The sequence below is a fragment of the Streptomyces sp. NPDC054872 genome, from assembly GCF_053610705.1.
On record NZ_JBSGYY010000020.1, the window covers coordinates 1 to 114,196 of the forward strand.

General features: G+C 70.9%; 95 protein-coding genes and 1 tRNA gene (1 of these 96 cut by a window edge). 48 read left to right on the forward strand and 48 right to left on the reverse strand.

Features of this window, described 5'->3' with window-relative positions; all coding sequences use genetic code 11:
* Positions 1–43 precede the first annotated feature (43 nt).
* Positions 44–1,600, reverse strand: coding sequence for an MFS transporter (locus ACWGIH_RS24015; RefSeq protein WP_453446317.1), 1,557 nt, complete (start codon positions 1,598–1,600; stop codon positions 44–46).
* A gap of 62 nt (positions 1,601–1,662) precedes the next feature.
* Between ACWGIH_RS24015 and ACWGIH_RS24020 the strand changes: the two genes are divergently transcribed.
* Entirely contained in the window at positions 1,663–2,718 is a 1,056-nt protein-coding gene (locus tag ACWGIH_RS24020; protein WP_453446315.1) for a helix-turn-helix transcriptional regulator, read from the forward strand.
* A gap of 87 nt (positions 2,719–2,805) precedes the next feature.
* Here the strand turns inward: ACWGIH_RS24020 and ACWGIH_RS24025 are convergent, their stop codons facing one another.
* Positions 2,806–3,813, reverse strand: a complete 1,008-nt coding sequence (locus tag ACWGIH_RS24025) for a sigma-70 family RNA polymerase sigma factor (RefSeq protein ID WP_453446313.1) — start codon at positions 3,811–3,813, stop codon at positions 2,806–2,808.
* Positions 3,814–3,997: 184 nt separating this feature from the next.
* Between ACWGIH_RS24025 and ACWGIH_RS24030 the strand changes: the two genes are divergently transcribed.
* Entirely contained in the window at positions 3,998–4,540 is a 543-nt protein-coding gene (locus ACWGIH_RS24030; RefSeq protein WP_453446311.1) for an N-acetyltransferase family protein, read from the forward strand.
* 81 nt (positions 4,541–4,621) lie between these two features.
* Positions 4,622–5,662 carry a questin oxidase family protein gene (locus ACWGIH_RS24035; RefSeq protein WP_453446310.1) on the forward strand — a complete coding sequence of 347 codons (1,041 nt, stop codon included), beginning with the start codon at positions 4,622–4,624 and terminating at the stop codon, positions 5,660–5,662.
* A 15-nt stretch (positions 5,663–5,677) separates the two neighbouring features.
* On the opposite strand, the gene ACWGIH_RS24040 is transcribed toward ACWGIH_RS24035, so the two are convergent.
* Positions 5,678–6,460: a dioxygenase family protein gene (locus tag ACWGIH_RS24040; protein WP_453446308.1), complete on the reverse strand. Its 783-nt coding sequence runs from the start codon at positions 6,458–6,460 to the stop codon at positions 5,678–5,680.
* A 119-nt stretch (positions 6,461–6,579) separates the two neighbouring features.
* Here ACWGIH_RS24040 and ACWGIH_RS24045 point away from each other — a divergent pair, with 119 nt between their 5' ends.
* The gene (locus tag ACWGIH_RS24045) at positions 6,580–7,095 is read left to right on the forward strand and encodes a MarR family winged helix-turn-helix transcriptional regulator (protein WP_453446306.1); all 516 of its coding nucleotides are present in this window, start codon (positions 6,580–6,582) and stop codon (positions 7,093–7,095) included.
* Positions 7,096–7,123: 28 nt separating this feature from the next.
* On the opposite strand, the gene ACWGIH_RS24050 is transcribed toward ACWGIH_RS24045, so the two are convergent.
* On the reverse strand, positions 7,124–8,638 hold the full coding sequence (locus ACWGIH_RS24050) for an MFS transporter (RefSeq protein WP_453446304.1): 1,515 nt from the start codon (positions 8,636–8,638) through the stop codon (positions 7,124–7,126).
* Between the two features lie 141 nt (positions 8,639–8,779).
* Entirely contained in the window at positions 8,780–9,436 is a 657-nt protein-coding gene (locus ACWGIH_RS24055; RefSeq protein ID WP_453446303.1) for a TetR/AcrR family transcriptional regulator, read from the reverse strand.
* Positions 9,437–9,721: 285 nt separating this feature from the next.
* On the opposite strand from ACWGIH_RS24055, the gene ACWGIH_RS24060 reads away from it, so the two are divergent.
* Positions 9,722–11,005 carry a M6 family metalloprotease domain-containing protein gene (locus tag ACWGIH_RS24060; RefSeq protein ID WP_453446301.1) on the forward strand — a complete coding sequence of 428 codons (1,284 nt, stop codon included), beginning with the start codon at positions 9,722–9,724 and terminating at the stop codon, positions 11,003–11,005.
* A gap of 9 nt (positions 11,006–11,014) precedes the next feature.
* Here the strand turns inward: ACWGIH_RS24060 and rho are convergent, their stop codons facing one another.
* Positions 11,015–12,226: a transcription termination factor Rho gene (gene rho, locus ACWGIH_RS24065; protein WP_453446299.1), complete on the reverse strand. Its 1,212-nt coding sequence runs from the start codon at positions 12,224–12,226 to the stop codon at positions 11,015–11,017.
* 365 nt (positions 12,227–12,591) lie between these two features.
* Between rho and ACWGIH_RS24070 the strand changes: the two genes are divergently transcribed.
* The 5 genes from ACWGIH_RS24070 to ACWGIH_RS24090 all read left to right on the forward strand — a co-directional run bounded on the left by ACWGIH_RS24070 (position 12,592) and on the right by ACWGIH_RS24090 (position 19,329).
* Positions 12,592–13,395 carry a 3-hydroxybutyrate dehydrogenase gene (locus ACWGIH_RS24070; RefSeq protein WP_453446298.1) on the forward strand — a complete coding sequence of 268 codons (804 nt, stop codon included), beginning with the start codon at positions 12,592–12,594 and terminating at the stop codon, positions 13,393–13,395.
* 80 nt (positions 13,396–13,475) lie between these two features.
* Positions 13,476–14,912, forward strand: a complete 1,437-nt coding sequence (locus ACWGIH_RS24075) for an MFS transporter (RefSeq protein ID WP_453446297.1) — start codon at positions 13,476–13,478, stop codon at positions 14,910–14,912.
* Between the two features lie 77 nt (positions 14,913–14,989).
* Complete coding sequence (locus tag ACWGIH_RS24080; protein ID WP_453446296.1) at positions 14,990–16,984, forward strand: helix-turn-helix domain-containing protein; 1,995 nt, start codon at positions 14,990–14,992, stop codon at positions 16,982–16,984.
* Positions 16,985–17,067: 83 nt separating this feature from the next.
* Complete coding sequence (locus ACWGIH_RS24085; protein ID WP_453446295.1) at positions 17,068–19,173, forward strand: pectinesterase family protein; 2,106 nt, start codon at positions 17,068–17,070, stop codon at positions 19,171–19,173.
* 83 nt (positions 19,174–19,256) lie between these two features.
* Positions 19,257–19,329: transfer RNA gene (locus ACWGIH_RS24090), tRNA-Arg, on the forward strand.
* 46 nt (positions 19,330–19,375) lie between these two features.
* Here ACWGIH_RS24090 and ACWGIH_RS24095 read toward each other — a convergent pair.
* Complete coding sequence (locus ACWGIH_RS24095) at positions 19,376–20,563, reverse strand: hypothetical protein (RefSeq protein WP_453446294.1); 1,188 nt, start codon at positions 20,561–20,563, stop codon at positions 19,376–19,378.
* Between the two features lie 560 nt (positions 20,564–21,123).
* On the opposite strand from ACWGIH_RS24095, the gene ACWGIH_RS24100 reads away from it, so the two are divergent.
* The 3 genes from ACWGIH_RS24100 to ACWGIH_RS24110 all read left to right on the forward strand — a co-directional run bounded on the left by ACWGIH_RS24100 (position 21,124) and on the right by ACWGIH_RS24110 (position 24,679).
* Entirely contained in the window at positions 21,124–23,010 is a 1,887-nt protein-coding gene (locus tag ACWGIH_RS24100) for a transglycosylase domain-containing protein (RefSeq protein ID WP_453446293.1), read from the forward strand.
* Positions 23,011–23,068: 58 nt separating this feature from the next.
* Positions 23,069–23,680 (forward strand): serine/arginine repetitive matrix protein 2, encoded by a 612-nt coding sequence (locus ACWGIH_RS24105; protein ID WP_453446291.1) that lies wholly within the window; start codon positions 23,069–23,071, stop codon positions 23,678–23,680.
* A gap of 69 nt (positions 23,681–23,749) precedes the next feature.
* The gene (locus ACWGIH_RS24110; RefSeq protein WP_453446290.1) at positions 23,750–24,679 is read left to right on the forward strand and encodes a MerR family transcriptional regulator; all 930 of its coding nucleotides are present in this window, start codon (positions 23,750–23,752) and stop codon (positions 24,677–24,679) included.
* 37 nt (positions 24,680–24,716) lie between these two features.
* On the opposite strand, the gene ACWGIH_RS24115 is transcribed toward ACWGIH_RS24110, so the two are convergent.
* Both ACWGIH_RS24115 and ACWGIH_RS24120 read right to left on the reverse strand, forming a co-directional pair.
* The gene (locus ACWGIH_RS24115; RefSeq protein WP_453446289.1) at positions 24,717–26,579 is read right to left on the reverse strand and encodes an MFS transporter; all 1,863 of its coding nucleotides are present in this window, start codon (positions 26,577–26,579) and stop codon (positions 24,717–24,719) included.
* A 299-nt stretch (positions 26,580–26,878) separates the two neighbouring features.
* On the reverse strand, positions 26,879–29,773 hold the full coding sequence (locus ACWGIH_RS24120; protein WP_453446288.1) for a D-alanyl-D-alanine carboxypeptidase: 2,895 nt from the start codon (positions 29,771–29,773) through the stop codon (positions 26,879–26,881).
* A gap of 199 nt (positions 29,774–29,972) precedes the next feature.
* On the opposite strand from ACWGIH_RS24120, the gene ACWGIH_RS24125 reads away from it, so the two are divergent.
* The 3 genes from ACWGIH_RS24125 to ACWGIH_RS24135 all read left to right on the forward strand — a co-directional run bounded on the left by ACWGIH_RS24125 (position 29,973) and on the right by ACWGIH_RS24135 (position 32,379).
* Positions 29,973–30,746, forward strand: a complete 774-nt coding sequence (locus ACWGIH_RS24125) for a GOLPH3/VPS74 family protein (protein WP_365821351.1) — start codon at positions 29,973–29,975, stop codon at positions 30,744–30,746.
* Positions 30,747–31,084: 338 nt separating this feature from the next.
* Positions 31,085–31,942 carry a helix-turn-helix domain-containing protein gene (locus ACWGIH_RS24130; RefSeq protein ID WP_363211805.1) on the forward strand — a complete coding sequence of 286 codons (858 nt, stop codon included), beginning with the start codon at positions 31,085–31,087 and terminating at the stop codon, positions 31,940–31,942.
* Positions 31,943–32,169: 227 nt separating this feature from the next.
* The gene (locus ACWGIH_RS24135) at positions 32,170–32,379 is read left to right on the forward strand and encodes a DUF397 domain-containing protein (RefSeq protein WP_453446287.1); all 210 of its coding nucleotides are present in this window, start codon (positions 32,170–32,172) and stop codon (positions 32,377–32,379) included.
* Between the two features lie 136 nt (positions 32,380–32,515).
* Here the strand turns inward: ACWGIH_RS24135 and ACWGIH_RS24140 are convergent, their stop codons facing one another.
* The gene (locus ACWGIH_RS24140; protein ID WP_453446285.1) at positions 32,516–33,355 is read right to left on the reverse strand and encodes a hypothetical protein; all 840 of its coding nucleotides are present in this window, start codon (positions 33,353–33,355) and stop codon (positions 32,516–32,518) included.
* Positions 33,356–33,430: 75 nt separating this feature from the next.
* Between ACWGIH_RS24140 and ACWGIH_RS24145 the strand changes: the two genes are divergently transcribed.
* Together ACWGIH_RS24145 and ACWGIH_RS24150 are read left to right on the forward strand one after the other, a co-directional pair.
* On the forward strand, positions 33,431–34,219 hold the full coding sequence (locus ACWGIH_RS24145) for an SDR family oxidoreductase (protein ID WP_453446284.1): 789 nt from the start codon (positions 33,431–33,433) through the stop codon (positions 34,217–34,219).
* Positions 34,220–34,510: 291 nt separating this feature from the next.
* Positions 34,511–36,091, forward strand: a complete 1,581-nt coding sequence (locus tag ACWGIH_RS24150; RefSeq protein WP_453446282.1) for a sodium:solute symporter family protein — start codon at positions 34,511–34,513, stop codon at positions 36,089–36,091.
* 114 nt (positions 36,092–36,205) lie between these two features.
* On the opposite strand, the gene ACWGIH_RS24155 is transcribed toward ACWGIH_RS24150, so the two are convergent.
* From ACWGIH_RS24155 to ACWGIH_RS24165, 3 genes are all read right to left on the reverse strand, one after another.
* Complete coding sequence (locus tag ACWGIH_RS24155) at positions 36,206–37,324, reverse strand: ADP-ribosylglycohydrolase family protein (protein WP_453446281.1); 1,119 nt, start codon at positions 37,322–37,324, stop codon at positions 36,206–36,208.
* Between the two features lie 624 nt (positions 37,325–37,948).
* The gene (locus tag ACWGIH_RS24160; protein WP_453446280.1) at positions 37,949–38,374 is read right to left on the reverse strand and encodes a DUF4267 domain-containing protein; all 426 of its coding nucleotides are present in this window, start codon (positions 38,372–38,374) and stop codon (positions 37,949–37,951) included.
* Positions 38,375–38,445: 71 nt separating this feature from the next.
* On the reverse strand, positions 38,446–38,892 hold the full coding sequence (locus ACWGIH_RS24165; RefSeq protein ID WP_453446278.1) for an anthrone oxygenase family protein: 447 nt from the start codon (positions 38,890–38,892) through the stop codon (positions 38,446–38,448).
* A 90-nt stretch (positions 38,893–38,982) separates the two neighbouring features.
* Here ACWGIH_RS24165 and ACWGIH_RS24170 point away from each other — a divergent pair, with 90 nt between their 5' ends.
* Both ACWGIH_RS24170 and ACWGIH_RS24175 read left to right on the forward strand, forming a co-directional pair.
* Complete coding sequence (locus ACWGIH_RS24170; protein ID WP_453446277.1) at positions 38,983–39,561, forward strand: TetR/AcrR family transcriptional regulator; 579 nt, start codon at positions 38,983–38,985, stop codon at positions 39,559–39,561.
* Positions 39,562–39,715: 154 nt separating this feature from the next.
* Entirely contained in the window at positions 39,716–41,116 is a 1,401-nt protein-coding gene (locus ACWGIH_RS24175) for an FG-GAP-like repeat-containing protein (protein ID WP_453446276.1), read from the forward strand.
* A gap of 71 nt (positions 41,117–41,187) precedes the next feature.
* On the opposite strand, the gene ACWGIH_RS24180 is transcribed toward ACWGIH_RS24175, so the two are convergent.
* From ACWGIH_RS24180 to ACWGIH_RS24190, 3 genes are all read right to left on the reverse strand, one after another.
* A complete protein-coding gene (locus ACWGIH_RS24180) occupies positions 41,188–43,821 on the reverse strand; it encodes a bifunctional FO biosynthesis protein CofGH (RefSeq protein ID WP_453446275.1) in 2,634 nt (877 codons plus the stop codon).
* Positions 43,822–43,864: 43 nt separating this feature from the next.
* Positions 43,865–44,755 (reverse strand): LLM class F420-dependent oxidoreductase, encoded by an 891-nt coding sequence (locus ACWGIH_RS24185; RefSeq protein ID WP_453446273.1) that lies wholly within the window; start codon positions 44,753–44,755, stop codon positions 43,865–43,867.
* A 73-nt stretch (positions 44,756–44,828) separates the two neighbouring features.
* On the reverse strand, positions 44,829–45,368 hold the full coding sequence (locus ACWGIH_RS24190) for a hypothetical protein (protein ID WP_453446272.1): 540 nt from the start codon (positions 45,366–45,368) through the stop codon (positions 44,829–44,831).
* Between the two features lie 133 nt (positions 45,369–45,501).
* On the opposite strand from ACWGIH_RS24190, the gene ACWGIH_RS24195 reads away from it, so the two are divergent.
* The 4 genes from ACWGIH_RS24195 to ACWGIH_RS24210 all read left to right on the forward strand — a co-directional run bounded on the left by ACWGIH_RS24195 (position 45,502) and on the right by ACWGIH_RS24210 (position 48,889).
* The gene (locus tag ACWGIH_RS24195) at positions 45,502–45,918 is read left to right on the forward strand and encodes an ankyrin repeat domain-containing protein (protein WP_453446270.1); all 417 of its coding nucleotides are present in this window, start codon (positions 45,502–45,504) and stop codon (positions 45,916–45,918) included.
* Between the two features lie 60 nt (positions 45,919–45,978).
* The gene (locus ACWGIH_RS24200; protein ID WP_453446268.1) at positions 45,979–46,302 is read left to right on the forward strand and encodes a hypothetical protein; all 324 of its coding nucleotides are present in this window, start codon (positions 45,979–45,981) and stop codon (positions 46,300–46,302) included.
* A 90-nt stretch (positions 46,303–46,392) separates the two neighbouring features.
* On the forward strand, positions 46,393–47,934 hold the full coding sequence (locus ACWGIH_RS24205; RefSeq protein WP_453446267.1) for a CehA/McbA family metallohydrolase: 1,542 nt from the start codon (positions 46,393–46,395) through the stop codon (positions 47,932–47,934).
* A gap of 121 nt (positions 47,935–48,055) precedes the next feature.
* A complete protein-coding gene (locus ACWGIH_RS24210; protein ID WP_453446265.1) occupies positions 48,056–48,889 on the forward strand; it encodes a hypothetical protein in 834 nt (277 codons plus the stop codon).
* 3 nt (positions 48,890–48,892) lie between these two features.
* Here the strand turns inward: ACWGIH_RS24210 and ACWGIH_RS24215 are convergent, their stop codons facing one another.
* The 7 genes from ACWGIH_RS24215 to ACWGIH_RS24245 form a co-directional block, all read right to left on the reverse strand.
* Positions 48,893–50,452, reverse strand: coding sequence for an APC family permease (locus ACWGIH_RS24215; protein WP_453446264.1), 1,560 nt, complete (start codon positions 50,450–50,452; stop codon positions 48,893–48,895).
* A 247-nt stretch (positions 50,453–50,699) separates the two neighbouring features.
* Positions 50,700–52,178 (reverse strand): aldehyde dehydrogenase family protein, encoded by a 1,479-nt coding sequence (locus tag ACWGIH_RS24220; RefSeq protein ID WP_453446262.1) that lies wholly within the window; start codon positions 52,176–52,178, stop codon positions 50,700–50,702.
* On the reverse strand, positions 52,175–53,914 hold the full coding sequence (locus ACWGIH_RS24225; protein WP_453446260.1) for an N-acyl-D-amino-acid deacylase family protein: 1,740 nt from the start codon (positions 53,912–53,914) through the stop codon (positions 52,175–52,177). Before ACWGIH_RS24225 ends, ACWGIH_RS24220 begins: the two co-directional genes overlap by 4 nt.
* Positions 53,915–54,035: 121 nt before the next feature.
* On the reverse strand, positions 54,036–55,163 hold the full coding sequence (locus ACWGIH_RS24230; protein ID WP_453446259.1) for an LLM class flavin-dependent oxidoreductase: 1,128 nt from the start codon (positions 55,161–55,163) through the stop codon (positions 54,036–54,038).
* Positions 55,164–55,304: 141 nt separating this feature from the next.
* Positions 55,305–56,090 (reverse strand): SDR family NAD(P)-dependent oxidoreductase, encoded by a 786-nt coding sequence (locus tag ACWGIH_RS24235; protein ID WP_453446257.1) that lies wholly within the window; start codon positions 56,088–56,090, stop codon positions 55,305–55,307.
* Positions 56,091–56,132: 42 nt separating this feature from the next.
* Positions 56,133–57,092, reverse strand: a complete 960-nt coding sequence (locus ACWGIH_RS24240; RefSeq protein WP_453446255.1) for an LLM class F420-dependent oxidoreductase — start codon at positions 57,090–57,092, stop codon at positions 56,133–56,135.
* A gap of 109 nt (positions 57,093–57,201) precedes the next feature.
* Complete coding sequence (locus ACWGIH_RS24245) at positions 57,202–58,428, reverse strand: amidohydrolase family protein (RefSeq protein WP_453446324.1); 1,227 nt, start codon at positions 58,426–58,428, stop codon at positions 57,202–57,204.
* 364 nt (positions 58,429–58,792) lie between these two features.
* Here ACWGIH_RS24245 and ACWGIH_RS24250 point away from each other — a divergent pair, with 364 nt between their 5' ends.
* Both ACWGIH_RS24250 and ACWGIH_RS24255 read left to right on the forward strand, forming a co-directional pair.
* On the forward strand, positions 58,793–61,744 hold the full coding sequence (locus ACWGIH_RS24250) for an AfsR/SARP family transcriptional regulator (RefSeq protein ID WP_453446254.1): 2,952 nt from the start codon (positions 58,793–58,795) through the stop codon (positions 61,742–61,744).
* 206 nt (positions 61,745–61,950) lie between these two features.
* A complete protein-coding gene (locus ACWGIH_RS24255; RefSeq protein WP_453446252.1) occupies positions 61,951–62,127 on the forward strand; it encodes a sigma-like protein in 177 nt (58 codons plus the stop codon).
* A 670-nt stretch (positions 62,128–62,797) separates the two neighbouring features.
* On the opposite strand, the gene ACWGIH_RS24260 is transcribed toward ACWGIH_RS24255, so the two are convergent.
* Positions 62,798–63,751: a hypothetical protein gene (locus tag ACWGIH_RS24260; protein ID WP_453446250.1), complete on the reverse strand. Its 954-nt coding sequence runs from the start codon at positions 63,749–63,751 to the stop codon at positions 62,798–62,800.
* Positions 63,752–63,967: 216 nt separating this feature from the next.
* Between ACWGIH_RS24260 and ACWGIH_RS24265 the strand changes: the two genes are divergently transcribed.
* Together ACWGIH_RS24265 and ACWGIH_RS24270 are read left to right on the forward strand one after the other, a co-directional pair.
* Entirely contained in the window at positions 63,968–64,588 is a 621-nt protein-coding gene (locus tag ACWGIH_RS24265) for a DJ-1/PfpI family protein (protein WP_453446249.1), read from the forward strand.
* Positions 64,589–64,680: 92 nt separating this feature from the next.
* Entirely contained in the window at positions 64,681–65,364 is a 684-nt protein-coding gene (locus ACWGIH_RS24270) for a hypothetical protein (RefSeq protein ID WP_453446247.1), read from the forward strand.
* Between the two features lie 61 nt (positions 65,365–65,425).
* Here the strand turns inward: ACWGIH_RS24270 and ACWGIH_RS24275 are convergent, their stop codons facing one another.
* Positions 65,426–66,421: an alpha/beta fold hydrolase gene (locus tag ACWGIH_RS24275; RefSeq protein WP_453446245.1), complete on the reverse strand. Its 996-nt coding sequence runs from the start codon at positions 66,419–66,421 to the stop codon at positions 65,426–65,428.
* Between the two features lie 229 nt (positions 66,422–66,650).
* Here ACWGIH_RS24275 and ACWGIH_RS24280 point away from each other — a divergent pair, with 229 nt between their 5' ends.
* Entirely contained in the window at positions 66,651–67,025 is a 375-nt protein-coding gene (locus ACWGIH_RS24280) for a VOC family protein (RefSeq protein ID WP_453446243.1), read from the forward strand.
* Positions 67,026–67,032: 7 nt separating this feature from the next.
* Here ACWGIH_RS24280 and ACWGIH_RS24285 read toward each other — a convergent pair whose 3' ends face one another.
* Entirely contained in the window at positions 67,033–68,637 is a 1,605-nt protein-coding gene (locus tag ACWGIH_RS24285) for a FadD3 family acyl-CoA ligase (protein ID WP_453446241.1), read from the reverse strand.
* Positions 68,638–68,763: 126 nt separating this feature from the next.
* Here ACWGIH_RS24285 and ACWGIH_RS24290 point away from each other — a divergent pair, with 126 nt between their 5' ends.
* From ACWGIH_RS24290 to ACWGIH_RS24300, 3 genes are all read left to right on the forward strand, one after another.
* A complete protein-coding gene (locus ACWGIH_RS24290; RefSeq protein WP_453446240.1) occupies positions 68,764–69,915 on the forward strand; it encodes a lipid-transfer protein in 1,152 nt (383 codons plus the stop codon).
* Between the two features lie 83 nt (positions 69,916–69,998).
* Entirely contained in the window at positions 69,999–70,454 is a 456-nt protein-coding gene (locus ACWGIH_RS24295; protein ID WP_453446238.1) for a Zn-ribbon domain-containing OB-fold protein, read from the forward strand.
* Positions 70,451–71,245: an enoyl-CoA hydratase/isomerase family protein gene (locus ACWGIH_RS24300; RefSeq protein WP_453446236.1), complete on the forward strand. Its 795-nt coding sequence runs from the start codon at positions 70,451–70,453 to the stop codon at positions 71,243–71,245. Before ACWGIH_RS24295 ends, ACWGIH_RS24300 begins: the two co-directional genes overlap by 4 nt.
* 141 nt (positions 71,246–71,386) lie before the next feature.
* On the opposite strand, the gene ACWGIH_RS24305 is transcribed toward ACWGIH_RS24300, so the two are convergent.
* Positions 71,387–73,744 carry an outer membrane protein assembly factor BamB family protein gene (locus tag ACWGIH_RS24305; RefSeq protein WP_453446234.1) on the reverse strand — a complete coding sequence of 786 codons (2,358 nt, stop codon included), beginning with the start codon at positions 73,742–73,744 and terminating at the stop codon, positions 71,387–71,389.
* Between the two features lie 430 nt (positions 73,745–74,174).
* Between ACWGIH_RS24305 and ACWGIH_RS24310 the strand changes: the two genes are divergently transcribed.
* Positions 74,175–74,822, forward strand: a complete 648-nt coding sequence (locus ACWGIH_RS24310; protein WP_453446232.1) for a TetR family transcriptional regulator — start codon at positions 74,175–74,177, stop codon at positions 74,820–74,822.
* A gap of 83 nt (positions 74,823–74,905) precedes the next feature.
* On the opposite strand, the gene ACWGIH_RS24315 is transcribed toward ACWGIH_RS24310, so the two are convergent.
* A complete protein-coding gene (locus tag ACWGIH_RS24315; RefSeq protein WP_453446230.1) occupies positions 74,906–75,373 on the reverse strand; it encodes a nitroreductase family deazaflavin-dependent oxidoreductase in 468 nt (155 codons plus the stop codon).
* 50 nt (positions 75,374–75,423) lie between these two features.
* Positions 75,424–76,686 carry an acyl-CoA dehydrogenase family protein gene (locus ACWGIH_RS24320; RefSeq protein ID WP_453446228.1) on the reverse strand — a complete coding sequence of 421 codons (1,263 nt, stop codon included), beginning with the start codon at positions 76,684–76,686 and terminating at the stop codon, positions 75,424–75,426.
* A 171-nt stretch (positions 76,687–76,857) separates the two neighbouring features.
* On the opposite strand from ACWGIH_RS24320, the gene ACWGIH_RS24325 reads away from it, so the two are divergent.
* Positions 76,858–78,084 (forward strand): thiolase C-terminal domain-containing protein, encoded by a 1,227-nt coding sequence (locus ACWGIH_RS24325; RefSeq protein ID WP_453446226.1) that lies wholly within the window; start codon positions 76,858–76,860, stop codon positions 78,082–78,084.
* 49 nt (positions 78,085–78,133) lie between these two features.
* On the opposite strand, the gene ACWGIH_RS24330 is transcribed toward ACWGIH_RS24325, so the two are convergent.
* Positions 78,134–78,364: a hypothetical protein gene (locus ACWGIH_RS24330; protein WP_451214757.1), complete on the reverse strand. Its 231-nt coding sequence runs from the start codon at positions 78,362–78,364 to the stop codon at positions 78,134–78,136.
* Positions 78,365–78,586: 222 nt separating this feature from the next.
* Here ACWGIH_RS24330 and ACWGIH_RS24335 point away from each other — a divergent pair, with 222 nt between their 5' ends.
* Positions 78,587–79,309, forward strand: coding sequence for a pyridoxine/pyridoxamine 5'-phosphate oxidase (locus tag ACWGIH_RS24335; RefSeq protein ID WP_453446224.1), 723 nt, complete (start codon positions 78,587–78,589; stop codon positions 79,307–79,309).
* Positions 79,310–79,398: 89 nt separating this feature from the next.
* Here ACWGIH_RS24335 and ACWGIH_RS24340 read toward each other — a convergent pair whose 3' ends face one another.
* From ACWGIH_RS24340 to ACWGIH_RS24350, 3 genes are all read right to left on the reverse strand, one after another.
* Positions 79,399–80,304, reverse strand: a complete 906-nt coding sequence (locus tag ACWGIH_RS24340; protein WP_453446222.1) for a GNAT family N-acetyltransferase — start codon at positions 80,302–80,304, stop codon at positions 79,399–79,401.
* A 541-nt stretch (positions 80,305–80,845) separates the two neighbouring features.
* Positions 80,846–81,295 carry a Zn-ribbon domain-containing OB-fold protein gene (locus ACWGIH_RS24345; protein ID WP_453446221.1) on the reverse strand — a complete coding sequence of 150 codons (450 nt, stop codon included), beginning with the start codon at positions 81,293–81,295 and terminating at the stop codon, positions 80,846–80,848.
* The gene (locus ACWGIH_RS24350) at positions 81,292–81,744 is read right to left on the reverse strand and encodes a DoxX family protein (protein WP_453446219.1); all 453 of its coding nucleotides are present in this window, start codon (positions 81,742–81,744) and stop codon (positions 81,292–81,294) included. Before ACWGIH_RS24350 ends, ACWGIH_RS24345 begins: the two co-directional genes overlap by 4 nt.
* Before the next feature lie 301 nt (positions 81,745–82,045).
* Between ACWGIH_RS24350 and ACWGIH_RS24355 the strand changes: the two genes are divergently transcribed.
* The 3 genes from ACWGIH_RS24355 to ACWGIH_RS24365 all read left to right on the forward strand — a co-directional run bounded on the left by ACWGIH_RS24355 (position 82,046) and on the right by ACWGIH_RS24365 (position 86,731).
* On the forward strand, positions 82,046–83,206 hold the full coding sequence (locus tag ACWGIH_RS24355; RefSeq protein ID WP_453446218.1) for a flavin-containing monooxygenase: 1,161 nt from the start codon (positions 82,046–82,048) through the stop codon (positions 83,204–83,206).
* A gap of 344 nt (positions 83,207–83,550) precedes the next feature.
* Positions 83,551–85,776 (forward strand): acetate--CoA ligase family protein, encoded by a 2,226-nt coding sequence (locus ACWGIH_RS24360; RefSeq protein WP_453446216.1) that lies wholly within the window; start codon positions 83,551–83,553, stop codon positions 85,774–85,776.
* A 121-nt stretch (positions 85,777–85,897) separates the two neighbouring features.
* Positions 85,898–86,731: an enoyl-CoA hydratase/isomerase family protein gene (locus ACWGIH_RS24365; RefSeq protein WP_453446215.1), complete on the forward strand. Its 834-nt coding sequence runs from the start codon at positions 85,898–85,900 to the stop codon at positions 86,729–86,731.
* A 33-nt stretch (positions 86,732–86,764) separates the two neighbouring features.
* On the opposite strand, the gene ACWGIH_RS24370 is transcribed toward ACWGIH_RS24365, so the two are convergent.
* A complete protein-coding gene (locus tag ACWGIH_RS24370) occupies positions 86,765–87,706 on the reverse strand; it encodes a hypothetical protein (RefSeq protein ID WP_453446213.1) in 942 nt (313 codons plus the stop codon).
* 104 nt (positions 87,707–87,810) lie between these two features.
* Between ACWGIH_RS24370 and ACWGIH_RS24375 the strand changes: the two genes are divergently transcribed.
* On the forward strand, positions 87,811–88,410 hold the full coding sequence (locus ACWGIH_RS24375) for a flavin reductase family protein (protein ID WP_453446211.1): 600 nt from the start codon (positions 87,811–87,813) through the stop codon (positions 88,408–88,410).
* Here ACWGIH_RS24375 and ACWGIH_RS24380 read toward each other — a convergent pair.
* Positions 88,403–89,716 (reverse strand): MFS transporter, encoded by a 1,314-nt coding sequence (locus ACWGIH_RS24380; protein ID WP_453446210.1) that lies wholly within the window; start codon positions 89,714–89,716, stop codon positions 88,403–88,405. The genes ACWGIH_RS24375 and ACWGIH_RS24380 overlap by 8 nt on opposite strands.
* Positions 89,717–89,775: 59 nt before the next feature.
* Between ACWGIH_RS24380 and ACWGIH_RS24385 the strand changes: the two genes are divergently transcribed.
* A complete protein-coding gene (locus tag ACWGIH_RS24385; protein ID WP_453446209.1) occupies positions 89,776–90,801 on the forward strand; it encodes a GlxA family transcriptional regulator in 1,026 nt (341 codons plus the stop codon).
* A gap of 63 nt (positions 90,802–90,864) precedes the next feature.
* Here ACWGIH_RS24385 and ACWGIH_RS24390 read toward each other — a convergent pair whose 3' ends face one another.
* Genes ACWGIH_RS24390 through ACWGIH_RS24400 form a run of 3 tightly spaced genes read right to left on the reverse strand, consistent with a single transcriptional unit; the run spans position 90,865 to position 94,102 of the window.
* Positions 90,865–91,935 carry a Zn-dependent alcohol dehydrogenase gene (locus tag ACWGIH_RS24390; protein WP_453446207.1) on the reverse strand — a complete coding sequence of 357 codons (1,071 nt, stop codon included), beginning with the start codon at positions 91,933–91,935 and terminating at the stop codon, positions 90,865–90,867.
* Positions 91,932–93,182 carry an acyl-CoA dehydrogenase family protein gene (locus ACWGIH_RS24395; protein WP_453446206.1) on the reverse strand — a complete coding sequence of 417 codons (1,251 nt, stop codon included), beginning with the start codon at positions 93,180–93,182 and terminating at the stop codon, positions 91,932–91,934. The genes ACWGIH_RS24390 and ACWGIH_RS24395 overlap by 4 nt, the downstream gene beginning before the upstream one ends.
* 8 nt (positions 93,183–93,190) lie before the next feature.
* Positions 93,191–94,102: an SDR family oxidoreductase gene (locus ACWGIH_RS24400; RefSeq protein ID WP_453446204.1), complete on the reverse strand. Its 912-nt coding sequence runs from the start codon at positions 94,100–94,102 to the stop codon at positions 93,191–93,193.
* Positions 94,103–94,186: 84 nt separating this feature from the next.
* On the opposite strand from ACWGIH_RS24400, the gene ACWGIH_RS24405 reads away from it, so the two are divergent.
* A complete protein-coding gene (locus tag ACWGIH_RS24405; protein ID WP_453446203.1) occupies positions 94,187–95,170 on the forward strand; it encodes a cyclase family protein in 984 nt (327 codons plus the stop codon).
* Positions 95,171–95,541: 371 nt separating this feature from the next.
* On the opposite strand, the gene ACWGIH_RS24410 is transcribed toward ACWGIH_RS24405, so the two are convergent.
* The 4 genes from ACWGIH_RS24410 to ACWGIH_RS24425 form a co-directional block, all read right to left on the reverse strand.
* Complete coding sequence (locus ACWGIH_RS24410) at positions 95,542–96,033, reverse strand: ATP-binding protein (RefSeq protein WP_453446202.1); 492 nt, start codon at positions 96,031–96,033, stop codon at positions 95,542–95,544.
* 428 nt (positions 96,034–96,461) lie between these two features.
* Entirely contained in the window at positions 96,462–97,346 is an 885-nt protein-coding gene (locus ACWGIH_RS24415; RefSeq protein WP_453446200.1) for an acyl-CoA dehydrogenase family protein, read from the reverse strand.
* An 8-nt stretch (positions 97,347–97,354) separates the two neighbouring features.
* Complete coding sequence (locus tag ACWGIH_RS24420) at positions 97,355–98,521, reverse strand: acyl-CoA dehydrogenase (protein WP_453446199.1); 1,167 nt, start codon at positions 98,519–98,521, stop codon at positions 97,355–97,357.
* A 1-nt stretch (position 98,522) separates the two neighbouring features.
* The gene (locus ACWGIH_RS24425) at positions 98,523–99,728 is read right to left on the reverse strand and encodes an amidohydrolase family protein (protein WP_453446197.1); all 1,206 of its coding nucleotides are present in this window, start codon (positions 99,726–99,728) and stop codon (positions 98,523–98,525) included.
* 174 nt (positions 99,729–99,902) lie between these two features.
* Between ACWGIH_RS24425 and ACWGIH_RS24430 the strand changes: the two genes are divergently transcribed.
* A complete protein-coding gene (locus ACWGIH_RS24430; protein ID WP_453446195.1) occupies positions 99,903–101,480 on the forward strand; it encodes a class I adenylate-forming enzyme family protein in 1,578 nt (525 codons plus the stop codon).
* Between the two features lie 12 nt (positions 101,481–101,492).
* Here the strand turns inward: ACWGIH_RS24430 and ACWGIH_RS24435 are convergent, their stop codons facing one another.
* Together ACWGIH_RS24435 and ACWGIH_RS24440 are read right to left on the reverse strand one after the other, a co-directional pair.
* The gene (locus ACWGIH_RS24435) at positions 101,493–102,005 is read right to left on the reverse strand and encodes an EF-hand domain-containing protein (protein ID WP_453446193.1); all 513 of its coding nucleotides are present in this window, start codon (positions 102,003–102,005) and stop codon (positions 101,493–101,495) included.
* A 187-nt stretch (positions 102,006–102,192) separates the two neighbouring features.
* A complete protein-coding gene (locus ACWGIH_RS24440) occupies positions 102,193–102,567 on the reverse strand; it encodes an STAS domain-containing protein (protein ID WP_361832242.1) in 375 nt (124 codons plus the stop codon).
* 245 nt (positions 102,568–102,812) lie between these two features.
* Between ACWGIH_RS24440 and ACWGIH_RS24445 the strand changes: the two genes are divergently transcribed.
* Positions 102,813–103,412, forward strand: a complete 600-nt coding sequence (locus ACWGIH_RS24445; RefSeq protein ID WP_453446192.1) for a sigma-70 family RNA polymerase sigma factor — start codon at positions 102,813–102,815, stop codon at positions 103,410–103,412.
* Positions 103,409–104,818, forward strand: coding sequence for an MDMPI N domain containing protein (locus tag ACWGIH_RS24450; protein WP_453446191.1), 1,410 nt, complete (start codon positions 103,409–103,411; stop codon positions 104,816–104,818). The genes ACWGIH_RS24445 and ACWGIH_RS24450 overlap by 4 nt, the downstream gene beginning before the upstream one ends.
* A 44-nt stretch (positions 104,819–104,862) precedes the next feature.
* On the opposite strand, the gene purU is transcribed toward ACWGIH_RS24450, so the two are convergent.
* Both purU and ACWGIH_RS24460 read right to left on the reverse strand, forming a co-directional pair.
* Positions 104,863–105,735, reverse strand: a complete 873-nt coding sequence (purU, locus tag ACWGIH_RS24455) for a formyltetrahydrofolate deformylase (RefSeq protein ID WP_453446189.1) — start codon at positions 105,733–105,735, stop codon at positions 104,863–104,865.
* A 115-nt stretch (positions 105,736–105,850) separates the two neighbouring features.
* The gene (locus ACWGIH_RS24460; RefSeq protein ID WP_453446188.1) at positions 105,851–106,354 is read right to left on the reverse strand and encodes an SCO4402 family protein; all 504 of its coding nucleotides are present in this window, start codon (positions 106,352–106,354) and stop codon (positions 105,851–105,853) included.
* A gap of 111 nt (positions 106,355–106,465) precedes the next feature.
* Here ACWGIH_RS24460 and ACWGIH_RS24465 point away from each other — a divergent pair, with 111 nt between their 5' ends.
* Positions 106,466–107,746, forward strand: a complete 1,281-nt coding sequence (locus ACWGIH_RS24465) for an ABC transporter substrate-binding protein (protein WP_453446186.1) — start codon at positions 106,466–106,468, stop codon at positions 107,744–107,746.
* A gap of 89 nt (positions 107,747–107,835) precedes the next feature.
* On the opposite strand, the gene ACWGIH_RS24470 is transcribed toward ACWGIH_RS24465, so the two are convergent.
* A complete protein-coding gene (locus ACWGIH_RS24470) occupies positions 107,836–110,073 on the reverse strand; it encodes a hypothetical protein (RefSeq protein WP_453510320.1) in 2,238 nt (745 codons plus the stop codon).
* A 277-nt stretch (positions 110,074–110,350) separates the two neighbouring features.
* The gene (locus tag ACWGIH_RS24475) at positions 110,351–111,739 is read right to left on the reverse strand and encodes a transcriptional regulator (protein WP_453446185.1); all 1,389 of its coding nucleotides are present in this window, start codon (positions 111,737–111,739) and stop codon (positions 110,351–110,353) included.
* 297 nt (positions 111,740–112,036) lie between these two features.
* Here ACWGIH_RS24475 and ACWGIH_RS24480 point away from each other — a divergent pair, with 297 nt between their 5' ends.
* The 3 genes from ACWGIH_RS24480 to ACWGIH_RS24490 all read left to right on the forward strand — a co-directional run.
* Entirely contained in the window at positions 112,037–112,684 is a 648-nt protein-coding gene (locus ACWGIH_RS24480; RefSeq protein ID WP_453446183.1) for a bifunctional DNA primase/polymerase, read from the forward strand.
* A gap of 147 nt (positions 112,685–112,831) precedes the next feature.
* Positions 112,832–113,635 carry an ABC transporter ATP-binding protein gene (locus ACWGIH_RS24485; RefSeq protein ID WP_453446321.1) on the forward strand — a complete coding sequence of 268 codons (804 nt, stop codon included), beginning with the start codon at positions 112,832–112,834 and terminating at the stop codon, positions 113,633–113,635.
* Positions 113,632–114,196, forward strand: partial view of a transporter gene (locus ACWGIH_RS24490; RefSeq protein ID WP_453446181.1) — the start only. 1,049 nt of this gene lie beyond the right edge of the window; 565 of the gene's 1,614 nt are visible here — the first part of the coding sequence; it begins with the start codon at positions 113,632–113,634; its stop codon lies off the right edge, out of view. Before ACWGIH_RS24485 ends, ACWGIH_RS24490 begins: the two co-directional genes overlap by 4 nt.

Below are 114,196 nucleotides of genomic sequence, written 5' to 3' on the forward strand. Positions count from 1 at the left end.
GAGCTCTGAGCTCCGCCTGGGCCGCGCCCCGTCACTCCCGCGCTCAGGAGGTCAACACGGTCTCCCGCTCGCCGAGTTCATCACCGGAGGCGACGACGGCCGCGTCCTCACTGTCACCGCCGCCGTCACCACCCTCCACGTGCTGCCGCGGCTTCGACGGCAGGGCGAACATCAGCAGGAAGATGGCGACGAGCACGCCGACGACCCACCACAGCGAGTTCTGGAACGCGCCGACGATCTCCATCGGCACCTCGCTCCGCGCCGCCCTCTCGTCGATCACGCCGAAGAACACCACCGAGACCAGGCCGAGCCCGAGCGCCGTACCCATCTGCTGCACAGTGTTGAGCAGCCCGGACGCGGACCCGGAGTGCTCGCGCGGCACGTCCGACAGGATGGCGTCGGTCAGCGGCGCGACGATGAATCCCATGCCGGCGCCCATCACGGCCAGCGGCAGCGCCATCTGCCAGGACGCGATGCCCGCTCCGTACCGGTCCGCCTCCCAGATGTAGAGCAGCACCCCGGCGGCCATGATGAGCGCGCCGCCCTGCAGCACCTTGCGCCCGAACCGCGGCACGAGCTTCTGCACGGACATGCCGGCGGCCACCGAGACGGCGATCGAGAACGGGATTCCGGTCGTGCCCGCCCGCAGCGCGGTCCAGCCGAGCCCCGTCTGCATGTAGAGCGTCCAGACCAGGAAGAAGATGCCCAGCGCGACACCGAACACGGTCTGCACCGCGATGCCCGCCGCGAAGCTCTTCACCTTGAACAGGGAAAGCTCCACCAGCGGCGAACCGTCCTTGGCCGCCTTCGCCTTCTCGTACGCGATGAGCGCGCCGAAGACGACGAGTCCGCCCGCCATCATGGCGTAACCCCACAGCGGCCAGTCCAACTCCCGCCCACGGGTGAGCGGGTAGAGCACCATCAGCAGGCCGAGCGTGACGAGGACGACGCCGACAAGGTCGAGCTTGAGGGCCTTCGGCGCCTTGGACTCGCTGATGAACTTGCTGCCGAGGATCAGTCCCGCGATGCCGACCGGCAGGTTGATGAGGAAGATCGGGCGCCATTCGAGACCGAACAGGTTCCACTGGGTCAGGAGCGCGCCGAGGAGCGGGCCCGAGACGGCCCCGAGGCCGACGATCATCCCGAAGAGGCCGAAGACCTTGCCGCGCTCGTGCGCCGGGAAGGTGGCGTGCACGATCGACAGGACCTGCGGCACCATCATCGCGGCCATGCCGCCCTGCAGGATGCGCGACGCGACCAGCATCTCCGGGTTCGCGGCGAACCCGCAGAGCGCGGAGGCGACGGTGAAGCCGCCGATCCCTATCAGGAACATCCGCTTGCGCCCGTGGATGTCACCGAGCCGCCCGCCGGTGATGAGTCCGGCGGCGAACGCGAGCGCGTAGCCCGCGGTGATCCACTGGATCTGGCTGTACGAGGCGCCTGCTTCCTCCTGGATGGAGGGGATCGCGATGTTGACGATGGTGACGTCGACGAGGTCCATGAAGGCCGCCGTCATCACGATGGCGAGGGCGAACCAGCGGCGCCGGTCGGCCGCGGCGGCCGCTCCGGTCGGTGCTGTGGCGGGGCTGCTGAAAGTCATGAGAGGAGACTAGAAGTCATATAGGCCAGAGTGTGTCCTAGATGGGCGGCATCCTGGAGAACATGACATCAACTTCGGGCACGTCTTCGGAAAGGTCCGGCGGCTCGGGCTCCGGATCTGGTGATGCGGACACCCCGGCTCGGGTCGCGGACACCCCGGCTCGGCTGCTGCAGCTGCTCTCCCTCCTCCAGACACCGCGCGAGTGGCCGGGCGGGGAGCTGTCGGACCGGCTCGGCGTCAGCCGTCGTACGGTGCGGCGCGACATCGACCGGCTGCGGGACCTCGGCTATCCGGTGCAGGCCAGCCAGGGGGCGACCGGCGGCTACCGCCTGGTCGCCGGGAAGGCCATGCCGCCGCTCGTCCTGGACGACGAGGAGGCGGTGGCGATCGCGGTGGGGCTGCGGGCCGGGGCGGGGCACGCGGTGGAGGGTGTGGAGGAGGCGTCGGTCCGGGCACTGGCGAAGCTCGAACAGGTCCTGCCCTCCCGCCTGCGCCACCGGGTCCAGACCCTCCAGATCGCGACGACCCCCCTGACCAGCGGCGACGGCGCGAGCATCGCGCCCGAGACGCTCACGGTCATGGCGTCCGCGGCGGCGGGCCAGGAGCGCCTCCGTTTCGCCTACCGCTCCGGTGACGGCACGGAGTCCCGCCGTCTGACGGAGCCGCACCGTCTCGTGTCGACGGGACGGCGCTGGTATCTGGTGGCGTACGACATCGACCGCGACGACTGGCGCACGTTCCGGGTGGACCGGGTGTCGTCACCCTTCGCGACCGGCGCCCGCTTCGTGCCGCGGGAGCTGCCCACGGGGGACGCGGCGGAATTCATCCGCCGGTCGATGTGGCGGGGTCAGCCTTCGTACGAGATCGACGTGACGTTCGAGGCGTCCGCGGAGTCCATCGCCGGGGCGTTCCCCTCGGCACTGGGCACGCCGGAGCCGCTGAGCGCCACCAGGTGCCGGCTCCGCTCCTCGGTGACTGACTCCATCGAGTGGCTGGCGGTCCGCTTGACCACGGCAGGCTGCGACTTCGTGGCCCATGGCCCACCGGAGCTGCTCGCTTCCCTCCGGGAGCTGGGCTCCCGCATGACGCGGGCGTCTGGGGCCTATACCCCGGAGTAACGGGTGGGTGGGTGGGAGAGAGCCCCAGTGCCGGGGGGGGATGGCACCGGGGCTCAGCTGATGGACGGCTTCGCGGGCCGCCAAGGCCTAGGCCGCCGCGTCGAAGCCCGTGTCCCGAGCCAACTTCTTCAGCTCAAGAAGCGCGTGCTTCTCGATCTGGCGGATCCGCTCCCGGGTCAGACCGTGCTGCTTGCCGACCTCCGTCAGGGTCCGCTCGCGGCCGTCGTCGATGCCGTACCGCATCTTGATGATGGAGGCGGTGCGCTGGTCGAGGCGGCCGATCAGGTCGTCCAGCTCCTCGCTGCGCAGCAGGGTCAGGACGGACTGCTCGGGCGAGACCGCGGAGGTGTCCTCCAGGAGGTCACCGAACTGCGTGTCCCCGTTGTCGTCCACGCCCATGTTGAGCGAGACCGGGTCACGCGCCCAGTCCAGGACGTCCGTGACACGCGAAGGCGTGGAGTCGAGCTCCGCCGCGACCTCTTCCGGCTCGGGGTCGCGTCCGTTCTTGCGGTTGAACTCGCGCATGACCCGGCGGATCCGGCCCAGCTCCTCCACCAGGTGGACGGGCAGCCGGATGGTGCGGGACTGGTCGGCTATGGAGCGCGTGATGGCCTGACGGATCCACCACGTGGCGTACGTGGAGAACTTGAAGCCCTTGGCGTAGTCGAACTTCTCGACCGCGCGGACCAGGCCCGCGTTCCCCTCCTGGATCAGGTCGAGCAGCGGCAGGCCACTGCGCGGATAGCGGCGGGCCACGGCGACGACCAGACGCAGGTTCGACCGGATGAAGACGTCCTTGGCCCGCTCGCCGTCGGCGACGAGCGCCTCCAGCTCCTCGCGGGACGCGGAGGCGCCGGGGACGGAGTCCTCGACATCGCCGTCCAGTATCTTCCGGGCATACACACCGGCCTCGATGATCTGGGACAGCTCGACTTCCTTGGCGGCGTCGAGCAGCGGCGTACGCGCGATCTCGTCGAGGTACATGCCGACCAGGTCGCGGTCGGCGATCTCCCCGCCTACGGCGCGAACACTGCGTGCCGCGTCGGTCTCGCCGGAGGAGGCGGACTTACGACGGGCGACGGCACGGGTTGCCATGCGTGCTCCCTTGCGTGTGGAGGTCCTGGTCGGCCCTTTTCACGGGCCTCTGTGGTGGAAACCACACCCTTGCGGGTGCCCTGCTTCCGATGGAAACAACGACTGGAATCCGGACAGAATTCCCAAGCCGCGTAACTATTTTCCTGACGTTGCAGTACCCTGTGCCGCCACAAAGGGAGGCCGGATGCCGTCGGAGCGTAACGAGGTGCAGGTCAGGCCGGGCGCGGAGGCCGATCTGGGGGCCCTGACCGCCATCTACAACCACTACGTACGCGAGACGCCGATCACATTCGACACGGCCGTCTTTCTGCCGGAAGAGCGCCGCCCTTGGCTGCTCTCCCACCCTGAAGACGGCCCCCACCGCCTCTTGGTTGCCCAGGAGCGGGATTCCGGCCTGATCCTCGGGTACGTCACGAGTTCTCCTTTCCGGGTCAAGCCCGCGTACGCCACCTCTGTGGAAGTCAGCGTCTACTGCGCGCCGGAAGCCGCGGGCCGCGGCATCGGCACCTTGCTCTACACGGCGCTCTTCGAGGCCCTCGAAGGGGAGGACCTGCACCGCGCCTACGCCGGCATCGCCCAGCCGAACGACGCTTCCGGCCGCCTCCACGAACGCTTCGGCTTCCGGCACGTCGGCACGTATCGCGAGGTGGGCCGCAAGTTCGGCCGCTACTGGGACGTCGCCTGGTACGAGCGTCCCCTCGGCCCCGGCAACCGAAGCGGGTCCTAGGTCCCGACCCGGGCCGCCCTAAGCCCTGACCTAGGGCGCAAGGCCGTTACGCCTTCACCCGGGCCCGCCTACCGTGCCGCCATGGACGCCACAGCAGACGCCGGAACCGACACCACCGGCACCCTCGACGAAGCCCTGCAGCGCCTGCACGCCTCGGGCCCCGAGCGGCTCGGACGGCTCACCAACCACGCGCCGATGGCCGTCGAGGCGCTCGCCGCGCACGGCCTCTCCGGTGCGGTCCACCGCTGGCTCGAGCTGTACGCGCCGAGGTTGGAGGAGTACCCGGGCGCGGTCGGAACAATCACCGACGACGACTGGCGCGAGGCCCTCGGCGATCCGCGCCGGGTGGCGGACTGGATCGCGTACTTCGGCAGGCAGGTCGACGAACGCCCGTGGCGCGACGTCCTCGCCACCTGGTGGCCCCGCCTGCTGCCGGGCATGTACGGCGGCTCCACGCACCCGGTGATCCGTGTCGGCCACGCGGTGCGCACGCTCCTGTCCGGCGAGGCGACCGGACCCCGCGTCACCGAACTCGCCCACGGCCTCGGCTACTGGGCCGCCCGGCACCACCCCGTCCCCGGTGTTCGGCTCCTGCCCCTGAGCGCGGGTACGGCAGCCGCCGCCCTGGACGCCGTCGAGCCGATCCCTGACAGGGAGAGCGGCGGTTTCCCCGCCAGGCTCGGCAGGGTCGTGGGCCTGCCCGCGTGGGCGGTGACCGTGACGGACCCGGACGAGGCGCGCCGCGGGCTCACCGATCTTGTGCGGGCGGCCACCCACCGGTACGCCACGCACGGCCACGGCGAGGCGACCATGCTGGTGCACGCGTCGACGGCACCCAACGCCGTGCTGCGCGCCCTGCCCGCGCTGCCCCAAACCCTGTGGGCGCCGAGCCTGCACGCGGCCTGGACGGCTTCGGCCGCCGTGACCTCGATGTACGCCCCCGACGCCCCGGTCACGTACACCGCGCCCGGCATCCACGCCCCCGAGGAGGTCTTCGAGCGGGCCCTCGCGCACGGCGACGAGCACGTCATCAAGTTCGCCGACACGGCACTGGACGTGGGCGACGAGCACGCCCTGACGGCGGCCCTGCGCGCGATCGAGATCAGTGAACCGCTCACATAACTCGATGGCGCCCCCTCAGCCGAACTGCACCGACCTCTTCGCGAGCCCCATCCAGAACCCGTCGATGACACTCCGCTGCCCGCCGAGGTCCCCCGATGCCTCCGCGGCCCCCAGCGTCACGAACAAGGGCGCGAAGTGCTCCGTACGCGGGTGCGCGAGCTCGCCCGCCGGAGACTTGTGCCGGAAGTCGAGGAGACCGTCGATGTCGCCCGCGTCGAGCGCCTCGTGCCCCCACGCGTCGAACTCGACCGACCAGGACGGCGTACCGCCCTGGCGCAGCGCGGCCAGGTTGTGCGTGAAGAAGCCGCTGCCGACGATCAGGACGCCCTCGTCCCGCAGCGGCGCGAGCTTGCGGCCGATGTCCATCAGGCTCGCGGGATCGAGGGTCGGCAGGGAGATCTGGAGCACGGGGACGTCCGCGTCGGGATACATCTCGACGAGCGGGACATACGCTCCGTGGTCGAGCCCGCGATCCGGGATGTCCTGCACCGGCGTACCGGCCCCGCGCAGCAGTTTGCGTACGGAGTCGGCCAGTTGAGGGGCGCCGGGGGCTGCGTAGGTGACCTGGTAGTAGTGCTCGGGGAAGCCCCAGAAGTCGTACACGAGCGGCACGGACTCCGTCGCGCCGAGCGCGAGCGGGGCCTCTTCCCAGTGGGCGGAGACCATGAGGATGGCCTTGGGGCGCGGCAGCCCCGCCGACCAGGCGCGGAGCTGGTCCGGCCAGAGCGCGTCGTCGGCCAGCGGCGGTGCGCCGTGGCTCAGGTACAGGGCGGGCATGCGCTCCTGGGTTGCGGTCATGGCGGCGCCTCCGAGAACGTACAAAGGACGATTTACTTTAACTCTCAAGCTTCCACTCGAAGGTGACCCTACTCCCGCATTGTTTAAGTTTCAAGGAAGGGCTGCGTACAGTGGAGTACATGGACACGGCACCCACTTCTCCCCCCGACGGGGAACCGCGCTGGCTCGACGACGAGGAACAGCGCACCTGGCTCGCGTATCTGCAGGCCACCACGCTCCTGGAGGATCACCTCGACCGCCAGTTGCAGCGTGACGCCGGCATGCCGCACATCTACTACGGGCTCCTGGTCCAGCTCTCCGTCGCCCCGCGGCGGCGCCAACGCATGACGGAGCTGGCCAAGAACACCAAGATCACCCGGTCCCGTCTCTCGCACGCCATCGCGCGCCTGGAGAAGAACGGCTGGGTGCGCCGCGAGGACTGCCCCTCCGACAAGCGCGGCCAGTTCGCGATCCTCACCGACGACGGGTACGAGGTGCTGCGCAGGACCGCGCCCGGCCATGTCACCGCCGTGCGCCAGGCACTCTTCGACCGGCTCACCCCGGAACAGCAGAAGTCCCTCGGCGAGATCATGGTGATCGTCGCCGAGGGACTTCAGCCGAAGGAGGCGGGGGCGGACCTGCCCTGGCTCCGCTAGGCCCCCTTCATGGTGCGGGCGCCCGGGGTCAGTGCGCGACCACCGGGATCCGCACCTCGTCCTCGACGCCCTCGCTGTCGCCGGAACCCGACGCGGCCGGCGAGCCGCTCTGGGCACCGGTGTTGATGAGGGCGAAGGCGATCGCGGCGGCGGCGGCCAGGATGCCGACGGCCCACCAGATCGCGCTGGTGTAGCCCTCGACCATGGCCTGCGCCTGGACCAGCTTCTGGGCCGCGGGAGTCGTCGCACCCGCCGCGTGGTCCGCGATGTACGCGGTCGTGGCGGAGGCGGCGATGGTGTTCAGGAGGGCGGTGCCGATGGCGCCGCCGACCTGCTGCGAGGTGTTGACCATCGCGGAGGCGACACCCGAGTCACGCGGCTCCACACCGTGCGTGGCGAGCGACATGGCGGGCATGAACGCCGTACCCATGCCGAGGCCGAGCAGCAGCTGCGCGGGCAGGATCAGACCGGCGTACGAGGTGCCGATCTCCAACTGTGTCAGGAGCAGCATGCCGATGGCCGCGACCACGAAACCCGGGCCCATCAGAAGCCGCGGCGCGACGCGGGTCATCAGACGGGCGCCGATCTGCGTGGAGCCCGTGATCATGCCGACGATCATCGGCAGGAACGCGAAGCCGGTCTTCACCGGCGAGAAGCCCTTGACGATCTGCAGGTAGTACGTGAGGAAGAGGAACAGGCCGAACATCGCGATGATCGCGAGGCCGAGCGAGAGGTAGACGCCGCCACGGTTGCGCTCGGTCAGGACGCGCAGCGGGAGCAGCGGCGACTTGACCTTCGCCTCGGTGAGGACGAACGCGGCGAGCAGGACGGCGGAGCCGACGAACATGCCGATGGTCAGGGAGTCCGACCAGCCGGCCGACTCGGCGCGCGTGAAGCCGTAGACGAGGGCGACCAGACCGAGGGTGGACAGGATCACGCCCGGGATGTCGAGCGGCGAGCGGTTGCGGGCGCCGGCCGGCTCACGGATGACGAAGTAGGCGCCGAGCGCGGCGACGGCGGCGAACGGGATGTTCACGAAGAACGTCCAGCGCCAGTTCAGGTACTCGGTGAGGAAGCCGCCGAGGATCAGGCCGACGGCGCCACCGCCACCGGCGATCGCACCGTAGATGCCGAACGCCTTGGCGCGCTCCTTGGCATCGGTGAACATCACGGCGAGCAGCGACAGGGCGGCGGGCGCGAGCAGCGCGCCGAACACACCCTGCAGGGCGCGGGCGCCCAGCATCATGCCCTCACCGGTGGCCGCGCCGCCGAGCGCGGAGGCCGCGGCGAAGCCGATCAGGCCGGTCACGAAGGTGCGCTTGCGGCCCCAGAGGTCGGCTATGCGGCCGCCGAAGAGCAGCAGACCACCGAAGGCAAGGGCGTAGGCCGTGATGACCCACTGGCGGTTGCCGTCCGAGATGCCGAGGTCCTGTTGGGCGGAGGGCAGCGCGATGTTCACGATGGTCGCGTCGAGGACGACCATCAGCTGCGCGAGCGCGATGAAGATCAGCGCTTTCCAGCGCCTGGGATCTGTTTCTGACATGGGAGTAGCCACCTAGCGGTACGTGTGGTGAAAAAGTGACGGAAAAGCGACGCGTGCCGCGCACGACGAAGGCGCGTGCCTCGTGCCGCCTGGAACGTGATCGAAAGTGATCGAGCGGGGTCGAGCCGGGTCAGGCGTGACTCAGGACTGGCGGAGGTCCTCCAAGGTCGCCGCCTCACCGGGCAGCTCGGAGCGGGCCGGTGCCATCAGGCCGTCGAGGAACAGCTGAAGATGACGGTGGACGAAGCGGTCCATGTTCGGGCACGCCGTACCGGGCAGCGGCCTCGTGAGCTGGGAGAGGGCGACCATCAGGTCCCCGACGGCGATGTCGGTGCGCAGCTGCCCGGCCGCGCGCGCCCGTTGCATGAGCCCGTCGATCACGGCTTCCAGCCGCTCACGGGCATCGACCAGATCCGGGTGATCGGGGTCGAAGGCCGCCTGGAGGATCGGGCACAGGGCGCCGATCCGCTCGTCGGCGGAGGCATGGACGAACCGGCGCAGGGCGTCGAACGCGACACTCGGGTCGGCGTCCGCGGCCTCGATCGCCGCCTCGGCGTGGGCCGAGACGCGGTCGGTGACAAGCAGGACGACCTGGTGGACCAGTTCGGAACGGTCGGAGAAGTGCCGGTAGACCGTGGCGTTGCCGACGCCGGCCCGGCGCGCGACCTCGTCGAACGGCACATCGGGGCCGAACTCGACGAACATCTCGCGTGCGGCGGCGACGATCCGCTCCCGGTTGCGCAGGGCGTCGGCCCGCGGGCGGGGCGTGCGGCGCTGCGCGACGGTGGCGGTTTCCACGGCGGCTCTCCTCAAGTCTGCGGTGGAGCCTCCGGACGGTGCCGGAGCCTCTGATGCGCGATACGGGGAATCACTCCCCGTTTCGCTCGGACACAGGTCTAAACGGGGAGACAGTCCCCGGATATTTCCCGTCCCCCGACTTTCTTCCTGTGACCCGCGTCACACCTACATGAACAAGAAACCCACGATCGGTCGCACCCAGCGAGCGCCCGCGCACCCACCGGCACAGGGTGATCGAAAGGGTGCAGCCAGGACCGGCGGCTGCCGCTACGGGAAGGCCCACGCATGCAGCAGCCGACCTGGAGGCAGATATGCGGCGCGCGACGTGGCACTGCACTCGCCACCTGCGCCGTCCTTGCTTTCACGGTCACCACATCGGCGAGCACCGGCCGCCTGATGGAGGAGTCCCCCACGGCGGCGGGCCCCTCGTCCCTGGCCCGCGCGACCACGCTCAACCCGTGCATGATCAACGGCACGATGGGCGTCCAGATGTCGGAGGGCATGCCCACCCCCACCGGCTACTCCCGCTCCACCGGCACCGTCCGTGCCCTGAACCTCATGGTCGACTTCTCCGACGCCCCCGGTGAGGGCACCGCGCTCGACCGCCTCGCGGAGTTCTTCCCGCAGACGTCGGACTGGTTCCGGACCAGCTCCTACGGACGGCTCGACTACCGCCCGGAGTCCCCGGTCTCCGACTGGCTGCGGATGCCCAAGAGCTTCAAGGAGTACGGGATAGAGCGCGGCGCCCCCTTCGACCCCGGCTACCGCGAGCTGGTCACGGACATCGTGGCGGCGGCCGACCCGGACGTGGACTTCCGGGAGTACGACCTGGTGAACATCCTCATCACGCCGAACGCGGGCCCTTCCGCGCTCGACACGGTCCTCTCGGTGACCTTCGCGGGCAACACCGAGGCCCCCGTCGCGGACGGCGTCCCGGTCTCGAACGCGTCCTTCGTCTACAGCAGGCAGGACGACGGCTCGGGCAGCTACCGCGAGACCGGCTACCGCGTGCTCCCCCACGAGAACGGCCACGTCTTCGGCCTGCCCGACCTCTACACGCAGGAGGGCGGCGGCGCGGTCGGCCACTGGGACATCATGAGCGAGGACTGGGGCGCCAACAACGACCTGGTGGCCTGGCACAAGTGGAAGCTCGGCTGGCTCGGCGACGACCAGGTCAGCTGCGCGTCGAACGCCGGCACCACCGAGCACACGCTGAGCCCGCTGCCGACGGAGGGCGGCACCAAGCTCGCCTTCGTGCCGCTGAGCGAGCGGACGGGGTACGCCGTCGAGGTGCGCACCCGCGGCGGCAACGACGAGGCGATCTGCAAGCCGGGCGTCCTCATCTACCGGGTGGACGCGGAGGTCGACACCGGCCATGGCCCGATCACGGTCGCCGACTCCACGAAGGACAGCGGCGGCTGCACGCGCCGGCCGAACGTCCACGCGGAGCTGTCCGACGCGACCTACGAGCCCGGACAGACCTTCACGGACAAGAAGACGGGCGTACGCATCACGGTGACGGACGTCGACGAGGCGGGCCGCTACCGGGTGCACGTCACCCGGCCGTGAGGCCACGCCTCAGCCGCCGTTGACCTTGGCGGACCCGGCGCCGGGCACGGTCTGCTGCACCTGGCGCAGGAAGGCGACGTTGTCCGGGGTCTTGCGCAGGCGCTCGATCAGCGCCTCCAGGTTGCTCTGCGCGTCCCTGCCGTGCAGGGCGCGCCGCAGGCCGCGTACGGCCGTCAACTCGTCGGCGGGCACCAGGAGTTCGTCACGTCGTGTGCCGGAAGGGGTGACGTCGACGGCGGGGAAGACCCGGCGTTCGGCCATGCCCCGGTCGAGGCGGAGCTCCATGTTGCCGGTGCCCTTGAGCTCCTCGAAGTAGTAGTCGTCGGCGCGCGATCCGGTCTCCACGAGCACGGTGGCGAGCATGGTCAGGGACCCGCCCTCCTCCGCACACCGCGCGGCACCGAAGAGGCGCTTCGGCCCCTGGATCGCGGCGGCGTCGACACCTCCGGAGAGGGTACGGCCGCCGCTGGAGGCCGCGTTGTTGTACGCGCGGCACAGCCGGGTGAGGGAGTCGAAGAGCATGACGACGTCCTTGCCCTCCTCGGTGAGCCGCTTGGCGCGCTCGACGGCGAGTTCGGCCAGGGCGATGTGCTGCTTGGCAGGCCGGTCGAAGGTCGAGGCGAGCACTTCACCCCGTACGGAACGCTTCATGTCCGTGACCTCTTCGGGCCGTTCGTCGAGCAGCACCACCATGAGGTGCGCCTCGGGGTGGTTCGCGCTGACGGCTGCGGCGATCTGCTGGAGCAGAACGGTCTTGCCGGTGCGGGGCGGCGCGACGATGAGGCCGCGCTGGCCCTTGCCGACGGGGGCGACGAGGTCGATGAGCCGGGTGGCGACACTGCCGCCGCCGCTGCCGGGCGCCTCCAGGCGGAGCCGCTCGCGAGGGTGCAGCGGGGTCAGGTCGCCGAACCGCGTGCGCCTGCGCAGGGCTTCGGCGGAGTGTCCGTTGACCCGCTCGACGCCGGTCAGGGTGCGGGCCTTGCCGCAGACGCCCTCGACCAGGTCACCTGCGCGCAGGCCGAGCCGGCGGATGAGCGCGGAGGGGACCTGTACGTCGTTCGGGGTGGGGAGGCAATCGCCCGTACGGAGATGGCCGTTGGCGTTGTGACTCACGTCGAGGATGCCGGAGGCGGCGACGACGGGGGTCGCGGAGGCCGTGGAGGTGGCCGTGGTGGCGGCTGTGGTGATGGTCTTGTCGCGGGAAATGGTTGCGGTACTCATGATGGGGTCCTTTCGCGTGCATGCGAATGAAGGGGCCCGGCGGAACGGTGTGTTCACGTCCCGTACGACGGGCAGAGGGAAGAACTGCGGCAGAAGGCTTCGCGAAGAGAAGAGACGCGAACCGGGGGAGCCGCTGGACTACGAGAGCCTCGACGAGGCGGAAGAAAAGAAGATTGGCACCGGCGCCGCAGAAGGCGGCGTACACACGTGCTGTTTGCAAGGTAGCACAGCTCGCGGCGCTTCGAACGTGACGTGGGTCACCAGGGATGTACCCGGACCGTCGCGCCCCTCCACATGAAGCGCTCCCCGGTTATGTGGGCCCCACACATGGGATCCCCGCCCGGCGCACCCTTACGTTTCCGGCCATGACGAGCCCCACTCCCGGCCCCACACCCCGCGGTGTCACCCCCGCAGCCCCCGCCGGAACCGATCTCTCCGGACGCACCGCCCTGGTCACAGGCGGCGCCAGCGGCATCGGCCGGGCCTGCGCCGTGGCCCTGGCCGACGCGGGCGCCTTCGTCCACGTCGTGGACCGGCACGCCGACGCGGCCAAGGACGTCGCCGACGAGATCGACGGCGAGGCGCACGCCGTGGACCTCGCCGACCCCGCCGCCGTGCACACCCTGCCCACGCGCGTCGACGTCCTCGTCAACAGCGCCGGGCTCCAGCACGTCGCCGCCATCGAGGAGTTCCCCCCGGAACGGTTCGACCTGATCCAACGGGTCATGGTCACCGCGCCGTTCCTCCTGCTGCGCAGGACGCTGCCCCACATGTACGCCCGCGGCTGGGGCCGTGTCGTGAACATCTCCAGCGTGCACGGGCTGCGCGCGAGCGCCTTCAAGTCCGCCTACGTCACCGCCAAGCACGCCCTGGAAGGCCTGAGCAAGGTCACCGCCCTGGAAGGCGCGACGCACGGCGTCACCAGCAACTGCCTCTGCCCCGGCTACACCCGCACGCCCCTCGTCGAGGACCAGATCAGCGCCCAGGCCACCGCCCACGGCATCGCGCCCGAGCAGGTCCTGACCGACGTACTGCTGCGGCGCTCCGCGACCAAGCGGCTCATCGAACCCGAGGAGATCGCCGCCGCCGCGCTCTGGCTCTGCGGCCCGCACAGCGGCTTCGTCACCGGCGCCTCGCTGCCCCTGGACGGCGGCTGGACCGCCGGCTGAACCCCGCTCCCCCCCCCAGTCAACTCCCGCTCCCACAAAGCCTTTTCACCACACGTCCCCATCGAGAAACGGATCACGCCATGGCAGCCGCAACGCCGCGTGCCCAGGGCAAGACCCCGGGCACGCCAGGTATCGCCCGCATCATCAGCGCAAGCCTCATCGGCACCACCATCGAGTGGTACGACTTCTTCCTCTACGGTTCGGCCGCCGCGCTCGTCTTCAACACCCTCTTCTTCCCCGACAGCGACCCCCTGGTCGGCACCCTCCTCGCCTTCCTCACCTACGCCGTCGGCTTCGCCGCCCGGCCCCTCGGCGGCGTCGTGTTCGGCCACTACGGCGACAAGATCGGCCGCAAGAAGCTGCTCGTGCTCAGCCTGATGATGATGGGCGGCGCCACCTTCGCGATGGGCCTGCTGCCCACCCACGCCACCCTCGGCGTCGGCGCCCCGATCCTGCTCACCGTGTTGCGCCTCATCCAGGGCTTCGCGCTCGGCGGCGAGTGGGGCGGCGCCGTCCTGATCGTCTCCGAGCACGGCGACGACAAGAACCGCGGCTTCTGGGCATCCTGGCCGCAGGCGGGCGCCCCCGGCGGCAACCTCCTTGCCACCGGCGTCCTCGCGCTCCTCGCCGCCGTCCAGTCCGACGAGGCGTTCCTCGCCTGGGGCTGGCGCATCCCCTTCCTGCTCTCCGGGGTGCTCGTGATCATCGGCCTGTGGATACGGGTGTCGGTCTCGGAGTCGCCGCTGTTCCTGGAGGCGCAGGCGAAGGCGAAGGCCGCCGAGGCAGCGGGGGAGGCCGCCCCGCAGGACGCCCCCGTCGTCGAGGTCTTCCGGCACAACTGGCGCGGCGTCCTCACCGCGATCGGCACCCGGCTCGGCGAGAACGTCTCGTACTACATCCTCACGGCCTTCGTCCTCGTCTACGTCACCGTGCACCTGGAACTGCCCAAGAGCACCGCCCTGAACGCCGTCCTCATCGGCTCCGCCGTGCACTTCGTGACGATCCCGCTGTGGGGCGCGCTCTCGGACCGCATCGGCCGCAGGCCCGTCACCCTGATCGGCTCCATCGGCATGGCCCTGTGGGCGTTCGCGTTCTTCGCGCTCGTCGACAGCGAGTCCTTCGCCGTGATCACCCTCGCCGTCACGGTCGGGCTGCTCCTGCACGGCGCGATGTACGGGCCGCAGGCCGCCTTCATCTCGGAGATGTTCGACACGAAGGTGCGGTACTCCGGGGCCTCGATGGGCTCGCAGCTCGCGTCCATCATCGGCGGCGCGCTCGCGCCGATCGTCGCGGTGGAGCTCCTCAAGGACTTCGGTTCGGCGACGCCGGTGTCGCTCTACGTCTGCGTGACGGTGGTGATCACGACGCTGACGGTCCTCGTGGCGAAGGAGACCCGGGGACGTTCCCTCGCCTCCCCCACTTCCCCCACTTCCCCCGCCTCTCCCGCCTCCCCGACCGGAAAGGGATCAACTTCCGAGGGTGCGAGCGGCACGACCTCGGCGACAATCGGAAGCTGAACCGCACCACCAGCACACGCACCACCGGCACGCGCGCCACCAGCACGCGCACCCCGCTCCCGGAGGCGACCCGTCGTATGACCAGCTCCCCAGACGCCGCCCACCGGGAGCAGGTGTGCACCGCAGCCCTGCGTGAGCTGCTCGACCTGCTCGCCCAGGACGCGCCGGCCGAGCAGTTCGCCCGGCCGGCGGCCGCGGCCCGCGCCGCGGGAGCGAGCGGCGACCGGCTCGCGGCGATCGACGAGGCCACGCAGACCGCCCTGCGCGTACGGCGCACCCTGAACCAGCACCAGCGCAGGGAGGCCGAGCTGACCGCCCTGTTCGACACGGCGGGCGACCTCGCCGCGCTGCGCGACCTGGACGCGGTGCTCCGCGCCATCGTGCACCGGGCCAAGCTCCTTCTCCGTACGGACGTCGCGTATCTGTCCCTCAACGACCCCGCGGCGGGCGACACCTACATGCGCGTGACGGACGGCTCGGTCTCCGCCGCGTTCCAGAATCTGCGCCTGGGCATGGGCGAGGGGCTCGGCGGCCTAGTCGCCCAGACCGCCCGCCCGTACGCCACCGGGGACTACGAGGTCGACCCCCGCTTCCAGCACACCGCGCCCATCGACAGCGCCGTACTGGAAGAGGGCCTGCACGCCATCCTCGGCGTACCGCTGCGGCAGGGCACCCACATCATCGGGGTCCTCTACGCCGCCGACCGCACCGCCCGCGCCTTCACGCCGGACGAGGGCGCGCTGCTCTCCTCGCTCGCCGACCACGCGGCCATCGCCATCGACAGCGCGCGCCGCATGGAGGAGACCCGCGCCGCGCTCGTCGACCTGAACGCGGCATCGCAGACCATCCGCGCGCACAGCGAGGCACTGCGCCGGGCCGAGGACGCGCACGACCGCCTGACCGATCTCGTGCTGCGCGGCGGCGACTTCACCGAGGTCGCCACCGCCATCGGCGCCCTCCTGGACGGCGGCACCCTCATCCACGACGCGGACGGCACGGAGCTCGCCCGGGTGGGGGGCGGGGGTGCCGGGGGCGGGGGCGCCGGAGACGATGGCGGCGCCGGGGGTGACGGGAGCGCCGAACCCCGCAGGCCCGCGGCCAAGGCCGTCGCCGCGTCGCGTGCCAGCGGCCGGGCGGTGCCCCTCGACGGGACCTGGGTGTGCGCGGTCCTCGCGGGCCCGGAACTCCTCGGCAGCATCGCCCTCACCGGCCGGCCCGACCTCGGTGAGGCCGACCGACGCCTCTTCGAGCGCGCCGGGGTCGTCACCGCGCTGCTCCTGCTGCTTCGCCGCTCGGCCGCCGAGGCCGAGGACCGCGTACGCGGTGAACTCCTCGGCGACCTGCTCTCCCTCTCCGGCACCCCGAGCCGCCTGACCGCGCGCGCCCGCCGCCTGGAGGTCGATCTGGCCCTGCCCCACGCGGTGTTCGTCGCTCACAGCGAGGCGGCGTCCCGCCGGCTCCTGCTCTCGTCGGCCGCGCGCGCGGCCCGCGCCCACCGCGGCCTGTCCGGTCTGCACCACGACCACGTGGCCCTGGTGATCCCTGCCGACGACACGGGCTCCCGGGCCCGCGCGCTCGCCGCCGAGCTCACCCAGGCCGTCGGAGCGCCGGTCACGGTCGGCGCCGCGGGCCCCGCGATCGGCCCCGAGGCCCTCTCGCTGGCCCACGCGGAGGCGTTGCGGTGCCTCTCCGCGCTGCGCGCGCTCGGCCACACCGGGCGGGGCGCGGACCTCCCCGACCTCGGCTTTCTCGGCGTACTCCTCGGCGAGGACACGAACCTCGACTCGTACGTACGCCGCACGCTGGGCCCCGTCCTCGACTACGACACCAGGCGCGGCACGGAGCTCGTGCACACCCTGCGGGCCTACTTCGCCTGCGGCATGAGCCAGTCCAAGGCGAAGGACTCCCTCCACGTGCACGTGAACACCGTGGTCCAACGCCTGGACCGGATAGGCCACTTGCTCGGCGCCGACTGGCAGTCCCCGGAACGAGCACTGGAGATCCAGCTGGCGTTGCGCCTGCACGCGTACACGTCGGCATCGGCGTCGGCCTCGGCATCGGCGTCGATTTAGAAGGCCCTCGGCAACCAATCCGCCCGGTGGTGGCAACTGCCCTGCGCAACGCACACCAACGATCTTCAGGGCGGCTACCCCACATGAAGCACACGAGGCACACGAGGCGCACGAGGCACACGAGAGCGACGCAGCAGCGGCACCGCAGGCGGCGGCTGATCGGCCTGCGTCTCGGCATCCCGGTGGCCGTGGCGGCCGCGGCGGGTCTCACGTACGGCACGGCGTTCGGCGTATTCGGCGAGGACGCACAGCCGAGGGCATCGGCGGCATCGGGCTCCGCCACCACCTGGGCAGCGGACGTCGCCGACGGTTTCGCCTCGGTCGACGCTCTCGGCCAGAACGGGACGTACGGCGGACGCGACGGGAAGACGGTCACCGTCAAGACGCTCTCGGACCTGGAGAAGTACGCGACGGCCTCCGATCCGTACGTCATCGTGGTCGCCGCGACGATCACGATGAACCCCAAGGGCAAGGAGATCAAGGTCGCGTCCGACAAGACGATCGTGGGTTCCGGGACCTCGGGCCAGATCGTCGGGGGCGGCTTCTTCCTGGGCCAGGGCGTGCACAACGTGATCATCCGGAACCTCACGATCCGGGACTCGTACGCGGGCACGTGGAACGACAAGGAGCACGACTTCGACGCCGTACAGATGGACGGCGCGCACCACGTCTGGATCGACCACAACGACCTGCGGCACATGGCCGACGGCCTGATAGACAGCCGCAAGGACACCACGTACCTGACGGTGTCCTGGAACAAGCTGAGCGACAACAACAAGACCTTCGGCATCGGCTGGACCGAGAACACCACGGCCGACATCACGATCCACCACAACTGGATCCGCGAGACCGAGCAGCGCAATCCGTCCACCGACAACGTGGCCCACGCGCACCTCTACAACAACTATCTCCAGGACGTGGCGGGCACGGACATCACCTCGTCCTACGGGAACTACTCGCGCGGCAACACGAAGATGGTCCTGGAGAACAGCTACTTCGAGGGCCTCAACAACCCGGTCACGAAAGACAGTTCGGCGTCGGTCGTGCAACGCGGCAACGTCTTCGTCCGCACCAGCGGGCGCAACGAGAGCGGCGGCACAGCCTTCGACCCGAAGAGTTTCTACGCCTACACGCTCGACAAGGCGGCGGACGTCCCGGCGAAACTGAAGGCGGGGGCGGGCCCGCGCGCGACGCTCGGCGTCACGTCGGCGAAGGAATCATCGTCCTCGGCAGCGAGCACCCTCACCGTGGCGAAGGACGGCAGCGGGCAGTACAGGACGGTCCAGGCCGCGGTCGACGCCGTGCCCGCGAACAACCCGTCGCGGGTCACGATCTCCGTCAAGCCGGGCACGTACCGCGAGACGGTCAAGATCCCGGCCAACAAGCCGTACGTCACCCTGCAGGGCACGGGCGGCAGCCGCAAGGACACGGTCATCGTGTACGACAACGCCGCGGGCACGCCCAAGCCGGACGGTTCCGGCACCTACGGCACCTCGGGCAGCGCGACCGTCGCCGCGGAGGCGGACGACTTCCAGGCCCGGAACCTGACGATCTCCAACGACTTCGACGAGAAGACCCACCAGAACCTTGCCGGCCACCAGGCGGTGGCCCTGCGCACGGCCGCCGACAAGGCGTTCATCGACGGCGTGATCGTCGAGGGTGACCAGGACACCTTGCTCCTCGACACCGCGTCCAAGGCCAAGCTGGGCCGTGCGTACATCAGGAACTCCTACATCGTGGGCAACACCGACTTCATCTTCGGCCGGGCGACGGCCGTGGTGGACCGCTCGGTGATCACCCTCAAGAAGCGCTGGGACGGCTCCTCGCAGGGCTACGTGACCGCGCCCTCGACCGCGCCCGACCGCAAGGGCTTCCTGATCACCGGCACCACGGTCAACGGCGACGTGTCCGCGCGCAGCTTCTACCTGGGCCGCAACTGGCACGCGGGCGGGGACGCGAGCCTCGACCCGCAGACGACGGTCCGCGACTCCTCCCTCAGCGCCGCCATCAGGGCCACTCCGTGGACGGACATGGGCGGCTTCTCCTGGAAGGACGACCGTTTCGCGGAGTACAAGAACACGGGCGCGGGCGCGGGCCCGGCAAGCGGCGACCGCCCCCACCTGACGGACACGCAGGCCACGGGCCAGGAGATCGACGACTGGCTGGCAGGCTGGACCCCGAAGCCCTGAACCCCCCACCCCCGGCCACGCACCGCCGCCCCACCCCCATCCGCTACCCTGTCTGGAACCGCCATCCGTGGCGGCACCGCGTTGCCTTCGTAGCTCAGGGGATAGAGCACCGCTCTCCTAAAGCGGGTGTCGCAGGTTCGAATCCTGCCGGGGGCACAAAGGGAAAGGCCCCGGACCGATCTTGGTCCGGGGCCTTTGCTGTTTACGAGGCCGCGGGTTCGTCCGGTTCGGGTTCGGGCTCGTCCGCCGTGTACGGGTGGACGTAGCGGTCCTTGTTGAAGGGGGTGAACCAGGTGGTGATGCCCATGGGGGTGATGCCCAGGGCCTCGCCCGCCTCGCTTTCGTCTATGCCGTCCGTCGCGTCGTCGTAGAGCCACTCGTGGTCCATGTCCTCGTAGACCAGCTCGGCGAAGTACTCCAAGGCGGACGAGACGCCCTCGTCCAGGAGGCCGAAGGTGTCCAGCGTGACCTCGGCCTCGCGCAGCAGCAGTCTGAGCGCCAGCTCCTCGGCCACGCAGCTCAGCTGCCGGAAGCTTCCCTCGGTCAGGCGTGTCGTCAGGGAGATCGCCGTGACCAGGAAGCGGCGGGCGAAGCGGGCGTCGTACTGCAGGGCGTAGCGCGGGGGCAGCTCGTCCAGGAGCCACATGGGGCCGTCGCACTCGGCGACGTTCGTCGCCTCCCGGTCCAGGGCGTGCGCGTCCTGGAACAGCTCGTCCAGGAGAACATCCGTACCCCAGATCAACGCTCCCGCGGCCAGCTCGGCGTCCTCGATCGTCATTCCCGCGTCGGAGTCCGGTGCGTCTTCCGCAGAGGCGGCGCTCTCGTTCGCCGCCTTCTCCTCCCCCTCCCCCTCGGGTACGCCGAACACTCCCACCCCGAACGCCGCGAGCTTCGGGGCCATGGCCCGGATCTTGGAGCGGAGCGCGTCGGTCTCGACCGTCGTCCCGACCGCGTGCGGGGACGCCGCTTCACCTGCCAGTCCCATCAGGCGCGCGCGGCGGGACTCGACGTCGCTCGGCGGGGCGTCCGGGCCGTCGGCCGCGTCCAGGCTCTCCCTCGCCTGGTCCGGGTGCAGCTCCACCTGGCATCGCTCGACGGTCCAGTCCCCGAGCAGCTCCGTACGCTCCAGGAGTTCTTCCACGAGTTCGCGGACGGTCTCCTCGGCCAGCTCCAGCGTCGAGGCGTCCACGAAGACCTTCAGGAGCGCTCCACCGGGATACACGCCCACAAAGGTGTCGCGGAGCCGGATCTCCGCTCCGTCGGGTCCCGCGATCTCCTCCACGGACTCGAAGCCGTCCTCGAGGAGAGCACCGGCGCCGATCCGCTGCAGCTCATCCATCTCCGGGGTACCGGCGGCTATCCGGGCGTCCACACTCACTGCATACGTCACACAACACAGCCTCGCAGGCGAGAGCACCGCTTGCGCCCGCAACGCCTGCTTCCCACCCGTCCCGGGGGCCGCCCCACAGCCTTCGCGCATTCAACCTGTGTCGTCCGTCCCCGTCAGGGAACACGGGAGGAGAAGCGGTGGCTATCGGTGGCTTCGGGTTGTGACGGTGTTCTTCGCGCCGCGCCGCAGCCGCAGCAGCCGTCGCTCTCGAGCTCCCACGGAGGTCGGCGCACTCCCGCGTCGCCGACCCCGTGGTGGAGGCGGGCCGGCCGTGGCCAAGGGGAGCCGCCGCGGCCGGGCCCCGCCAGTGGTGGGAGCCATCAGGCACTCTCTCCCTGTCAGGCACTCTGTTACGACCCCCTGATACGTCCCGGGCCAACCCTCCCCCACGCCGCCCCCTCTCCCCCACCATGGGGACACACACTCAGGGGAAACGTAGCCGTAGCCGTCGCCGTAGTCATGGGCGTCGTCCTCTCGTCGACTATCCCCGTCACGGCAGACGCGGTCTCCTGCGGTGGGTTCCCTCCTGGCGGCAGGGGCTCGGCGGGTTCGCGTTCCTGGTGGTCGTCCTCGGGTGCCTCTTCGGTCTCGTGTACGCCTCCGTCGACATTCCCGACGAGAACGCCGCCGCCCGGCGCGAGGCCAACGTCTACTACTGGGCCGACGGCACCCAGATGGTGAGCACCGGCGAGGTGAACCGGCAGAACGTGCGGCTCTCGGAGATTCCCGACGCCGTCGAGAACGCCGTCATCGCCGCCGAGAACGACACCTTCTACAGCGACTCCGGCGTCTCGCCGAAGGGGCTGGCCCGTGCCGCCGTCAACATGGTCCGCGGTCAGGAGACCCAGGGCGGCTCCACCATCACCCAGCAGTACGTGAAGAACACCTACCTCTCGCAGGACCAGACGGTGACGCGGAAGGTGAAGGAGTTCGTCATCGCGCTGAAGGTGGACCGGAAGAAGAGCAAGCGGGAGATTCTCCAGGGGTACCTCAACACCAGTTGGTTCGGGCGTGGCGCCTATGGCATCGAAGCCGCCGCCCACGCCTACTACGGCATCCCCGCCCGGCAGTTGGACCCCAGCCAAGGGGCCGCACTCGCCGCCCTGTTGAAGGGCGCGGAGCAGTACGACCCCTCCGTGAGCGCGGTCAATCACCATCGCTCCGAGGCCCGTTGGAAGTGGATCCTCGACCGGCAGGTCAAGGCCGGGCTCATGAAGGCCGAGACCCGTGGGAAGTTCACCACCTACCCCGAACCCCACAAGGAGTCCCGGACCACCAGCCTCGGCGGGCAGACCGGCTACCTCGTGGACGTGGCGAACAAATACATCAAGCAGCACACCTCCCTCACCGACAAGGACCTCGCGCGCGGCGGCTACCAGATCCACACCACCTTCGACCGGACCAAGGTGCGGCGCCTGAAGGGCGCGGTCGAGAACGTCCTCGACCGCGAGATCGACCCGAAGAAACGCGCCGCCGACAAGGGCGTACAGGTCGGTGCCGCCTCCGTGCGCCCTTCCGACGGCGCCATCGTCGCCCTCTACGGAGGGTCCGACGCCACCGAGCACTTCACCAACAACGCCGACACCTCCGGCGTCCCCGTCGGCTCCGCCTTCAAGCCCTTCGTGCTCGCCTCCGCCCTTGAGCACGGCATCGGCACGTCGGGACGCGGTACGCCGTGGCAGTCCGTCTCCGCCGGTAGCTCCTACGACGACGGCGGCCGCCTTCGAGAATCCGCCGCGCCCACCCTCGCGAGCGGCATCGACCCCGGCCGGCCGAACGGCATGGACGGCGCGAGCGGCACGGACGGCACCCACCCCACCCTCCGCCAGGCCCTGGCGAAGGGCGGCAACGCCACCTACGTGCGCCTGGGCAAGGACGTCGGGTGGGAGCGGGTGCGGCGCACCGCCGTCGCGGCCGGGCTGCTCGAAGGCAGCATGGCGCGCCTGGAGCGGACCTTCCCCATCGGCACGTCGACCCCCAGCGCGATCCGCATGGCCAACGCCTACGGCACCTTCGTCAGCCGCGGCCTGCGGCACGACCCGTACTCGGTGACCGAGGTCGTCAAGAACGACGAGACCGTCGACGGCCTCGCGAGGCCCGGTGCGCGGCGCGCGCTGGACCCCGATGTGGCCGACGAGACCGCCGCCGCGATGCGGGGCGTCGGCACGTCAGCCGTGGGGCGGCCGGTCGTCGCCGGCCGCACCGGCGACCAGGACCGCTTCCGGTCCGCCTGGTTCACCGCGACCACCGATGAGCTCTCGACCGCCGTGACGATGTTCAGGACCAGCCCGGACAAGCCACAGTTGCTGCCCATGTCGGGTGTGGGCGGGGCGGGTTCGCAGCACGGGAACGCCTTTCCCGTCCAGATCTGGCGCGACTACGTGAAGTCGACCGGCGACAGCGGCGGCAGCAGCGACGGCCGCGACGACAGCGGCAGTCAGCCATAGTCCGACCCGGGGGACAGCACCCTTCCCCAACCCCCCGCCAGACTGTCATCGTTCCGATATGTATCCCTATGGGCCGCCGCCCGGGCCGCCGCCCCGCATCGACGCGGGGCAACTGCGGCCCCGCCGGGGGTGGTTCGTGGTCGCCGCGGTGATCGCGGCGGTCTGTGTGGGCATCGGTGTCGCGAGCTTCCTGCTGACGCTGACCTCGACGGTGGACTCCGTCGACGACGACAAGGCGTTCACCAGCGGGCAGTCCGTCACGCTGCGGATCGGACCTGACGACGCCGCCGCCATCTACGTACGCAGCCCCTTCGTCACCCGCGCGCGCTGCGAGGTCGTATCCGGCCCCTCCGGCTCCGCGCCGCGCGTGACGACGCCGGAGAGCACCTTCACCGTCACCAAGGGCAGCGTCGAGTGGGAGCGGGTGTTCGTGCTCAAGACGGACACGGCGGCGGACTACCGCGTGACGTGCGACGACCGGCGCGGCGCCCTCACGTTCGCCCCCGGCGACGACGCCGATCTCGCCTCGTTCGTCGGCGGCATCGTCGTGACCGTCGTCGTGCCGCTCCTCGGCCTCCTCGCGGGCTCCGGCATCGCGATCATCGTCGGGGTACGGCGCGGCAGGCACCGCCGCTGGCTGGAGGCCCAGGCGTATTACGGCCACCGTTGACCTTCCCCCTGGGGCAGAGCCCATCGTCGGCGTGCCGGGCCACGGGGCCCGGTGACGGAGGATGCCCCCATGGACGCGCACGCACAGGCAGACGTACCGGCAGACGCACGGGAAGACCTACCGGCAGACGCACCGGCCGGTGGCGAACCCCTGCTCACCATCGGTGAGTTCGCCGCCCGCGCACGGCTCTCGCCCAAGGCACTGCGCCTGTACGACCGCCTCGGGCTGCTGGCCCCCGCGCACGTCGACGCCTTCACCGGCTACCGCCGCTACCGCGCGGCGCAGGTGGAACACGCCCGCACCGTCGTCCTGCTGCGCCGCCTCGGCATGCCGCTCGCGGACATCACCGCGACGGTACGGCTCGACGGCGACGAGGCGGAGCGGGCGGTCGCCGCGTACTGGGCGGGCGTCGAGGAGCGGCACGCGGAGCAGCGCACGCTCGTGGGGTACCTCCGTGGACGACTGGCCGGAAGAGGTTCTGAGATGTACGGGAAAGATTTCGACGTCAAGACGGTCGACGTGCCCGAGCAGTACGTCATCTGCGAGAGCAGGCACCTGCTCGCCGAGGAGCTGCCCGCCTGGATCGGCGCGGCGACGGGCCGCCTTGAAGAGGCGGCCGAGAGCGAATGCGGCGGCGTGGCGAACTCGCCGTTCGTCGTCTACCACGCCGAGGTCACACAGGACAGCGACGGCCCGGCGGAGGCCTGCGTACCGGTCAGGGACGCGGCGGCGGCTCGGGCGTGGGCGGCGAAGGCGGGGCTCCGGCGGGGCGCCGGCTTCCGGGTGGAGCCAGCCCACCGGATCGCCTGCACCCGCATCACCAAGGCCCAGGTCTCCTATCCGCAGATCCTCGGTGCGTTCGAGGCCGTGGAGGCGTGGGTGGCCCGCGAAGGCCTGAAGGTCGCCGGAGCGTGCCGCGAGATCTACTTCGTGGAGTGGGACTCCGCCGGTCCGGAGGACCAGGTGTGCGACGTGGCGTTCCCGGTGGCGACCCCGTAACTCCCGACCGCGGGGCGCGCCACCTCCGGCCGGCCGCTCAGCGCACGCTCTCCTGCAGTTCCTCGGGGCAGGCGGTGCCGCGCGGCAGCTGGTAGGGCGCGCCCAGCCGGTAGACGCCGGGGCCGGGGGCGAGGAGTTCGGTCCACTTGTCGCCCTCGGCGTCCTCCTCGGCCTCCATCAGGCAGCCGTTGACGTTGTCGAACTGCTTGGGGCGGTCCTCGTCGGTCTCACGCAGCCGCTTGGACTCGTCGGTCTCCTTCGGCCGCTCGACGCCCTTGCCGTCGGCGTCGACGAGGCTGAGCCACGGCGAGTACGGGACGCGGATCAGGACGCGGCCCGCCTCCTTCACCTCGATCGTCATGCCGCCCGCCTCGGCGCTGTCGACGACCGCGGGCGGGTCGGCGAGCGGGGTCGGGTCGGTGACCTCGTACAGCTGCCAGTTGGAGTCCACCCACACCTGCTTCAGGTACGGCAGGCCCCTCTCGACCAGTGCGGCCTCGCGCTTGCCGCCGTCGCCGTCGGGCTCGCCCTTGGGCAGCACGACGTAATGCACGGACCAGCGCTGCAGCCACTCGTGATAGTTCGCGGAGTTCAGGGTGTCGTCGTAGAAGAGGGGGTTGCGCTCCATGTCCGCCTGACGGTTCCAGCCGCGGGCGAGGTTCACGTACGGCGAGAGCGCGGAGGCCTCGCGGTGGCTGCGCGCGGGCACGACCTCGACGCGGCCCTTCTCGGCGCCGACCTCCTGCAGTTCGTTGACGAGCGGCGCCAGCTCACGCGTCCAGGAGGCCTGGGGCGTCGTGTGCACTATGTCGTCGACCGCCTTGAAGCCGACCCAGCCGGTGAAGGCGACGAGGGCCAGGACGATCGTGTACCACTTGCGGGACTTCTTCACCGCGAACGGCAGCGCGGCAAGGAGCGCGACGCCCCCGAAGGACATCGCGAGGCGGGAGATGTTGGAGCCGATCTGCGAGCTGATCAGCCAGACACCGAGCACGAAGGCCGCGTACACGGCGGTCGTGATCCGCACCGTCTTCCACTGCTTCGGCACGAGGAAGAAGACCAGGCCGGAGCAGATCAGGGGCAGCGACGCGGACCCGAAGGACATCGGCTGCGTACCCGAGAACGGGAAGAGCCACGCGGACAGGCCCACGACGACGGCGGGCGCCACCCCGAGGGCGTACGCGCCGGGGTAGCGCTTGCTGAGGAACAGCGCGACGGCGATCAGGCCCACGAAGAGTCCGGCCACCGGGCTGCCCATCGTCGCGAGCGCGGCGAACGGCGCGGCGACCAGCGCCTTCGCCCACCGCTTGTAGCGCCAGCGGTAGGGCCAGCAGAAGACGGCCGCGACGGCCATCAGCGCGAACATCTGCCCGAGGCCGTACGTCACCCGGCCCGACACCGCGTTGCAGAACAGCGCGAAGACACCCGCCATCGCGGGCCACAGGGGCTGTCGCACCGCGCGGCTGCGGATCAGGATCATCGTGATGAGCGCGGCGGAGACCGTCCCGGCGATCATCATCGTGGTCCGGACGCCGAGCACCGACATCAGATACGGCGAGACGACGCTGTACGACACCGGGTGCATCCCGCCGTACCAGGCGAGGTTGTACGCGGAGTCGGGGTGCCGCCCGACGAACTCGGCCCACGCGTCCTGCGCGGCGAGGTCACCGCCGCTGTTGGCGAAGGTGAAGAACCACACGACGTGCAGGACGGCCGCGGTGACGGTCGTGACGGTCACCGGATGCCGCAGGATCCGCATCCACCGGGGAGCCCGTTCGGGTGTCACGGGGTGCGCTCCGCGCTGGGCGGGCAGCTGTATTCGCGCCCCGGTGCGGGTGCCGCCACCGGTGCCGGGCTCAGGATCGGCGTCGTCGGCTCGCGTCGGCTCCGCTGTGGCCACTTGCGGCACTCCCCGTGTCGTTCTGTCCGTCCGGGGGCCGCGCCAGGGGGTCCGTCCCGGAACACCCCGTCGCTCAGCACCGGCGTACTGCTCCCCGAACTTGTGACGCTAGCACGCACCGCGCGCGCGGAGCCTGGGGCGGGGGTTCCCCGCACGAGGGTCCGACCGGCTTCGGCCAAGGCGCGGGCACGGGCGGCGGCTTGCGCCTGTGCCCGTGCCCGCTCTCCCTTGTACGTCGCGCTGTCCTTGCCTCTGTACGTTCCGCTGTCCTGGCTTCTGTACGTTCCGCCGGCCTGGCCTCAGCCGACGCGCTGGAGCTTGGCTCCGAGGCCCGGCTCGGCGAGGTCCTTCTGGAGCGCGACGGGCACCTCGACGGCACCTTCCTTGCCGTCGCCGACGCTCAGCACGCCCACCGTCGTACCGGCCTTCGCCGAGTGCGGGATCGTGACGCCGGCCTTCTCGCCGAGCTTCAGCTTGACCGTGAGGCCCGACCAGCCCGCGGCGTCGACGTCCTTGGTGGCGACGACCGGGGTCGTGCCGCCGAGCCCGTCGTCGACCTGGCCCACGACGTCGCCCTTCTTCACGATCGTCTTGGCCTTGAGCGCGCCCTGACCCGCCTCGATGAGCTTGCGGGTGACGCCGGTGACCTGGTCGATGTTGGCCACGCCGTTCTCCCCGTACTGACCGAGGGCGGCACCGATGATCGTGCGGGTCTCGCCGCCGACCTTCTTCTCCGCGGCGAAGAGGATGTTGCCGCCCGCCGCGGTGGTGGTGCCGGTCTTGATGCCGATGGCGACCGTCGGGACGAGCCCGAAGAAGTTGTTCTGCTTGTCGCCGTTGAGGTCCTTGTAACTGGGCTGGCGGGAGATCTCGTTGAAGACCGGGTCCTCCATCGCGGCCCGGCCCAGCTTCACGAGGTCCTCGGCGGTGGAGACGGTCGTCTTGTCGAGGCCGCTCGGGTCCGTGTAATGCGTGTTCTTCATGCCGAGTTCCTTGGCGGTCTTGTTCATCTTCGCGACGAACTCGTCCTCGGAATCGCTCTTGGTGTCCCAGCGGGCGAGCAGCTTGGCGATGTTGTTCGCGGACGGCAGCATGACCGCCTGCAGCGCCTCGTACTGCTTGATCTTCTGGCCCTCGGAGACCTTGACGACCGACTCGTTGCCCGCTTTGCCGGTCGTGTAGTGCTTCTCTGCCGCGGCGTCGACCGGGATGTCCGGGCCGTTGTTGCCCGGCTTCAGCGGGTGGTCGCGCAGGACGAGGTAGACCGTCATGACCTTGGCGATGCTCGCGATCGGCACGGGCTTCTGGTCGCCGGACGTACCGAACGTCCCGATGCCGTTCACGTCCATCGCCGCCTGGCCCTTGCTGGGCCACGGCATGGACGGCTTGCCGCCCTCGAAGGTGACGGTCTCCTTCGCCGTCAGCGTGAGGGTGGGGGTCGGCAGCGGGCGCACGGCCTGTACGACCGCAAAGACGACCACCATGAGCAGCACCAGCGGCGTCCAGATCTTGACCCTCCGCACGGCGGTGCGGACCGGGGTCTCCGGGGGCGGCGGAGTGTTGGTCAGCTCGGCGAGAAGGTCGAGCGGCGGCCGCGGGGGCAGCGGCTGCTGAGTGGTGCGCTCGGGCCCTACGTTGCCCCTTGCGGGCGCGGAAGCCTGCTCAGGCGTTGGCGCCTTCTCGGGCGTGGGCGCCTTGGCCGGGGCCTTCGGGGCGCTGGGTGCCGCGTCGTCGAGAGGCTTGAGCGCGACGAACTTGCTGGTGCGCTCGGCGTCCCCCTCGGGCTTTGCGACAGGCTTTGCTCCGGGCTTCGCTTCCGGCTTCTTGGCCGCGGGCTTGTGGTCGCCCAGCTTGAGCATGGTGGTCGGCTGGTCGACGGCCTTCGGGGGCAACGCCTTGAAAACGGCGGTGGCCTGATCGACACCGCGGGTGGGGGCGTCGGCGGGGGGCTTTTCGTCGGTGTTGGTGTCGGTGGGGTCGGCGTCACTGGCGTCGGCGTCGGGCGAGGGCTTGGCGTCCGCCTTGGAGTCGGTGGGCTTGGCGTCCGCCTTGGAGCCGGTGGCCACCGCGGGTGCGGCGGCAGCTTCGGCGTCGGCGTCGGCGTCGCGGGAGTCACCCTCGTCGTCGGAGGAGTCGTCATCGCCCGCAGCCGCGTCGGCCTGTCCGGGCTCATCCGCCGTCGCAGGTTCGGCTGAGTCAGCGTCGTCGTCGGCCGCATCGGCGTCACCCGAACCGCCTGCAGCGCTCACGGAACCAGCCACGCCGGCAGGCTCGGAGGTGCTGGTGGCGGCGTCGGCGTCACGGGAGTCGCCCGCGTCGCCCGTCGCGTCTGCGGGCTCGTCGGCCGCCTCGGGCTCGACGGGCGCGGCAGAGGCGGTGGCGTCACCGGAGTCGTCGGCGCCATCCGCGTCACCTGCGGGGCCATTCGCCTCCGTGGCCTCATCGGCCGCCTCAGTCTCCGCAGAGGCGGAGGCGTCACCGGAACCATCGGCACCCGCGTCACCCGCAGAAGCGTCCGCCCCCGCAGGCTCGTCAGCCGCCTCGGGCTCGGCAGATCCAGCGGCCTCGTCGGCCGCGTCGCCGTCCGAGCCGCCCGCGCCGTTCGAGCCGCCCGCGTCGCCCGCGTCGCCCGCGTCGCCCGCAGCGTCATCGGAACTCGCCGCGTCCGAAGCCTTCGCCTCGGCGGCAGCCGGAGCCTTGCTCTTCCCGGCAGGCTCGGCGGCAGCCGGAGCCCCGCTCTCCCCGGGGGTCACATCCGTGGCCGGTGAAGTGTCCTTCTCGGCGTCCGAGGTCGCCCCCTCGCCGCCCGCGGCGCCCTCAGCGCCCTTCTCCGAGGCCCCGGGGGTCTCCTCGTCCGCCGTGGCCACCCATGCCGCCACAGCGGCCCGCAGCCGCGCGTCGCCCGCCTCGGCACCCTTGGCCGGCTCCTTGGAAGCGTCCGAGGACCCCGCACGCTCCTCAGGGCCGGAGGCCGCCGCCTCCGTCACCGCCTTCGTCGAGAAGACCGCCGTCGCCCGGTCCTCCCGCTCCTCGCGCGCCGCGGGGACCTCCCGGGCCACCGCGAGACGCGGGTCGCGTTCCTCCGGCGCCGGTGCCGGCACGGACGGTTCTGCCCCAGTCGGGTTCCCCGACGACTTCCGCTGCTTCGACCTGTCGGGGGTCTCGCCCGCCACCGATGCCTCCTCGTACGCCATGCCGCTCGCGTTGCCGTTGCGCCAAAACCACGGCCGGACCCGCTGTCCGAACCATGTACCAGTGTCCTGTGTGAGGGCTTAACCCCCGTGGTAGACGAGAACGACATACCTACTGGTTCCCGTACTTACCGGTCACGCACTCTCGACAGACCAATGTGAGAGGGGTCACCCTGTCATTCATCCACGCGGGGAGGCATGGATGGGCAGGAGCCGCAGAACAATTCCGGAGGAGCTTCTGCTGCTCGCTTTGGACCCGGCCACGGGTACCACAGCGCAGCCGCAGTCGCTCGACCTCGGTCTGGCCGGAGCACAGCTAGTGGAGCTGGCGCTGGCCGGACGGATAGCCCCAGACGGGGATCGTATCGCCGTGGTGATGCCACGGCCGACCGGAGATCCGACTCTGGACTCCGCACTGGAACTGCTGCGCAGGCGCGGCAGCCCGGTTCGGGCAGTCCACTGGATTGGCGGGCCCCGACTGGGGCTGCGCCAGATCTACCTCGCGCACCTGGAGCGGTGCGGCATGGTGCATGCCGTATCGGGCCAGATGTGCGGAGTACTGCCGACGACTCGCTACCAAGCGACGGACACGGCAATCAGCCGGGACATCAGGTCCCGACTGGACAGCGCGATCCGCACCGGCGTACCCCCGGACCCGCGGACCGCGGCGCTCGCCGCGCTCGCTCACGCAGTGGGACTCGGCAAGCACCTCTACCCCGGCAACGAAGGGCGTTCATCGCGCTCCCGTCTCCGGGACCTGATCAGGCACGACCCGATGGGCGGCCTCGTGGCGCACGCCGTGATGGACGTCCAGAACGGTGTGGCCGCTCAGCCACGCCGCAGCCCGGCCCCAGCGGGACCGGGTGGACCGGGTGGACCAGGCGGTGGCCGACAGCCGGCCAGGACCGTGCCGGAACCCGGCGGGGTTCCGATGCAGCCGCGCCGCGGATCCATGGCACGTGCCGTGGCCCACTGAGCCCGGTCAGAGATGTAGGAAAGCAAGGACTCACCCGCAGTACCGGCAACAGCAACGCCGCACCGCAGTCCCCCAGACCCGGTTCGGGAGCCGCTGGGCCGCGCGGGGCAGTGGCATCGGAATCGTCCGGACGACGACACCGGTACCTCCGCCCCGCGCGGCCGCACAGCACCGCACGGCCGGGCCGCACCCTCACACCAGTCCTCATGTCCGTCTTCACGTCGCACGGCAGTTCGCTCTTCACATCGGCTGTTTCCCAGCGGTGTGCGACGCGTTGGTGGCACTCTGCTGAACAGCAGATACGCAAAGTAGAGGCATGTAGTCGGAGGTGCACGTCCGTGGCGTCCAATGTCAATCCCACCGTCAGGCGACGCCGGTTGGGCCAGGAGCTCCGCAGGCTCCGCGAGCTCAAGGGCATGACGGCCGAGGAGGTCGCCGAGCGCCTGCTGGTCTCGCAGTCGAAGATCAGCCGCCTCGAGAACGGCCGCCGTTCGATCAGTCAGCGCGATGTACGCGATCTCTGCGGGGTCTACGAGGTCGAGGACCACCGCATCGTCGACTCGCTCATGCAAATGGCCAAGGACTCGCGCCAGCAGGGCTGGTGGCACTCCTTCGGCGACATCCCGTACAGCGTCTACATCGGCCTTGAGACGGACGCCGCGTCCCTGCGCGTGTACGACCCGCAGGTCGTCCCCGGCCTGCTCCAGACCCGTGCGTACGCGGAGGCACTCATCACCGGCGCGCTGCCGGAGACCACGCCGACGGACATCGAGAAGCGGGTCCAGGTCCGCGTCCGCCGCCAGGAGCGCATCAACGCCCCGGAGAACCCGCTGCGTCTGTGGACCGTCCTCGACGAGTCCGCGCTGCGCCGCGTGGTCGGCTCCCGGCACCTGATGCGCGACCAGCTGGAACACCTCGTGGAACAGTCCCAACTGCCGCACGTGACGGTCCAGGTGATTCCCTTCGAGATGGGCGCGCATCCCGGCCTCAATGGCCAGTACGCGATTCTCGAGTTCCCGGACGCGGCGGACTCCAGCGTCGTCTACATCGAGGGCGTCACGAGCGACCTCTATCTGGAGAAGGCCAACGACGTGCAGCAATACAGCGTGATGTACGAGCATCTGCGGGCACAGGCGCTGAATGTGGATCAATCGCGCCAACTCATCGCAGACATCGCGAAAGAGTACGCACGCTGAGGCAAACGTCGCATATGCGACTGCCTCGCGAGGGAAAGCGCCGCACGGTACACCTAGCGCTCGGCGAGGCGGAAGACCCCACTGGAATATGCCATCCGGTCGAGTGAACGCTCCCTTCACTCAGCGATGTTGGCGAGTAGCGTCATTCACGCCATCAAGCAACATCTGTTGGCGCAGCCGCTCTCAGCGGTGACCGCAACTCAACAACTGGGCAAACCGGAGTAACCATGGCAATTCATCAGGGCGCTACGAATACGTGGGTCAAGTCTTCGTATTCCACGGGAAACGGCGCATGTGTCGAGGTCAAGTCCCCTCTTGCGACCGCGATTTCGGTACGGGACTCAAAGGTCACCGAGGGCCCCGTCCTCGCCTTTCCCTCCGACTCATGGCGCGCATTCGTCTCCGAGGTCGGCCGGGAGTCCTCACACCTCGGCTGATACGAACCCGCTCGCGCATCAGCCCCACGAGATCAGCGAGAGATCAACAACTGCATAAGCAGTACCGATTGAGCCCTCTCGACTGGCCCGCCGTCCCGGCCGAGGGGGCTCGGCCTTTCTCGGGCGAACTGATCGACTATCGCAGTTGATCGACGTACGTATCCGTTCCCGGCACCGTGGGAATGAACGGAGCCAGCAGCTCCACCCTCCCCATCCCCGATTCCGCTACCGCGTCCGCCCGCCCGGCGAAATGCTCCTGCCAGCACTCCCGCGGATCGGTTTGCAGGAACCACAGCAGCGTCAGGCGTGTGTCGACCCCCTCCACCTGCTTCACGTACGTCATCCGGTCCCCCGGCAGCGGAGTCGGCCGGAAGATGGTCACCATCGCGGCCGGCGACTTGGCGAGGGCACGCGGCAGCTGTCTGGACCGCAGCCACTCCAGCAACTCCGCCCGCTGCGCGCCCGAATCGCTGTCGATGACTTCGAGCACCAGGCCCTGATAGGGGTGGTCGAGCGCGTGGAAGTCACGGGGTCCGGCCGCTCCGTCGCGGTAGACGGTGGCCTCGTGGTCCTGGAAGGCCGTGAACACGTGCGTGCGGTCCTGATAGACGCGGCCGTCGCGGTTCAGACGCTTGTTGATGCCGACGGTCCACTTCATGTGCTCGTCGTAGCGGCCCTCGGTGACCCAGTACGTGGAGAGGTAGCAGCCGGCGGTCACGGGCTCGGCGACGGCTGACTTCTCCGGCTTGCGCAGGAGCTGGAGTTCGCGGGGAGCGACCCAGCGGCGGCCCGCGTACATCCAGGGCATCGCCATCGCGCCTGCGTAGTAGTGGTCGTCCTCGTACCAGCGGTTGTACGCGTACTCGTGGCCCGGGTGCGGCTCGACCATGGTGATCAGGGCGTGGCCCGGGTGCACGCCGTACGGGCCGACGGCGGCCAGCTCGCCGTAGACCTCACTGCGGGTGTCCTCGCTCATGAGTCTTCCTTCCTCCGGTGGTCGCCCATACTCTGACGCCCCGTCAGCAAAACTGCCAGAGCCGGGAGGCGCCCCATGCGCTCGCTCCTCGAAGGAAAGACCGTCGTCGTGTCGGGGGTCGGCGCGGGCCTCGGCCACCAGGTGGCGGCCGCCGTCGTACGGGACGGGGGCCGGGCGGTGCTCGGGGCGCGCACGGAGGCGAACCTCGCCAAGTCGGCCGGTGAGATCGACCCCGAGGGCACGCACACGGCGTACCGCCCGACCGACATCACCGACGAGGCCCAGTGCGAGGCGCTCGCGGGCCTGGCGCGCGAGCGCTTCGGCGGGATCGACGCGGTGGTCCATGTGGCCGCCTGGGACAGCTACTTCGGTGGGGTGCAGGACGCGGACTTCGCCACCTGGCAGCAGGTCATCGACGTCAATCTGCTCGGTACGCTGCGGATGACACGGGCCTGCCTGCCCGCGCTGAAGGAGCGGGGCGGCTCGGTGGTGTTCATCGGCACACAGTCGGCGGTCGCGTCGCCCTCGCAGGTGCGGCAGGCGGCGTACGCGGCGTCGAAGGGAGCGCTGACGTCGGCGATGTACTCCCTCGCGCACGAGGTGGGCCCCGACCGGATCCGGGTGAACACCGTGCTGCCCGGCTGGATGTGGGGCCCGCCGGTCGAGGCGTACGTCCAGTTCACCGCGCACACCGAGGGGGTGCCGGAGGCGGAGGTACGGGACCGTCTCGCGGCGCGGATGGCCCTGCCGGAACTGGCGACGGACGGGGACGTGGCGGACGCGGCGGTGTTCCTGGCGTCGGACATGGCGCGGTCGATCACGGGGCAGTCGCTGCTTGTGAACGCGGGGGAACTGATGCGGTAGGCGTCGCGCCGCGGAACAGGTGACGGCTGTACGGGACTTGGGTCCCGTACAGCCGTTTTTGTGCGCTTGCACGGCCTCGCGGGGCGGGCTTCTCGGGGTCAAGCATGTGAACGCAGGTCAGCAAACAGAACGATTTTACTCGCTCTTGACCTTACTGCCGGTTGTCGGCAGCGCACACCCGAACCCACGATGAGCGGGCACTTCAAGGCCGCCCAGGTCCGTATGTCACGAAACTGGCGAAGTGCACGGCATTTCAGCGCAGTTCACAAGGCGGACCCCTGGAGGGGGCACATGAACAGTCTCGACTGGGCCGTGCTCATCGGCTACTTCGGCATCATGGTCGCGATCGGCGTCTGGTCCCACAAACGCGTGGACAACGTGAGCGACTTCTTCACCGCGGGCGGCAAGATGCCCTGGTGGCTGTCCGGCATCTCGCACCACATGTCCGGCTACAGCGCCGTGATGTTCACCGGGTACGCGGGCATCGCGTACACCTACGGCGTCACGTCCTTCATCACCTGGTCGTTCCCGATCGCGCTCGGCATCGCCATCGGTTCCAAGCTCTTCGCGCCCCGCATCAACCGGCTCCGCGGGCGCCTGCACGTGGCCTCGCCGCTCGAATATCTCAAGAACCGCTACAACCTGAAGACCCAGCAGGCCCTCGCCTGGTCCGGGATGCTCCTGAAGATCGTGGACGTGGCCGCCAAGTGGGCCGCCATCGCCACCCTGCTCTCCGTCTTCACCGGCATCTCGATCAACCAGGGCATCCTGATCACCGGCGTGATCACCGCCATCTACTGCACGATCGGCGGCCTGTGGGCGGACGCGCTCACCGAGCTCGGCCAGTTCATCATCCAGCTCCTCGCCGGCGTCGCGATGTTCGTGGCCGTGGTGTCGAAGCTGGGCCCGCACGGCGGGTTCTTCGGGGTCTGGGACGAGCCCGAACTCGCGGGCCACGGCAAGCCGTTGGTCGGCCCGTACGGAACGATCTTCCTGCTCGCGTTCCTCTTCATCAAGCTCTTCGAGTACAACGGCGGCATGCTCAACCAGGCCCAGCGCTACATGGCCACGTCGAGTCCCCGTGAGGCCACGCGCTCGGCCCGGCTCTCGGCGGTGCTGTGGCTGGTGTGGCCGGTCATCCTGTTCTTCCCCATGTGGATGTCCCCGCTCCTGGTGGACGCGAAGAAGCCCGACGGCTCCGACTCGTACGCCCTGATGACCGAACAGCTGCTGCCACACGGTCTGTTGGGCCTGGTCATCGTCGGCTTCTTCTCCCACACCATGGCCATGTGCTCCTCGGACGCCAACGCGATCGCCGCGGTCTTCACCCGGGACGTGGCGCCGGTGATCTCCCGGCAGGCCAGGCTCTGGAACGAACGCTCGGGCCTGCTCGCCGCGCGGCTGACGACCGTCGTCTTCCTGGGTCTGTCCATGGCGGTGGCCACGCAGGTCAACTCGCCCGCGTTCAAGGACATCATCACGGTCGTCATCAAGTGGGTGGCGGGTCTGATGGGTCCGATCGCGATCCCGATGATGCTGGGTCTGCTGCGCACGTTCCGCAAGTCGGGTCCGACCGCGGCGCTCACCAGCTGGTCGATGGGTCTGCTCGCCTTCTGGCTGGTCAACTACCCGATCAACTGGAGCGTCGAGGGCGGGGTGCCCCTGGAGTACCAGGTCTCGATCCCGCTGGCGGTCTCGCTGATCCTCTACATCGTCGTCGGCATCGTGAAGCCGGAGGACACCCCGGAGCGGGACGCGATCATCGAGAAGATCAACACGGACGGGGACGACGACTCCGCCGGTGCGGCGGCTGTTCCGCCTCCCGCCGGGGAGGCCGACGGAGTGGTCGCGCCGCAGGGCCGCTTGCCGTAGTCACTGGCTTCGCCGAGTTCGTCCTCAAACGCCGGACGGGCTGGAAGATCTCCCCGGGCAGGGATGTCTTCCGGCCCGTCCTGTCTTTGACCCGTCCTGTCTTTGAGAAGCCCCTCACGCTCGCGGGTAACGCGCCAGCCACCCCGGCGACGAAACGGCGGGCCCGTGCAGCGCGGGCCCCTGCGTCATCTCCATCGCGAAGTCGTCCGCCAGCTCCAGGATCGTGGCCCGCCCCTCCAGCTCGGTGAGCCAGGCGGGCGGCAACGCGGTCTCGCCGTGCAGCGCGCCGAGCAGCGCCCCGCACAGGGCACCCGCGGCGGATGAAGCTCCCCCGTGATTGACGGCGAGCCGCAGCCCATGGCGGATGTCCTCTCCTACGAGGGCGCAGTACACGGCGGCGGACAGCGCACCCTCGGCGCCGCCGTCCCCCATCAGCTCCTCCACCCGGGAGGGCGTGGGCATCCCTTGCCGCACAGCTCCCAGGGCGTGCTTGAGCGCATCGGTCACCGGCTGGTGACCGGGCCGGGCGGCAAGCAGCGCGAGGGCCCGCTGGATGGCACCGTCCAAAGACTCACCCCGGGCGAGACCGTGGACGAGGATGGTGTGCGCGCCGGCGGCGAGGTAGGCGGTGGGGTGCCCGTGCGTCTGTACGGCGCATTCCACGGCGAGCTGGAGCACGAGCTGCGGCTCCCAACCGACCAGGAGCCCGAAGGGGGCGGACCGGGTGACGGCCTCGGCGCCCTGCTCGCCCGGGTTCTTGGGGGCTTCGAGCGTCCCCATGTTCTCGTCCCCGAACCCGATCAGGCAGGCGCGGGCGGGCGAGCGGCGCGAGTAGAGCCACTCCTCGCGCGCCAGCCAGCCGTCTTCCTTACGCCGCTCGTCAGGACCCCAGTCACTCTGGGTGGCCGCCCACCGCCGATAAGCCCGGTGCAGATCGGTGGGCGGGTGCCAGGCGCCGGTGTCGCGGCGCACCTGGGCACGTATGAGTCCGTCCACGGTGAAGAGGGTGAGCTGGGTGGCGGCGGTGACGGCGCCGCGTCTGCCGTGCGCGGGGGCAGGTTCGGTGAGGCCCTCGGCGCCGTGCGCCTCGCGTATCTCGTCGAGGCTCAGCGCGTCGACGGGCGCGCCCAGCGCGTCCCCGACGGCGGCTCCGAGGAGAGTGCCGCGCACCCGGCTGCGGAAGTCCTGCTGCTCGGCGCGGCCCCAGACTCCGGTGGCTGCTGCGGTGCTCACGGCACCTCCTCTCCCTGCTCTCCCGCGCACCCTCCGCGCACGTTCTGCGCAGCACTGTAATCGAACGGGAACGGTCGGTTCAGAGACGAAGAGATATCTGAAGAGTCGCCCTTCAGATCACTTTTGACCGGACTTCACAGGGGCTTTTCATGGAGCTACGAAACTCCGCGAAAGGTCAGTCCCGGATGTCCCGGGTCAGTACGGCATCGGTGTCGTACTCGGCGGCCAGGGCGACGTTCATCCGTGACAGGCCCACCGAGATCGAACGTCTCCTCATCGGTGACGAACGGCTCGTCCCAGACGCGGGTCGCCAAAGCGATGAGGTGAATGCCCAATCCTGCCTCTGCCTCGGCCGTCTCACGGATCGCACGAACGAACACGGCCCAGGAGTGCACGAAGGCACGCGAGGAGAACTCCGGCCTCGGCGGCTCGTTCCGGCTGCTCAAGCTCAAGGACGGGAGCACGCTGGGGCACAACGAGGTCCAGCTCATCAGCCGTGTGATTTCCGACCCGCCGACTCCAAGAACGCCCAGGGCCCCCAACTCGCCTTCGCGAACAGCACCTGGGCGGACTTCCTCACCTACGCGACCGCATCCGCGCACCTCGCCTGAAGCCGCCCCGGCGTCAGGCGGGCTGTGGGGCAGGCGTTGCCGCGACAGCCGCGGCCTTGCGGGTCTCGTGCAGTATCAGCAGGCCGTTGATCACCATGAGTGTCGCGGTCAGGCCGTGGACGCCGAGCGCGGTGGCCACGGAGCCGTGGTGGGCCAGCACGGTGGTCATGTCGCCGTACGCGGCGAAGGCCTCCACCAGCAGCGCCCAGCCCAGGGCCCGGCGGTGGCCCGTCACCAGCAGGACGCCCAGGACCAGGGCCAGGACGACGTCGCGGATTCCCTTGATGATCAGGAAGCCGCCGCCGTCGCCGGACGGCCAGCTCGGCAGGCCGAAGCCCGGCGCCGTCGTCTCCGGGCTCAGGATGAACTCCGTCCCGAACCAGAGGATGAAGAGGATGAAGGCGGCGGCCAGGACGGTGTTGATCTTCTTCAGCGGCATTGTCTTCTCCTTGCGAGTCTTCGTCGGCTTGGTGAGCTTCGAGTTCGAGGTGGGCGGACGAACCCGCCGGCTCAGACGAGGGCGGTGACCAGCAGGGCGAAGGCGGCGATGATGACGGCGACGCGTACGTAGTGGAATCGCTCCCAGCGGTTCATCTGCTCCTTCCAGTCCGCGGGCCGGTTCTCGGGCGTCCACGTCTTGTTCCGGTTGTTGATCGGGACGAGCAGCAGGATCGACATGATCACGCTGACGATCAGCAGCGCTCCCGCGGTGACGACGAGGCCGGTGCCGTGGTGGTCCCATCCGGCGATGGCCCAGACCGCGACGAGGACGAGCGAGGTGATGTACCAGACCGGCATCACGGCTCCGAGCATCCTTCCCCCGTGGGCGCGGCCGAGTTGGCCGCTGTCCTCGGGGAGCGCGTCGAGGATCCGGTTGATGACGAAGGCGACGGAGAACTCCACCCCCACCATCACGCCGACGGAGACGGTGGTGATGACCTCAAGTGCGTCGAGCATGACGATCTCCCTAGGATCTAGCGTTGCTAGGTGATGAGGCAACGCTAGTACTACTGCCGCTCGATTGTCTAGCAGTGCTAGCATTCAGTTATGTCGGTACAGGAACGCAAGCAGCGCGAACGGGCGGAACGCGAGCGCCTCATCGTGGCGACCGCCCGCGAACTCGCCGAGCAGCAGGGCTGGGACGCGGTCACCACCCGCCGGCTCGCCGAGCGCATCGAATACAGCCAGCCCGTCCTCTACAGCCACTTCCGCGGCAAACGCGAGATCATCGGCGCCGTCGCCCTCGAAGGCGCCGCGGAGATGGCCGTGGCGATGCGGGCCGCGACCTCCCGCGCGGACAGCCCCCGCGAGCGCGTCGCCGCCCTCGCCCGCGCCTACCTCGACTTCGCCGCCCGCAACCCGGCGGTCTACGACGCCTTGTTCCAGCTCGACGGCGGCCTCGCCTTCGCGCACGAGGACACCCCGGAACCTCTCAAGGACGCCTTCGCCGCGCTCCTTGAGAGCCTGGGCGAGGTCGCCGGGGACGGCGTCGACCCGGGGCTTTTCACCGAGACGTTCTGGGCGTCCCTGCACGGCCTGGCGACCCTGACCCGATCGGGACGGCTGCCGTCGGAGTACATCGAGCCGAGGGTGGAGCTGCTGGTGGACCGGCTCGCCATGGCCTGAACTGCATTGTGTGGGACAGGAGTTGAGTGAGGGAAACGCCGGGTTCTGTAACGGAAATGTCCGGGCGTCGTAACGATGAACCTGTGGTGTACAACCACTTGCCTCAGGCGCCCGTCTCCTCTGGTGTCACAGAAGTTTCCCCACAGGAGGACCAGTGCGTCGCTCACTCATAGCCGCCGTCGCGGTGACCGCGCTCGCGACCCCGTTCGCCGTCGTGGCCACCGCCGGCTCCGCTGCCGCCGCGCCCGCCGCCGCCGCGAGCAAGCCGGTCACCGACTTCAACCATGACGGATACGCCGACCTCGCCGTCTCCGCGTACCGCGGCGCCGTGAACGGCAAGGCCGGCGCCGGCTACGTATCCATCGTGTACGGCTCGCCGTCCGGCGCCGACACCGCGCACGCCAAGCAGATCAACCGCACCACCGCAGGCGTACCCGGCGACCCCGAGGAGGACGGCGGCTTCGGCGCCAGCACCGAGGCAGCCGACCTCGACGGCGACGGATACACCGACCTCACCGTGAACAACGGCAGCACCGACGCCGTGATCTGGGGCTCCGCGAACGGCCTGACCCAGGGCAGCGCGCTGCCGGGCGAGAACGTGCAGCTCAAGGCCGGCGACTTCAACGGCGACGGCAAGACCGACCTCGTCGCCAACTCCTTGTTCACCATGGAGGTGCGCTACGGCCCCTTCACCCGCGACGGGAAGCCCGCCTCCACCTCGTCCGTCGAGAACGGCGACGACGGCCCCCAGGACCTCATGGTGGGCGACGTGACCGGCGACGGCGCCGACGACCTCGTCACCGGCCACGCCATGGAGGAGATGCAGCACTCCTCGCGCCTGTGGAAGGGCAGCAAGGACGGCCTCTCCAAGACGTCGACGCCGACGAAGAAGTTCACGACGAACGGCGTCATCGCCGACGTGGACAAGGACGGGTACGGCGACCTGGTGGCCCGCGAGGTCGACGAGGTCTCCGAGATGCAGGTCTACGACGCGGGCGCGGTCCGGGTCGTCTACGGCTCCGCGGCCGGCTTCTCCAGCCGCACCGCGAAGATCACCCAGGAGACCGCGGGCGTCCCCGGTGTGGGCGAGCAGGGCGACCCCGACCTGAACGACCGGGGAGACCAGTTCGGTTACTCGATCTCCGCCGGTGACGTCACCGGCGACGGCTACCCGGACATCGCGGTCGGCCTGCCCGGCGAAGACGTCGACTCCGCCGGGGACACCGGCGCCGTCGTCCTCCTCAAGGGCGGCGCGAACGGCCTGACCGGCACCGGCGCCCAGGCCTTCAACCAGTCCACGGCCGCCGTCCCCGGCGTCTCGGAGTCGGGCGACAACTTCGGCACCGAGGTCAAGCTCGCCGACGTGAACAAGGACGGCCGTGCCGACCTGACCGTGGGCACCCCGCTGGAGGACGGCACGACCAAGGACTCGGGCGCCGCCTGGCTGTTCCGCGGCGCCGCGTCGGGCCTCACCACGACCGGCATCACGTCGTTCAGCCCGTCCTCGCTCGGCACCCCGGAGGCGGGCGCCCGCTTCGGCGGCGAGCTCTCCTGACCTCGCCCCCGAGGGGCTGACCCCACCCTCGCCGGACTGACCTTTCCCCCGAGTCAGTCGAGTCGGTCGAGTCAGTCCAGAACGGGAAGCAACTCCGGGAGGTGGCCGTCCGAAGCGGCGGCCGCCTCCTGGCGCTCCAGCGGCACCTCTCCGTACAGCGTCGTGCGCGGCTTCGCCGGACGCCCCGCCTCCTCCGCGATCGCGACGAGATCCTTCACGGAGCGGTACGAGCCGTAACTGGAGCCCGCCATCCGGGAGATGGTCTCCTCCATCAGCGTGCCGCCCAGGTCGTTGGCGCCCGAGCGCAGCATCTCCGCCGCGCCCTCCGTGCCCAGCTTCACCCAGCTGGTCTGGATGTTCGGGATGTACGGGTGGAGCAGCAGCCGCGCCATCGCCACCACCGCGCGGTTGTCGCGGGTGGTCGGGCCCGGCCGCGCGATGCCCGCCAGGTACACCGGCGCGTTCGTGTGGATGAAGGGCAGCGTCACGAACTCCGTGAAGCCCTCCACCCCCTTGGCCAGTGCGTCCCGCTGCATCCCGGCCAGCGTGCGGAAGTGCCCGAGCCAGTGCCTCGGCTGGTCCACGTGCCCGTACATCATCGTGGACGAGGAGCGGATGCCCAGCTCGTGGGCCGTGCTCACGACCTCGATCCACGTCGCCGTCGGCAGCTTGCCCTTGGTCAGGACCCAGCGCACCTCGTCGTCGAGGATCTCCGCGGCCGTACCGGGGATCGAGTCCAGGCCCGCGTCCTTCGCGGCGCTCAGCCAGTCCCGTATCGAAAGGCCGGTCCTGGTCGCGCCGTTCACGACCTCCATCGGCGAGAACGCGTGCACGTGCATGCCCGGCACGCGCTCCTTCACGGCCCGCGCGATGTCGAAGTACGCGCTGCCCGGCAGGTCAGGGTGGATGCCGCCCTGCATGCACACCTCGGTGGCGCCGACCTCCCACGCCTGCGCGGCACGGTCGGCGACCTGGTCCAGGGAGAGCGTGTAGGCGTCCGCGTCCGTGCGGCGCTGGGCGAAGGCGCAGAAGCGGCAGCCGGTGTAGCAGACGTTCGTGAAGTTGATGTTCCGCGTGACGATGTACGTGACGTCGTCGCCGACCACGGACTTGCGCAGGTCGTCCGCGATACCGCAGAGCGCGTCGAGCGCGGGCCCGTCCGCGTGCAGGAGCGCGAGCGCCTGCTCGTCCGTGAGGCGCGTCGGGTCGTCGGCGGCCGTCTTCAGGGCCGCCCGTACGTCGCCGTCGATGCGCGAGGGGACCATGCCGGGCGCGGCCTGCTCGCGCAGGGCCTCCCAGTCGCCGTACACCTCGTCGAAGTCGTCGCGGCGGTCGGACGTGCGGCCCGTCGTGTCGATCGTGCGGTGCAGGTCCGTGCGCCCCGACGAGGCCACGTAGCCCTCGTCGGGCTCCTGCCAGGGCAGGCCGCTCGGACGGGCGTCGGGGTTCGCGAGGCCCGTGTCCGGGTCGACGAGCGCGCGCACGTGCGGCAGGAGGCGCGGGTCGAGCCAGGGTTCGCCGCGCTCGATGAACTCGGGGTAGATCGTGAGGCGTTCACGCAGCTCGAAGCCCGCGTCCGCGGTCTTCTCGGCCAGCTCGTCGATGTGCGGCCAGGGCCGCTCCGGGTTCACATGGTCGGGCGTGAGGGGCGAGACGCCGCCCCAGTCGTCGATGCCCGCGCCGATCAGGAGGGCGTACTCGGCGTCCACGAGATTCGGCGGCGCCTGGATGCGGGCGCTCGGGCCGAGGATGTGCCGGGACACCGCGATGCACGCGGCGAGCTCCTCCAGCTCGGCGTCCGGCATGCCGCGCATCGCCGTGTCGGGCTTGGCGCGGAAGTTCTGGACGATGACTTCCTGGATGCCGTGGTACGAGCGCTGCGTCGCGCGCAGGCGGAACAGGGCGTCCGCCCGCTCCTCGTACGACTCGCCGATCCCGATGAGGACACCGGTGGTGAAGGGGACGTTCGAGCGCCCCGCGTCCTCCAGGACCCGCAGCCGGACCGCGGGCTCCTTGTCGGGCGAGCCGTGGTGCGGGCCGCCCGGCTCGCTCCACAGGCGGGTCGCGGTCGTCTCCAGCATCATGCCCATGGACGGCGCGACGGGCTTGAGCCGCTGGAGGTCGGTCCAGGTCATGACGCCCGGGTTGAGGTGCGGGAGCAGGCCCGTCTCCTCCAGGACGCGGATCGCCATCGCGCGGACGTAGGCGAGGGTGTCGTCGTACCCCTCGGCCTCCAGCCACTCGCGGGCCTCGGGCCAGCGGTCCTCGGGCCGGTCGCCGAGCGTGAACAGGGCTTCCTTGCAGCCCGTTTCGGCGCCGCGCCGTGCGATGTCGATGACCTCGTCCGGCGAGAGGAACATGCCGTGGCCCTCGCGCCGCAGCTTGCCGGGGACGGTCACAAAGGTGCAGTAGTGGCATTTGTCGCGGCACAGCCGCGTCAGCGGGATGAAGACCTTCTTCGAGTACGTGATGACACCGGGCCGCCCGGCCGCCGCGAGGCCCGCGTCACGCACCCGCGCGGCGGACGCGGCGAGGTCCTTCAGGTCGTCGCCGCGCGCCTGGAGCAGCACGGCGGCCTCGGCGGTGTCGAGCGCGACGCCGTCCCTGGCGCGTTTGAGCGCGCGACGCATGGCGTTCGCGGTGGGCCGTGCCGGCGCTGGGGTCGGCCCCTGGGGTGCTTTGTCCTGCGGCGCGCTGTTGGTCATGCGTCCGAGCATACGAGCGACCGCGCGGAGAAACAGCTACAGGTCAGTGCGGGTTGTCGGGGGCCGGTGCGAGGTGCACGTATCGCTGGAATCCGTCGAGCGTGCGCAGCACCTCCGCCTCCCCGCGTGCGGGGAGCTGCACGATGACCTCGTCCACGCCGAGCTCCGCGTAGTGGGTGAGCTTGCCCTCGGTCGGCTCGACGGCGGAGAGCGCCACATACAGGTCGGCGGGGTCCCGGCCCGCGTCGGCCCAGGCGGTGCGGAGGTCCGGGAGCGCGTCGCGAAGACCGCCGCCGCCGATGGGCAGCCAGCCGTCGGCGTACTCCGCGACGTGCGCGAACAGCTTGGGTCCGGCGGCTCCGCCGATGAGGGTGCGGGGCCCGTACAGGGGGCTTCCCATGCGTGGGCGGGAGCGGGCCGCGCGCACCGGCTTCGGGTGCGCCTCGCTGGCGCGCACACTCCCGAACTCCCCCTCGTACAGAGTCGGTTCATTCGCCCACAGGGCCCGCATGACCGCCATCCGGTCCCGCACGAGGGCGCGCCGCGTGCGCCACTCGACGCCGTGGTCGGCGGCCTCCTCCCTGTTCCAGCCGTATCCGACGCCAAGGGTGAACCGGCCGCCGGAGAGATGGTCGAGGGTCGCGATCTGCTTGGCGAGGTCGATCGGGTCGTGCTGTCCGACGAGCGTGATGTTCGTGCCGAGGCCGAGTCGATCGGTGACGGCGGCGGCCTGGGAGAGGGCGACGAACGGGTTCAGCATCCGGGCGCACTCGGGCGGCAGTTCACCGCCGGGGTACGGGGTCTCGCGGGAGACCGGGATGTGGGAATGCTCGGGGAGGTACAGCGCCGCGAAGCCTCGCTGCTCCAGTTCGCGGGCCAGGCGTACGGGGGTGATGGTCTCGTCGGTGAGGTAGAGCGTGGCGGCAACTCGCACGGGAGGGCCTCCTGTTGTCACTCGATGCGGCGTACGGGCTGTTGCCTGTCGATGCGACGTACGCGCGCGGGGCTCACTTACTAGCCGTAAGGGGCGCAGGAGTCCATGCCGTGCCCGCACCCCGCGTCCGCCTCCTGTAGTACGCGAGCGTCACCGCGAGGAGCAGCGGAGCCCACAGGAGCAGCGGCACGTAGCAGACCATCAGGAGCGTCTGCTTGGCCGCGCTGTCCGTGACGCCGGAGCCCAGGTCCGCGTACGCGGCGTACACGAACCAGCCCGTGATCAGGAACAGTCCGGCGGCCCCGAGCAGCGCCGGGATCACCGCGGCGAGCGGTCGCACCCGGCGTCCGCCGAGCAGCGGTATCCAGCCCGGCACGACCTCGCCCCACCCCCGCACCAGGCCGAGCGTCAGGAGGGCGAGGCACTCGGAGACGACGCTGAGCCCCAGGACGTAGAGCATCTCGCCCCAGCCCTCCACCGGCATGTCGGCCACCGGGAGCCCGGCGACCAGGGCGACGCGCCACAGCCCCGAGGGCAGGGTGGCCAGCGGGACGGCGTGGGCGGCGATCACGGCCCACCGGGGGACGTCGGGGAGAGCGCTCATCTTCAGCATGGGCGTCATGCTGGCCGTCGGTGCGGTCCCGTCACATCGGCGTACGGGCCGATCACGGGCGCCGGGCCTCCGCCGCACGGGGGAGCGGAAATTCCGACCACCCCGCGCGGCTCCCGAACTACCCTGGCGCCCGATGAGCAGAAGACGACGCAAGAAACAGACACAACAGCTGGTCATGGCGGCGGAAATGGGCCGCACCGCACAGGTCAAGGCCCTGCTGCGGGCGGGAGCCGACCCCAGGAAGCCCGACCCCGACGGGACGACACCGCTGTACGGCGCCTCCGTCCACGGCACGGCCTCCACCGTCCGGGTGCTCCTGGAGGCGGGCGCCGACCCCGACGCGGAGAGCGGCCACGGCGACCAGGGGACGCCCTTGTGCGGGGCCGCGTGCTGGGGTCACACCGACGCGGTGCGCGAACTGCTCGCCCATGGCGCCGACCCCAACCTCCGCGAGGACCACGGCTCGGGCAACACCCCGCTGTACTGGGCGACGCACGGGCCGCACCAGGAGACGGCCGCCGTGCTTCGGGCAGCGGGCGCCCGAGCCTAGGCGCGGGGCTCCCGGTGGCCTAGGATCCGCCGCAATCGACGGAAATCGGGGGCTTCCCTCATGCGACTTCGTTTCGCGACCGTTCTGCTGCTGCTCGGGGCACTGCTGGGGGGTACGGCTTCCGCGGGGGCCTACGCGGCCGCTCCGCGGTCCGTGGCCGCTCCGGCGACGCACACGACCGGAGCCACGGCCGACTCGGCATCCGTGTTCAGCGGCACCGTCACCAAGGCGGCCGACGAGGCGCAGGCCAAGCCCAAGAAGAAGAAAAAGAAGAAGTCCAAGGGCGGGATCGGCCTGCTCTTCGGGATCATCGCCGTCATCGTGATCATCATCATCGTCATGATCGCCGTCCGCCGCGTGCGCAAAGCCCGACACCGTCCGTAAGTCTGTCAATTGCCTTCCCTTGCCGGGAAGTTCACGGCTCAATACCAGGGTTGCCCTGCAGTCCCTTCCGACACCCTGGGGAGCCGACACATGTGCGAGGACGAACACCACCGGGCCAGACCTGCCGACACGTCCCTGAACCGGCGCGGTCTGCTCGTGACGGGAGCCGCCGCCGCGCTTACGTTGAACAGCGTGAGCTTCGCGAGCGCCGCAGGGCGTGCATCCGGAAGTGGCGACGAGACCAAGGTGGTGCGCGGCACGCTGCCCACCGGGTCACCCGACTTCGTGTATCTGCCGGTCGAAGTCCCCGACGGCGTAGGGGAGATCCACGTCGCGTACACCTACGAGAAGGTCACGGTCCCCGCGGGCACGCAGGGCAACGCACTCGACATCGGCATCTTCGACCAGCGCGGCACCGCACTCGGCGGCAAGGGTTTCCGCGGCTGGTCGGGCGGCGCGCGCACCGAGTTCTTCATCCGCGCCGACGAGGCGACGCCCGGCTACATCCCGGGCCCGGTCAGGGCGGGCACCTGGAACATCGCGCTCGGCCCCTACACGGTCGCACCGCAGGGCCTGCCCTACGAGGTCACGATCACGCTCAAGTTCGGGGCGCCCGGCAAGACGCCCAAACCCACCTACCCCCCGGAGCGGGCGAAGGGGCGGGGGCGCGCCTGGTACCGCGGCGACTGCCACCTGCACTCCTGGCACTCGGACGGCAGGCGCACCCCGGCCGAGATCGCGGCGCTCGCGCGCGCCGCGGGCCTCGACTTCATCAACTCCTCCGAGCACAACACCCACTCCGCACACGCCCATTGGGCCGACCACGCGGGCGACGACCTCCTGGTGATGCTGGGCGAGGAGGTCACCACGCGCAACGGCCACGTGGTCGCCCTCGGCACGGACCCCGGCACGTTCGTCGACTGGCGCTACCGCGCCCGCGACAACCGCTTCGGCAAGTACGCCCGCGAGGTCCGCGACGCGGGCGGCCTCGTCGTCCCCGCGCATCCGCACGCCACCTGCATCGGCTGCAACTGGAAGTTCGGCTTCGGGGAGGCGGACGCGGTGGAGGTGTGGAACGGCGCGTACACCCCGGACGACGAGATCTCCCTCGCCGACTGGGACAGCACGCTGGTCGCCGCCGTCCGCGGCCGCAAGCCCTGGATCCCCGCCATGGGCAACAGCGACGCCCACCGCGACCCCGACCCCATCGGCACCCCGCAGACGGTGGTCCTCGCGGACGACCTGTCCCGCGAGGCCATCCAGGCGGGCATCCGCGCGGGCCACAGCTACGTGGCCGAGTCGAAGAACGTCTCGCTCAAGTTCACCGCCACGGGCGGCCGGGGCAAGCAGGCGGGCATCGGCGACCGCCTCTACGTCGAGCACGACGCCCCCGTCACGGTCCGCCTGGAGGTCACGGGAGCACCCGGCTGCACGATCCGCTTCGTCACGGACCAGGGGACGCTCTTCACGGGCCCCGCCCTCCCCGCGTCCGGAACCGGCACGGCGGAGTGGCGGACGACGCCCTCGTACGCGGCATACGTACGGGCCGAGGTCCGCCACCCTCCGGTGACACCGGGCCTCCCGGGCCCCCTGACGGCCTTCACGAACCCGATCTTCCTGGGCCGAAGCTGAGGACCGTCCGACAAGGACCGTTGACCACCCGGCCCTGCCCCCGACCAGGGGCGGGGCCGTCCTCCGCGGGGGCCGGCGCATAGGGTCGGTCGACAGCAAGCAACCCCGGGAGATCCGTTCCATGCCGTCCGCCAAGCCCCGCCTCCTGCTCGTCACCGACCTCGCCTATGAGGCGCGGGGCCGCCGGTACTGCGACGAGGACATCGCGCTCGCCTCCCGCCTCCGCGAGGACTTCGACACGGCGCTGTGCCATCCGCTGGACGCGGCCGCGCTGATGGACGCCTTCGACGCGGTACTGATCCGCAACAGCGGCCCGGTCCTGCATCACCAGGCGGCGTTCGACGCGTTCCGCGCCCGTGCGCTCGCCTCGGGCACCCGCGTCTACAACCAGCTGACCGGCGGCGCGGACCTGGCGGGCAAGCAGTACCTCGTCGACCTGACGGCACAAGGCCACCCGGTGATCCCCACCGTCGACCGCCTGACGGACCTCGGCAAGCTCCCGGACACCGCGGAGTACGTGATCAAGCCCAAGCGGGGCGCGGACTCCATAGGCCTGAAGATCCTGTCCCGCGCCGATCTTGCGGACCACGTCGGGGCCGGGGACACCTTCCTCGTCCAGCCGTGCGTCGACTTCACGTACGAGGTGTCGTTCTACTTCATCGACGACACCTTCCAGTACGCCCTGCACGCACCGCACGCCGACAAGCGCTGGGTCCTGGAGCCCTACGTCCCGACCGCCGCCGACCTGGCCTTCGCCCAGCGCTTCATCGACTGGAACACCGTCACCCACGGCATCCAACGCGTCGACGCCTGCCGCACCCGGGCGGGAGAGCTGCTCCTGGTCGAACTGGAAGACCTCAACCCGTACCTGTCCCTGGACCTCGTCCCCCGGGAACGCCGCGACGCCTTCATCACGGACCTGAAGGCGTCGCTGCGGAGGCTGCTCGCGGGCTGAGGGTCAGTCCGCGACCACCAGGGCGGGGGTGTCCCTCTTGAGGACCTCGCCGCGGAAGAACGCCGGGCTCTTGCGGCCCATCGCCAGCATGAGGACCACGCCGAGGAGCAGCAGGCCCACGCCGATCACGAAGACCGAGCCGACGCCGAAGACGGAGGAGCCGCTCCCGTAGGCGGGGTTCCACATGTCGATGAGGGTCTTGGTGAAGACGCCGGTCAGGAGGACGCCGCCGAGGGCCGGGAGCAGTCCCTTGAAGACGAAGTCCCTGGCGGAGTTGAAGAGTTCGCGGCGGAAGTACCAGACGCAGGCGAAGGCCGTCAGCGCGTAGTAGAAGCAGATCATGAGGCCGAGTGCGTAGATCGTGTCGACCAGGACGTGCTCGGAGACCAGCGTCATGACCGTGTAGAACACGGCGGTCGCGACGCCCGCCGTGACCGTCGCGCGGCCCGGCGTCTTGAAGCGCGGGTGAACACGGGAGAAGGACGCCGGAAGCGCCTCGTACGAGGACATGGCGAGGACCGTGCGGGCCACCGGGATGAACGTCGTCTGCAGGCTCGCGGCGGCCGACGCGAGGACGGCGACGAAGAGCAGGATGCCGAGGGTCGGGCCCATCACGGGGCCCGCGAGGACGGCGAAGACGTTGTCGGAGGTGTCGGGGTTGGCGAGGCCGAGGCCCTTGGTGCCCGCACCCACCACCATCTGGGCGGCGACGGCCGTCGCGAGGTAGGAGCCGACGAGGACCACCATCGCGATGAGCGCGGCGCGGCCCGGGGTCTTGTCGCTGCCGGTCGTCTCCTCGTTGGCGGCCAGGCACGCGTCCCAGCCCCAGTAGATGAAGATCGCGAGCGAGAGACCCGCGGTGAAGGAGGAGAACGACTTCACCGCGAAGGGGTTCAGCCACGACCAGGAGAAGTCCTGCGAGAGGGGGAACTCGGCGGTGCCCGCCTTCTGGAAGGCCATCACGACGAAGACCGCGAGTACGACGAGCTGTAGCCCCACCAGCGCGTACTGCACCCCCTTCGTGGCCGTCATCCCCCGGTAGCTGATCGCTGTCGCGGCGGCGATGAGGGCCAGGCACGTCAGGATGTGCACGGCCTTGTTGTCGTCCAGGGCAGCCACCGACTCGTTGCCCGTGATCTCGCCGGCCAGGAGCCAGAAGTACGAGGTCGCCACTCCCGCGAGGTTGGACAGGACGATGATCGTGGCGATGACCAGGCCCCAGCCGCACATCCAGCCGATCCGCGGGCCGAAGGCCTTGACGGTCCAGGTGAAGGACGTGCCGCAGTCCGGCATGGCCTTGTTGAGCTCCCGGTAGGCGAACGCCACCAGGAGCATGGGCAGGAAGCCCGCGAGGAAGACCGCGGGCATGGCAAGGCCGACCTCGCCGGCCGTGGAGCCGAGGGTCGACGTCAGGCAGTAGACGGGGGCGACGGTGGAGATGCCGATGACGGCGCTGCCCATGAGGCCCACGGAGTTCCCGCCGAGGCCTTTGGCGCGTACGCCCCCGTCGGGGGCGCCGCTTACCGTGTCTCCGGCCTGTGGCCGTACGTCCAACTGGGTCATGAACAGGACGTTAAGCGCTGCGGTTTCCACATACGGAGGATGAACATCCGGATCGCGAGCCTTGCGTTCGATGGAGGAATTGGGGCAGCGGCCATCGATTGCTTGATCTATGAACGATTACCCTTCACCATTGCCAGGCAAAACTCAGACCGTCCGGTATGCGAGAACCGCAGCACTGTCCGTTTTGACCCGTTTCAAAATTTTCCCGAGCTGCTGCCCACAGTCCACATACCGGACAAAGACGAGGTCACCCCGGCCACACGATCGACTGCAGCTCGCTGTACGCGTGCAGCGCGTACGAGCCCACGTCCCGGCCCACCCCGCTCTTCTTGAACCCGCCGAACGGCGCCTCCATGTTCCGGCCGATCGTGTTCACGCCGACCCCGCCCGCGCGCAGCCGCCGCGCGACCCGGAAGGCGCGGGCCACGTCGCCCGACCAGACGTAGTCGAGGAGGCCGTAGTCGCTGTCGTTGGCCAGCGCGATGCCTTCCTCCTCGTCCTCGAAGGGCACCACCACCACGACCGGGCCGAAGATCTCCTCCCTGACCACCCTCATGTCGTTCGTGCAGTCCGCGAGCAGCGTCGGGGCCACGTAGAAGCCGCGGTCGAGGCCCGGTCCCGCCGGCCGCTCGCCTCCCGCGACGACCCGCGCGCCTTCCTTGCGCCCCAGCTCGACATACGACTCGATGCGGTCGCGGTGGGCCGCAGAGATCACCGGACCGACGATCGTCCCCTTCTCCCGGGGGTCCCCCACCTTCATGAAGCCGATGTAGCCCGTCAGCTTCTCGATCAGGGCGTCGTGGATCGCGCGGTGCGCGATCACCCTGGTCGGGGCCGTGCAGATCTGTCCGCTGTAGAAGGAGAACGTCGTCCCGATGCCCGCCACCGCCGAGTCCAGGTCCGCGTCCTCGAAGACGAGCGCCGCGCCCTTGCCGCCCAGCTCCATCAGCTGGCGTTTCATGCCGCGGCCGCACACCTCGGCGATCCGCTGCCCCACCGATGTCGAGCCGGTGAAGCTCACCATGTCGACGTCCCGGGAGTCGACGGCCGCCTCGCCGACCTCCGGGCGCGCGCCGCTCACCACGTTCACCGTCCCCGGCGGCGCCCCGGCCTCCTCCAGGGCCGCCGCCATCCGGTACACCGACAGCGGGTCCTGCGGGGCGGGCTTCACGAGGACCGTGTTGCCCATGGCCAGGGCGGGCGCCACCTTGCCCGCCGGGTTGGCCCACGGGTTGTTGTACGAGGTGATGCAGGTGACCACGCCCACCGGCTGGCGGACGGTGAGCGCCCCCACGACGCCCGCCTTCCCCATCGGGCCCGCGTCGTTGATCTGCGGGGGAAGGGCCGCCTCGACCGGTTCGAGGGCGCCCTTCGCGTACCGCTTGAAACGCGCCACGGACACCGCGACCTGCATGCCCCGCGCGGTGCCTGTCGTCGCGCCGCTCTCGGCCTGGGCGAGCTCCGCGTACGGGCCCATGTCTCGCTGCATGATCGACGCGGCACGGTCGAGCACCGCGGCCCGCTCCTCGGGGGTCGTGCGCGACCAGGTGGCGAAGGCCTCGCGGGCGGCGCCGGCCGCCGCGCGCACCTGCTCGCGGCTCGCCTCGGGAGCGAGACCGACCACGCCTTCGGTGGCCGGATTGACGACCTCGTAGTGACCTCCGTCAGGCTCGATCCACTCGCCGCCGATGAACAGCCGCTGCTCCTGCGGGAGTTCGCCGCTCACTTGGTGCTCACCGTCCTGGTGTCACGGCCCGAACGCAGCACCGTGCCGGGGGTCGCACCCGTCACCCGGTCCTCGCGGATGGCCTCGACCCCGTTGACCCAGACGGCGTTGATGCCGATGGCCTTGGAGTCCAGGCGCGGGCTGTCGCCGGGCAGGTCGTGCACCAGCGTGGCCTTGCCCGCGTCGATGCGCTCGGGGTCGAAGAGGACGAGGTCGGCGTGGAAACCTTCCTCGATACGGCCCCTCTCCCGCAGCCCGAAGAGCTGCGCGGGATCGTCGGTGAGCATCTTCACCGCCGCTTCGAGTCCGACCAGCTTGCGGCCCCGCAGGCAGTCACCGATGAACCGGGTCGTGTACGGGGCTCCGCACATGCGGTCCAGGTGCGCGCCCGCGTCGGAGCCGCCCAGCATGACGTCCTCGTGCCGCCAGGTCTCCTGACGCAGGGCCCACGAGTCGGGGTCGTTGTCCGAAGGCATCGGCCAAAGCACCGTACGCAGGTCGTCGTTGGCGCAGATCTCGACGAGGCACTGGAAGGCCTCCTGGCCGCGCTCGGCCGCGATGTCGGCGACGACACGGCCGGTGAGGCCCTCGTTCTCCTTGGAGTACGTGTCCCCGATGACGTAACGGTCGAAGTGCGCGAGCCGCCGGAAGACCCCGGCCTCCTTGCTGTCCGCGCGCCGCAGCATCTCGCCCCTGACGTCCGGGTCGCGCAGCTCGGCGATGCGCTCGGGCACGGGCAGGCCGAGCACGTCCCCCCAGCCGGGGATCAGGTTCAGGGCGCAGAAGGTGCCGAGCGACATGTTCATGGGGGTGAGGATCGGCATGGTCAGGGCGACGATCCGGCCGCCGGACTCGCGGGCCCGCTCGCTGGCGACCAGCTGGCGCGGGACGCGTTCGGGCACGGCGGCGTCGATGGTGAGGACGTTCCAGTTCAGCGGCCGGCCCGCGGCGGCGCTCATCTCGACGAACAGGTCGATCTCGTCGTCGCTGAACTGGTCGAGACAGCCCGCGACGATCGCTTCGAGCTGCGTGCCCTCGTGTTCGGCGACGGCCCGGCTGAGCGCGAGCAGCTCGGCGGGCTTCGCGTGCCGGGAGGCGACGGGCTGCCCGTCGCCGTCGGAGTGCGTGGACGACTGTGTGGTGGAGAGCCCCCAGGCCCCGGCGTCCATGGCGTCATGGAAGAGCCGCAGCATCGCGTCGAGCTGCTCGGGAGTCGGCTGCCCGCCCACCGCGTCGGCGCCCATGACGTACCGCCGCAGCGCGCAATGCCCCACCATGAAACCGGCGTTGACGGCGACGCGCCCCTCCAGGGCGTCCAGATACTCGCCGAACGAACTCCACGACCAGGGCGCGCCCTCTTCGAGAGCCACCAGGGACATGCCCTCGACCTTGGACATCATCCGCCGCGTGTAGTCGGCGTCCTCGGGGCGGTCCGGGTGCAGCGGGGCGAGGGTGAAGCCGCAGTTGCCGCCCGCGACGGTGGTGACGCCGTGGTTCAGGGAGGGGGTCGCGTACGGGTCCCAGAAGAGCTGGGCGTCGTAGTGCGTGTGCGGGTCGACGAATCCGGGGGCGAGGACCCGCCCCTGGGCGTCCTCGCTGGTCGTCGCGGCCTCGGTGACGGTGCCCGGCTCGGCGACGACGGCTATGCGCCCGCTCCGGATGCCGACGTCGGCGGTGTACGCGGGGGCGCCGGTCCCGTCGACGACGGTCGCGCCCTTGATGAGGTGGTCGAGCATGACGGTGCAGTCCCCCTTCGGGGCAACGGGTGGGTGGGTGGGGAGAAAGCGCCCGAAGGGCGAAGAGGGGCACCCCGGCCTCCGTCCGGGAGAGGAGGCCGGGGCAGTCGGTGGTGGCGGCTCAACCGCCGGAGGCACCCCGCATACGCGAAGTACGGTGCACGGGATCCGTGTCGATCTTCGGAATCACATGCTCACCGATCAACTTGATCGTGTTCTTCGTGTCCTCGGGCGAGATCCCGATCGGCAGCCCGAAGCTGAGCTGATCCGCCCCCGCCTGCTCCCACCGCTTGCACTGCGTGAGCACCTCGTCCGGGTCGCCGCAGATCATCAGCTCCTCGGCGATGAGCAGCTCGATGATCTCCTCGGTGTACTCGGGGAGCAGCTCGGGCCACTCGGGGATGCCCTCGGGGCGCGGGAAGGTGTCGTGGTACCGGAACAACAGCGACTGCAGATAGTTGAGCCCGCCGCTGACGGCGATCTCGACGGCCTTCTTGTGCGTCTCCGCGCAGATCGCGGTGGAGGTCACCATGACGTTGTCGTTGACGAAGTCACCGACCGGTTCGGCGTCCTTCACCGCCGTCTTGTACGAGTCGAGGACCCACTCCATGTCGGAGACCTTCTGCACGCTGAAGCCCAGTACCCCGAGTCCCTTCTTGCCGGCCATCGCGTACGAGGGCGGGGACCCGGCGGCGTACCACATCGCCGGGTGCGACTTCCCGTACGGCTTGGGCAGGACCTTGCGGGGCGGCAGCGACCAGTGTTTGCCCTGGAAGCCGACGTACTCGTCCTGGAGCCACATCTTGGGGAACTCGGCGATGGTCTCTTCCCAGAGTTCCTTGGTGTGGTTCATGTCGGTGATGCCCGGCATGAACCCCAGGATCTCGTGCGACCCGGCGCCGCGCCCCGACCCGAACTCGAAGCGCCCCTCGGAGAGATGGTCGAGCATGGCGACCTTCTCGGCGACCTTGACCGGGTGGTTCACCGGGGCGAGCGGGTTGAAGATCCCGGAGCCGAGGTGGATGCGGTCGGTCGCGTGGGCGAGGTAGCCGAGGAAGACGTCGTTGGCGGAGAGGTGTGAGTACTCCTCCAGGAAGTGGTGCTCGGAGGCCCAGGCGTACTTGAAGCCGGACTTGTCCGCCTGGATGACGTACTCGGTCTCCTCGATGAGCGCCTTGTGCTCTGCTTCGGGGTCGACCTTGGCCCGCTTGGCGGGCACGTATCCCTGTACAAAGAGACCGAATTCCAAGGAGGTTCACCATCCTCGTGAGTATCTGCGAGTTTCTGACGAACCGTCAGATTGTGATGCGACGACTGTTCCACCGGCCGCCGGGGCCGTCAATACCCGCGGCCACGCTCGCTGACGTACCGTCAGTTCCACCGGCGCACGTCAGACGATGCTGACCCCCGCGAGCCACCCCCCGTCGATGACGAACGGCTGCCCGGTGATGTACGCCGAGTCGTCCCCGGTCAGGAAGAGCGCGAGGGCGGCCACCTCCTCGGGCCTGCCGATCCGCCCGAGCGGCACGAGCTTCTTGTAGAGCTCGGCGACGGCCTCGCCCGCCTCGACGGGGTCGGCGGTCGGGTCGAGCTGCGCGGGGTTGGTCATCGGGGTGTCGACGGCCCCCGGGCAGACGGCGTTGACCCGGATGTTCCGGGCGGCGAGCTCCAGCGCGGCGACCCGGGTCAGCCCGAGAATGGCGTGCTTGGTCGCGGCGTACGCGCCGACGTACGCCATGCCCGTCATCGCCGTGTACGACGCGGTGTTCACGATGGTCCCGCCGCCGGCGGCCCCTATCTCGGGCGCGACCGTGCGGATACCGAGGAAGCAGCCGATCTGGTTGACCTGGATGATCTGCTGGAACTCTTCGAGCGGGGTGCTGACGAGTTCGTTGAAGCGCAGGATCCCGGCGTTGTTGACGAGGCCGTCGATCTTCCCGAAGGCGTCCTTGGCGGCGGACACGGCCGCGCCCCAGTCGGCCTCCTGACTGACGTCGAGATGCACGTACTTGGCCACGTCACCGCCGAGCTCCTTGGCCAGGGCCTCGCCCTGGTCGTCGAGCACGTCACCGATGACGACCCGCGCGCCCTCGGCGGCGAAGAGCCGCGCCTCCTGCTCGCCCTGCCCGCGCGCCGCACCGGTGACGATGACGACGCGACCGTCCAGCTTTCCCATACGAGTCTCCTTGAGTGAAGTGAGGGTGCGGGGGGCGATCGGTCAGTTGAGGTGGGGGGCCACCTCGGCGGCGAACGCCGCCATCTGGTCGGTGAGTTCGGTGCGGCCACGGCTGCGGAAGCGCACCTGGATCTGCTGCACGCCCATCGCCCCGTACGCGCGCAGCGACTCGGCGAGGGCGTCCGGCTTCCCGCTCAGGGTGCGCCGCCCCACGGACCAGCCGGGCTCCCCCACATAGAGGGGTTCCGCGATCGCCCCCACGACGGCCGGCTCCTCGACCCCCGCCTCCTCGCGCAGCCGCTTGAGCCTGGCGATCTGCGCGGGCAGCTTGTCGCGCGGGTCACCCTGCGGCAGCCACCCGTCGCCGCGTACGGCGGCCCTGCGGACAGCCGCGGGCGAGGAACCGCCCACCCAGATGGGCACGCGGGACTGGGCGGGGCGTGGCTGCTGGCCGAGGTCGCTGAAGTCGTAGTGCTCACCGTGGTGCTCGGGGTACTCCTCGGGCCCGAGGGCGGCCCTCAGGGCGTCGATGGTCTCGTCGAGCACGGGCCCGCGCCGCTCGAAGTCGGCGTCGACGGCGTCGAACTCCTCCTGCACGTGCCCGGCCCCGACACCGAGGATCAGCCGCCCGCCGCTGAGCCGGTCCAGAGTGGCGTACTGCTTGGCGGTGACGAGCGGATGCCGAAGCCCGACCACGGCGACGTGGCTCATCAGCCGTACGTTCTCGGTGATCCCGGCGAGGAAGGAGAGCGTGGCCACCGGGTCGTACCAGACGGTGCTCATGGTCTCGGCGAGCCGCCGAGGAATCGCCACGTGGTCGCAGCCGGCGATGTACGCGAAGCCGCCGCGGTCGGCGGCGCGGGCGATCTCGGCGAGGTCGTCGGCGGTGGCGTCCGCCTCCCACGCCTCGGCGTAGATGACGCTCTGCGACTGGATCGGGAGCTGCATCCCGTAGACCAGTCGCCCCTGCGGGAAGATGTGCGCCAGCGCGTTGGCAGCCATGGGAACCCGACCCCTCACCTTGATCTGACGGAGTGTCATATACGGCGACGGCACTCATCGTCGTAGCTGACGGTGCGTCAGGCAAGGGGTCGGGGGCGACTGTCCACTCCTACGCCCCGGGGCCCGCCCACAGTCCGTCCGCCGTGAGCCCGAGGAGATCGATCGCGTTACCCCGCACGATGCGGTCCACGACGTCCGGCGCGAGGTGCCCCATCTGCGACTCCCCCACCTCCCGCGACTTCGGCCAGGTCGAGTCGGAGTGCGGGTAGTCGGTCTCGTACAGCACGTTCCCGACCCCGATCGCGTCGAGGTTCCTCAGCCCGAAGGCGTCATCGAAGAAGCACCCGTACACATGCTCGGTGAAGAGCTCCGACGGCGGCCGGTGCACCTTGTCGGCGACCCCGCCCCACCCGCGGTTCTCCTCCCAGACGACGTCCGCGCGCTCGAGGATGTAGGGAATCCACCCGATCTGCCCTTCCGCGTACATGATCCTGAGATTCGGGAAGCGCTCGAACTTGCCGCTCATCAGCCAGTCGACCATCGAGAAGCAGCAGTTGGCGAAGGTGATGGTGGACCCGACGGCGGGCGGCGCGTCCGCGGACGTGCTCGGCATCTTGCTGCTGGACCCGATGTGCATGGCGATGACGGTGCCGGTCTCGTCGCAGGCCCGCAGGAAGGGGTCCCACTCGTCCGTGTGGATGGAGGGGAGGCCCAAGTGGGGCGGTATCTCGGAGAAGGCGACGGCACGCACCCCGCGAGCGGCGTTGCGGCGGACCTCGGCGGCGGCCAGTTCGGCGTCCCAGAGCGGAATGAGGGTGAGAGGGATGAGACGGCCCCGCGCATCGGGCCCGCACCACTCCTCCACCATCCAGTCGTTGTACGCGCGAACGCCGAGCAGGCCCAGCTCACGGTCCTTCGCCTCGGTGAACGTCTGCCCGCAGAAGCGGGGGAAGGTGGGGAAGCAGAGGGCGGACTGGACGTGGTTGACGTCCATGTCGGCGAGGCGGTCGGGCACGCTGAAGGATCCCGGCCGCATCTGCTCGTACGTGATGACCTCCAGCTTGATCTCGTCCCTGTCGTACCCGACCGCGGTGTCGAGACGGGTGAGGGGCCGGTGCAGGTCTTCGTAGACCCACCAGTCGCCTATGGGCCCGTCGTCCCCTTTCGCCCCCATCACCGGGGCGAACTTCCCGCCCATAAAGGTCATTTCCTTCAGCGGCGCGCGGACGACGCGCGGCCCGCTGTCGCGGTAGCGGGCCGGGAGCCGGTCCCGCCAGACATGGGCGGGCTCAACGGTGTGGTCGTCCACCGAGATGATCCTCGGGAACGTCGGCAGGGTCTCAGTGGTCTCCATGCGCTCCACGGTAGCGCCGATCTGACGGCCCGTCAGCTCCCTGTCGGCCATCCATCGGCGAGCGATCGACCCTGCCTCGGCGAGCGACCGGCCGCCCATCGGGGATCGACCGACCGTCCATCCCCTGTCCATTACCGGCCGCCGAGTGCGTGGACCCTGTGAGAGCCGTCTCGCACGGCTGACGTATCCGCCATGAACAAGGCAAACTGGCGGGGTGCAAGAGCCGGGTGAAGAAGCCGGGTGGAGAACGGAACCAGGCAAAGAGCGACAATCGCGGGCAGGGCAGGCCCGCGGCGCACGACCAGGCACGGTGACGGCCGGGTACGTCAGGGCAGCAGGGGGAGCGATGGACGGTGTACCGCGAGTACCGGACCAGCGGCGTCCGGCCCCGGGGAACGCCCCCGAGGAACTGAGACCGCACTTCAGCGTGCTCGGCCCCGTACGCGCATGGCACGGCGCCGAGCAGCTCTCCATGGGCTCCCCGCAACAACGCGCGCTCCTTGCGGCACTCCTGTTGCGCGCAGGCCGCACCGCGACGGCACACGAACTGATCGACGCGCTCTGGGGCGACGACCCGCCCTCGCAGGCCCTGGCCGCGGTCCGCACGTACGCGTCCCGGCTGCGCAAGGTGCTGCCCGCGGGAGTCCTGGTCAGCGAATCCGGCGGATACGCGATCGCCGTGGCCGACGGCGCACTCGACCTGGCGCTCGCGGAAGACCTGTGGGCGGAGGCGGAGAAGGCACGCGGCGTGGCCGACCTCTGCCAGGCCCGCTCCCTGGTCAACAAGGCACTGAGCCTCTGGGACGGCGAACCCCTCGCCAACGTCCCCGGCCCGTACGCCGAAACGGAACGCACCCGCCTCGACGAGTGGCGCCTCCAGCTCCTGGAATCCCGCCTGGACATGGACCTGGAGGTCGGCTGCCACGCGGAGGCGGTCTCGGAGCTGACGGCCCTCACGGCGGCGCACCCCCTGCGTGAACGCCTGCGCGAACTCCTGATGCTGGCGCTGTACCGCAGCGGGCGCCAGGCAGAGGCCCTGGCGGTGTACGCGGACACGAGGCGCCTGCTCGACGACGAACTGGGCGTGGACCCGCGCCCCGGCCTGAAGGAACTCCAGCAGCGCATACTCCAGGCGGACCCGGCCCTCGCGGAACCCTCGGCGGCGACCCCGGAACCGGCGGCAGCGGTGGTCCGCCCGGCTCAGCTCCCGGCGACGGTCCCCGACTTCACGGGCCGCGCGTCCTTCGTGTCCGAACTGAGCGAGATCCTGTCGGCGGCGGAGGGCCGCGTGATGGCGGTCTCGGCCCTTGCGGGCATCGGGGGCGTGGGCAAGACGACGCTCGCGGTCCACGTGGCGCACGTGGCCCGCACCTACTTCCCCGACGGCCAGCTGTACGTGGACCTGCAGGGCGCGGGCGCGAGGGCGGCGGAGCCGGAAACGGTCCTCGGCGCGTTCCTCCGGGCCCTGGGCACCGCCGACTCCGCGATCCCGGACTCCCTGGAGGAGAGGGCGGCGCTGTACCGCTCCGTGCTGGACGGTCGCAGGGTCCTGGTGGTCCTGGACAACGCCCGCGACGCGGCGCAGGTACGCCCCTTGCTCCCCGGCATGGAGGGCTGCGCGGCCCTGGTCACCAGCCGCATCCGGATGGTGGACCTGGCGGGCGCGCACCTGGTGGACCTGGACGTGATGTCTCCGGAGGAAGCCCTCCTCCTCTTCACGCGGATCGTCGGCGAGGAGCGGGTCCAGTCGGAGCGCAAGGCCGCCCTTGACGTGGTGGCGGCTTGCGGCTTCCTCCCTCTGGCGATCCGCATCGCGGCCTCGCGCCTGGCGGCCCGCCGCACCTGGACGGTCTCCACCCTCGCCGCGAAGCTGGCGGACGAGCGACGCCGCCTGGACGAACTCCAGGCGGGCGACCTCGCGGTCAAGGCCACGTTCGAACTGGGCTACGGCCAGCTGGAGCCGGCCCAGGCGAGGGCGTTCCGCCTGCTGGGCCTTGCGGACGGCCCGGACCTCTCCCTCGCGGCGGCGGCCGCGGTCCTTGACCTCCCGGTCGAGGAGACGGAAGACCTGCTGGAAATGCTGGTCGACACGTCCCTGGTGGAATCAGCGGCTCCCGGCCGCTACCGCTACCACGACCTGGTACGGCTCTACGCGCGTGCGTGCGCCGAGCGGGACGAACTGCCGCCGAGTGAGCGGGGGGCGGCGATGTCGCGGCTGCTGGACTTCTACTTGGCGTCCGCGGCTCGGGTGTACGCGATCGAGCGGCCGGGGGACCGGACAGTGGACCACCTCGAAGTGACCGCCCATGTGGGCCAGGGCTTCAGCGACGACGCGAAGGCGCTGGACTGGCTGCACTCGGAGGCGGCTTGCATCCTCGCCTGCGTGCAGCAGTCACTGGACAAGAGCACGTTGCGGCGTGCGGTCGACCTGCTTCTGGCCTCCAAGGACTTGGCGGAGTCGGGAGCCAGCTCGCTCCGCTACGAGCTGGCGACGTCCGCTGCACGGGATGCCGCTGCCGCGCTGGGTGACGCTCATGCGGAGGGCCGCGCACGAGTCACGCTCAGTCAAGTGCTCAGCAACGGGGGGCATTTCGACAGGGCAGCCGTAGAGGCGGAGCGCGCCGCGCAACTCGGCCGCGAGGCCGAAGACCCGTGGACCAGCGGTAATGCCCCGAATGAGCAGGGCATCATCGCCAACTGCATGAACCAGCACGAAGCCGGTGAGGCCTTCCTCCTCACGGCGATCGAAGCCTTCCGCGCAGACGGCAACCGCCCCGGTGAGGCCAGCGCCCTGTGCAACCGGTCCCGGAGCCTCGACTCGATGAACCGCACTTCCGCGGCGATCGAACTCGTCCGGCAGGGCATGGCCATATACGACGAGCTTGGCCTCACCTTCCGCCTCGCCAACGCCCGGTACGCCCTGGGAATCGCCCTCACACACGCAGGGCGTCACACCGAGGCGCTCGACCAGCTCAGCAAGGCGCTGCAGGTGTTCATGGAGAACCGTCAGCGTCTCTGGGAGGGGACGACGCACTACCGCATCGCCCAGACGCACCTCGCGGACCACCGGCCGACCCAGGCCGCGCAGCACGCGGAACAGGCCCTCACCACGGGCTTCATCGGTGGCGACTGGATGCGAGCCAACGTACTGACCCTGCTGGGAAGGTCGCTCGACAACCTCGGACAGGTCGACCGCGCCCGAGCCTGCTGGCACGAAGCCCTGGCCATTCACGACAAGTCCGGTGCCCCGGAGGCAGACGAGGTGCGTGCGCTCCTCTACCCGATCACAACCGCCTGACGCAGCCACTTGGGACGTTCATCGAACGTTTATGAGGCACTGCCACTCTCTACTTATCGATCCGTCGCGTCGGGGGGCAGGCGGGTCGCCAAGGGCCCCACGGATAGGGTGAGCGGCCCACGAACGCCCGTTCGGCCGCCCTCGGGGGAGCTGCCGAACGGGCGCTTCATTCGACCGCACCGTCAATCCCAAAGGAGTTCGCGACCATGAGCGACGCCAACAAGGACCAGGACATCACCACGCTGGGCGACAGCCACCAGCCCGCCCCGCCGAAGGACGGCATCACCACGCTGGGCGACAGCCACCAGCCCGCTCCGCCCAAGGACGGCACCGCCACAACGCAGGGCGACAGCCACCAGCCCGCCCCGCCGGCGAAGGACTAAGACTTACACCCTGACGGGGGACACGGGGGACACGGGGGACACGGGGGGACACGGGGAAGGTCGACCGCGGTGGCGCGGAGGGGGAGCCACCGCGGTCGACGCATGTCCAAGGCCTCGTCGGCCGTCGCGTCACGGGCCTTGCGACCACCTGCCCGGCGCAGCGACGCGCAGTGTCACGCAGCGTCGCGTCGCACCCGGCGCATCAAGGCGCCCCGGTCGGGGTCAGACCTGACCCGCCGACCAAAGCCGCCGCCGCGACGGGGCCGAGGCGTGGGCTCGGCCCTCATCGCGCTGCCCACTTCGCCGCAGCCTCTTCGCCACGGTCTCGTCGCCGCGGCCTGGTCGCCACCGCCACCCCGCCCCCACCTCGTACCGGACCCACCGCTCAGGTGCGGGCCTCCCTTCCGGCTACGCCGCCAGGGAGGGGCCAAAGCGCCCGGGGACGCGCTGCGCTGACGCGCCCTCACAGCCCACATCCGACCACCCATACCGCCCATCTCGGGCGCCTGGGGGCGCAGTTCGGCTCCGCATACAAAAAATCCCACTCTCCCAGACGCCGAAATGGCGCGTCACGGGATTTTTCTGCATCCCACCCCCAACCTCGCCCCAGCCCCCCTCACCCTCACCCACTCTCCCCCTCCCCTCCCCTCCCCCCTCCCCACCCTCCCCCTCACCCCGCCCTCTCCAGCGCCGCCCGTACCCTCCCCACGAACGCCTTTGGTGCGGTGAATACCTCGTCTGCGGCGAAGCGCAGTACCGCCCTTACCTCGGGGCATGACGCCAGGTCGTTGTAGCGGGACAGGTCTCGGCGGTGGGCCTCCTTCGTGCCGTGGTAGGCGAAGCCCTCGATTTCGACCACCACGCCCTTCCCGCGGAAGAAGAAGTCCGGGCGCAGGAGGCGGCCCGCCGGCGTCAGAATCCTTGCCTGGGACTCCGGGCGCAGTCCCGCGTCCAGCATCCGGAGTCGGGCGACCGTTTCCGCCGGTGAGCCCGCCGCCGGGTCGGCCAGCGTCAGCCACCGGCGCGCCCTCGTCGCCCCCGCCGCCTGCGCCACCGGCGGGGAGTCCAAGGCCGCGGCCACCGTGTCGATGCCGCCGATCAACGGGCCCCGCCAGTGGCGCCCCCCGTATCGGCGGCCGTTCAGCGCCGAGTCGAGGGCCACCACGGCGTCCTCTCGAGGGCCGCCGCGCAACAGATCCGCCAACGTACGCGCGACCGTCGTCACCCGTAGGTCCTCCACCACGGTGATGTCCTCAGGTGGCAGCGTGAGCCGGTGGACGCGCGCGCCCGTCTTGCGGCCGGTCCCCCGCGGGTCGGTGAACTCCAACTCCTCCCGTAGTACTTCGATACGCCACAGCCTCGCCGCCGACCGGTGGCTCGCCACCAGGGCCGGCATCGTCAACTGCCCCGCCCAGGTACGTAACGTCAGGTCGAGCGCCCGTCCTGGCTCCGCCCAGCCGCCGCCCGGGATACGCGTCCACCCCTCGGCGGCCAGGCTCCTGGCCAACGTGCTCCTCGGCCAGCCCGCCTCCCTGGCCCAGCCCGTGAGCAACACCCCTTCCACGGCCAACTCCCGCAGCTCACCCCACTTCCTCGAGCCTCGCGGCTCCCTCGAACCCCCCATGGCCTCAGGCTGCCCCACAACGGCCGCGCGCGTTTCAGCCTGTGGATATCTGCCTTCATGTGGATAACCCGCCGAGAGGTGGGGGGTGGGGGCAGCCTTCATGGCAGTAAAGGTGGGCTGCTCGTCATTGCGGTCATTTCCGTCCGCCTGAAGACTTGGGCCGAGCGGCACAACCAGGAACACCACGACCGGCAACACCAGCGGGAAGGGACTTCCATGCAGATCGCGATCCTGCTCTACGACAAGTTCACCGTCCTCGACGCGATAGGCCCCTACCAGACCCTCTCCGGGCTTCCCGGCGCCGAAGTCGTCTTCGTCGCCGAGCAGGCGGGGCCCGTCCTCGACGACAACCGGAGCCTCTCCCTCGTCGCCACGAAATCCCTCGCCGAGGTCAGCAGCCCGGACATCGTCGTCGTACCCGGCAGCCCCGAGCCCGACCTGGAGAACGAGGCCGTGCTCGGCTGGCTGCGCGCCGTCGACACCGGCACCACCTGGACCACATCCGTCTGCACCGGGTCGCTCATCCTCGCCGCCGCCGGGCTCCTCAAGGGCCGCCGGGCCACGTCCCATTGGCTGGCGCTCGAACAGATCAAGCAGTTCGGGGTCGATTCGACCGGGCAGCGCGTCGTCTTCGACGGGAAGTACGTCACCGGCGCGGGCGTCTCCGCCGGGATCGACATGGGCCTCACCCTCGCCGGGAAGATCGCGGGCGACGAGCACGCGCAGACCGTGCAGCTCCTCATCGAGTACGACCCCCAGCCGCCGTACGACGCCGGGTCCCCGGCCAAGGCCCCCGCCGCGCTGGTCGACAAGTTCCGGGACCAGGTCGACGCCTAGGTCGTGCCCTGGCCGAGACCGTGGCCCAGCCGTGTCCCAGCCGTGTCCCGAGCGGGCCGTGCGCGTCGCGCAACCGTGGCAGAGTCACCGGCATGGTCCGCTCTAGACGCACGTTCGACACGGTCACCTCAACGCAGCGGCGCCGCTTCGGCGCGGTGTCCGCTCTCCTCGTCTGCGCCGCCGCGGCCTCGCTCACCGGCTGCGGTGAGCAGCGGCACGACACCACGGCGAACCCCTCGGCGGCCGGAGCTCCCACCACCGGCCGCAGCACCGGCCCCAGCACCGCTGCCAGTCCCAGCACCCCTGCCCCCACCACGTCCGCTCCCGGGGCCTCCCCCTACGTGGAACCCGGTGTCGTCGACGGCGCCCCGCACAACGGCGAGAACAACGCCTACCGGCGGCCCGGCGACATGTCCCCGGCGAGCGAGGAAGCCGCCGAGGCCGAGGCCGCTCGTATGAGGCCCGTCCTCGAGCGGCTGCACGCGAAGAAGAAGTGGGATGCGAAGAGCGTGCGGGCGGCCCTTACCGGCGAGCTCGGGTACAAGATCGAGAAGCACGACGGCAAGGGCACGATCCTGAGCGGCGAGCTCAACGTCCAGGACATGCGTGCGCGCTACGAGAACGGCGAGTACGTCACTCCCGAAGGGACCATGATCGGCCTGCGCGTACGTGACGACGCCTGCGTCACCGCCTTCGTGCAGCCGACCAACTATGAGGCGTCGGCCAACGGCCCGTTCATGGAGACCGGTTGCATGTCTCCTCCGATCGGCCACTGAGTCCTCGGGCGGTGCACGGCGCTCGGTTCGTACCGGCGTCCGCGGCAGCCGCTCCGTGGGCTCAGTTCGTACGCGGCGTACGCAGCGTCCCCAGCCATTCCGTCAGCAGCCGGTTCACCTCGTACGCCCGTTCCTGCTGGACCCAGTGCCCGCAGCCCTCCAGGATGTGCGACGACACGAGGCCCGGGAGGGTTTCCGGGTATGCCTTGATCGCGTCCGCCAGCCAGGTCGTCGACGCGTCCTGGTCGCCGCCGATGAACAGTGACGGCTGGGTGATCGGGGCTCCGTCCAGCGTCGCCAGGTCCTCCCAGTCACGGTCGACGTTGCGGTAGCGGTTGAGTGCGCCGGTCAGGCCGGTGCGCTCGAACTCGGCGGCGTAGAAGTCGAGATCGGCCTCCGTCAGCCAGGAGGGGAGACCGGTTTCAGGTGGGAAGCGGTCCGACAGCCGGCCTCCCCGGGGTACGAAGTGCACGCTCGGGCCGTCGGACGGCGACGGCATCGTGTCCGCCGACAGCGCCGCGTAGAAGCCCGCGAGCCACCCCCGTACGTCCGGCTCGATCTCCGCCTCCGCCCTTCCCGGCTCCTGGAAGTAGCTGACGTAGAACTCCTCGTCGGGGCCGCCGATCATGGCGAAGGTGTCCGTGGGGCGGGGGCCGCCCCGGGGTGCGTAGGGGACGCTCAGCAGGCCCACCGCCGTGAAGACGTCCGGTTCGAGCAGCGCCGAGTTCGCCGCGATGCCCGAGCCCCAGTCGTGGCCCACGATCGTGGCGGTCTCCGCGCCCAGGGACCGTACGACCGCCGCGTTGTCGGCGACGTGCTCCACCATCCGGTACGCGTCCCTCTCCCGCGGCTTCGACGAGCGGCCGTAACCGCGCACGTCGATCGCCACCGCGCGGTAGCCCGCCTCGGCGAGGACGGGGAGCTGGTGGCGCCACGAGTACCAGGACTCCGGGAAGCCGTGGACGAGGAGGACCAGGGGGCCCTCACCCTGCTCCACCAGGTGGATCCGGCCGCCGGGGACGTCCACCAGTCGATGGTGCTGCGTGGGGTGCGGCATGTCTTCTCCCGGATCAGTGGATATGTCGTGTGTCGTGTGTCGTGTGTCGTGTGTCGTATGCCGTATGCCGTCTGGCCTCTGGCCTCTGGCCTCATGATCCTGGGCTCGCCCCTTCCCCGCCCGCGAGGAAATTTGCCGACCCGGCAAATGGCTCATCCTTCCCCGCCTCCGGCGCCAGGCCCGGAATCCCGATGGACAGCCCCCGCCCCCCTCGCCGATAGTGCCGCCCATGACCTCTCTGGTGCGCCACCTCACGTTCGACTGTTCCGACGCCTACCGTCAGGGGACCTTCTGGGCGCAGGTGCTCGGCGGGAAGATCTCCGACGAGGACTTCCCGGGCGACCCGGAAGCCCTGGTCGAGGCCGAGGGCATGACCCTGCTCTTCGTGACCGTGCCCGAGGGTAAATCTCTCAAGAATCGCGTGCATGTCGATCTTCAGCCGCAGGACCGCACCCGCGATGAAGAGGTGGAGCGGCTCCTGGAGTTGGGGGCCAGGATCGTGGGCGACCACCGGGTGCCCGACGGGCGTGGCTGGGTCACGCTCGCCGACCTGGAGGGCAACGAGTTCTGCGTCGAGCGCAGTGCCGCCGAGCGGGCCGACTGAGCAACAACTAGGGGCGGATGCCCCGCAGTTCACGCTTCAGGACTTTTCCGCTCGCGTTCCTCGGCAGTTCCGTGACGAACTCGATCTCCCTGGGCACCTTGTAGTTGGCCATCTCCCTGCGTGACCACGCGATCAGGTCGTCGGAGGTGAGGACCGCCCCCGCCCGCCGCACCACGTACGCCTTGCCCACCTCGCCGAGCCGCGAATCGGGTACGCCGACCACCGCCACGTCCGCGACCTGCGGGTGCACGCCGATGAGTTGCTCTATCTCGGCGGGGTAGGCGTTGAAGCCGCCGACGATGAACATGTCCTTGATCCGGTCCGTGATGCGGAGGTTGCCCGCCTCGTCGAGGACGCCCACATCGCCCGTCCGCAGCCAGCCGTCCGGTGTGAGCGCCTTCTTCGTCTCCGCCGGGTCCTCGAAGTAGCCCTGCATGACGTTGTGTCCGCGTACGAGGATCTCTCCCGGGTGGCCGGGGGAGAGTGCCTCGCCGCCGGGGCTCACCACGCGTACCTCCGTGTCGGGGATGGCGCGGCCCGAGGTGGAGGCGATGACGCGTGCGGCGTCTCCCTGGCGGCACATGGTGACGATGCCGCTCGCCTCGGAGAGGCCGTAGGCCGTCAGGACCGTGGCGATGTGCAGTTCGGTGCGCAGGCGCTCGACCAGTTGCAGGGGGACCACTGCCGCGCCCGTCACCACCAGGCGCAGGGCGGACAGGTCGTGCTGGTCGCGGGCGGGGTGGTCGAGGAGGGACTGGTGGAGGGTGGGCGGGCCCGGGAGGACCGAGATGCGTTCCGCCGCCACGTTGGCGAGCACCGTGTCCACGTTGAAGACCGGCTGCGGGATCATCGTCGCGCCGCGCATCAGGCAGGCGATGATGCCGGCCTTGTAGCCGAAGGTGTGGAAGAAGGGGTTGACGATGAGGTAGCGGTCGCCTTCTCGCAGGCCCGCGAGTTCGCTCCAGACGTCGTAGCAGCGCAGGGTCTGGGCGTGGGTGATGACGGCGCCTTTGGGGCGGCCTGTGGTGCCCGAGGTGTAGATGATGTCCGAGGGTGTCGCTCCGTCGACGCTTTCGGCGCGTTCTCGTACGTCGCCGCCGCTCACTCCGTCGCCGGCGGCCACGAAGTCCTTCCAGGTGCGGAAGTCCTCGGGGGCGTCGTCGGACAGGACCACCACCTGCTCCAGGTGCGGGAGGCCGGGCAGTGGGCCCTCTCCCGTGCCCTCCTGGGTGGCGCGGCGCAGTGAGGCGACGTAGGAAGTGCCGAGGAAGGTGCCGGTCACGAAGAGCAGCTTGGCGCGGCTGCGTCGCAGTACGTAGGAGGCCTCGGCGCCCTTGAAGCGGGTGTTGAGGGGGACGAGGACGGCGCCCGCCGACACGGCGCCCAGCGCGGAGACGATCCAGTCCAGTGTGTTGGGGGCCCAGACGGCCACGCGGTCACCGGAGTTGACGCCGTTGGCCATGCACGCGGCGGCGGCCCGTTCCACGCGTCGGCCGAGTTCCGTGTACGTGACGCGGGTGCGGCCCTCGACGACCGCCTCCCGGTCGCCGTACCGCTCGGCGGCCGCCCGGACAAGTCCCGGGATGCTGCCCCACTCCAGGTCGCCGCGCATCGCAAGCCCCTCCGCCGCAGTAGCTGACTATCCGTCAGATTAGCTGTAACCTGACGCGCTGTCAGCAGTCGGGACGACGTATGGCGAAGCCCTGGAGCCTCGCCACTCGCGGAGGTGCCGTTGCCCATGGCTTCACTCAAAGACGCTACAGCGATAGTCGGGATCGGACAGACCGCCTTCGCGAAACAACTGGCCGATGACGAGAAGACGTTGGCCTGCCGGGCGATCGTTGCCGCGCTTGACGACGCGGGCATCGCCCCGTCCGAGGTCGACGCCTTCGCCTCGTACACGATGGAGGAGACGGACGAGGTCGAGGTCGCCAAGGCGATCGGCGCCGGTGACGTGACCTTCTTCAGCAAGGTCGGTTACGGCGGCGGCGGTTCCTGCGCGACCATCGCACACCTCGCGGCGGCCGTCGCCACCGGACAGGCGAGCGTGGGCATCGCATGGCGGTCGAGGAAGCGGGGCAGCGGACCGCGTCCCTGGAAGAACACCGCCGTCCAACTCCCCACCCCGGGACAGTGGACACGCCCCTTCGGACTGCTCCGGCCCGCGGACGAGATCGGGATGCTGGCCCGCCGCTACATGCACGAGTACGGGGCGACCCGCGACCACCTCTTCAACGTCGCCCTCGCGTGCAGGAACCGGGCCAACCAGAACCCCGCCGCGATGATGTACGAACGGCCGCTCACCCGAGAGATGTACATGTCCTCACGCTGGATCAGCGAGCCGCTGTGCCTCTTCGACAACTGCCTGGAGACGGACGGGGCGTTGGCGTGCGTCATCGTCTCCGCCGAGCGGGCACGGGACTGCCGGCAGAAGCCCGTGTACGTCCACTCCGTCGCCCAGGGACTGCCCGCGCAGCACCACGGCATGGTCAACTACTGGAACGACGATCCGCTCACCGGCCCCGCGTGGACGGCGGCCCGGCACCTCTGGAAGCAGGCGGACTTCGCACCCCAGGACGTGGACGTGGCGCAGATCTACGACGCCTTCACCCCGCTGATCCCGCTGTCCCTTGAGGGGTACGGCTTCTGCGGCCGTGGCGAGGGCGGCGCGTTCACGGAGGGCGGCGCGCTGGAGAGCGGGGGACGGCTGCCGATCAACACGGGCGGCGGTGGCCTGAGCGAGGCGTACGTCCACGGCTTCAACCTCATCAACGAGGGCGTGAAGCAGCTGCGGGGCACGAGCACGGCGCAGGTGCCGAACGCTGCCACCTGCCTGGTGACCGCGGGCGAGGGTGTGCCGACGTCGGCGGTACTGCTGCGGGCCCCATAGGGGCGCGGGGCCGCATCGATATGCGGCTGCGCCGCGTGGCGCGAGCAACCACAACGCACTCGCAGACGGACAAGGACGATCACATGGCAGACGCGACGACAACGACCGAGCCCCTGCTGACCCCCACCATCGACAAGGACGGCGCCCCCTTCTGGGAGTACGCCGCCCGAGGCGAACTCCGGATACAGGCCTGCACCGCCTGTGACGAGCTGAGGTTCCCGCCCCGGCCCTGCTGTCCGCACTGCCAGTCCTTCGACAGCGAGTGGCGCAGGATGACCGGCCGCGGCCGCATCTGGTCCTACGTCCGCCCGCACCCGCCCCTGCTCCCCGCCTACGCGGAACAGGCCCCGTACAACGCGATCATCGTCGAGCTGGCCGACGCCCCCCGCATCCGGCTCGTCGGCAACCTCGTCGCCGCCCCGGACGCCCCGCTGGACTCCGTCGAGCCCGAGCGCCTGCGCATCGGCGCGAAGGTCCAGATCGCGTTCACCGACGTGGGCGGCATCGCGATGCCCCGCTGGCTCCTGGAGCGGCCATGAGCCTGCGTACCGCGTTCGACAAGGAATCGGGCGTCGCGGTCGTCACGCTCGACCGCCCGGACCGCCACAACGCCATCGATCTCGACACCGCCGGGCAACTCGCCGCCACCTGGCGGGAGTTCCGCTTCGATGACGCCGTGCGGGCGATCGTCCTGACCGGAGCCGGGGAGAAGGCGTTCTGCACCGGCATCGACCGGGACACCGCCGTCGCGCAGCCCGGCTCCCCGTACTCGATGGACGACCCGCTCCTGACCGTCGGCCCCAAGGCCAACGACCTGTGGAAGCCGGTCATCGCCGCCGTCAACGGCATGGCGTGCGGTGGCGCCTTCTATCTCCTGGGCGAGGCGGAGTTCGTCGTCGCCGCCGAGCACGCCACGTTCTTCGACCCGCACACCACCTACGGCATGGTCAGCGCGTACGAGGCGATCCTGATGGCGCAGCGCATGCCGGCCGGCGAAGTCGCCAGGATGTCGCTGATGGGCACGGCCGAGCGGATCTCGGCCCGGCGGGCGTACGAGGTGGGCCTGGTCTCCGAAGTCACCGCGCCCGATGACCTGTTGACGGCTGCGACCGGCGCGGCCGAGGTCATCGCCTCGTACCCCACCGAGCCGGTGCAGGGGACCGTGCGCGCGCTCTGGGCGGCGAAGGAGGCGGCCCGCGCCCAGGCCCTGGCCCAGGCGCCGCACCTCATCGCGCTCGGCAACCTGCCCCCGGAGCGGCAGGCGGAACTCTTCACGGGGCGCGGGCGTGGGCGTGGGCACGGGCCTGGTTCCGGCTTCCGGACCAGGTAGGCGGGTCCGGTCCGCCGCGTGGCAGGGTTCACGCACTCGGCGTAACGTCACGAGTGGACGGCCGCCGTCCGGAGCCCCTTCCGAAGCTGGTGCGACGGCCGTCACGAGGCGGTGGCCGCACCCCACGGAACGCGGACCTGTCTAGGGCCGCGCGGTGCCCGTCCCCCGCTCCGCGTCCAGCGCATACACGCAGCGGTCCTTGCTGCACGCGTACACCACGCCGTCCCGCACCACCGGCGCCCCGGTGATCTCGCCGCCCGTGGCCAGCTTCCAGCGCAGGCGGCCGTCGTCCGCCTTCAGCGTGTACAGCAGGTGGTCCGTCGACCCGAAGTGGATCCGCCGGTCCGCCACGACGGGCGTGCCGACGACCTCGCCGCCCGCCTGGAAACGCCACTTCGGCGTGCCCGTCACCGCGTCCAGGGTGTAGAGCCCCTTGCCGCTGCCCACGTGCACATGGCCGTCGGCGACGAGCACGGGCTCGATCGACGCCCGGGACTCCGTGGCGATGCGCCACCGGTCGCGGCCGTCCGTGGCGTCGAGGGCGTACACGGTGCCGAGGTAGTCCGCGAGGTACACGCCACCGCCGGTGACCGCGGGACCCGGCGCGAACGCGGGCGGACACAGGAACGCGGCGGGTGCCTCGAAGTGCCAGCGGACGTGACCGCCCGCCACGTCGATGGCGAGGACCCGGGAGCCGGCGGACACGTACACGTACCCGTCCTGGGCGGGCGCGAGGCGTACCGGGACGCCGCCGCAGGAGGCCGCGTCCCCGATGGGGTACGACCAGCGCTCGTCGCCCGTACGGGCCTCCAGGGCGCGCAGGCGGGCGTTCTGCCAGACGTAGACCGTGCCGTCGTGGACGACGGGTCCGGCCTCGGGGGTCTCGAAGTCGGTCTGGGCCCCGGTGATCTCCCAGAGCTTCTCGCCGTTGGCGGCCTCCCAGGCCTGTACGCCGCCGCCGCGTGTCCCGGTGACGACGGTGCCGCGGTCGGCCTGCAGGGAGTACACCCAGGCGTCGGTGTTCAGGCGCCACAGGTCGGTGCCGTCGGCGCCGTCCAGGGCGTAGAGCGTGGGGCCGTCGGAGGCGTGGATGCGTCCGTCGGCGACGCCCATGGACCAGGCGACGTCCCGCGTCTTGAAGCTGCGGCGGCCCGTGCCGACGTCCAGGGCGTGGACCTCGAAGGACGTGACGTAGACCAGGTTGCCCGCCACGGCCGGCGTCCCCCACACGTCGTTGGACATCCGGAAGCGCCACGGGCGCCACGCGGCCCCCGCGTCCGGCGCGGGGGCGGGTGCGGGCACCACGGGGTCGGCGCCGTTCACCGCGGCCTTGGACCGCGACCAGGAGGCGGCGAGCCCGGTGTCGGCGGGCACGGCGCCCACGGCGGCGCGGGCGTCGGCCACCCGCGGTCCCGGGCCGATCGGCACCTTCGCCCCGGCCAGGTGCACGGGTCCGGCGTCCGGCACGCCGCCGAAGGGCGGCGGCTGCGTGGGCGGTACCGGCGGCGCGTGCCGCGGAGGGGGCGGCGCGACGGCGGGTGCGCCACCGCGGCCGCCGCTCCGGCCGGAGGAGGCGAGCGCGGCCCGCGCGGGCGGACGTCCGCCGCGGCGGGACTCGATGAGCGCGACGGCCCGCTCCGGAAGCCAGGCGGAGGCCGTGCCGCTGTCGCCGTCCTCGCTCTCGGAGGCGAAGAGGTGCGGGGCGAGCTGGGCCTGGAGGTCGGCGGGGCTCGGCCGCAGGACCGCCTCCATCTGCATGCACGTCTCGATGAGCGGGCGCAGCTCGTCCGGGAGTCCCTCCAGGTCAGGGCCCTCGCGGAGCAGCATGAAGACGGTCTCCACGGGGTTCGCCCCGTGGAAGGGCGCGTGCCCGGTGGCGGCGAAGACGAGCATCGAGCCGAGCGAGAAGACGTCGCTGGCGCCGGTGACGCTGCGTGAGTCCTTCGCCTGCTCGGGTGACATGTACGCGGGGGTGCCCACGGCGACGTTCGTCATGGTCAGGCGGGTGTTGGAGACGCCGGACGCGATGCCGAAGTCGATCACCCGCGGGCCGTCCTCGACCACGAGGACGTTCGACGGCTTGAGGTCACGGTGGACGAGGCCCGCGCCGTGGATGGACTCCAGGGCCTCGGCGACGCCCGCCGCCAGCCAGCGCACGGCCTGGGTGGGCAGCGGCCCGTGCTCATTCACTATTTCTTCGAGCGAGGGAGCGGGCACATAGGCGGTGGCCAGCCACGGCACTGCCGCGCGCGGGTCGGCGTCGACGACGGCGGCCGTGTAGAAACCGGACACCGCCCGAGCCGCCTCGACCTCGCGCGTGAAGCGGACGCGGAACAGCTGGTCCTCGGCGAGCTCGGTCCTGACCGTCTTGATCGCCACGCGCCGCCCTGACGCGGAGCGCGCGAGGTAGACAAGGCCCATGCCACCGGCCCCGAGCCGGCCGAGCACCTCGAACGGGCCGATCCGCCTCGGATCGTGCTGCGTCAGCTGATCCACCACTTGCCCTGCCACCTCCCCGTACCCGGGCGCCGTATGAGCGGCCCCGTGCAGCGTCTCACCACCGAGCCGCTACGGCGGCACGCACCCTGATTCTTCCTGTCCGGGGCGGTGGTTGCGAACCCGGGGCGGGATCGGGGTGTTGTGGGACAAAGAAGACGCAAGAAGGAGGAGATAGGGGAGCGACATTTGATTCGAACGGTTTATCGAACTTGTGATCTATTCATTTTTCGGCCTCCGTCCCGCGCGCGAGCGGTGCCGGACCCGGTGCCGGACCCGATGCCGGACCGACGTCCGGCCCGACCCCCGACCCGGCGCCCACCCCCGCACGACCGGCGCCCGACCGGCGTACGGAAACGCAAGGAATACGGCCCCCAACCCCATTTGCACTCGGCCGAATCGCGCTCCGATCACCCCTCGGTAAGCTGACGGCATGACAGGACAGGTACGTACCGTCGACGGCCGCGTGGCCGGTCGGCGCGGTCAGGCGACGCGTCAGAAGCTGCTCGACTGCCTCAGCGAGATGCTCAGCTCCTCGCCCTACCGGGACGTCAAAGTCATCGACGTCGCCCGGAAGGCGGGGACTTCACCCGCGACCTTCTACCAGTACTTCCCGGACGTCGAGGGCGCCGTCCTGGAGATCGCCGAACAAATGGCCACCGAGGGCGCCGAGTTGACCCAGCTCCTCGACGGCCGTTCCTGGGTCGGCAAGGCGGGGTGGCAGACCGCACAGGAGCTGGTCGACGGCTTCCTCGACTTCTGGCGCAGGAACGACGCGATCCTCCGGGTCGTCGATCTGGGCGCCGCCGAGGGCGACAAGCGCTTCTACAAGATCCGCATGAAGATCCTGAACTCGGTCAACAACTCCCTTACGGACACGGTCAAGGAGCTGCAGGCCAAGGGCAAGGTCGACAAGGACGTGAACCCGGCGGCGATGGCGGGCTCCCTGGTCGCCATGCTCGCCGCGGTCGCCTCGCATCAGCGGGGTTTCCAGACCTGGGGCGTCAAGCAGGCCGAACTGAAGCCGAACCTCGCACTGTTGGTGCATCTGGGCGTGACAGGAAAGAAGCCGACGAAGTAGTACATCTCAAGTCCTGTCACCGCAGCGGCGGATCACGGTTTCCCAGTGATCCGCCGCTGTGTTACACCCCAGGGCCCGCACACCTACTCCGCGCGCCGCTCCAGACGGAACAGGCGGATCTCCCGCTCCACCCGGGACTGGTACGTCGCGTACGGGGGCCAGAACGTCAGCGCCGCCTCCCAGGCCGCGGCACGTTCGTCGCCCGCCAACAGCCGCGCCTTGACCGGAATGTCCGCGCCCCGCCAGTTGACGTCGGCATCCGGATGGGCGATGAGGTTGCCGGTCCAGGCGGGATGCCCCGGGCGCCCGAAGTTGGAGCCGATCAGGACCCAACTCCCCGACTCCTCCGGCATACAGGCCAGCGGAGTGCGCCGCGGCAGCCCGCTCTTGGCGCCGCGCACCGTCAGGATCACCCCCGGCAGCATCGTCGCGCTGAGCAGCACCTTGCCGCGCGTGAGGCGGTGCACCGTGCGGTCCATCGCGGGAACGACGTGCGGGGCGACCTTCGCGAAGGTCCGGGTGGACGACACCTTCTGCACCAACTTCTGCATCAACCGGAGGCCGCGGCCGCTCACACTGCGGGTCTTCGGACCGGGGGCCATCAGACGGCCGCCGCCGGCTGCGAAGGGGCGGGTGGTGGCACGTCCGCCGCGGCGAACAACTCGGCCCGTTCCGCCGCGCGTGCCCGCAGCCGGTGCACGGGCCCGAAGAGGAGCTCGTCGCTCGACGCCCGCTTGAAGTACAGGTGCGCCTCGTGCTCCCAGGTGAACCCGATCCCGCCGTGCAACTGCACGACCTCCGACGCGGCGGCCCGCAGCGCGTCGAGCGACTGCGCGAGAGCCAGGCCGCCCACCTGCTCGCGACCTCCCGCCTGCCCGGCGTCCACCCCGGGACCTGCCCCGGGAGCCGCCGCCGTGGCCCACGCCGCGTAGTACGCCGCCGACCGGGCGGCCTGCACCTGCACGTACACGTCCGCGAGGCGGTGCTTGACCGCCTGGAAGGAGCCGATCGCCCGGCCGAACTGCTCGCGCTGCTTGACGTATTCGACGGTCCGCTCAAGGGCACGGTCCGCCGCACCCACGGCCTCGGCGGCGAGCACGGTCGCGGCGACGTCACCGACGGCGGCGAGCGCGCCCGGCACATCGGCGTCGTCGGCCGCGCCCAGCAACTCGGCTTCCACGTCGCGCAGTTCGACGCGCGCCTGCGGCCGGGTCTCGTCTAGGGAGGTCTGCCGGGTGCGCACGAGTCCGGCGGCGTCCTCGCGCACGAGGTAGAGGAGCGTACGGGACCGGGCGAAGCCCCCCGTGTGCGCGGCCACGACGAGCAGTCCCGCGCTGTGCCCGTCGAGGACCTGCTCGGCCTGGCCGTAGAGCCGCCAGGCGCCGTCCGAGAGCTTGGCCTGCACACCGCCCGCACGGCCGCCGCCCGACCAGTCGCCGAGGTTGTCGCCGACCAGACCGAGAGCGGTGGCAAGTCCTGCGCCGGGCACGGCGAGCGCGGCGGTGAGGCCGCCGGTCGCGATGCGGGGCAGGAACTCCGACCGCTGTCCGTCGGTGCCGAGGCGCTGGATGAGCGGGGCGACGAGGGCGGCGGTGGCGAAGAGGGGCGAGGGGGCCAGCGCGCGGCCCAGCTCCTCGCTGCCGAGGGCGAGCTCCGCCGAGCCGCACCCCACACCCCCGTACGCCTCGGGGACGGCGATGCCGGGCAGGCCGAGCTGTTCGGCGAGCGCGGACCAGAGGGCGGCGTCGTGTCCTGCCGGGGTGCGGACAGCGGCCTTCACCTCGTCGGGGCCGCAGCGTTTGGTGACGAGCTCACGAAGGGTGCGGCGGATTTCTTCCTGCTCCGCGGTGAAGGCGGCGTCCATCGGCGGGCTCCTCCCCCGGGTCGCGGCCGTGCCCCTCGGCGCCGTGCACGAGGGCGGGCCGACCCGGATCTGACGGGCCGTCATGCTAAGGCGGCACCCGCGAGATGCACAGGGCCGCGACGGACGTAACACCCTCCCGGTGCCGCGCAGATCTGATGTACCGTCAGATTCATGCCAACTCCCCTCCCTCCAAGCCCACGTGCGGTGCCGCCGACGGCCGGTGCGGGCGCGGCGACCCGCCCGCGCAAGGTGGCCGTCGTCGGCATATCCCTCTCCGACTGCGGCCGCGTCGACGAGGCCACCCCCTACGCCCTGCACGCCCAGGCGGCCCGCCGCGCCCTGGCCGACTCGGGCCTCGGCCGCGAGGTCATCGACGGCATCGCGTCGGCGGGCCTCGGCACGCTCGCCCCGGTCGAGGTCGCCGAGTACCTGGGCCTGAAGCCGCGCTGGGTCGACTCCACCTCCGTCGGCGGCTCCACCTGGGAGGTCATGGCGGGCCACGCGGCGGACGCGATCGCTGCGGGGCGCGCCAACGCCGTACTCCTCGTGTACGGGTCGACGGCCAGGGCGGACATCAAGGCGAAACGGCGCACGTCGAACCTCTCGTTCGGCGCGCGCGGGCCCCTCCAGTTCGAGGTCCCGTACGGGCACTCCCTGATCTCCAAGTACGCGATGGCCGCGCGCCGCCACATGCACGAGTACGGCACGACACTCGAACAGCTCGCCTCGGTCGCGGTCCAGGCGCGCGCGAACGCGGCGACGAACCCCGACGCGATGTACCGCGACCCGATCACGGTCGACGACGTCCTGGGCGGCCCGATGATCGCGGACCCGTTCACCAAGCTGCACTGCTGCATACGGTCCGACGGCGGCTGCGCGGTGCTCCTGGCGGCGGAGGAGTACGTGGCCGACTGCGCCTCCACCCCGGTCTGGGTGCTCGGCACCGGCGAGCACGTCTCGCACACGACGATGTCGGAGTGGGAGGACTTCACCGTCTCCCCGGCGGCGGTGAGCGGCCGCCTGGCATTCGAACGGGCCGGGGTGCGCCCGCAGGACGTCGACGTGGCGGAGATCTACGACGCCTTCACCTACATGACCCTGGTGACCCTTGAGGACCTGGGGTTCTGTGCGAAGGGCGAGGGCGGCGCGTTCGTCGAGAAGGGCCGTCTGCTGCGGGACGGCGAGCTGCCGACGAACACGGACGGCGGCGGTCTCGCGGCCCAGCATCCGGGGATGCGAGGCCTGTTCTTGCTGGTGGAGGCGGTACGGCAGCTGCGCGGCGAGGCGGGCGACGGCCGCCAGGTCCGCAAGGCGGGCGGAAGCCTGCCGGAGGTGGCGGTGGCGTCGGGGACGGGCGGGTGGTTCTGCTCGTCGGGGACGGTGGTCCTCGGCCGGTGAGGCCTGCCGGGGCGGCGTCCGCCGCCCCTGGCCCCGCTGCCGGCCCTCCCTAGGAGACGTACAGCTTGTAGTAGCCGGTGCCGCCGGGCTTCGGGTCGCACCTGTAGTTGTTGAAGCCCTCGCGGACGTACTGCTGCCCGGCGTCGATGCACTTGCTCTGGCTCGAGTACGTGGCGATGTAGGTCCAGGCCTCGGCCTGGGCCTGCGCACCGGTGGCCCCCAGGCCGACCAGAGCGGCGGCTGCGGCGCCTGTGGTCAGAAGTGCTGCGAACTTGCGCATGGTGTTCTTCCTTCCCGAGCTTCCCGAACGGTCAAGGCGGTGGAAGTGACGCAGGAGGATCCTGTTGAAGAAGGGGCAGGCGCGCAACGCCTTCGTGAGATTGGCGAAGGAAAGTCCAAGTAGCCTTGGACAAAGGGGAGTTGTGTGACGCGGAGCCTTCGCCCCGGCCCGAAGCGGCGAGGGTTCGCGCAGCTGCGGGGCACGCTCCCGTAGATTCGCCGGATGGACGACACCGAGACCCCGGCCGAGATCCGGGCCGACGACCGGGCCGACGCGCCTGCCCGTGGCCGGGCCCTCCTGCGCTCGCTCCGCGTCTGGGACACCGACCTGCCCCCGTTCGACCTGGAGGCCGCCCCCGACCGGCCGCTGCCCCTGTTCTGGCAGTGGTTCACGGACGTGGCGGGCGCGGGGCAGGTGGAGCCGCACACCATGAGCCTGGCGACGGTCGACGAGTCGGGCCGCCCGGACGTGCGGACGCTGATGCTGCACGACGCAGACGAGGCCGGCTGGCACTTCGGCTCGCACGCGGGCAGCGCGAAGGGCCGCCAGCTCGCCGCGCACCCGGAGGCGGCGCTCGGCTTCTACTGGCCCGCGCAGGGCCGCCAGGTCCGGGTGCGCGGCCACGTCACGGCGGCGGGCCCGGAGGCGAGCCGCGCCGACCTCGCGCACCGGTCGACGGGGGCGCTGGCCTCGGCCCTGGTCGGCAGGCAGAGCGAAGTACTGCCGTCGTACGAGGAGTTGACGACCGTGAGCCAGGCCGCCTGGGAGCGCGCACGGGCGGAACCGGACGCACCGGCACCGAGCTGGACGCTCTACGTGCTCGACCCGACGGAGGTCGAGTTCTTCCAGGGCGACGCACGCCGACGGCACGTGCGGCTGCGGTACCGGAGGGGGACGGGCGGGGCCGAGGACGCAGGGTGGATCAAGGAACTGCTCTGGCCTTGAGGGGCGGGGGTCGAGTGGGGATCGGATGGGGATCGGGTGGGGGTCACCGCTCGGGTGAAGGCCGGACCGGCGGGTGAGGGCCGGAGGGGTCAGCGCGTGGAGCCGTACATGAAGCTGTACTGCGTGAAGTCCCGGACCGGGCGGTAGCCGAGACGCTGATACAGCTCGTTGCTCGTGGGGTTGTCGGCGTCGGTGAAGAGCAGCACCTCGGCCGCGCCCGCCGCCAGCGCGGCACGGCTCACCTCGGCGGTGACCGCGCCCGCGTAGCCACGCCCGCGCAGGTGGGCGGGGGTGTAGACGGGGGCGACCCGGACCTGGCCCGCGACCCGGCGGGTGTTGCCCGCCATAGCGACAGGGGTGCCGTCGGGGCTCTCCCAGAGGGTGACGCCCCCGTAGGCGATGCGAGCGTCGGCCCACTCGCCGGCGCCCCTCGCGCCCTTCTCCCCGAGGGCCTCATTGAACTCCCCGTGCCAGCGCACGAGCAGCGCCCGGTCGGCGTCGCCCGCGATACGCGCGCCGCCGGCCGGTGCGGGCTCGGGCGGGGTCAGGGTGCCCAGGCGGTACAGCCGCTGGGGGTAGCTGACGGCGGCGGTGGCCTCCGTCCGGCGCTGCCAGGCCGACGCGAACGTGGCCGCCGTGACGCTCTCGGCCCCGACCCCGGCAGGTTCGAGTCCCGCGTCCGCGAGCACCCCCGCGAGCTCTTCGGCGGCGGCTTCGTCGGGCAGGGGGCTCAGGGCAAGGAAGTGGGGCGGGGTCCACACGAAGGCACCGGTCACCTGCCCGGTCCTGCCGCTCTCGCCCCCGGCACCCGTGCGGATTCCGAAGAGGGGGTCTTCCGTCCCGTACACATGCGGCCCGCGCACCCGCAGCGTGTCGGTGACGCTGAGCAGCGCGGTGTGCAGGGCGGGCGCCGAGTACAGAAAGGCACCAGCGCGGGAGAGAAATTCGCCAAGGTCAGAGGTCAACTGCCAGCCGGGAGAGGGAGAGAAGGCCATGGGCCATGATCCCCCGCACCGGGGCGCCGGGAGAAGCGGTTTACGGGGTGCGGGGGGGGCGGAGTACCCGGGGGGGCGGAGTACCGGGGGGGCGGAGTACGGGCTAGGCGGCACGTGGTGGCAGCACGGGCCGCGAAGTACAGGGGGGAACACGCGGTGGGCGGCACGGACGAGGGTTGCGGGCTACGCAGCACGGGCCGCGGAACTTGCGGTCGCAGCACAGGCTGGGGCGTACGGGCTACGCGGCAACGGCCACGGAACACGCGGTCACAGCACGGGCCGCAGAGTACGGGCTACGCAGCACGGGCCACGGAACACCCGGACGCAGCACAAGCTGCGGAGTACGGGACGCGGGCTACCCAGCACGCGGCGCACAGCACAGGCCGCCGAACACCCGGACGCAGCACAAGCTGCGGAGTACGGGGTGCGCAAGGCGGGGTGCGAAGTACGGCTTACCCAGCACACCGTGCGCAGCACAAGCCACCGAACACGCGCCGCGCAGCGCGAGCCCGCTCAGCCCCCTCTACGGCTCCCGCCGGCCTCACACCCCCCGCCGAAACACCGGCACCGTAACCTCCTCGCCCCCCTCCTCCCTCCCCGCCCCCCGGAACGCGACCTCAAGCGGCATCCCGATCCGCAGCTCGTCCTCCCCGCAGTCGACTATCTCCGTCATCATGCGTGGGCCCTCGGCGAGGTCGACGACGGCGGCCACGTACGGGACGCGGGAGCCGAACGGTGGCAGGTCGTTCCGGTGCACCACGGACCAGGTGTAGAGCGTGGCGGCGCCGCTCGCACGCTCCCAGGTGACGTCCTCGCTCCAGCAGTGCGGGCAGAACTCCCGCGGATAGTGGTGCGCCTTGCCGCACCCTCCGCAGCGGCGGATCAGGAGCTGCCCCTCGGCCGCCGCGTCCCAGTAGGGGCGGGTGAACGCGTCGGGCTCGGGACGGTCGAAGCGCGGGGCCCGGACCGGGCGCGAGGCCGGGGCGCTCACAGGAACAGCCCCAGCGCGTTGTCCAGCGACCACGTCTGCCAGGACATGGCGAACAGCGCGACGAGCGAGATCAGCGCCATCATCGCGTTCTGCCCCTGCTCGGCCCAGTCATGGATCATGAGGACGAGGTAGAGGAGATTGAGCAGCAGGCCCCCGATGAGCGCGACAGGGGTCAGGAAACCGACGACCAGGCCGAGTCCCAGGGCGAGTTCGGCGTACACGACGACGTACGCCATGGTCTTGGGGCGGGGCGCGACCACCGTCGAGAAGCCGCTGCGGACCGCGTTCCACTTGTGCTTCTGGGCGACATCTGCCGCCCACGCGATCCCCGTGCCCCGCTCGAACCAGCCCTTCTTGTCCTTGTGCCGCCAGCTCTCCAGCCACCACAGGCCGAGGCCTATGCGCAGCACGGCGAGCCATTCGGCGCCGGTGAGCCAGATCGTGTCCATGCGGCGGCTTCTCCCAGTCCGTTACGGGTCTCTGGCGGGGGGGCGGTACCGGTCCCTGGCGGGACGACTGCGCGCCCCCCCTGACGGCACGTCAGTTCACGCTTCTGACGGTACGTCAGTTCAGCGCATGCCCGTCGCGTGCGCAAGGGGCGTACGCAAGAGGGCGTACTCCGCGCGGGCCCGCCGACGTGCCACGCGACCCGTGGACGCAGGGCGCGCCGCGCATACCCGTGATCAATTCGCAACCGGTTTGGGGCTTGACCGTCCCCCATCAAGTGACCACGTGATTACTCTCAGATTCATGGCCGACACCACTCCCCCACAAGCGCCACAGCAAGACCGCCCTGTGTACGTCGTCGGCGGCGGACCCGGCGGACTCTCCGTCGCGGCCGCGCTGCGTGCCCGCGGCGTACGCGCGGTCGTGCTCGAGAAGTCCGACCGGGTCGGCGCCTCGTGGCGCAGGCACTACGACCGACTGCACCTGCACACGACGCGCCGCCTCTCCGCCCTGCCCGGCCTCGCGATACCCCGTTCCTTCGGACGCTGGGTGTCACGTGACAACGTCCTGCGCTACCTGGAGAAGTACGCGGAGTTCCACGAGCTGGAGATCGTCACCGGCGTCGAGGTGTCCCGCCTGGAGCGGGCGGCCGACGGCAACGGCTGGCTGCTGCACGCCACCGGCGGACGCGAGCTGACCGGCAGCGCGGTGGTGATCGCCACCGGGTACAACCACACGCCCCACGTACCGGACTGGCCCGGCCGCGACACGTACACGGGCGAGCTCGTGCACGCGAGCGCCTACCGCGACCCCGCCCCTTACGCGGGCAAGGACGTCCTGGTCGTGGGCGTCGGCAACACCGGCGCCGAGATCGCCGTCGACCTCGTCGCGGGCGGCGCGGCCCGCGTCCGTCTCGCCGTGCGCACCGCGCCGCACATCGTGCGCCGATCCACGATGGGCTGGCCCGCGCAGCGCACCGGCATCCTGTGCCGCAGGCTTCCCGTCCCGCTCGTGGACCGGCTCGCGGGCCCGATCGCGAAGGTGAGCGTCCCCGACCTGTCCACGAAGGGGCTGCCCCGCCCCGACTCGGGCCTGTACTCCCGCGTGAAGGAGGGCGCGATCCCGGTCCAGGACGTGGGCCTGATCGACGCGGTGCGCAAGGGCAAGGTCGAACCGGTCGCCGCGCTCGACTCCTTCGAGGACGGCAAGGTCGTCCTTGCCGACGGTACGCGGATCGGCCCCGAGGCGGTCATCGCGGCCACGGGATATCGCCGCGCCCTCGAACCGCTCCTCGGCGACCTCGGCGTACTCGACGAGAAGGGTGCCCCGCTGGTCCGCGGCGCCCGCACCTCGAAGTCGGCCCCCGGCCTGTACTTCACCGGCTTCACGAACCCCATCAGCGGAATGCTGCGGGAGATGGCGAGGGACGCCGAGAAGATCGCGAAGGCGGTGGCGAGACACTGAGCGGAAGCGCCCCGAAAGGGGCGCGAGGAGCTGCGCGATCAGCCGCCCCCGGCGCCGCAGACACCCGACGGACACTCGGCGCCTCAAAAGGGGCGCGAGGAACTGCGCGACCAGCCACGACGGCGCCCCCAGAGGCCCCACGGCCTTCCGCGGGCGCCCCGTTGGCCGGTATTGCCCCCTCCCGGAAGCCCGCCCCCAGGAGGGGGAGTATCCCCCCGGGGCACCTGGGTACCGCTAAAGGGCCGCCCCACTCTTTGCATGCAGCCCTGTTCCTGACACAGCGTCAGTTCAGTAATCTGACTATGCGTCAGTTGACTTCCTTTCCCACAGGAGCGGGCGGACCGATGCTTGGATCGACTTACGGCACCTTCACCACCGACCCCCGCCGCGCGCGTGTTGTGGCCTGCGGCGAAGCCCCGGCACCCGCCGTCCACGGACACGCCGCCACGGCGGACGACCTGGACGTCAGCGGACGCCCCCTGCACGCCGACATCCCGGATCTGGACCGGTTCTTCCGGCCCGAGTCCGTCGCCGTCATCGGCGCGTCGGACGCCGAAGGACGGCCGAACACCGGCATCACGCGCCAACTCATGGACTGGGCCGAGCGGTGCGGCGCCCGGCTGCACCCCGTGCATCCCACCCGGCAGTCCGTCTTCGGCACCCCCTGTTTCCCCTCCGTCGCCGACCTGCCGGAACAGGTCGATCTGGCCGTACTCCTCGTCAGTGACCCCCTTCCGGTGATCGAGGAACTCGCCGAGTCCAAGGTGAAGTTCGCCGTCGCCTTCGCCTCCGGCTTCGCGGAGACCGGCGAGGAAGGCGCGGCCGCCCAGGCCCGCCTGGCCGCCGCCGTGGAGCGCTCGGGCCTGCGGCTGCTCGGGCCCAACACCAACCTCAACGCCTTCGAGAAGTTCCGCGACGACCTCGAAGGCCCCGCCATCGCCCTGATCACCCAGTCCGGCCACCAAGGGCGCCCCGTCTTCGCGATGCAGGAGATCGGCGTACGCCTCTCGCACTGGGCGCCCACCGGGAACGAAGCCGACCTGGAGACCTCCGACTTCATCTCCTACTTCGCCGAACGCCCCGAGGTCGGGGCCATCGCCTGCTACGTCGAGGGGCTCAAGGACGGCCGCTCCTTCCTGCTCGCCGCCGACCGCGCCGCCCAGCGCGGCGTGCCCGTCGTCGCGGTCAAGGTCGGCCGCACCGAGACCGGCGCCCGCATGGCCGCCTCACATACCGGCAAGCTCACCGGCGCCGACACGGTCGTCGACGCGGCGATGCGGCAGTACGGCGTGATCCGCGTGGACGGTCTCGACGAACTCCAGGACACGTCCGCCCTGTTGGCGCGCGCGAGGCCTCCCAAGGCCGAGGGCGTCGTCGTGTATTCGATCTCGGGCGGCACGGGCGCGCACTTCTCGGACCTGGCGACCGAGGCGGGGCTGCGGCTCCCGCCGCTCTCGGACGCCAAGCAGGCGGAGCTGCACCAGTGGATACCCGACTACCTGAACGTCGCCAACCCCGTCGACAACGGCGGGCACCCGGTGGGCGACTGGCGCGGCCGGAAGATCATCGACGCGATCCTGGACGATCCGGAGGTGGGGGTGCTGATCTGCCCCATCACCGGGCCCTTCCCGCCCATGAGCGACAAACTGGCGCAGGATCTGGTGGACGCGGCGGAGCAGACGGACAAGCTGGTGTGCGTGGTGTGGGGCTCGCCCGTGGGCACGGAGGAGGCCTACCGCACGACGCTGCTCGGCTCGTCCCGCGTCGCCACCTTCCGTACGTTCGCCAACTGCATCACGGCGGTGCGGGCCTATCTCGACCACCACCGCTTCACGACCCGCTACCGCTCCCCCTTCGCCGACGCCCCGCGCACGGCGTCGCCGTCCTTCCGCAAGGCCCAGGCGCTGATGCGGTCCGGCCAGCAGTTGAGCGAGCACGCGGCGAAGCAGTTGCTGCGCGCGTACGGGATTCGCGTACCGCGCGAGCAGTTGGTGACCAGCGCGGCGGCGGCCGTGCGGGCGGCGGGGCTCGTCGGCTACCCGGTGGTGATGAAGGCGTCCGGGTCGCGGCTCGCCCACAAGAGCGACCTGGGCCTGGTGAAGGTCGGGCTGACCTCGGCGAGTCAGGTACGCGACGCCTACCGCGACCTGACCGACATCGCCCGGTACGAAGGCATCGCGCTTGACGGCGTGCTGGTCTGCCAGATGGTGGAGCGGGGCGTCGAGATGGTGGTGGGCGTGACGCAGGACGAGTTGTTCGGGCCGACGGTGACCGTCGGGCTCGGGGGTGTCCTCGTCGAGGTGCTGCGGGACGTGGCCGTGCGGGTGCCGCCCTTCGGGGAGGACCAGGCCCTCGCGATGCTGTCCGAGCTGCGCGGGCGGCCCTTGCTGGACGGGGTCCGCGGGGGGCCGCCGGTCGATGTCGACGCGCTCGTCGAGGTGGTGCTCCGGGTCCAGCGGATGGCTCTTGAGCTGGGTGACGAGTTGGCGGAGCTGGACATCAACCCCCTGATGGTGCTGCCCCGGGGGCAGGGGGCGGTCGCCCTGGACGCCTTGGCCGTCTGCCGGTGAGCGGGTTCTCAGGGCGTCGCATCGCGGCCAATCTCCCCCGACGACCCGGTCGCCCACCCGCCAGAACACCCGCCTGAGCACCCGCCCGAACACCCCGCAGCGAAATGGAGTACGCAGCCCCATGACACCCTCCCCCGAAGCCGGAACTGATCCAACCGATCCCTTCGACTCATTGGTACTCCACGCCACTGACAACGGCGTCTCGTGGATCACGCTCAACCGGCCGGAGGCCATGAACGCCGTCACCTGGGACCAGCGCGAACGCCTCATCTCGCTCCTCGCGGACGCCTCCGCCGACCCCGGCGTCCGAGCCGTCGTCATCACCGCCACCGGCAAGGGATTCTGCGCCGGGGCGGATCTGCGCGGTGCTCCCGGCGGTGGCGCCGAGCGCGTCCCGGGTGACGTGGCCCGCGTGATCAGGCTGGGCGCACAGCGCCTCATCGCCGCCGTACTGGACTGCGAGAAGCCGGTCATCGCCGCGGTGAACGGGACCGCCGCCGGGATCGGCGCGCATCTCGCGTTCGCCTGCGACCTGGTCATCGCCGCGGAACAGGCCAAGTTCATCGAGGTGTTCGTGCGCCGGGGCCTGGTGCCCGACGGCGGCGGCGCCTATCTCCTGCCGCGCCTCATCGGCCCGCAACGGGCCAAGGAGCTGCTGTTCTTCGGGGACTCCGTGCCGGCCCCGGACGCCGAACGGCTCGGCCTCGTCAATCGCGTCGTACCGGCCGACGAACTGGAGAAGACGGCGCGCGCCTGGGCGGAACGCCTCGCCACGGGACCGACCCGCGCCCTCGCCATGACCAAGCAACTGGTCAACGCGTCCCTCGAATCGGACCGCGCCACCGCCTTCGCGGCGGAGGCGGCGGCCCAGGAGATCAACATGACGACGACGGACGCGAACGAGGGAGTGACCAGCTTCGTGGAGCGGCGTTCGCCTTCTTACGAGGGGCGCTGAGGCTGCCTCCGGCCCACCAGAAGCCGAGCGGCCTCAGTCCTTCACCAGTTTCTCGATCTCGAGGGCGTCCGGGTCGCCGGACGTCACGAACAGCTCGGGGGCGTCCTCCGTGCCGCCGATCGACCAGGCCTGCGAGCCCTGGCAACCGTCCAGCTCGATGTCGACCGTGGGCCGGCCGTCGGTTTCGTCGACGCCGGTCGTCCAGGTGCCGGTCACTTCGCAGCCCGAGAGTCCCGTCTCGTCCAGGACGTCGTCCGGGGCGACGATGCCGGACTCGTCCTCCTCGTCGGCCGGAAGCTCCGCGAGCTCGGCGCGCCCGTCCGCCGTCAGCCTCAGCACGGCCCTGTCGCCGCCCTCGTCCCGCCACACCCCGGCGAGCTGCTCATCGCTGAGCCGCGGCGGCTCGTACCCCTTGATGAGTCCCGTGGCGGAAGCCACGCCGGCCACTGCCATGAGCACCACGCACAGCCCCACCGACGCGAGCCCCGACCGGAACCAGATGCTGCGCAGCCGCACGGGCCCCTCGCTCGCCCGCCTCTCCCAGTACGCGAGGGCCAGCGCGGGCAGCACCCCGCCGGCCGCCCCCCACAGCGTCGGTTCGACGAACGGTCCGCCCAGAGCGACGAAGAGGAGCCCCCACCCCGCGCCCGGCAGCAGTTGGGCGCCGACCACCCAGGCCCACTCCGGGCCCCGTCCGGCCTTCCGCCGCGCCGCCCGCCCGATGACCGTCGCCGGAACGACCTGCACGCACGCGTGCACCAGGCCGAGGACCGGAAGGATCAGCGGCAGAAAGATGGCCACACAGACCAGGCCGATGGCGCCACCCTCGTCTGCCCCGTAGCTGTCGTTGTCCAGGGAGAGCACGAAGGCGACCACTCCGGCCGCGGGCAGCTGAGCGGCGCACGCCGCACTGGCCGCGGCCATTCCGCCGCCCCAGGGGTCCCGCGCGTCGTCCCGTGTGTCTCCCCACCTCATGGGCTGAAGATACGCAGACTCTCGCATTGCCGATGAGGCAGCCCGCACTCTTCCCATCTGACGACCCGTCAGCTTCAATGGCTGGTGTGATGGGACATGCGGGGATGGCGGCCACCGTCGTCCGATACCTCAGGTCGGTCGGAGCACCGACCGCCACCGGCCCGGTCGAAGCCCTCCCGCGCCCGCAGCTGCGGGCCGTCGGTGACGACGAGCGGGCGCCGCTCGGCGCGGGCGAGTTCCGGCGGGTGCTCGGGAACTTCGCGACCGGCGTGACCGTTGTCACGGCACCGGCATCCGAAGGGGAGGAAGGCCCGGCGGGGTTCGCCTGCCAGTCGTTCTCCTCGCTCTCCCTCGACCCGCCCCTGGTCTCCTTCATGGTCGCGCGTACGTCGACGACGTGGCCCCGCATCGCACGCGCGGGCGTCTTCTGCGTCAACATCCTGGGAGCCGACCAGGGAGCCCTGTGCCGCGGCTTCGCGGTGAGCGGCGCCGACAAGTTCGCGGGGGTCGTGTATGACGCGGCGCCCGTCACCGGCTCGCCCCGGCTGGCCGGCGTACCGGCCTGGATCGACTGCACGATCCAGGCGGTGCACACCGGGGGCGACCACCTGATCGTGGTCGGCAGGGTGGACGCCCTGGGGGCCGCCGACGACGGCGAACCGCTCCTGTTCCACCGGGGCAAGTTCGGCACGCTCGCTACGTAACGGTCTTCTCTTCACCGGCCCGGCGGATGACCAGGGCCATCAGCGCCGCCGCCGCGCACAACGCCCCCGAGGCGATCCACATCACGTCGTACGACCCGAAGGTGTCGCGCACGACGCCGCCGACGACGGCCACGAGCGCGGCTCCCACCTGGTGCGAGGCGAGCACCCAGCCGAAGACGATGGCGCTGTCGTCGCCGTACTGCTCGCGGCACAGGGCCAGGGTCGGCGGCACGGTGGCCACCCAGTCCAGTCCGTAGAAGACGATGAAGAAGATCATCGGTGGGTGCACGGCCGAGTCGAGCAGCAGCGGCAGGAAGAGCAGCGAGACCCCGCGCAGCGCGTAGTACACGGCAAGCAGCCGACGTGCGTCGAAGCGGTCCGTGAGCCAGCCGGAGGCGATCGTCCCCACGACGTCGAAGACGCCGATGACGGCGAGCAGTGAGGCGGCCGCCGTGATCGGCATGCCGTGGTCGTGCGCGGCAGGAATGAAGTGCGTCTGGATCAGGCCGTTCGTCGAGGCGCCGCAGATCGCGAAGGTCCCCGCGAGCAGCCAGAACGGCCCGGTGCGGGCCGCCTTGAACAGCACGGTGACCGCCCGTCGCGCGGCGCCCGTGGCGGGCGGGGGCTTCGGCACGAACTCCTCGGAGCCGTACGGCTTCAGGCCCACGTCGGCCGGGTGGTCGCGCAGGAGCAGCCAGACGAACGGCACGACGGCGAGCGCGGCCAGGGCGACGGTCACCGCGGCGGGCCGCCACTCATGGGTCTGCACGAGCCAGGAGAGCACCGGCAGGAAGATCAGCTGCCCGGAGGCGGAGGCGGCCGTCAGGATGCCGGTGACGAGTCCGCGCCGCGTGGTGAACCAGCGGTTGGTGACGGTGGCGGCGAAGGCGAGCGCCATGGACCCCGAGCCGAGCCCGACGAGCAGTCCCCAGCACAGCAGCAGTTGCCAGGCGTGCTCCATCCACACGGTGAGGCCGGAGCCGAGCGCGATCACGACGAGCGCGACGGCGACGACCCTGCGGATGCCGAAGCGGTCCATCAGCGCGGCGGCGAACGGCGCGGTGAGTCCGTACAGCGCGAGGTTGATGGAGACCGCGAGGCCGATCGTGCCGCGCGACCAGGAGAACTCTTCGTGCAGCGGGTCGATGAGCAGGCCCGGCAGGGAGCGGAAGGCGGCGGCGCCAATGATCGTCACGAAGGTCACGGCGGCGACGCACCACGCCCGGTGGATACGGCGCCGCCCCGGCACCTCCAGGGGCGGCTCCACCGCCTGATTCACGTCTGTCTGGGTCACGACAACCAGCATCCGGATGCGTCCAGGTCCGAACGAGTGGCCCGAAGGACAGCATTGACTAGGATCGGGCCATGACCTCAGCGACCGGCGTCCCGGATGTGCCCGCCACCGCCCGCCATCGTGTGGTGGTCCTGGCCCTGGACGGCGTCATCCCCTTCGAGTTCGGCATCCCGCAGCGGATCTTCGGCCGCGCGCGGACCGCCGACGGCGCGCTGCTGTACGAGGTCGTGACCGCCTCCGTCCGGGAGCCGGGCCCGGTGCGCACGGACGCCGACTTCTCGATCCTCGTGGAGAACGGCCCGCAGGCCCTGGCCACGGCCGACACGGTCGTGATCCCCGCGTCGTACGAACTGGGTCCGGTCTACGAGGAGGGCCGCCTGACCGGCGAACTGGCGTCGGCCCTGGCCCACATCCGGCCGGGCACCCGCATGATCTCCATCTGCACGGGCGGGTACGTCCTGGCGGCGGCGGGCTATCTCGACGGGCGCACGGCGACGACGCACTGGGCGTCGGCGGAGCACTTCCAGCGTCTTTTCCCGCGGATCACGGTGGATCCGGAGGTGCTCTTCATCGACGACGGGGACGTGCTCACCTCGGCGGGGGTGGCGGCGGGCCTCGACCTCTGCCTCCATGTCGTGCGCGGCGACCACGGAACGTCGGTCGCCAATGACGTCGCACGCCGTACGGTGGTGCCGCCGCACCGGGACGGTGGCCAGGCCCAGTACATCCAACGCCCCGTCCCCGAACCGCAGTTCGCGACGACGACGTCCGCGCGGGCGTGGGCCATCGGCCGCCTCCACGAGCCGATCCAGCTCCGTGACATGGCGGACCAGGAGTCCATGTCCGTACGCACCTTCACGCGCCGTTTCCGCGAGGAGGTGGGCATCAGCCCCGGACAGTGGCTCGCGCAGCAGCGGGTCGAGCGGGCCCGCCATCTCCTGGAGTCGAGCGACCTCTCCGTGGACCGGATCGCGCGGGACGCGGGCTTCGGCACGGCGCAGTCGATGCGGGCGCACCTGCAGGCGGCCCTGGGTGTCACCCCGACGGCATACCGCCGCACGTTCCGCGACGGCGTGCACGCCGGCCCTGTGCGCTGACCTGGGGCCACTCACCGGAAGAGGCCGGAAGAGGCCCCCGCCCGGCCGGTCACCCCGCCGGGACTAGAACGTCAGCACCCCCCGCGCCACCCGCCCCGCCTCCGCGTCCCCCACCGCCTTCGCGAAGTCCTCCACGGGGTACGTCGCCGTCACCAGCTCGTCGAGGAGCAGGCGGCCCTCCCGGTAGAGCTCCGCGTACAGGGCGAAGTCCCGTTGCGGGCGGGCCGAGCCGTAGCGGCAGCCCAGGATCGACTTGTCCAGGAACAGGGACGACACCAGGAACGACGCCTCGGCCGTGGCCGGTGGCACGCCAAGCAGGATCGCCTGACCGTGCCGGTCGAGGAGGTCGATCGCCTGCCGGATCAGCTCGACCCGGCCCACGCACTCGAAGACGTGGTCCGCCCCCGTCGGCAGCAGCTCCTTCACGCCGTCCGCCGTCGCAGACGAGAAGAAGTGCGTGGCGCCGAACTGCCGTGCCACCGGCTCCTTCCCGGGGTTCGCGTCGACGGCCACGATCCGTGTCGCACCGGCGATCCTTGCCCCCTGCAGCACGTTCAGGCCGATGCCACCGGTCCCGATCACCACGACGCTGTCCCCGCGGTCGACCTTCGCCCGGTTGAGCGCGGCGCCGACCCCCGTCACCACCCCGCAACCGATCAGCGCGGCCGACGTCAGCGGAATGTCCTCCGGGATCTTCACGGCCTGCACGGCCTTCACCACCGTGCGTTCCGCGAAGGCGGAGTTCGCCGCGAACTGGTGGATGGGCTCGCCGCCCCGCGAGAACGGCTGGTCGGGCATCCCGATCGCGCGCCGGCACATGGTCGGCCGCCCCCGGTTGCACTCCCCGCATGCCCCGCAGCTCGCGATGGTCGACAGGGCCACGTGGTCACCGGCCGTCACATGGGTCACCCCCGCGCCGACCGCCTCCACCACCCCCGCGCCTTCGTGCCCGAGCACCACCGGCGAGGGGAAGGGGATGGTCCCGTCGATCACCGAGAGGTCGCTATGGCACAGGCCGGCGGCCTTGACGGCGACCAGTACCTCCCCCGGCCCCGGGTCCCGTATCTCCAGGTCGTCGACGACCTCGACCCTGCTGCCCTCGGCCCTGCTCCTGTCGAAAACGACACCCCTCATCGCGACTCCCTCGGCAGGCCGAGCACACGCTCGGCGATGATGTTCCGCTGAATCTCGTCCGAGCCGCCATAAATGGTGTCGGCCCGCGTGAAGAGGAAGAGCCGCTGCGCCGCGTCGAGTTCGTAGGGCGCGCTCTCGCTCCAGTCCCCGGGGCCGACCGCCCCCGCGGCCCCCCGCACGGCCATGGCCAGTTCCCCCAGGCGCTGATGCCACCCGCCCCACAGCAGCTTGGCCACACTCGGCGCGCCCGCCGCCGCTTCAGGACCGGAGCGGCCCGAACTCCCCAACGTACGCAGTGCGTTCCACCGCATGACCCGCAATTCCGCCCACTGCCGTACGAGCCGGTCGCGCAGCACGGGGTCCTCGACGTCCCCGCTCGCGACGGCCTCCCGGACGACGCCGACCAGCTCCTCCGCGAAGCCGATCTGTTGGACGAGCGTGGAGACGCCTCGCTCGAAGCCGAGCAGGCCCATGGCGACGCGCCACCCGTTGCCGGCGCCGCCCACCACGTGCGAGGCACGCGCGATCGCTCCGTCGAAGAAGACCTCGTTGAACTCGCTCGTTCCCGTCAACTGCCGTATGGGCCGCACCTCGACGCGGCCTGGCTGGTCCATCGGGACCAGCAGGAAGGAGATTCCCCGGTGCCCGGTGGATCCCGCCTCCGTCCGCGCGAGCACGAAACACCAGTCCGCCTCGTGCGCGAGGGAGGTCCAGATCTTCTGCCCGGAGACGCGGTACACGTCGCCGTCCCGCACCGCCGAGGTCCGCAGCGCCGCCAGGTCCGATCCGGCCCCCGGCTCGCTGTAGCCCTGGCACCACAGCGCCTCGCCGCGCGCGATGGGCGGCAGGAACTCGTCCCGCTGCTCCTGTGTGCCATGGGCGAGGAGCGTGGGGGCCAGCAGGTTCTCGCCGATGTGGCCGTAGCGTCCGGGCGCCCGCACGCGCGCGTACTCCTCGGCCCAGACGACCTGCTGGGTCAGCGTCGCCAGCCGGTTTCCGTACGCGCCACGGCCCGACCCCGAACCGGCCGCAGAGCCGGCGCCCCCCTCCGCATCCCACCCGAGGCCGATCCACCCGCCCCGCCCCAACTCCCGCTCCCAGGCGCGCCTTTCCGCCGACCCCTCATGTTCGCTGCCGGGCCCGCCACGCCCCGCCGCCCCGGCGAACACCCCCGTCAGGTGCTCGCCGAGCCACGCCCGCGCCTCCGCCCGGAACTCCTCGTCGCGCGGCCCGAATCCGAACTCCACCGCCCGGCCTACGCGTTCGGCCGGTCTTTGGCGGCCGCGGCCTTCGCCATCGCCTCCAGCTGGGCCAGCATCGGCATCGGGTCGACCCCCACCGTCCCCGGCAGGAAGTCGGCGATCTTCTCCGGGGTCCAGCCGCCCTCGACATACCCGGCGCGCAGCTCACGCGGCTGGGCCCATACGGCGATCTTCGGCCCGGCGACCGTGTAGACCTGCCCGGTGATCCTCTCCTGCCGGGCCCGCTCGCTCAGCAGATACGTGACAAGGGCGGCCACGTCCTCCGGCTCCCCGATCTCCTTCAGCTCCATGGGCACGTTGGCGGACATCCGGGTGCGCGCGACGGGCGCCACCGCGTTCGCCGTCACTCCGTATTTGTTCAGGCCGAGGGCCGCGCTGCGCACCAGCGAGATGATGCCGCCCTTGGCCGCGCTGTAGTTGGCCTGCGCGACGGAACCCTGGTGGTTGCCGCTGGTGAAGCCGATCAGCGTGCCCGTGCCCTGCTTGCGCATGACCGCCGACGCCGCCCTGAAGACGGTGAAAGTGCCCTTCAGGTGCGTGGCGAGGACCGGGTCCCACTCCTGCTCGGACATGTTGAACAGCATCCGCTCGCGCAGGATCCCGGCCACGCACACCACGCCGTCGATGCGCCCGTACTCGGCGAGCGCGATGTCGACGATCCGCTGCCCGCCCGCCATGGTGGAGATGTCGTCGGCGACGGCCACGGCTTCGCCGCCCGCCGCCTGGATCTCCTTGACCACGCCGTCGGCTATCTCACTGGTCGGTTCCGCGCCCTCCATGGAGACGCCGTAGTCGTTCACGACGACCTTCGCCCCCTCGGCCGCGGCGGCGAGCGCGACCGCTCTGCCGATGCCGCGCCCGGCACCGGTCACGGCCACCACCTTGCCTGCCAAGAAGTTCCCCACGTCCGGCCCCTTCCCGCGGTTTCTGACGGACCGTTAGATTCTATGACCCGTCAGGTACCTGAAGACAAGACCCGGGGAGGGCCCATGTCAGACTCGGCACCCACAGGCTCGGCATCCACAGGCTCCGCGGAACCGACCGGATCAGCCCTGCCGCCCGAGTTCTTCGACATCGCCAAACGCGTGAACAACTGGGGCCGTTGGGGCGTCGACGACGAGATCGGCACCCTCAACCTCATCACCGACGAGGTGGTCCGCGAGGCCGCCGCCACCATCCGCACCGGCCGCCGCGTCCCGCTCGCGCTCCCACTCAAGGAGGACGGCGTCCAGACGGGCCTGATACCCGGCCGGGTCAACCCCCTGCACGCGATGGTGCAGATCAACCAGGAGCTCTTCGGCCCCGGCACGGTCGCCACCAGCGACGACGCCGTCACGATGGGCCTGCAGACGGCCACCCACTGGGACGCGCTCACCCACGCGTCGCACTCGGGAAAGATCTACAACGGCCGCCCCGCGGACACCATCACCGCCCACACCCGCGCACAGTTCAGCGGCATCGACAAGGTGCCGCACCTCGTCTCGCGCGGCGTGCTCCTTGACGTCGCCCGCGCCAAGGGCCTGGACCGGCTGCCCGGTGATCACGCGGTCACCTCCGAAGACCTGGCGGAGGCGGAGGAGTTCGCGGGGCTCACCGTCCGCGCCGGCGACATCGTCCTCGTACGCACCGGGCAGATCCAGACCTACCTGGCGGGCGACAAGCACGCGTACGGATACCCGTCCCCCGGCCTCTCGGTGCGCACCCCCGAGTGGTTCCACGCACGCGATGTCGCGGCGGTCGCCAACGACACCCTCACCTTCGAGATCTTCCCGCCGGAGATCGAGAACCTCTGGCTGCCCGTACACGCGCTCGACCTGGTGGAGATGGGGATGCTGCAGGGCCAGAACTGGAATCTGGAAAAGTTGTCCACAGCCTGTGCAGAAGTTTCCCGCTACAGCTTCCTGCTCTCCGCGATGCCCGAGCCGTTCGTCGGCGGCACCGGGACGCCCGTCGCGCCGGTGGCGGTGTTGTGAGCCTTCGGATGGCGGCGCCCCGGCTCCCGCCCCGAGCGCGTTGCCGCGCGCGCCGCCATCCGGCTCCGGCGCCCTGGTCCTGCCCTCCTCGGCCACGAAGGGACCGACGCCGACGGCGACTCACGTCTCGCCGAGGACCGGGTCACACGTCACCGTCCCTCGGCGTCCCCTCGCGGCGAATCGCTGCACACAAGCGTGATCAATCGGGCACTGTACGTCAACACCCGTCCGGTGATTAATGAATTATGCCGCTTATGTACTGGCCGCGCACGGCCGCGCATCGTGGCACGCGACGGCGCATGCGGGCGCCCGGGGCCGCCGCGCGGGGGCTCCGGACCGTCGTGCGGAGGCTCCGGACCGTCATGCGGGGCTCAGACAGCCTCGTACGCCACGTCCTCGTAGGTCGTCCCGTCGAACGCGACCGCCGCGACTCCCGGCTCGCACCGGTCCACCTCGCACCAGATGCTCTTTCCCGCGCCCTCGGCCTGCCAGCCCCAGCGATCGGCGAGGCCGTCGACGAGTTCCAGGCCCCGGCCGTTGGTCGCGTCACCGTCGGCGTGCCGCTGCTTAGGCGGACGCGCGCTGGCATCGGCGACCTCGACCCTGACCGTCCCCGCTCCCGCCTCGGCGGCCTCGTCGGGCACGTCCGGGAGGTCGGGGAGCCGCATGCGCAGCACGGCCGGACAGCCCGTGTGCACGACCGCGTTGGTGACCAGCTCCGAGATCAGCAGGATCAGCGTCTCGGCCAGTGGCTCGTCGGCCCCTATCCCGGAACCGGCGAGCCGCGAACGCGCCCACCTCCGAGCCCGTCCCACCTCTGCGGGGTCGGGCCTGACCTCCAGCTGAACTTGAAGCACCTGCACCGCTCACACCATCCGAACCGGCGGACACATCGCCTCGCGACTCCACGGGGTCACGGAACGTGATCCCCTTGAGAGACAGCATGGTTGACGTTCAGTCACCCCAACAAGCGCTTCAGGCATATTCCAGCGCGAAGGAGTACGCGTGCGGCATACTGTGCGACGCGCGCTGCGGGGGGTCGAACAGGCGGGCATGTAGCCCCTTCCTGCACTGCGAGTGGCGTGCATTGCCGGGTCCGGCGCCGCCTCAGGGGCAACACCGGCATGGCTCGACCTCAGAACCACTCGCATCTGACACAAGGTACCGGAGCGGAAGCCCGACTCCATGCCGTGACGAGTCACGCATAGGACACAACCCGATATCGACGCTCAGTAGCCTCCCCCCACTTCGCGGACTTCACAAGTCGATCACTCTGTGCGCTCACGGGGGTTCACAGGGCCGCCGCCAGCTCTTCCTCGGCCCGCGCGGCCGACTGCCCGAGGCCGGTACGCACCCAGGCCCGCTTCAGATGCAGGTGCACGTCGGCCTCCCAGGTGAAGCCCATCCCGCCGTGCACCTGGAGGCAGTCGCGCGCGCCGCGCACCGCCGCGTCGTCGGCGAGCAGCTTGGCCGCCGCGATCTCCGCGACGTCACCGGTCACTGACGCTGCGTACACGGCGGCGCGGGCGACCTCTGTCCGGACGAGCATCTGAGCGCAGAGGTGCTTGACGGCCTGGAAGGACCCGATGGAACGGCCGAATTGCGTACGTTCCTGGGCATAACGGACCGCCATCTCGCAGGTCTTGCCCGCGCTGCCGAGCTGCTCCGCCGCGAGCAGCAGGTCCGCCGGGCCCGCCTCCGGGGCGGCCCCGCTTCCCCGCCCGTCGTCGTCGCGCACCCGGTGCAGCGGGGTCAGCGGGTCGACCGACCGCAGCGGCACGGCTCCGGAGGCATCGCCCTGGACCACGTCCGCCTCGTCCAGCCAGGGAACGAGGCCACCGGACACGGCCGTCACCACGGTTGCCCCCTGGGCCGCTCCCGCGACGTCGGGCGCCGCGAGGAACGTGGCCACCAGTGGCCCGGGGAGCAGGACGCGCCCCGCCTCCTCGAACGCCAACACGGCCTCCGGAAGTCCGAGTCCGACCCCGCCCTCGTCCTCGGGCACCCGCAGCGAGAAGAACCCGGCGTCCCCGAGCTCCCGCCACAGGACCCGGTCCAGCGAGGGCGCCCCGGAGTCCGCGGCCTCCCGCAGCGCGGACCCATCGAACCGCCCCTCCAGGACTTCGCGCACCCCGTCCCGCAACGCCCTCTGGTCCTGCGTGAGTTGAAAGTCCACGCGAGTCCTCACCGCCCCTTCGGGAGGCCGAGTATCCGCTCGGCCACGATGTTCTGCTGGATCTGCGAGGTCCCGGCGGCGATCGTGTACGAGAGGGAGGAGAGCCGGTCCAGGGTCCACTCGTGGCCCAGGTCCAGGGCGCCGGGGCCGAGGACCTCGCCGGCGGCCTCGTACAGCTCCTGGCGTGCGTGCGAGTAGCGCAGTTTGAAGACGGACCCGCCGATGCCCGGGACACCGGTCCCGGCCCGCTGCGACTCGCTGACGTTCCACTGCGTGAGCCGCCACAGGGCCCCGAACTCGGCGCTGAGCCTGCCGAGCCTGCGCCGGAGCACCGCGTCGTCCCAGCGGCCGTTCTTACGGGCCTCGCGGGCCAGCTCGCCAAGGACCCGGCGGCAGGCGACGACCTCCCCCACGAAGGCCGTCCCCCGCTCGTACGACAGCGTCACCATCGTCACGCGCCAGCCGTCGTTCTCGGCGCCGACCCGGTTGGCGACCGGCACCCGCACCTCGTCGAGGAACACCTCGGCGAACTCGGTGGATCCGGCGAGTGTGCGCAGGGGGCGGACGGTGATGCCGGGGGCGTCCATCGGCATCGCGAGCCAGGAGATGCCGCGGTGCTTGGGCACGTCCTCGCTCACCGGGGTCGTGCGCACGAGGAGCTCGCACCAGTCGGCGACCTCCGCGTGCGAGGTCCAGATCTTGGAGCCGCTCACCACGTAGTCGTCGCCGTCCCGCCACGCGCGCGTGCGCAGCGACGCGAGGTCGGAGCCCGCGTCCGGCTCGCTGAACCCCTGGCACCACACCTCGTCGCCGCGCAGCACGGGCGGCAGCCACCGGGCCCGCTGTTCGGCGGTCCCTTCGGAGGCGATGGCGGGGCCCGCGTGCAGCAGGCCGACGAAGTTCGCGCCCACGTAGGGCGCGCCCGCCTTCTCGGTCTCCTCCAGGAAGATCAGGTGCTGGGTGGGGGTGGCTCCGCGGCCGCCCGCGTCGACGGGCCAGTGCAGGCCCGCGTACCCGGCGTCGTACAGCCTGCGCTGCCACCCCATGTCGTACGCCCGGCGCCCCGGCCAGTCCAACGGGTCGGGGCGAGGAGGCAGTTGGGGAAGGGTGCGGGCCAGCCACTCGCGCAGGCCCGCCCGGAAGGATTCCTCCTCCTGTGTGTAGGTGAGGTCCACGTCAGGCCCGCTTGCCCTGGTCCAGGTCGAGGCCCAGCATGCGGATGGCGTTGCCGCGCATCAGCTTGTAGATCGTCTCGTCGTCCAGGCCCTTGACGTGGTCGAGGGCGACTTCCTTGGTGTTCGGGAAGGTGGAGTCGACGTGCGGGTAGTCGGTCTCGAAGGTGGCGTTGTCGCGGCCGACGACGTCGAGCGAGGCGACGCCGTGCTTGTCGCGGAAGAAGCAGCAGAACATCTGCCGGTAGTAGTACGTGGAGGGGGGCTCGGGGATGAGGTCGCGGACGCCGCCCCAGGCGCGGTGCTCCTCCCACACGTCGTCGGCGCGTTCGAGTGCGTACGGGATCCATCCCATCTGGCCCTCGCTGTAAGCGAGTTTGAGCGCCGGGAACTTCACGAGGACCCCGCTGAAGAGGAAGTCCATCATCGAGGCCATCGCGTTGTTGAAGGAGAGCGCGGCCTGGACGGCGGGCGGGGCGTCCGGTGAGGCGGCGGGCATCTGGGAGCTCGACCCGATGTGCATGTTGACGACCGTGCCGGTCTCCTGGCAGATCGCGAAGAACGGGTCCCAGTAGCCGGAGTGGATCGAGGGCAGTCCCAGGTAGGTGGGGATCTCGGAGAAGGTGACGGCGCGGACGCCCCGCGCGGCATTCCGCTTGATCTCGGCGACGGCGAGGTCGATGTCCCACAGCGGGATGATGCAGAGCGGGATGAGCCGGCCGCCGCTGTCGCCGCACCACTCGTCGACCATCCAGTCGTTGTAGGCGCGCACGCAGGCCAGGGCGACCTCCTTGTCGTGTGCCTCGGCGAAGGTCTGGCCGCAGAACCGGGGGAAGGTGGGGAAGCAGAGGGACGCCTCGACGTGGTTCAGGTCCATGTCCTTGAGGCGTTCGGCCGGGTCCCAGCAGCCGCGGCGCATCTCGGCCCGGGTGATCCCCTCGAGGGTCATGTCGTCGCGGTCGAAGCCGACCGCCGCGATGTTCCGCTTGTACGGGAACTTGAGGTCCTCGTAGATCCACCAGTCGGTGGGCGGCCCTTCCGGGTCCATCGTGATCTGGTACTTGCCCGCCACGTAGGCGAGTTCGCCGATGCCGGCGGTGAGGGGCTTGGGTCCGCGGTCGCGGTATTTGGCGGGCAGCCAGGTGTCGAAGAGATGCGGCGGCTCGATCACGTGGTCGTCGACGCTGACGATCCGGGGAAGGTCGGTCATGGTGTCCTGCCTTTCAAGGGGCCTGGCGGTCATCTCTCCGGTCCCTCCGGGCTATCTGATGACCCGTCAGATAGCAGGCTAGCCGCGCACCCCTGGACCGACAAGGCGGTGAGGCTTACGCTCTCGGCACGATCTGACTGGCCGTCAGTTCAGTTGCTGCCGTGAGGGGATCGCATGAGGACCTCGGAGAACGAGACCGCGTACGAGCTGGGGGCGTCCCGCACCCTCTGGGAGCTCATCGAGCGCCGCGCCCGGCTCACCCCCGAGGCACCCGTCCTCATCCAGGCCGCGCCCGACGCCGCCGACGACCGGACGCTGACCTTCGGCGAACTGCGCGACCGCGCCGAACGGGTGGCCGCGGGCCTCTACGCGAAGGGCGTGCGCCCCGGCACCGTGGTGGCCTGGCAACTGCCCACCCGCATCGAGACCGCCCTGCTCTCCTTCGCGCTCGCCCGCATCGGCGCCGTCCAGTCACCGGTCATCCCCTTCTACCGCGACCGTGAAGTCGGCTTCGCGCTACGGGAGTCGAAGGCGGAGTTCTTCGCCGTGCCGGGCGTGTGGCGGGGCTTCGACCACACCGAGATGGCGCGACGGCTCGGCGCGCGGGGCGTCTTCGAGGCGTACGCGCGGGACGACCTGCCCGACGGCGACCCGTCCACCCTCCCCCCGCCGCCCACGGACGGCACATCGGTGCGCTGGATCTACTGGACTTCGGGCACGACGTCCGACCCCAAGGGCGTGCTGCACACGGACCGTTCACTGATAGCGGGCGGCTCGTGCCTCGCTCACGCGCTGCACCTCTCGGCGGCCGACATCGGCTCGATGGCGTTCCCCTTCGCGCACATCGCGGGCCCCGACTACACGGTGATGCTGCTCCTGTACGGCTTCCCCGCGGTGATGTTCGAGACGTTCGCGCTGCCCGACGCGCTCGACGGCTACCGGCGGCACGGCGTGACGGTGGCGGGCGGTTCGACCGCGTTATACTCGATGTTCCTCACCGAGCAGCGCAAACTCTCGCAGGGCGAGCGGCTCATCCCGACCCTGCGTCTCCTCGCGGGCGGCGGCGCGCCGAAGCCACCGGAGATCTACCACGCGGTCGTACGCGAGATGGGCTGCCAACTCACCCACGGATACGGCATGACCGAGGTGCCGATGATCACCATGGGCGCGCCCGACGACACCGCGGAGAACCTGGCGACGACGGAGGGGAAGCCGCCGCAGGGCATGGAGATCCGGATCACGGACGCCGAGGGCAAGGACGTGCCCGCCGGGGTCGACGGGGAGGTGCGGCTGCGCGGGGAGGCGGTCTGCCAGGGCTACTTGGACCCGGCGCAGAGCGCGGGGACCTTCGACGCGGACGGCTTCCTGATCACGGGCGACCTCGGCCACCTGCGGCCGACCGGCCACCTCGTCCTCACCGGGCGGGCCAAGGACATCATCATCCGCAAGGGCGAGAACATCTCCGCGAAGGAGATCGAGGACCTGCTGCACCGGCATCCGGCCGTGGGCGACGCGGCGGTGATCGGCCTCCCGGACCCCGAACGGGGCGAGCGGGTCTGCGCGGTGATCGAGCGGCGGCCGGGGGACCACGACGCGCTGACCCTCGACTCCCTGACGGCGTATCTGCGCGGGGAAGGACTCTCCACGTACAAGCTGCCGGAGCAACTGGAGCTGGTGGAGGCCCTCCCCCGCAACGAGACGCTGCGCAAAGTGCTCAAGTACAAGCTGCGGGAGCGGTTCACGCGCGGCTGAGCGGCGGGTGACTCACTCAGGGACGGTGAAGTACGCCGAGAACGCCGCGACGATCTCTTCCTCCGTCACACGCCCGTCCCCGTCGGTGTCGAGCGAGCCGCCCGCGGCGCTCGCGACGTCCGCGGGGACGCCGAGGGCCGTCAGCACGCGCTCGACCTCCTGCGGGCTGACCGCCCCGTCGCCGTCGCCGTCCGCGACCGAGATCACGGCGTCCAGGAACGGGCGCGCGATCTCCGCGAACCGGGCCGGGTTGTCCCGCAGCCGCTTGACCGCGCCACCCACGAACTCCGGCTTGGTGATCCGCTGGTCACCGTCACGGTCGGCGATCCCGGCCATGCCCTGCCAGAAGGCCTCGGCCCCGATGTAGAGGGCCTGCCCCTTCTCGGAGCGCGCGGTGGAGCCGAACTCGCTGAGCAGGGCGGCGGTCGCCGTGCTGAAGTCCTCACGGGAGATGTAGCCGTTGCCGTCCTGATCAAAGCTGGCGAAACGGGCCGCGATCTTACGCTCGTACTCGGCACTGTCCATGGTGTTCGGGCCGCCTCACTTCTGCGGTTGGGTGCGTGTGCACAGGGGGTCCCCTGGGTGTCTCTGGCAGCGAGCGTACGTGTTCGGCGACCGCCCGGAGGCCGGAAGCCGACGCTTGTGCCAAGACCGGGACAAGAGAGGTTGTACCAGGAGCCGGCCCCCGGTGATCTTTCGGGTCGGCCGGGTCTCACGCGGAGAGCGGGATCGCCTCGTCGTCCACCGCGGCTGCCACGTCCGGGAAGACCTCGAAGAGCCGGCGGACGCCGAGCGCCGCGAGGACGCGGTTCACGTGGGAGCCGTCCTCGGCACCCTTCGCGGGGAGTATCAGGCGCAGCCTGCCCTGGCAGGAGCGGAACAGGCGGCGCGTCGCTATCAGCACGCCGACACCGCTGGAATCGCAGAACAGCACGTCGGAGAGGTCGAGGACAAGGCTGTGCCGGCCGTCGGCCACGGCATCGTGCACACGCTGGCGCACGACAGGCGAGGTCACCAGGTCCATCTCGCCGGACACCCGCAGAACGGCCCAGCCGTCCTGCTCGTCCACGGCCACCTGCAGCGTCACTCGCACGCCTCTCGCTCGCTGATACCGCTCGCTCGTAGCTCGCCGATGCGGAAGCCTTCCCTACGCTTCCTACGTCGCGGCTGCCCCAGCTCCTCTCCATGAAACACCAGGGGGGCCGCTCCCTATCATCCGAGGCCGGGAGCAGGCGCACTTTGCCTTAAAGGGAGTGCGTTGTCGGTGGTGGCGACTACATTCGATGGAGGGCTTCGGGACGAGTTAGGAACGGCACGCGCAGAGGGGGCCGCATGGCGAAGGACGCGCCGCGCCGCTGGGACCGCCGCATGCAGCAGCGGCTGGCGCACGGGGAGGCGGCCGCGCTCGGCGAGCTGTACGACCACTTCGCCTCGCTCGTGCACGGCCTCGCCCACCGCGTGCTCGGTGACGAGGACGCCGCCGACCGGATCACCCGCGAGGTCTTCGCCCACATCTGGGAGAACCCCGACGCGTACGACCCCAAGCAGGGCCCCCTGCGCTCCTGGGTCGCCACGCTCACCCACCAGCGGGCCGTCCGGCGGCTGCGCCAGACCGAGTCCGCCGCCCTGGCCCGCGGCGGCGAGGGCACCCCGGAGGACCTGGAGCGCAAGGTCCGCCGCGCCTCGGCAGCCGCCCGCGCGGACTACATCGTCACGGCGATGCCCGCCCCGCTGCGTGCCGCCCTGGAGCTCGCCTACTTCCAGCGGCGTGACTACCGCCAGACGGCGGCCGACCTCGGCGTGACGGAGGACGAGGCGCGCCGCCGCCTCCGCCTGGGCCTGCAGCTGCTCTCCACCGCGAACGACGCGGCGGGCCCCGCGGAGCCGCATCCCGCACCGGGGGCGCGCCCCGGTTACGGGAGAGCGCTGTGAAGGGGCCCGACCGGCAGGACCCCTTCGAGGACCCGGACCTCCCGGAGACCGACGGCGGCGGTGCGGGAGACCGCGCCGACCGGGGCGGGCCTGATGGCCCCGGCGGTCCGGACGGGCCCGGCGGCACCGGTGGTGCGGGCGGCTCGGGCGGCTCGGGCGGCTCGGGCGGCTCGGATGACCGTAGTGACGCCCGTCGGCCACCGCGCATACCGCTGCCCCGCTCCTCCATAGAGGACACGGGACACCCGCTGCCCGACCCTCCGCTCGCCCTCGACCACCGCGTCCTGAAGTCCCTGCTCGGGGCGTGGGCGCTCGCCGCCTGCTCGGTCGAGGAAGCCCTCGCCGTCGAGGTGCACCTGGGCCACTGCGGGCCCTGCGCGGAGGAAGCGCTGCGGCTGCGCGACGCGGTGGGACTGCTGCACCAGGAGGAGAGCCTCGACCTCGACCCGGGCCTGCGCAACCGCGTCATCGAGAACTGCCTCGGGCGGCGCCCGGCCCGTATCCCGGTCCCCGAGTGGGCCATTCCGTACGACGCCGAGACCGCTCGGCTCGACGCGCTCCTGCGGGACATCGGCGACTCCGAGTGGCACGCCCCGGTGCGCCTGCGGTGGTTCGACGAGGACCGTCCGGTCAGCCGCAAGACGACGGTGGCCGGCGTGATCGCCCACCTCCTCGCCGTCGACGGTCTTGTCGCGCTCGCCCTCGGTCTCGACGACCCGCTCGGCCGGGAGGCGCCGCCGCGGCCCGACCCGGGCCACCGCACCGAGGCGTACTGGCGCGCTTCGTACTTCCCGCCCACGCGCGCGGTGCGCGGCCCCTGGCGCGAGCAGTCCCACGAGCTGATCCGCACGGTGTCCTTCACGGCGGGCGGCCCGCACGGCTCCGGCTCCGGCGGCCTCGCCGTCCCCTACAGCGCCCCGGACGAGCGGGGCCGCCGCGTCGAGCTGCCGCTGCGGGACTCCATGCTGGACCGCGCCTTCGAGTGCTGGATCCACGCGGGCGACATCGCGGCGGCGGTCGACTATCCGTACGAGCCCCCGTCGCCGCGCCATCTGCACCGCATGATCGACCTCGCCGCCCGGCTGCTTCCCGGCACACTCGCCGAGCGCCGCCGCTCGGGTCTCGCCGCCCCGGCGCACGGCCTGGTGGCGGCGGGCGCCCCGGGCCGGAGCCTGCGCCTGGAGGTCGAGGGCATGGGCGGCGGAGAATGGTTCATCCCGCTCGACTCCCCCGGCGCCAGTGCGACGGCGGACCGCGAGGTGGCCCATGTCGCGCTGGACGGCGTCGAGTTCTGCCGCCTGGCCGCCGGCCATGTGTCTCCGCAGGAGGCTGCGGCGGGGCAGGTCGGTGACCGCCAGGCGATCAAGGACGTGCTGTTCGCGGCGGCGTCACTGAGCCGGATGTGAGTTCGCCGAGCCGGATGTGAGTCTCGCGCGGGGCCCCGCAGCGGTCAGGCGAAGACGACCGTGCGGTGCCCGTTGAGCAGGATCCTGCGCTCGGCGTGCCACTTCACGGCGCGCGCGAGCGCCTGGCACTCCACGTCCCGGCCGATCGCGACCAGCTGGTTCGGCGTGACGCCGTGGCCGACGCGCTCGACCTCCTGCTCGATGATCGGCCCCTCGTCGAGGTCCGCCGTCACGTAGTGCGCGGTCGCGCCGATCAGCTTCACACCGCGCGCGTGCGCCTGGTGGTACGGCTTCGCGCCCTTGAAGCTCGGCAGGAAGGAGTGGTGGATGTTGATGATCCGGCCGCTGAGCTGCTTGCAGAAGTCGTCCGAAAGGACCTGCATATAGCGGGCCAGGACGACGAGCTCCACGTTCTGAGCGCGCACGAGTTCCAGGATCTCCGCCTCGGCCTGCGCCTTGTTGTCCTTCGTCACCGGGACGTGGTGGAAGGGGACGTCGTACGAGGCGGCGAGCTCGGCGAAGTCCGTGTGGTTCGAGACGACCGCGGCGATCTCGACCGGCAGCGCGCCGATGCGTGAGCGGAAGAGGAGGTCGTTCAGGCAGTGCCCGAACTTCGACACGAGCAGGACGACGCGCATCTTGTCGTCGGCGCGGTGCACCTGCCAGTCCATGTGGAAGGAGTCGCCGATCGCGGCGAAGCTCGCCCGCAGCTTCTCGACCGTCACCGGCGGCTCCGCCGAGAAGTGGACGCGCATGAAGAAGAGCCCGGTGTCGTGGTCACCGAACTGCTGGCTGTCCTCGATGTTGCAGCCGGTCATGAAGAGATAACTCGACACGGCGTGCACGATGCCCTGCTTGTCCGGGCAGGAGAGGGTGAGGACGTACTGCTCAGCGGGGGCGGGGACCTTCTCGTTCATGCGCCCAAGGTTCCCACAATCAGGCCACCCCACGGGACCACGGTCCATGCCCCGGACGGGAAAAGGGGCCGTGCCCCGGACGGGAAGAGCGGCCGTGCCCCGGGCGGGGAGGTGCCTAGCTCGCCGACCGGGTCAGGATGCGCAGCACCTCAAGCGTCCGGGGAGCCTCGTCGGGGTCCTCCCCGTCACTGACGGCGAGCCGCACATGGGCCTCGCGCGCGGCGCGGACCGCCTCCGGCCACCCCGGGTGATCGAGATAGGCGGACACCAGCGCGTCCGGCCCCACCTCGTGCATGATCCGCAGGACCCGCAGCACCGCGGCGTCCACCAGGGCCGCCTCCTCCGCGTCACGGAAGATCGTCCCGACGTACTTGTCGGCGGACCAGTTGTCGAGCCACGTGTCCTCGACCAGGCGGTACACGGCGTCGGTCACGTCCCCGTACTCCTCGCGCCCGGCGAGCCAGCACTCACGCTGGAACCCCGGGTCGGAGAGCATGTGAAGAGCCGAGCGCACGTTGCTGCGCCAGCGCCACCATGGCATGTCGTTCGTTGGCATGCCGCCCATGGTGCTTGAGCGACGGCCACGACGGGAAGAGTTCTCCGAACCTTGCACGGTCATCGATCGTACGTTCCCCCTCGGCGCAGCCGAATCGGCCCCTGTCATTCACCTTCTTGTCACCATGCGTTGAGAACGCGTCACTCCATGGTTGGCACTGCGGCGGAATCGTGCATGACCATGCCCGTCTCGCGACGCACCTTCCTCCCCCGCCCCTCCAAGACCGCGATGCTCACCGCGGCCGCCCTGGTGGCGGCGGGTGCGTCCCTGACCACCGCATGCGGGGTCATCCCTGGTTCCGCGGGGGGATCCAGGGAAGACCCCGTGACCGTCATGACCTGGGCCCCCGAGAAGACCAAGGCCACGAACAAACCCGGCATCCCCGCGATGGCGCAGGCCTACGCGCGCTGGGTCAACGCGAACGGCGGCCTCGACGGCCGCGAGCTCAAGGTCATCACCTGCAACGACCACAACGACCCGGTGGGCGCCGCCGACTGCGCCCGCGAGGCGGTCGACAAGGAGGTCGCGGCCGTCGTCGGCTCCTACAGCCAGCACGGCCGCTCCTTCCTCTCCCCCCTCGAAGTCGCCGGCATCCCCTACATCGGCGGGTACGGCGTCACCGACGAGGAGTTCAGCAGCCCCCTGTCGTACCCCGTCAACGGCGGCGAACCGGCGCTCATGGCGGGCAACGGCCGTCAGCTCGCCGCCCGCTGCGAGCGCGTCTCCCTCGTACGCCCCGACACGATCGCCGGCGACGATCTCCCCGGGCTCCTGGACTCGGGCCTCGCCGAGGGCCACCGCAAGCCCTCCGCCGACATACGGGCACCCGAGGACGGCACCGACTTCACCGCGCAGGCCGAGCAGGCGCTGGAGCGCGCGGGCACCGGGGGCTGTGTGACGGCGGCGCTTGGCGAGCGCACGGACACGTTCTTCGACTCCTACCGGCGCACCGAGGACGCGTACCCGAGCGCGAAGATCTCCTCCGTGCTCGGCAGCGTCGACCAGTCCCTCGTCGACCGCACGGGCGGCGGCAACGGGCCGTACGAGGGCGCCTACCTCACCGGCTGGTACCCGGCGGCCAGTGATCCCCGCTGGGACGACATGCGCGAGGTCATCCGCCAGCAGGCGTTCGGCGACAACCGGGTCGACCCGACGGACGCGGGCGTGCAGACGACGTGGATCGCCTACACCGTCCTGAAGCAGACCGTCGAGTCGCTCAAGGGCGGCGAGGTCTCCTCACGGACGCTGCGGCGGGCCCTCGACGAGGGGCTCAAGGTGCGGACGGGCGGTCTCACGCCCACCCTGAGCTGGCGCTTCAAGGACATGCTCGCGGCCAGCGACTTCCCGCGCCTGGTCAACGCCGACGTCACGTTCCAGATGGTGCGCGACGGCCGCCTCGTGCCGGCGCGCAAGGGCTTCGTGAACGTCTCGAAGACCTTGGAGCAGGTGACGTGACCGGGTGACCCGTTCTGTTCCCGGCCGCGCTCCTGGCCCGGGTCCCGGCCTGGCCCCGGTCCCGTCCTGGCCCCGGCCTCGTCGCCGCCCTAGAGCTGTGACTTGTCGCGTGTGGTGAGGCCGTGCTGCTCGGCGATGGCGTTCCACAGCCCGGCCGCTTCCTGCTTGGCCGTGGTCGCCTCGCCGCTGGACTTGTTCCCCGCGACGGTCTGCGGCGTCGTGCGGGCACGGCCCTTCTTGCAGCCCTTCTTGCCCGCGACCTGACCCGCCCACGCGGCGTAGTGGTTGTCGGCCGCGGCGGACGCCTTCCACGCCTTGGTGAGGGAGGCCGTCAGCTGGGCGTTGGCCGGCAGCTTGTCCACGGAGAGCCCCGAGAGGCGCGTCACCAGGCCGTTGCGCTGCTTGGCCGCGTTGCGCAGATCGGTGGCCGACTGGGCGAGGTCGGTGCACTTGCCCACGTTGCGTACGGCGCCGATCACCGAGTCACGGCTGTTGTTGCTGTCGGCCAGGAGCTTGTCCAGGGCGACGGCCTGCTCCTTGGCGGGGTCGACGGAGGGCGAGGGTTTCTCGTCGGCGGGCGCGGACTCGGAGACGGTCTGCGGACTGTCCTTCTCCTCGTCACCGCCACCGCCGCTGAGGAGGGCGCCCGCGCCGACGCCGACCAGCGCGATGACGACTCCGACGGCCGCGAAGAGCGGCACCTTCGATCCGGTGCGGCCTCCTCCGCGTGACGCGGGGGCCGCGGCGGCGGCGCGGCGTGCGGCCCGTCCCCCGCCGTCGCCGCCCTGGCCGTGGCCCGCGGGCTGCGGCGGCTCGAAGCGGGGCATCTGCTGGGTGGACGCGGGGCCTTCGGATTCCGGTGCCTCGGTACGGAAGAGGCTGTCGAACTCGGCGGGCGGCTGCCGGTCGCCCGGGGCGCCGGGCCGTATCCCGAAGGGTGCCTTGCCGGGCTCGGCGGGCACGGGGGCGATGAACTGCGTCGGCTCGTTGTCGGAACCGGCCGCCGGGGGCATCGGCGTGCGCCCCAGGAACTGCGTGGCCTCCCCCGCGGGGGCCTCGGGCGGCAGGGCTCCGGGGGCGACGGGGGGTATGTACTGGGTGGCACCTTCGTCGACGCCTGCGCCTGCGGCGGGCGTCGCGGGTATGTACTGCGTCGCGTCCGCGTCACCCGCACCGGCGGGCGCCAGCGGCGCGAGACCTCCCGCGACGGGCGGCAGGGGCGCACCGGCTCCGGTACCGGTACCGGTACCGGAGCCACCGGGGGGAAGCTGGCCCGCCTGAGCGGCGGGCGGAAGCTGCCCGGCCTGCGCGGCGGGCGGAAGCTGCCCGGCTCCTCCGGTCTGCCCGGCCTGCCCGGCCTGGGGAAGCGGCTGACCCGGCTGGCCGGGGTACGCGGGGTCGGCGGGGCGGCCGGGGTACGAGGCGTCGGCCGCCTGCCCGGGGTACGCGGCGTCGGCGGGGCGGCCTGCGTGGGCGCCACCTGCCGCCTGTCTCGCGTGCGCGCCGGCCTGCGACTGCGCCGCGTGCTGGCCACTCTGCGGCTGCCCTGCGTGCTGACCGCCCTGAGGGAGACCCGCGTGCTGACCACCGTGCGACTGTGCCGCGTGCTGCCCGCCCTGGGGCTGGCCCGCGTGCTGGCCACCCTGCGCGTGGCTCACGTGCTGGCCACCCTGGGACGGGCCCGCGTGTTGCCCGCCCTGCGGCTGTCCCCCGTACTGCTCGCCCTGCGGCTGACCCGCGTGCTGGCCACCCTGTGCGTGGCTCACGTGCCGGCCGCCCTGGGACGGGTCCGTGTGCTGGCCCGCCTGCTGCCCACCGCCGTACTGCCCGCCCTGCGGCTGACCCGCGTACGGTGCGCCCGCGCCCTGTGCCGGCCCGTACGAACCGCCCTGCGGCTGGGCTCCGTATGCGCCGCCCGGAGCCTGACCGCCGTACGTGCCGTCAGGAGCCTGACCGCCGTATGTACCGCCCTGCGGCTGACCGCCGTACGTACCGCCCTGCGCCTGGCCTCCGTACGAGTCGCCCCCGTACGAAGCGTCCTGGCCGTAGTCCTGGTGTTGTGCGCCCTCGGCGGGCAACGGGGTGGCCGTGCCGTACGGCTGCTGCTGGGCGTCCCAGGGGGTGCCCGAGCCGGGCGGCGGGTCCGCAGGGGCCGGGCCCCACGGCTGGCCCCAGGGGCTGCCGCCCGCGGGGGCCACGTGGTCGCCGGTGGTGCCGGGCATCAGCGGCTCGCTTCCGTCGGCAGGCAGCACGATGCCTTCGTGCGCGTGCCGGTCCGCGGAATGCGGATCGGAGGAAGCGGCACCCTGCCCGCTCTGCTGCGTCACCGGGACTCCTACGAATGGGGGACCTACGGAACCGTCGGCTCACGCTACCGGGTCGCCACAGTCGTCTGCCACGCAGCTCAAACCTCCGTGACCGCATCAATCGCGGAAGTAACAAAAGCTCTCCGCGAAACGCTGATTACGTCACCAGGGAGTTTCGAACGCGCACGGGAGTTGCCGTTCACGGTGCGGAAAGGGCCGGGACGGGCCACGTTCACCGGAGCGCGACACACGTCACAAACCCTTCACGCACCGATCCCGCGCCCGATCCCGCACTCCCTCACGCCGCCTGGACGTCCATCCGCGCCCCGAACTCCCTTACCACCGGCTCCTCGCGGTAAGGAGCGAGCCGCTGCTGGAAGTCCTCCAGATACTCGGCGCCGCGGTTCGACCGCAGCGTGCCGAGCAGTTCGACGGCCTTCGTGCCCGTGTGGCACGCCTGCTCGATGTCACGCCGCTGCACCTGCGCCGTGGCGAGCAGGACCAGGCCGATCGCCCGCCGCCGCGCCCGCGTCTCCGGATGCCCCGCGAGGGACTCCTCGGCACTGCGCGCCGCCGCGTCCGCCTGCCCCAAGTCACGGTGGCAGTGCGCCAGTTCGTCGGCCAGGTAGGCGTGGTCGAAATGCTTGATCCACACCGGGTCGTCGCCCGAATCCGTCTCCCCGGCGGCCCGGTCCATCGCCTCGACCGCACGGCCCGCGACGACCTGGGTCGAGCGCCCGTCCCCGAGCAGCGCGTGCCCCCTGGCCTCGGCGGCGTAGAACATGGCCTCCGCGCGCGGGGTGACCCGCCCGCGCGTCCCCTCCTGGGCCGCCCGCGCCAACTGCGCGATCTCCCGCGGGTTTCCGAGCTGCGCCGCGAGATGGCTCATGGACGCGGCGAGGACATAACCGCCGTACCCCCGGTCGCCCGCCGCCTGAGCGAGCCGCAGCGCCTGGATGTAGTACCGCTGGGCCAGGCCCGGTTGGCCCGTGTCCACCGCCATGTACCCGGCGAGTTCCGTCAACCGCGCGACGGCCGAGAACAGTTCACGCCCCACCGCCTCGCGGTACGAACCGGCGAGCAGCCCCGACACCACGCTGTTCAGGTAGTGCACGACGACCGGCCGCACATGCCCGCTGCCGTACTGGTGGTCCAGCGTCGTCAGCGCCTGCGTCATGGCCCGCACCGCCGCCACGTCGGAGGGCCCGACCCGCGGCCCGGCCATCCGGCCGACCTGCGCGTCCGGCGACGAGATCAGCCAGTCGCGGCTCGGCTCGACGAGCGCGGAAGCGGCGACGGACGAGCCGGACAGGAAGTCCCGCCGCCCCACGTCGCTGCGCCACAGCTCGCAGACCTGCTCGATGGCGCCGAGCACGGTGGGCGAGAACTGCAGGCCGACGCCGGAGGCGAGGTTCTTGCCGTTCGCCATGCCGATCTCGTCGATCGTGACCGTCCGGCCCAGCTTTCGGCCAAGGGCCTCCGCGATGATGCCGGGCGCCCGGCCGCGCGGCTGCTGACCGCGCAGCCACCGGGCGACCGACGTCTTGTCGTAGCGCAGATCGAGACCGTGCTCCGCGCCGCACATGTTGACCCGGCGGGCCAGGCCCGCGTTCGAGCAGCCCGCTTCCTGAATGAGTGCCTGCAGCCTTTCATTGGGCTGCCGCGCGACGAGCGGCCTTGCGGCCATGGCGTACCCCCTGATGTGCACCGTGGTTCATCTGGACGGAGGGGCCGGAATCGGCCACCCCAGATGATCAATGCCCTTGGAACAAACGGAAGATGCACCACAAACGGACGATAAGTCGGCAACTGGGCATCTTCGGAGTGCCACAGCCTTGCTACCCGCACATGGAACCCATTCCCCATGCGCGCCCCCGCCCGTGCACCCATGCGCCCCACATGCAGGATCGATGCTCCGCCCCCGCGCACGCGACAGCCGTAACCGTAGGTGTCGGGCGGAGTTGAGAAGTCCGTGGAAGAGACCATGGGAGTCACGTCAGCCGCGCACATCCCGAAGCAGCGCGGAGAATCCTTGCTGGACACGGCCGTGCGATACGCGGAAGAGCGCCACTGGGACGTGTTCCCCGGGACGTGGCTCGAGTCCGTCGAGGGGGCCGAAACCTGCTCGTGCGGTGACACCGCGTGCACGACACCCGGCTCGCACCCGGCGCGCGAGGACTGGGCGACACAGGCGACGGGCAGCGCGACCGTCGCCAGGCGGCTCTGGTCCAAGCAGCCGAAGTCGTCGATCCTGCTGCCGACGGGCCGTACGTTCGACGCCATCGACGTGCCGGAGACGGCCGGGTTCCTCGCGCTCGCCCGCATGGAACGGATGGAACTGACGCTCGGCCCGGTGACCTGTACGCCCGACCGCCGGATGCAGTTCTTCGTCCTGCCCGGCGCCACCGCCAAGGTCCCTGACCTGGTACGCAAGCTGGGCTGGCCGCCCGCGGCGATCGACCTGGTCTCGCTGGGCGAGGGCGCCTATGTCGCCGCCCCGCCGACCCGGTTCGGCGCGACCGGCGCCGTGCAGTGGGCCTGCCGTCCCACCGCCGCGAACCGCTGGCTCCCCGACGCGGAGGAGATCATCTCGCCGCTTGCCTACGCATGCGGGCGCGAGGCCCGGCGGTAGGGCAGCACAGGGGGCGCGCGAACGCCGTACGGGCCGGAGAGATCCGGCCCGTACGGCGTTCGCGCACGAACTCGGCGAAGCCGGTGACGACGGTGCGGGGGACGTATCGTGCACAGTCCAGAGACGGCGGCGACGAAGGGCGGCACCGTGACCGAGGAAGCACCGGCGGGAGCGACCACACCCGCACCGGCGGTACGGGTGCAAGGGCTGTGGAAGGCCTTCGGCCAGCAGATCGCCGTCGCCGGGATCGACCTCACCCTCCCCGCCGGCAAGTTCATCGGACTCGTCGGCCCCAACGGCGCCGGCAAGACCACCACCCTCTCGATGGTGACCGGACTCCTGCGCCCCGACCGGGGCACGGCCGAAGTCGTCGGCCACGACGTATGGGCCGACCCCGTCCAGGTCAAGGCCCGCATCGGCGTCCTCCCCGAAGGACTGCGCCTCTTCGAGCGCCTCTCGGGGCGCGAACTCCTCGCGTACACCGGACGCCTGCGCGGGCTCCCCGGCGACGAGGTCGACAAGAGAGCCACCCAGCTCCTGGACGTACTGGACCTCGCGGGCGCCCAGCACAAACTCGTCGTCGACTACTCGACCGGCATGCGCAAGAAGATCGGCCTCGCCGCGGCCCTGCTCCACAACCCCGAAGTCCTCTTCCTCGACGAGCCCTTCGAAGGCGTCGACCCGGTCTCCGCACAGACCATCCGCGGCGTCCTGGAGCGCTACACCGCGTCCGGCGCCACCGTCGTCTTCTCCTCGCACGTCATGGAACTCGTCGAATCACTCTGCGACTGGGTCGCCGTGATGGCCGCGGGCCGCATCCGCGCCCAGGGCACCCTCGCCGAGGTACGCGGCGACTCCCCCTCGCTCCAGCAGGCGTTCCTCGAACTGGTCGGCGCGGGCGGCCGCGACACCGGATCGCACCTCGACTGGCTCGGCGGCGGCACCCGATGAGCGCCCTCCCGACAGCCGCCCCCGCACCCTCCCCCTCCATCACCCCGGTCTTCGTACGCCTGAAGCTGTCCCTCCTGCGCAACGGCCTGCACCAGTCGACCGGCCGCCGCGCCGCCTACATCGCGTCCGTCGTCGCCGCGCTCCTCGTCGCCGCCCTCCAACTCCTCGGCCTGATCGCGCTGCGCGGCAACGAACACGCCGCCACCGTCTCCGTCCTGCTCACCGCCGTGCTCGCGCTCGGCTGGGCGGTGATGCCGCTGTTCTTCCCCAGTGGCGACGAGACCCTCGACCCCACCCGCCTGGTGATGCTGCCGCTGCGCCCCCGCCCGCTGGTGCGCGCGCTCCTCGTCGCCTCGCTGGTCGGCATCGGCCCGCTCTTCACCCTCTGCCTCGCGCTCGGCTCGGTCATCGCACTCGCCCACGGCGCCGCGGCGGCCGTCACCGGCGTCCTGGCCATCGCGCTCACCCTGCTCGTCTGCGTGGCCCTCGCGCGCACCGTCGCCGCCGCGAACATCCGACTCCTGACCAGCCGCAAGGGACGCGATCTGGCCGTCCTGAGCG

Excerpts from the sequence above, each read along its gene's own strand:
- ACWGIH_RS24475 (WP_453446185.1), bottom strand. The coding sequence starts at position 111,739 with ATGGCCGCAAGGCCGCTCGTCGCGCGGCAGCCCAATGAAAGGCTGCAG.
- ACWGIH_RS24225 (WP_453446260.1), bottom strand. The coding sequence starts at position 53,914 with ATGCTCGACCACCTCATCAAGGGCGCGACCGTCGTCGACGGGACCGGC.
- ACWGIH_RS24340 (WP_453446222.1), bottom strand. The coding sequence starts at position 80,304 with ATGGCCTTCTCTCCCTCTCCCGGCTGGCAGTTGACCTCTGACCTTGGC.
- ACWGIH_RS24210 (WP_453446265.1), top strand. The coding sequence starts at position 48,056 with ATGCCGTCCGCCAAGCCCCGCCTCCTGCTCGTCACCGACCTCGCCTAT.
- ACWGIH_RS24285 (WP_453446241.1), bottom strand. The coding sequence starts at position 68,637 with ATGCGCGGCGACCTGGAGTGGGGCAGCATCCCGGGACTTGTCCGGGCG.
- ACWGIH_RS24140 (WP_453446285.1), bottom strand. The coding sequence starts at position 33,355 with ATGAGCGAGGACACCCGCAGTGAGGTCTACGGCGAGCTGGCCGCCGTC.
- ACWGIH_RS24035 (WP_453446310.1), top strand. The coding sequence starts at position 4,622 with ATGGACGCCACAGCAGACGCCGGAACCGACACCACCGGCACCCTCGAC.
- ACWGIH_RS24150 (WP_453446282.1), top strand. The coding sequence starts at position 34,511 with ATGAACAGTCTCGACTGGGCCGTGCTCATCGGCTACTTCGGCATCATG.
- ACWGIH_RS24135 (WP_453446287.1), top strand. The coding sequence starts at position 32,170 with ATGGCAATTCATCAGGGCGCTACGAATACGTGGGTCAAGTCTTCGTAT.
- ACWGIH_RS24275 (WP_453446245.1), bottom strand. The coding sequence starts at position 66,421 with ATGCCGCACCCCACGCAGCACCATCGACTGGTGGACGTCCCCGGCGGC.
- ACWGIH_RS24350 (WP_453446219.1), bottom strand. The coding sequence starts at position 81,744 with ATGGACACGATCTGGCTCACCGGCGCCGAATGGCTCGCCGTGCTGCGC.
- ACWGIH_RS24360 (WP_453446216.1), top strand. The coding sequence starts at position 83,551 with ATGCTTGGATCGACTTACGGCACCTTCACCACCGACCCCCGCCGCGCG.
- ACWGIH_RS24250 (WP_453446254.1), top strand. The coding sequence starts at position 58,793 with ATGGACGGTGTACCGCGAGTACCGGACCAGCGGCGTCCGGCCCCGGGG.
- ACWGIH_RS24070 (WP_453446298.1), top strand. The coding sequence starts at position 12,592 with ATGACGAGCCCCACTCCCGGCCCCACACCCCGCGGTGTCACCCCCGCA.
- ACWGIH_RS24020 (WP_453446315.1), top strand. The coding sequence starts at position 1,663 with ATGACATCAACTTCGGGCACGTCTTCGGAAAGGTCCGGCGGCTCGGGC.
- ACWGIH_RS24125 (WP_365821351.1), top strand. The coding sequence starts at position 29,973 with ATGGGCAGGAGCCGCAGAACAATTCCGGAGGAGCTTCTGCTGCTCGCT.
- ACWGIH_RS24280 (WP_453446243.1), top strand. The coding sequence starts at position 66,651 with ATGACCTCTCTGGTGCGCCACCTCACGTTCGACTGTTCCGACGCCTAC.
- ACWGIH_RS24235 (WP_453446257.1), bottom strand. The coding sequence starts at position 56,090 with ATGGGAAAGCTGGACGGTCGCGTCGTCATCGTCACCGGTGCGGCGCGC.
- ACWGIH_RS24445 (WP_453446192.1), top strand. The coding sequence starts at position 102,813 with ATGGCGAAGGACGCGCCGCGCCGCTGGGACCGCCGCATGCAGCAGCGG.
- rho (WP_453446299.1), bottom strand. The coding sequence starts at position 12,226 with ATGAGTACCGCAACCATTTCCCGCGACAAGACCATCACCACAGCCGCC.
- ACWGIH_RS24205 (WP_453446267.1), top strand. The coding sequence starts at position 46,393 with ATGTGCGAGGACGAACACCACCGGGCCAGACCTGCCGACACGTCCCTG.
- ACWGIH_RS24240 (WP_453446255.1), bottom strand. The coding sequence starts at position 57,092 with ATGGCTGCCAACGCGCTGGCGCACATCTTCCCGCAGGGGCGACTGGTC.
- ACWGIH_RS24270 (WP_453446247.1), top strand. The coding sequence starts at position 64,681 with ATGGTCCGCTCTAGACGCACGTTCGACACGGTCACCTCAACGCAGCGG.
- ACWGIH_RS24080 (WP_453446296.1), top strand. The coding sequence starts at position 14,990 with ATGACCAGCTCCCCAGACGCCGCCCACCGGGAGCAGGTGTGCACCGCA.
- ACWGIH_RS24060 (WP_453446301.1), top strand. The coding sequence starts at position 9,722 with ATGCAGCAGCCGACCTGGAGGCAGATATGCGGCGCGCGACGTGGCACT.
- ACWGIH_RS24040 (WP_453446308.1), bottom strand. The coding sequence starts at position 6,460 with ATGACCGCAACCCAGGAGCGCATGCCCGCCCTGTACCTGAGCCACGGC.
- ACWGIH_RS24320 (WP_453446228.1), bottom strand. The coding sequence starts at position 76,686 with ATGGACGCCGCCTTCACCGCGGAGCAGGAAGAAATCCGCCGCACCCTT.
- ACWGIH_RS24170 (WP_453446277.1), top strand. The coding sequence starts at position 38,983 with ATGTCGGTACAGGAACGCAAGCAGCGCGAACGGGCGGAACGCGAGCGC.
- ACWGIH_RS24465 (WP_453446186.1), top strand. The coding sequence starts at position 106,466 with ATGACCATGCCCGTCTCGCGACGCACCTTCCTCCCCCGCCCCTCCAAG.
- ACWGIH_RS24295 (WP_453446238.1), top strand. The coding sequence starts at position 69,999 with ATGGCAGACGCGACGACAACGACCGAGCCCCTGCTGACCCCCACCATC.
- ACWGIH_RS24255 (WP_453446252.1), top strand. The coding sequence starts at position 61,951 with ATGAGCGACGCCAACAAGGACCAGGACATCACCACGCTGGGCGACAGC.
- ACWGIH_RS24330 (WP_451214757.1), bottom strand. The coding sequence starts at position 78,364 with ATGCGCAAGTTCGCAGCACTTCTGACCACAGGCGCCGCAGCCGCCGCT.
- ACWGIH_RS24195 (WP_453446270.1), top strand. The coding sequence starts at position 45,502 with ATGAGCAGAAGACGACGCAAGAAACAGACACAACAGCTGGTCATGGCG.
- ACWGIH_RS24200 (WP_453446268.1), top strand. The coding sequence starts at position 45,979 with ATGCGACTTCGTTTCGCGACCGTTCTGCTGCTGCTCGGGGCACTGCTG.
- ACWGIH_RS24365 (WP_453446215.1), top strand. The coding sequence starts at position 85,898 with ATGACACCCTCCCCCGAAGCCGGAACTGATCCAACCGATCCCTTCGAC.
- ACWGIH_RS24215 (WP_453446264.1), bottom strand. The coding sequence starts at position 50,452 with ATGACCCAGTTGGACGTACGGCCACAGGCCGGAGACACGGTAAGCGGC.
- ACWGIH_RS24375 (WP_453446211.1), top strand. The coding sequence starts at position 87,811 with ATGGCGGCCACCGTCGTCCGATACCTCAGGTCGGTCGGAGCACCGACC.
- ACWGIH_RS24425 (WP_453446197.1), bottom strand. The coding sequence starts at position 99,728 with ATGACCGACCTTCCCCGGATCGTCAGCGTCGACGACCACGTGATCGAG.
- ACWGIH_RS24110 (WP_453446290.1), top strand. The coding sequence starts at position 23,750 with ATGGACGCGCACGCACAGGCAGACGTACCGGCAGACGCACGGGAAGAC.
- ACWGIH_RS24265 (WP_453446249.1), top strand. The coding sequence starts at position 63,968 with ATGCAGATCGCGATCCTGCTCTACGACAAGTTCACCGTCCTCGACGCG.
- ACWGIH_RS24370 (WP_453446213.1), bottom strand. The coding sequence starts at position 87,706 with ATGAGGTGGGGAGACACACGGGACGACGCGCGGGACCCCTGGGGCGGC.
- ACWGIH_RS24310 (WP_453446232.1), top strand. The coding sequence starts at position 74,175 with ATGACAGGACAGGTACGTACCGTCGACGGCCGCGTGGCCGGTCGGCGC.
- ACWGIH_RS24480 (WP_453446183.1), top strand. The coding sequence starts at position 112,037 with ATGGGAGTCACGTCAGCCGCGCACATCCCGAAGCAGCGCGGAGAATCC.
- ACWGIH_RS24075 (WP_453446297.1), top strand. The coding sequence starts at position 13,476 with ATGGCAGCCGCAACGCCGCGTGCCCAGGGCAAGACCCCGGGCACGCCA.
- ACWGIH_RS24300 (WP_453446236.1), top strand. The coding sequence starts at position 70,451 with ATGAGCCTGCGTACCGCGTTCGACAAGGAATCGGGCGTCGCGGTCGTC.
- ACWGIH_RS24460 (WP_453446188.1), bottom strand. The coding sequence starts at position 106,354 with ATGACCGTGCAAGGTTCGGAGAACTCTTCCCGTCGTGGCCGTCGCTCA.
- ACWGIH_RS24045 (WP_453446306.1), top strand. The coding sequence starts at position 6,580 with ATGGACACGGCACCCACTTCTCCCCCCGACGGGGAACCGCGCTGGCTC.
- ACWGIH_RS24405 (WP_453446203.1), top strand. The coding sequence starts at position 94,187 with ATGTCAGACTCGGCACCCACAGGCTCGGCATCCACAGGCTCCGCGGAA.
- ACWGIH_RS24165 (WP_453446278.1), bottom strand. The coding sequence starts at position 38,892 with ATGCTCGACGCACTTGAGGTCATCACCACCGTCTCCGTCGGCGTGATG.
- ACWGIH_RS24025 (WP_453446313.1), bottom strand. The coding sequence starts at position 3,813 with ATGGCAACCCGTGCCGTCGCCCGTCGTAAGTCCGCCTCCTCCGGCGAG.
- ACWGIH_RS24385 (WP_453446209.1), top strand. The coding sequence starts at position 89,776 with ATGACCTCAGCGACCGGCGTCCCGGATGTGCCCGCCACCGCCCGCCAT.
- ACWGIH_RS24355 (WP_453446218.1), top strand. The coding sequence starts at position 82,046 with ATGGCCGACACCACTCCCCCACAAGCGCCACAGCAAGACCGCCCTGTG.
- ACWGIH_RS24430 (WP_453446195.1), top strand. The coding sequence starts at position 99,903 with ATGAGGACCTCGGAGAACGAGACCGCGTACGAGCTGGGGGCGTCCCGC.
- ACWGIH_RS24145 (WP_453446284.1), top strand. The coding sequence starts at position 33,431 with ATGCGCTCGCTCCTCGAAGGAAAGACCGTCGTCGTGTCGGGGGTCGGC.
- ACWGIH_RS24390 (WP_453446207.1), bottom strand. The coding sequence starts at position 91,935 with ATGAGGGGTGTCGTTTTCGACAGGAGCAGGGCCGAGGGCAGCAGGGTC.
- ACWGIH_RS24435 (WP_453446193.1), bottom strand. The coding sequence starts at position 102,005 with ATGGACAGTGCCGAGTACGAGCGTAAGATCGCGGCCCGTTTCGCCAGC.
- ACWGIH_RS24105 (WP_453446291.1), top strand. The coding sequence starts at position 23,069 with ATGTATCCCTATGGGCCGCCGCCCGGGCCGCCGCCCCGCATCGACGCG.
- ACWGIH_RS24190 (WP_453446272.1), bottom strand. The coding sequence starts at position 45,368 with ATGCTGAAGATGAGCGCTCTCCCCGACGTCCCCCGGTGGGCCGTGATC.
- ACWGIH_RS24325 (WP_453446226.1), top strand. The coding sequence starts at position 76,858 with ATGCCAACTCCCCTCCCTCCAAGCCCACGTGCGGTGCCGCCGACGGCC.
- ACWGIH_RS24180 (WP_453446275.1), bottom strand. The coding sequence starts at position 43,821 with ATGACCAACAGCGCGCCGCAGGACAAAGCACCCCAGGGGCCGACCCCA.
- ACWGIH_RS24260 (WP_453446250.1), bottom strand. The coding sequence starts at position 63,751 with ATGGGGGGTTCGAGGGAGCCGCGAGGCTCGAGGAAGTGGGGTGAGCTG.
- ACWGIH_RS24120 (WP_453446288.1), bottom strand. The coding sequence starts at position 29,773 with ATGGCGTACGAGGAGGCATCGGTGGCGGGCGAGACCCCCGACAGGTCG.
- ACWGIH_RS24290 (WP_453446240.1), top strand. The coding sequence starts at position 68,764 with ATGGCTTCACTCAAAGACGCTACAGCGATAGTCGGGATCGGACAGACC.
- ACWGIH_RS24085 (WP_453446295.1), top strand. The coding sequence starts at position 17,068 with ATGAAGCACACGAGGCACACGAGGCGCACGAGGCACACGAGAGCGACG.
- ACWGIH_RS24315 (WP_453446230.1), bottom strand. The coding sequence starts at position 75,373 with ATGCAGAAGTTGGTGCAGAAGGTGTCGTCCACCCGGACCTTCGCGAAG.
- ACWGIH_RS24050 (WP_453446304.1), bottom strand. The coding sequence starts at position 8,638 with ATGTCAGAAACAGATCCCAGGCGCTGGAAAGCGCTGATCTTCATCGCG.
- ACWGIH_RS24160 (WP_453446280.1), bottom strand. The coding sequence starts at position 38,374 with ATGCCGCTGAAGAAGATCAACACCGTCCTGGCCGCCGCCTTCATCCTC.
- purU (WP_453446189.1), bottom strand. The coding sequence starts at position 105,735 with ATGAACGAGAAGGTCCCCGCCCCCGCTGAGCAGTACGTCCTCACCCTC.
- ACWGIH_RS24030 (WP_453446311.1), top strand. The coding sequence starts at position 3,998 with ATGCCGTCGGAGCGTAACGAGGTGCAGGTCAGGCCGGGCGCGGAGGCC.
- ACWGIH_RS24380 (WP_453446210.1), bottom strand. The coding sequence starts at position 89,716 with ATGCTGGTTGTCGTGACCCAGACAGACGTGAATCAGGCGGTGGAGCCG.
- ACWGIH_RS24335 (WP_453446224.1), top strand. The coding sequence starts at position 78,587 with ATGGACGACACCGAGACCCCGGCCGAGATCCGGGCCGACGACCGGGCC.
- ACWGIH_RS24015 (WP_453446317.1), bottom strand. The coding sequence starts at position 1,600 with ATGACTTTCAGCAGCCCCGCCACAGCACCGACCGGAGCGGCCGCCGCG.